Raw genomic sequence first — 115,343 nt, forward strand, 5'->3', positions numbered from 1 at the left:
GCGGTGCGCGAGGCGATGATCTACGCGCATGTCATTGGTTGCGATCTCGGTCCCAAGTTCACGCCAATCGGCAGTCTGGCCACACTGCTGTGGCTGCATGTGCTCGACCGCAAGGGCATGCACATTGGTTGGGGCTATTACATGCGCGTCGGCCTGATCCTGACCACGCCGGTGCTGCTGATCACCTTGCTGGCGCTAGCCGCACGGCTGAATCTGGGCTGAGGCGGCAGCGGGGTTTCATGCTCCGTCTTGCGGTAGGCAGGCGCAACTTGCCCGCGCATGTGTCCAAAGGTATTTCAGATGACCATCGACGGCCAACGCTTTGCTGCTGCGATGCCGCAACTCATGTCGAGCGGGATGAATCGTCTGCGAACTGCTTTGCGCCATGGGCACCAAAATCTCTCTCGCCATCCTCGGCATTCTGCTGTTCGTCTGCGTGGCCATCGGCTTCCGGTCTGGGGACGGGCATGCGTTGCGCGCCGGCGCGGACAGCGTGCCCGGGCAGGACATGGCAACCACTCCGACGCTGCAAGCCAGCAGACCGGCGCACCTCGGGTGATGGGGCTCTGACAGCGCCTGCTTGCTGCCGCGGACGAGCGACGGGAGGGACGACAAACACACAAGCACAACCCGGCGCTACCAGCGTGACTCTGCGCCTTGTGCTCAGGCTGGAAACACGCCGGTGCTCAGGTAGCGATCGCCGCGGTCGCAGACGATGAACACGATGGTGGCGTTTTCTACCTCGCGGGCGATGCGCAGCGCCACCTCGCAGGCCCCGGCCGCACTGATGCCGGCAAACAGTCCTTCCTCGCGGGCAAGCCGGCGCGCCATGTTCTCGGCTGCGGTCTGGCTGACATATTCCAGCCGGTCGACGCGCTGCGGCTCGTAAATCCTGGGCAGGTATTCCTGCGGCCATTTGCGGATGCCCGGGATGCGCGAGCCTTCTTCCGGCTGGGCACCGACGATCTGCACCGACGGGTTCTGCTCCTTCAGATAGCGCGACACCCCGGTGATGGTGCCGGTGGTGCCCATCGCGCTGACGAAATGGGTGACGCGGCCCGCAGTGTCGCGCCAGATCTCGGGGCCGGTGGTCTCGTAGTGCACGCGGGGATTGTCGGGATTGGCGAACTGGTCGAGCACCAAGCCCTTGCCCTCGCGCTGCATCTGCTCAGCCAGGTCGCGGGCATATTCCATGCCGCCACTCTTGGGGGTGAGCAGCAACTCGGCACCGAATGCTTTCATGGTCTGTGCGCGCTCGATGCTGAGGTCTTCGGGCATGATGAGCACCATGCGATAGCCCAGAATGGCCGCAGCCATGGCCAGCGCAATGCCGGTGTTGCCCGAGGTCGCCTCGATCAGCGTGTCGCCCGGCTTGATCGCGCCGCGTTCCTGCGCGCGGCGGATCATCGACAGCGCGGGCCGGTCCTTCACCGAGCCGGCCGGGTTGTTGCCCTCGAGTTTGCCCAGAATGACATTGCCGCGGCGCGCGTTGTCCGCGCCGGGAATGCGCTGCAGACGAACCAGCGGGGTGTTGCCGATGACCTGGTCGATGGTGGGATAGTGCATCCTTTTCTCCGTGCCCTGCGCTGGGCGTGTGCCGACTCAGGCCGGCCGGGACGGCGGCTCGATCGCGGCCAAATCGACCGCCGCAGCGCGCCAGTGCCGCTGGGCCTGATCCTCGCGTTCGATGCTTTCGAGCAATTGGGCCAGTGCAGCATGAATCTGGCCGCGCAGCCGCCGCTCGTCCTCGCCGCAGGCGTGAATGGCCTTTTGCAAGTATTGCTGCGCCTTGCCCCAAAGCTGCAGTTCGGCGCAGGCCATGCCCGCGAGGAACAGCGCCTGCGCCTCCTGTGGCCAGCGCCCGAGCCACTGCTCGGTCTGCGAGACGAAACCGGCATCGATACCCTGCAGCAGACCGCGCAGCGTCGGCATGAACAGGGCCGGCTCGGCCTGCGGCCGGTTGAGCGCTGCCACCAGCAGCGCGCGCGCCTCGCCCGGCACGCCGGCCATGGCAAAGCTGCGGGCTGCAGTCACCACCAGCGCGGGGTCGGAGCGCTCTTGCGCGGTGAGCCTGTTCCAGGTTGCGCGCAGCGCCTGCGGATCGTCCGCCGCCTGGCGCAGCAGACCGGTCGCCGCGGTCTGCAGCATGGCCTGCGCCGCCGCCGGATGCAACGCGCCGTGTTTGAGCAGGGTGCGCGCCAGCCGCAGCACGTCGGCGTGGTCATTGATCTTGCGTGCAGCCTGCAGCTCGATGCGCAGCGCGTGGGTGCGTCGGCGCACACCGGCAGGCAGGGTCTGCAGCAGGGCCAGGGCTTCGCGCGGCTGCTTGGAGTCGAGTTGCCACTGCGCCTGCAGCAGCACAGCAGCGTCGCGCGCCTGTTGCGGCAGTTGCGCCAGGTAGGCATCGCGTCGGTCGTAGGCCTGGAGCTGCTGCGCTGACTGCGCCGCGGTCAGCAGCGCCGCCGGCGCGAAATCGCTGAACTCGGCAGCGCGCTGGGCGGCGCGCTCGGCACGACGAAAGCGCCCGCCGAAATAATCGAACATGCCGTTGTGCAAGGCCTGCGCCGCCAGCCGCATGCGCCTGCGGGCACGGTATTCGGCCGCGGCCCGCGGCATGCCCAGTAGCAGCGTCAGACCGCGCAGCACCAGATACAGCACGACGAAGGCCAGCAGCAGCAGCAGCACCGCGAAGTTCAGCGACACATCCACCCGCCACGGCGGCAGCAGCACGGCGACGTTGCCGGAATTGAGCGTGGTGCCCAGCGCCAGCAGCACCGCGGCCGCGGCCAGGACTAGAGTCCACACGAGCCAGCGCATCAGGGCGCTCCGGTATCGAGCGTGGACAGCACGGCCAGCGACTCCAGATTGGCCGCCGGATTGGCCGACAGGTCGAGCTGCGCGGCCTGCCGCGCCAGCGACAGCGCCTGCACCATGCGCGGCTGACGTCGATCGAAATAGGTTTCGAGCGCCTCGGTGATGCCGCGCATGTCGCTGCGATAGGCCACGGCGTTGCGCGACAACAGATCGAGCCGGGCGTTGAGAATGCGCAGCTTGAGGTTTTCGCGCAGGAACTCGCCCTGCTGCGGCGAGGCGAGCAGCGCGTCGCGCGAGCCAACTCGGGTGATGCCGAACAGTTGCACCACGCTGGCGCGCAGGCGCTCGAACCACACACCCAGCCACGGCGCCCAGCTCGGCCCCGGCGGCGTAGCAGATGCCGTGCCCGGCGGCGAAACCAGTGCGCCATGACTGGCATGCAGCGGTGCGGCAGAGGAAACCAGCCGCAGATCGTCGACCAGCGCCGCCAGATCGTTGAGTTTGTGCGCCGCCGCGGCAATGTCGGGCGTGACCGCGCTACGCAGCCGGGTGAGATCGGCCTGCACCGCGCGGCGCAGGATCTGCGCCTTGGGGTTGGACGAGCGCGCCAGGCGGGCGTCGGCGCTTTGCAGCGTGGCGATTAGCGGCTGCACATTGCCGATGAGCTGGGCCTGCTGCTGCGCCAGTGCGATGAGCTGCCCGGTCTCGGACAGGCGCGCCTGATCGCGGCTCTTGGCGAATTCTTCATACAGTGTTTCCAGCGCCTGCCGCTGCGCAGCGAAATCCTGCTGACGCGATTCGAGCACCGCAACGCGCGCGGTGAGATCGCGCACTGCATCGCTGGCCTGCCTGGTCAGGGTCTTGGCCTCGATTGCATTGGTGGTAGCGGCCTGCAGTCGCTGTGCAATCTCGGCCTGCGTGGCGTACAGGCGGCTGTCGAGCCACCAGGCCATCGCCAACATGGCCAGGACGATGGCCAGCAGCGCAGGCCAGATCCAGCGCGCGCCGGGCATCGCAACGGCTGCAGGGGGCACAGGAGGCAACGGCGGCGCAGCCGAAGACGCCTCGGGGCTGGTGCCAGCTGGCGGTTCGGCTGCGGGCTGAGCGTCGGGGCGGGGGTCGGGCTCGGTCATGTGGGCATTCTAGGGTGCGGGATGGCGCTTGCCAGGCGCTGCAGCGTGGCCAGTACCGCCTCGGGAGAAGCAGCTGTGAGCTCCACCTGGCCAAAGCCCGCGGCTTGCAGGGCCTGCGCAATGCGCGGGTGGATCGCCAGTGCGCGCTGGCATTGCAGCGCCGCGCGCGCGATGCCGGCCTGCGCCAAGAGGTCCTGCAGATTGCGGACCGCTTCGGACGAGGTCAGCAGCCACCAGCCGCCGCTGCTCAGCGCCGTATGCAGCTGCTCGGCGGTGTGCGCGTCATACTGCGGTGCGAGACGGCTATATGCCTCGACGATCTTGACCTTGGCTCCGGCCTTTTCCAACCGGCGCGCGAGCAGATCGCGGCCAGCGCCACCACGAAAAATCTGGACCTTCCGGCCGACCCACGGAAACACCGCAACCGGGCCCGGGGCGAAGGCCAGCTGCAGCGCATGCCATAGCGCGAGCGAGTCGCTCTCGCCGCCGTGCTCCTCCTGCGCGTCGGGGGCGATCAGCCTTGGCCACGGCGGATCGCCTGGCTGCGCGGCAAGCGCGCGGCGCACCGCACGCAGACTACCCTGCCCGACCACGCCAATGGCGCAATGCGCCGGCCACGGCCCGGGCAGCGCCGCAAACACCGCAGCCACTGCGGTCGGGCTGACCGGAATGGCCAGGTCGGTCTGCGGCAGTGCGGCCAGCGCCGCGTGAAACCGCGCTGGATCGGGCGGTGGGCCGATGGACTGCAGCGCAAAGTCGATCACCCGCACGCCGACCTGCTGGCAGGCCTGCGCCAGTGCGGCGGACTGCGCCGGCACACGGGTGACGATCAGCGTGGCGTTGGACATGGCGGTCACCCGTGCCAGGCGCCGCGCCGCTCAGTGCGCGGCCAACTGCGCAAGCAGTGCGTCTGCACCCTGCGCGCGCAATTGCTGCGCCACCTGCTGCCCCAACGCCTCGGCCTGCGCCGCATCGGTAACCGGCGCGCGTGCCTGTGCCCGCAGCATGCGGCTGCCATCGGGCAGGCCGAGCAGTGCGCGCAGCAGCATGTGCTGCCCGTCCAGGGTGGCGTGTGCGCCCATCGGCGTCGTACAGCTGCCGCCCAGCGCGCGCGAGACCGCGCGCTCGGCCTGGGCGCACAGCGCAGTGGGTTGATGGTTCAGCGGCGCAAGCAGCTGCAACAGATCGGTGCGGTCGGCGCGGATTTCGATGCCCAGCGCCGCCTGCCCGACCGCCGGGAGCATGTCCTCGGGGTCGATCACGGCACGCACGCGCTCGCCCAGCCCCAGCCGCTTGAGCCCAGCAGCCGCCAGCAGAATGCCGGCGTACCGCCCCTCGTCGAGCTTGCGCAGCCGGGTGTCGAGGTTGCCGCGCAGCGGCTCCACGCGCAGATGCGGATAGCGTGCGCGCAGCTGCGCTTCGCGTCGCAGGCTGGAGGTGCCGACCACCGCGCCCGCCGGCACCTCGACCAGACTGGCATGGTGCGCGCTGACCCAGGCATCGCGCGGGTCCTCGCGCTGCATCACCGCAGCGAGATGAAAGCCCGGCGGCAGCACCATGGGCACGTCCTTGAGCGAATGCACCGCAAGATCGGCGCGGCCCTGTTCCATCGCCACCTCGAGTTCCTTGACGAACAACCCCTTACCGCCGATCTTCGCCAGCGACTTGTCCAGAATCTGGTCGCCCTGCGTGGTCATACCAAAGATGCGCACCTCGCAGGTCGGGTAGAGCACCTGCAGCAGATCGCGCACATGGTGCGCCTGCCACAGGGCGAGGCGGCTTTCGCGTGTGGCAATGACGAGGGACGAAGGGGGGGTTGGGGTCGAAGTCATGCGCGGATTCTAGGAGCCCGGCACGGCCGGATACCGCGGGATGCAACGCCACGGCACATCGTCCTGCGCCAGCGCAAATCCTCGGACTGCTCAGGCGCGCAAGATGCAACCCGTGCTGCGGTGCGCTGCTAGCATCACAGCGCCCTTCCTACGATCTTCCCAATATCCGTCATGCCGAACCGCCAAGCTACAGCTCGCCCTGCTTCTGATCCCGATGCCGCGCTGTTCGACGACATCCGGCTGCTTGGGCGCCTGCTCGGCGACATGATCCGGGAGCAGGAAGGGCAGGAGATGTTCGACATCGTCGAGACCATCCGTCAGCTGTCGGTGAAATTCCACCGCAGCGGCGACGCCCGGGACCGCCGAGCGCTGGACAAGCTGCTGCGCAGCCTGACCCGCGATCAGGCGGTCAGCGTGATCCGCGCGTTCAGCTACTTCTCGATCCTGGCCAATATCGCGGAGGACCATCATGTGCTGCGCCGCGCCGAGCAGGACGCCGAGCGCGGTGCGCCGCCGCGGCGCGACAGTGTGCGCGCCGCGCTGGAAGTGCTCAAGGCCAGCGGCGTGCGGCGCGCGCAGTTGATGCAGTTTTTCGATCAGGCGCTGATCTGCCCTGTGCTCACCGCCCATCCCACCGAAGTCCAGCGCAAAAGCGTGCTCGACGCCGAGCGCGCGCTGGCGCGGCTGCTGGTCGAGCGCGACGCCGCCCGGCTGCCGCAAAAGCGCACCGAAATTGAGGACGCGATGCGCGCCCGCGTGGTGCAGCTGTGGCAGACCCGGCTGCTGCGCTACGTGAAACTGCGCGTCTCCGACGAGATCAAGAACGTGCTGTCGTTCTACGACACCACCTTTTTCACCCAATTCCCGCGGCTGTATCGCGATCTGCAGCGCGACATCGACGCGCTGTTCCCCCCCGAGCACGGCGATGCACCCAGCGCCGAGCTGCCAGCGTTTTTCCGCATGGGTCACTGGATCGGCGGCGACCGTGACGGCAACCCTTACGTCACTGCCGAGACTCTGAGCTACGCGCTGCGCCTGCAGTCGCGCACTGCGATCGAACATTACATGGCCGAAGTGCACGCCATTGGCGGCGAGCTGTCGATCTCCGCACTGCTGGCCAGCGCCAGCCCCGATCTGATGGCACTGGCCGAGCGTTCGCCCGATCTGTCCGAGCACCGCCGCGACGAGCCGTACCGCCGCGCCCTCATCGGCATGTACGCCCGCCTGGCCGCCAACCTGCGCAAGCTCGCCGGAGTCGAGGCGCTGCTGCCCGAAGTCGGCAGTGCCGAGCCATATGCCAACGCCGACGAATTCATCGCCGATCTGCGCACCATCCGCGCCTCGCTCGCCAGCCACCATGCCGAGGCGCTGGCGCGTGCGCGCGTCGATCCGCTGATCCGTGCCGCCAGTGTGTTCGGCTTCCGTCTGGCCACCATCGACCTGCGGCAAAGCTCGGATCAGCATGAGGCCGTGCTGCGCGAACTGCTCGCCGTGGCGCAGCTCTGTCCGGACTACAGCCATCTGGACGAGGCCGCCAAGCAGGCCCTGCTGATCCGCTGCCTCAACGACCCGCGCCCGCTGCGCCTGCCGCATCACACCTATTCCGACTGGACCCGCAGCGAACTGGCGGTGTTCGACCGCGCCTACAGCGCCCGGCGCGACTTCGGCCCGCGCGCGATCCGTCAGTACATCATCTCGCATTCCGAGACGGTCAGCGATCTGCTCGAACTGCTGGTGCTGCAAAAGGAAGCCGGGCTGCTGCACGGCACGCTGGGCAGCGCCGACAGCTATGCCGAGCTGCTGGTGGTGCCACTGTTCGAGACCATCGACGACCTGCGCAACGCCCCGGCCATCATGCGCGAGTTCTACGCCTTGCCCGGCATCAAGAGCCTGGTACAGCGCTCGGGCGGCGAGCAAGAAATCATGCTGGGCTATTCCGACAGCAACAAGGACGGCGGCTTTTTCACCTCCAACTGGGAGCTGTACTGCGCCGAAATTGCGTTGGTAGAACTGTTCGCCCCGCTCAAGGCCGAGCATGGCATCACCCTGCGGCTGTTTCACGGCCGCGGCGGCACGGTGGGGCGCGGTGGCGGCCCGAGCTTCGACGCCATCCTGGCGCAGCCGCCGGGCACGGTCAACGGCCAGATCCGCCTGACCGAGCAGGGCGAGGTCATCACCAGCAAATACGGCAACCCCGACATCGGCCTGCGCAATCTCGAAACCCTGGTCGCCGCCACCCTGCAGGCCACGCTGCTGCCGCAGACCAGAACCGCGACCAAGCCGCCCGCGCGATTTCTCGACGCCGCCGCGGCGCTGTCCAGAGCGTCGATGGCCGCGTACCGCAAGCTGGTGTACGACACCCCGGAATTCGCCGACTATTTCTACGCCGCCACGCCGATATCCGAAATCGCCGAGCTCAATATCGGCAGCCGCCCGTCCTCGCGCAAGGCCACCCGTGCAATCGCCGACCTGCGCGCCATTCCCTGGGGCTTCTCGTGGGGGCAGTGCCGCGTGGCGCTGCCCGGCTGGTACGGCTTCGGCAGCGGAGTGCAGGCCTTTCTCGACACCGAGCCCGACGGCATGAAACTTCTGCAGCGCATGGCCCGGCAGTGGCCGTTCTTCGCCACCCTGCTGTCGAACATCGACATGGTGCTGGCCAAAACCGACATGCGCGTGGCCGCACGCTATGCCGAGCTGGTTCCCGACGCCAAGACCCGGCAGAAAGTGCTGCGCGCACTGCAGCGCGAATGGCAGCTGACTACTGAGATGCTCACCGCCATCACCGGCAACGCCGAGCGCCTGGCTGACAACCCCACGCTCAAGCGCTCGATCCGCGCCCGCTTCCCCTACATCGACCCGCTCAATCACCTGCAGATCGAACTGCTTCACCGCTTCCGCGAAGGTCAGACCGATGAGCGCACCAAGCGCGGCATTCATCTGAGTATCAACGGCATCGCCGCCGGTCTGCGCAACACCGGCTGAGCGCCGGTTCTCTCTCAAGCCGCTGTCCGCGCAGGCCAGTCCTGCAGCGCTTGTTGCGCCGCCTGATAGCCGATGTCAATCGCCTCTGCGGCGCGACCGAATTCCAGAAAGCGGATATGGCCCAGCGGCGGACGAATCAGCAAATCCGCCGGCTCGATCGCCAGCCGCGAGCGGGTCAGGTGCATTTCCATGACGTTGACCGAGGCGAGGAGCACCTCGAACAAATTGGGCAGCGCCTCGCCGCGCTCGGCCCATCGCGAGAACTGCTCGCGCGTGTTGCTGCCGGCCAGCAGCCGCGCCTTCAGATCGCCCATCACCCGACGATAGTCTGCCACCCAGCCCTGCGCCTGCCGCTGTGCATCGGCCAGGGTTTGTGATGTCCGGCGCCGCAAGCGCGGGCGGCCGTTGACCACGCCGTGGTTCAGATCCACCGCGATCACCAGATCCGCGCCGAGTGCACGCGCCACGCTCACTGGCAGCGGATTGCTCAGCCCGCCGTCGACCAGCACCCGCCTGCCCTGTCGCACCGGGGTGAAAATGCCAGGCACGGCAATGCTGGCGCGCACCGCGTCGATCACGTCGCCGGTGCGCAGGATCACCTCGTCGCCGGTGAGCAGGTCGGTAGCCACCGCGGCAAACGGCAACATCAGATCGGCGATCTGCGCAGCCGGCAGATGCTCGCGCACCAGCGCAGTGACCTTGGCGCCGTCGATCAGCCCAGAGCGCGGAAACACCATGTCGAAAAACGACAGGGTCTTTTTCCAGTCAAAGGTCTTGAAGGTCGCCTCAAGTCCGTCGGTGCTGCCCGATGCGGCAATGGCGCCGACCAACGCGCCGATGCTACAGCCGGCGATGCAGTCGATCCGCACCCCGGCATCGGCCAGCGCGCGCAGCACACCCAGATGCGCCATGCCGCGCGCCGCGCCGCCGCCCAGCGCCAGCCCCACCCGGGGCCGACGCGCCGCAGCGGAGGACGAAACCAATGGCGCAGTCATAACGCAAGGATAGCGCCTCCTATGTCTTGGCTAAGACTCGCTCCCTAGAGTGCAGACACGCCAACACGGCGGTCTTTTCAGGGAGTTTTGTCATGTTGACACGCAAATCCACTCTGGCCCTCGCGGCCCTATTGCTCACATCGGTAGCAGCTGGTGTGAGCGTCTATGCCGCGGGCGATTCGGGCCATGATGCCCGCACCATCCCCAACGCCAAGTTCAGCCTTGCGCAGGCGATCACGGCCGCCGAGCAGCATGTGGGCGGCACCGCATCCAAGGCCGAGGTCGAGCCGCATGGCGGCAAGCTGGTCTACGACGTCGAAGTGGTCAAGAGCACGCAGGTGTTCGACGTGAAGATCAGCCCGGACCAGGGCACGGTCATCGCACAGGCCGAGGACAGGGCAGACCACGACGACCACGAACAGCAGGACTGAGCCCTGCTCGCAGCCCGTGCCCCACGCGTGGAGCACGGGTTTTTCCGATATGAATCTTCCCCCAGCCGCCCACCCATGCTCCACTTCCCTGCTCTCTGGAACGCGCTCAATCTCGGTCTTTACATGCACTGGGCTGCCGCGGGCAGCGCGTCGCGGGTCAGCGTGGATGTGGCCTTGCTGCTTGCCAATGACGCCGTCTACTGCGCACCGCTGCTGCTGGTCTGGGGCTGGCTGCGCCGGCCCGAGGCCCAGCGGCTGGCACTGCTGCAGGCCGCAGTGGCCGCGCTGGTGGCGCTGGGCATCAATCAGCTCATCGGGCTGGTGGTGTTCGAGCCGCGGCCGTTCGCGGTCGGGCTGGGCCCGGCGCTGCTGGCGCATGCCAGCGACAGCAGCTTTCCCAGCGATCATCTGACGGTCATCTGGGCGGTCGCCACCAGCCTGCTGCGCGATGTGCGATGGCGCCGTGCCGGGCTGTTGCTGGCTTTGCTCGGTCTGCCAGTGGCCTGGGCGCGGGTGTATCTGGGCGTGCACTGGCCGCTGGACATGGCCGGCGCCGCGCTGGTCGGGCTGCTGACCGCTGTGCTCATCCACGCGGTGCGCGGCCGTCTGATCGCACCCGCGCTGCCGCTGCTCAACCGCATCTACCGCGCCTTGTTCGCACCCGCGATCCGTCATGGCTGGACCCTACGATGATGCACTCTGCGACACCGAGCCGCCTGACCGTACCGTTTCGCCGTCTTGCACACACCGCCGTGCTCGCTACCCTGCTGCTGGGCGGCTGTGCCACCTATCACCCTGATCCGCTGCCCACCGCGCCGCACCTGGCGGCGTCGGTGCAGGACCTGCGCGTGGCGCGCAGCCGCATCGCCCTGCCCGCCCTGGCGCATTACGATTTCGACCCCACCAGACCGCTCGACGCCACGGGTCTTGCCATCCTCGCGGTGCTCAACAATCCGCAACTCAAGGCCGAGCGCGCCAAGGCCGGCGTGGCCCGTGCGCAGGCGTTCGACGCCGGGCTGCTGCCCGATCCGCAGCTCAGTCTGACGCGCGACTTTCCCGGCAACAGCGTGGGCGCCACGACCTCGGCGTACAACCTCGGCCTGTCCTACGACATCGCCGCGCTGATCACCCACCATGCCGCCACGCGCGCCGCGCAAAGCGCCGCCACCCAGGTCGATCTGCAGGTGCTGTGGGCCGAGTGGCAGACCGTGGCGCAGGCCCGGCTGCTCTACACCCAGATCACCGGCAACACCGCGCGGCTGGCGCTGCTCGAGCAGGAGCGCCAGTTGTTCGAGCAACGGCTACAGCGCAGTCAGGCTGCGCTGGCGCAGGGCAATGTCACCCGGCTGGACGTAGACGCACAGCTCGTGCCGTTGCAGGCGCTGACACAAACCATCCAGAGCATCCAGCGCCAGCAGCTCGCGCTGCAATCGCAGCTCCACGCATTGCTCGGGCTGAAGGCCGACGTACCGCTGTCGCTGGCCCCAGCCACGCCACAACCCGTGCCCGATGCGGCGCAGGTCGACGCGGCGCTGCACGACCTGCCGCGCATCCGCCCCGACCTGATGGCGCTGCAGGCCGGCTATGCCGCGCAGGAGCAGAAGGTCTGGCAAGCCGTGCTCGGCCAGTTCCCCGCGTTCAACCTCGGCTTCACCCGCGCGCGCGACACTGCCGGGGTCAACACCATCGGCTTTGGCGTGAGCATCAGCCTGCCGCTGTTCAACCGCAATCAGGGCGTGATCGCCACACAACGCGCCACCCGGGCGCAGCTGCACGCCGAGTATCAGGCGCGGCTCGATCAGGCCGATGCCGATGTGCGCCAGGCGCAGGCCGACCTCGCACTGCTGCAGCAACAGCGCCGAGCTCTGCTGGCGGCGCTACCCGCGCTGGAGTCTGCGGAGGCGGCGGCGCAGGTCGCGCTGCAGCACGGCAGCATGACTCTGCTCGAATTCATCAACCAGCGCACCGCCCTGCTCGACCAGCGTCTGGCGCTGCAGGCCAATGCCCAGCAGACCGAGGAACAAGCGCTGGCGCTGCAGTTGCTCACCGGCCTCGGCCCGTATCGCCCGGCGAAGCAAGCCACGACGACTTCCAAAGCACCCTAGTCATGAATCTTTCCGCCCGCACCCGTCTGCTGTTTCTCACCGCCTGTCTGCTGCCCGCGCTGCTCGGCACTGCGCGCGCTGCGGGGCCAGAAGTCTCCGCTCTGGTGCAGACCGCGCCGCTTCGGCGCGGCGAACTGCTGCGCACCCTGCGCGCCTATGCCGTGGTGCAAGTGCCCGCTAGCCAGACACAGACCCTGACCTTCCAGCACCCGATGCAGGTGCAGAGCATTGCGGTGCATGTCGGGCAGGCGGTGCGCAAGGGCCAGTGGCTCGCCACCCTGCGCAACGATGCCACCAGCACCCTGGCCTATACGCAGGCGCAGACCGCGGTGCGGTTTGCACAGACCGAGCTCGACCGCGTCACCGCGCTGAAGGTGCAGCAACTCGCCACACAATCGCAGGTGGACGCGGCCCGTAAGGCGCTGCAGGATGCCCAGGCGCAACTGCACAGCCTTCAGCAGCAGGGCGCGGGGCAGGCCGAAACCCGCGTGACCGCGCCCGCGGACGGGGTCGTGCTCGCGGTGAGCGCAGCATCGGGCGATCTGCTTGCCGCCGGCAGTCCATTGCTGCAACTCGGCCGCGGCGGCAGCCTGCAGGCAGCGGCCGGCGTGCCGCCCGAAGACGCCGCGCGCCTGCAGCCGGGGCAGCCGGTGCGGCTGACTGCGGTGTTCGATCCGCAACAGCATTGGCAGGGCACCATCCGCAGCATCGGCGCCGCGATCAACCCCAAGACCCAGCGGCTCGATGTGCTGATTGCGCTGCCCGCGCAGCCGGGCCTGCCCGCGGCCGGAACCAGTGTGCAGGCCGATATGGTGCTCGGCCGCTGGCGCGGCTGGGTAGTGCCGCGCGATGCGGTACTGCAGGATGAGCGCGGCGCGTATGTGTTTCAGGACGACAAGGGGCGCGCCCGCCGCGTGCCCGTGCACATCGCGATCGAAAGCGGTCTGCAGACCGGCATCACCGGCGCGCTCGACCCGGCGCTGCCGCTGATTGTCGCAGGCAACTACGAACTGCGTGACGGCATGACGCTGCGCGTGGCCGGAGCCGCCCGATGAGCGGTGCATCGATCTGGCTGCAGCGCCACCGGCGCTCGGTGCTGTTCCTGCTGGCGCTGCTGGCCGCCGGCGGGGTGTTCGCCGCGTTCAAGCTGCCGGTGGGGCTGTTTCCGAATGTGGACTTTCCGCGCGTGGTGGTCAGCGCCGATGCGGGCGACCGCCCGGCCAGCCAGATGATGCTGCAGGTGACCCAGCCGCTGGAGCAGGCGGTGCGACGCGTGCCGGGTGTGGTAGACGTGCGCTCGACCACCAGCCGCGGCACCGCCGACATATCGGTGAGTTTCGACTGGGGCACGCCGATGGCGCTGGCCGCGGTGCAGGTCAACGAGGCGGTGACGCAAATGCTGCCGCAATTGCCGCCGGGCACCCAGGTATCGAGCAAGCGCATGGACCCAACGGTCGATCCGGTCATCGCGTACAGCCTGACGTCCAACACCCTCACCCCGACCCAGCTCTACGACCTGGCCGAGTTCCAGCTGCGGCCGCTGCTCTCGAGCATCGGCGGCGTGGCGCGGGTACAGATCCAGGGCGGCGCACGCGAGGAATATCACGTCACCCTCGATCCGCTCAAACTGCAGGCGCTCGGGCTGGCGCTGCAGGACGTGAACAACGCCGTTGCCGCCGCCAACGGCGTGCAGGCCGTGGGGCGCCTGCAGGATCGCTACAAGCTGCTGCTGGCATTGGCCGATTCCAGGCTGCATGACGCTGCGCAGATCGGCGACATCGTGCTGCGCGCCGGGCCCGACGGCGTGGTGCGGCTCAGGGACGTGGCGCGCATTTCCCGCAGCACCGTGCCGCAGTGGATCAGAGTCACCGCTGATGGCAAGGACGCGGTCTTGCTCGACATCTACCAGCAGCCCGGCGGCAACACAGTGCAGATCGCCAGGGACGTGCGCGCCCTGCTGGCCCGCACCGCACTTCCGCCCGGGGTGCATCTGGCAAGCTGGTACGACCAGAGCACTCTGGTGGTCGACAGCGCCGCCAGTGTGCGCGATGCCATCCTGATCGGCGTCGCGCTGGCCGGACTGGTGCTGCTGCTGTTCCTGCGCAGCCTGAAAATGACGCTGATCGCGATGATCACCGTGCCCGCCGTGCTCGCGGCCACCGTGGTGCTGCTGTATGCCCTGGGCATGAGCTTCAACATCATGACCCTGGGCGGCATGGCGGCCGCTGTGGGCTTGGTGATCGACGACGCGATCGTGATGAGTGAGCACATCGTGCGGCGGCTCAGCGAAACGCGGCACGATACCGACGCACGGCAGCGGCACAGCGGCATCCTGCATGCGGCGATGGAGTATTTGCGGCCGCTGGCCGGGTCGAGCGCATCGACCGTGGTGATCTTCCTGCCGCTGGCCTTTTTGTCCGGCGTGACCGGGGCGTTTTTCAAGGCGCTGTCGCTGACCATGGCCGCGGCGCTGGTGATCTCGTTTTTCGTCGCCTGGCTGGCCGTGCCGCTGCTGGCCGACAAGCTGCTCACGCCCAGGGACATCACCCGCGAGGCGCAGCGCGAACATGGCCGCTGGCTGTCTATGGTGCAGCGAGGCTATGGCCGCCTATTGCAAGCCAGCCTGCGCCGCCCGTGGCTGGCGACGCTTGGCGTGCTGCCGCTGCTGCTCGCGGGCTGGCTGGCGTATGGGCAGGTGGGCAGTGGTTTCATGCCGCATATGGACGAGGGCGGTTTCATTCTCGACTACCGCACCCCGCCCGGCACGTCACTCGCCGAGACCGACCGCATCCTGCAGCAGGTCGAGCACATTCTGCGCACCACCCCCGAGGTGCAGACCTTCTCGCGCCGCACCGGTGCGCAGCTCGGCGGCGGCGTGACCGAGGCGAACGAGGGCGACTTTTTCGTGCGGCTCAAACCGCCGCCGCGCAAGTCGATCGATGCGGTGATGGAAGACGTGCGTCAGCGCATCGAAACCCAGGTGCCGGGGGTGAAGATCGAACTGGCGCAGCTGATGGAAGATCTGATCGGCGACCTCACCGCGGTGCCGCAACCGGTAGAGATCAAGATTTTCGACGACAACCCACAGCAGCTCGCGCAGCTGGCGCACCGCACCGCCGCGCAGATCGCGCGCATCCCAGGCATCGTCGATGTGCGCAGCGGCATGAAGCCAGCGGGCGACGCGCTCGACATCCGCATCGACCCCACCCGCGCCGCGCTCGAAGGCGTGGATCCAGCGCAGGTGCAGCAACAGCTGGCAACCCTCATCGGAGGCAGTGTGGTCACTCAGCTACAGCAAGGGCCGAAGATGGTCGGCGTGCGGGTGTGGGCGCCGCTTGCGCTGCGCCAAACCACCGACGACATCGCCCGGCTGCCGCTGCGTGCGCCCGACGGCCATGTGTTCACCCTCGGACGGATCGCTACCCTGAAAATTCTCACCGGCCAGCCAGAAATCCACCGTGAAAACCTCAAGGCCATGGCCGCGGTGACGGCGCGCATCAGCGGGCGCGATCTGGGTTCGACCATCGCGGATGTGAAAAAAATCATCGACGCACCGGGCGACTTCCCGCCCGGGGTCTATGCCCAGCTCGGCGGCCTCTACAAGCAGCAGCAGATCGCGTTCCAGGGGCTGATCAGTGTGCTGAGCGCGGCGGTACTGCTGGTGTTCCTACTGCTGCTGTTCTTGTACGAGCGTTTCAAGGTGGCCATCGCGATTCTGGCCATGCCGCTGCTGGCGCTGCCAGCGGTGTTCATCGGGCTGTGGGCGGCAGGCATCGAGCTCAACATCTCAGCCATGATGGGCATGACCATGATCGTCGGCATCGTCACCGAAGTGGCAATTTTCTACTTCAGCGAAGTACAGACGCTGCAGCGCGCGCAACCCGGCCTGTCGCTCGACACCGCGCTGGTGGCCGCAGGGCAGAACCGGCTGCGGCCGATCGCGATGACCACGTTTGCCGCGATGCTCACACTGGCGCCGCTGGCCCTGGCGCTCGGTCAGGGCTCGGCGATGCAGCAGCCGCTGGCGGTGGCCATCATTTCGGGGCTTGCGGTGCAGATGCCGCTGGTGCTACTGCTCATGCCGGTGCTGTTCAAGCTGCTGCGCGGCCGGCTAGATGACGCGCAGGACGGCGACAATCTCATTCAGCCCGCAGCCTCTCCCGTCACCGAATGAATCATGCGCATCCTCCTGGTTGAAGACGATCACATGCTGGGCAGCGCCACCCGTCAGGCGCTGCGCGACGCCGCGCACGCGGTCGACTGGGTACTCGACGGCGCCTCTGCGCTGGCCGCCGCGCAGGGCGGCGAGTATGAGCTGATGCTGATCGACCTGGGCCTGCCCAAGCGCGACGGCCTGTCGGTGCTGCAAGCGCTGCGCCAGAGTGGCAGCAGCATGCCCATTCTCATCCTCACCGCACGTGACAGTGTGGAAGACCGCGTGCGCGGCCTAGACCTCGGTGCTGACGACTATCTAGTCAAACCTTTTGAGAGCGCCGAGTTGCTCGCCCGCATCCGCGCGGTGGCGCGGCGGCAAGGCGGACAGGCGCAGCCGGTGCTGAGCAATGGAGTCATCTCGCTCGACCCGGTCACTCGTGAGGTGCAGTATCAGGGCCAGACGCAACGCCTGACAGCGCGCGAATACGCGCTGCTGCACGCCCTGTTGCTGCGGCCTGGCGCGATTCTTTCACGCAGCGAGCTCGAAGACCGCATCTACGGCTGGAACGAAGAAGTGGAGAGCAACGCGGTCGAGTTCCTCATCCACAGCCTGCGCAAAAAGCTCGCGCCGGAGGTAATCAAAAACGTGCGCGGCGTGGGCTGGCTGGTGCCGCGCGAAGGCGCCGCGGACAAGCCATGAGCCCGCTGGCCGCGTTGCGCCACTGGGGCGCGCAGTCGCTGCTGCGGCGGCTATGGCTGTGGATGACGGTCAGCGTGGTGCTGGTCGGCCTGGGCACCGCGGCGCTGTCGTACTTTTTCGGCTATCAGGAAGCCAACGAACTGCAGGACACCCAGTTGCGACAGATCGCCAGTCTGGCGCACCGCTGGGGCAACGTTCCCGACAGCGCGCTGAACCCAGCAGGCGCCGACGTGGACAAGGACGCGCGCATCGTGGTGCAGCGGCTGGGTGCGCCGGTCGCCGCCAATGGCCTGCAACTGCCCGCCAATCTCGCGGACGGCATGCATGTGGTGCAAAGCGGCGGCCATACCTGGCGGGTGTTCGTGCGGCAGGGCGATCAGGGACGCATTGCCGTGGCGCAGCGCACCGATCTGCGTACCGACGCCGCAATCGACAGCGCGCAGCGCACCCTGTTCCCGCTACTGGCGCTGATTCCGCTGCTGGCGCTGCTGTCGGCCTGGGTGGTGCGGCAGGCGCTGCGCCCGCTGCAACAGATGGCAAGCAGCGTGGATGCGCGCCGCGAGTCCGATCTGCACCCTCTGCCCGAGACCGATGTGCCGCAAGAGATCCTGCCCTTCGTACGATCGATCAACCGCCTGCTGCAACGCCTGCAAACGGCCATGGAACAGCAACGCCGCTTCGTCGCCGACGCTGCGCACGAACTGCGCACTCCCATTGCGGTGCTCAGCATGCAGGTGGACAACCTCGGGCCGCTGCAGCTCGAACCCGAAGCCCGCGCCCGCATCGGCGCGCTGCAGCAGGGTCTGCGTCGCGCCCGCGCCGTGGTCGAGCAACTGCTCAGCCTGGCACGCTCGCAGGACGAGCAGACCGCGACGGTGCAGCGCATCGATCCGGCGCAGGTCGTTCGCGACGTCATCACCGATCTGCTGCCGCTGGCAGAAAGTCGCAGCATCGACCTCGGCCTGGACCGCGCCGACCCGGTCCAGGTCCACACCGACCCCGCCCAGCTCTACACCCTGCTGCGCAACGCGGTGGACAACGCCCTGCGCTACACCCCAACGGGCGGCCGCGTCGACCTGCGGGTGCTGGCAGCGCCAGACAAACTGGTGATCGAAGTGCAGGACACCGGCCCCGGCATCCCGCCAGAGCTGCTCGAGCAGGTGTTCGAGCCCTTCGTGCGCCTGCCGGGCACTGAGGGCGAAGGCAGCGGGCTGGGCCTGGCGATCACCCGTCAGATCGCAAAGCGGCTGGGCGGCAGCGTGACGCTGGAGAACACCCACGGTGGCGGGCTTATCCTGCGCTATGTCCAGCCGACCAAGCCGCTCAGCGCGGCCAGATCAGTCCGAAGTTGAAGTCGATGCGACATTTGCCCAGGTCGAAGGTCACGGCTTCATCGACCACGTCGCCGATCTTGACGTAGCGCCCGTCTTGCAGTCGGTAGACCTTGCAGACGCGGTCATCGACGTTGACCATCACGTAATACCGCACGCCTTCGGACTCGTAGATGGTGAACTTGGCATTTTGGTCTTTTAACGCGGTGGACTTGGAGAGGATTTCGAACACCAGCTCGGGGGCGCGGGTGAGGTAGGCACCCTCCACCGGATGACAGACCACGAGGTTGTCGGGCTGCACCACGGTATCGTCGCGGATGCGCCAGTCCACCGGCAGCAGGGCGCGACATTCGGCGCAGTCTTTCAGCGCGTCCTGCAGCAACCAGGCGATGCGATTGCTCACGGTCTGGTGCGCGATCGACGGCGCGGGCAACATGGCGTAGGGCACACCGCCGATCAGTTCCCAGCGGCCTTCCCACAGCTTGTAGTCGTCGTAGGTGTAGTGCGGCGGGTCGAATGCGTAGGCTCTGGACATACTGCTCTCCTGTCTGTTGCTGATGGTAACGTGCCGCCTCACGCCGGCTGCACGCGGTAGATCTTCGCCGACGTGCCGTCGGAAATCAGGTACAGCGCCCCGTCCGGCCCCTGGCGCACGTCGCGAATGCGCTCGCCCAGGTCGGCAAACAGCGCCTCGCGCGCGACCACGCGGTTGCCATCGAGCTGCAGCCGCCACAGCGCCTGCCCGGCGAGCGCGCCGAGGAACAGGCTGGCGCGCCGTTGCGGGAACAGGCTGGCGGTGTAGAACACCATGCCGCACGGCGCGATCGAGGTCGGCACCCAGGAGGTGATCGGCTGCTCCATGCCCGGCGCGAACGCAAGCCGCGAGCCGAAGTGCGCGGTGCTGTCGATCTTGGGCGTCTGGCGGAAAATCATCTGCACCTCGTTGAGCTGCAAGCCATCGGCCCAGAGCACCCCGCGAGCCACCGCGGTGCCTTTGCGCCCGGCCTGCGCCGCGGTGCCCGCCTCGGCATAGCTCAGGTAGACGCGCCGGTTGCTGGCAAACGCCGGGTCGAGCGCGACATCGAGCAGACCGCCCTGACCGCGCGCATCTGCCGCAGGCACGCCGGAGATCGGCGCACCGATGCGGCCATCCGCAGTGACGATGCGCAGCGCCCCGGTGCGTTCGGTCACCAGCATGCGGCCATCGGGCAGGAACACCAGCGCCCACGGCCGCGATAGCCCTCTGGCGACGATACGCGCGGTCGGCCTTGGGTTCCGCCCCGCCGGGGTGGATGCGACAGATGCCGGAAACTCCCCCCACACCAGCACGACCCCGCCGCCGCAGGACGCGAGTGCGGCGCTGCCCACGCCGGCGCCGATCCAGTGCAGCGCGCGGCGGCATGGCAGCGCGATGGGTTGACCTGAACGGAACATGGTGGGCTCCTCCTGGTATCGAGGCCAGCTGCGCGACCGTCGGATCAGGCGATCTGCTGCGCGTCGATGTCGTGATCGTCGCCGCCGCCGAACACCCGCTGGCGCAGCGCGGCGAGCTGGTCGCGCACGCACGCGGCCTGCTCGAACTCCAGATTGCGCGCATGTTCGATCATGCGCTTTTCCAGCCGCTTGATCTCGCGCGCGACCTCCTGCGGGTTGTCGATCTGCAGTTGCGCAATTTCACGCTCCACGCTGCCGGCGCGCAAGCCCTTGCCCGGCGTTTGCACCACGCCGTCGATCAGGTCGCGCACCGACTTGTTCAGAGCGGTGGGGGTGATGCCGTGCTCGGCGTTGAACGCGATCTGCTTGGCGCGGCGGCGCTCGGTTTCGTCGATCGCGCGGCGCATCGAGACGGTGATGACATCGGCGTACAGAATCGCCATGCCGTTGACATTGCGCGCGGCGCGGCCGATGGTCTGGATCAGCGAGCGGGTGGAGCGCAAAAAGCCCTCCTTGTCCGCATCCAGGATCGCCACCAGCGACACCTCGGGAATGTCTAGCCCTTCGCGCAGCAGGTTGATGCCCACCAGCACGTCGAAGGTGCCTAGCCGCAGGTCGCGCAGGATTTCCACCCGCTCGACCGTGTCGATGTCCGAGTGCAGATAGCGCACCTTCACGCCGTTTTCATCGAGGTAATCGGTAAGCTGCTCGGCCATGCGCTTGGTCAGCGTGGTGATGAGCACCCGCTCCCCCTTATTCACCCGCAGGCGGATTTCGCCGAGCACGTCGTCAACCTGGCTGGAGGCGGGCCGCACTTCGACCAGCGGATCGACCAGCCCGGTGGGGCGCACCACCTGTTCGACCACCTGGTCGGCGTGCTGCTCCTCGTAGTCTGCTGGAGTAGCGGAGACGAAGACCACCTGCCGCATCTTGCGCTCGAACTCCTCGAACTTCAGCGGCCGGTTGTCCAGCGCCGACGGCAGGCGAAAGCCGTAATCCACCAGGGTTTGCTTGCGCGCGCGGTCGCCGTTGTACATGCCGTTGAACTGACCGATGAGCACATGGCTTTCGTCGAGGAACATGATGGCGTCTGGCGGCAGGTAGTCCACCAGCGTGGGCGGCGGCTCGCCCGGGGCGGCACCCGACAGATGGCGCGAGTAATTCTCGATGCCCTTGCAGTGTCCCAGTTCGGTGAGCATTTCCAGGTCGAAGCGGGTGCGTTGTTCCAACCGCTGTGCCTCGACCAGCTTGCCCATGCTGGTGAGCTCCTTCACCCGCTCGCGCAGCTCCAGCTTGATGCTCTCCACCGCGTCGAGCACCTTCTCGCGCGGGGTGACGTAGTGCGAACTGGGATAGATGGTGAAGCGCGGGATCTTCTGCCGCACCACGCCGGTGAGTGGGTCGAACAGGCTGAGGGACTCGATCTCGTCGTCGAACAGCTCGATGCGCACCGCCAGCTCGGCATGCTCGGCCGGGAACACATCGATGCGGTCGCCGCGTACGCGGAACGTGCCGCGCACGAAGTCCGTCTCGTTACGCTGGTATTGCATGCGCACGAGCTGCGCGATCACGTCGCGCTGGCCGATGCGGTCGCCTGTGCGCACGGTGAGGATCATGGCGTGATAGTCGGCCGGGTTGCCGATGCCGTAGATTGCACTCACGCTGGCAACGATGACCACGTCGCGCCGCTCGAGCAGGCTTTTGGTTGCCGACAGCCGCATCTGCTCGATGTGCTCGTTGATCGCGCTGTCTTTTTCGATGAACAAATCGCGCTGCGGCACATACGCCTCGGGCTGGTAGTAGTCGTAGTAGCTGACGAAATATTCGACCGCGTTCTTCGGGAAAAACTCGCGGAATTCGCTGTAGAGCTGCGCCGCCAAGGTCTTGTTCGGCGCGAACACGATGGCCGGGCGCCCCATGCGAGCGATTACATTGGCCATGGTATAGGTCTTGCCCGAACCGGTCACCCCCAGCAGGGTCTGGAAACTCAGGCCATCGACCAACCCTTCGACCAGTTGCGCAATCGCCGCGGGCTGGTCGCCCGCCGGGGGGTAGGGTTGATACAAGCGAAACGGCGAACCGGGAAAAGTGACGAACTTGTCCGGATCGAGCGACGGGACGGGTTGCGGGGCGGACATGGGCGATGGGCGGATCAGTTTGCAGGCGCCGTCTGCACGGCGCAACAACGGCCCGTGGCAAGAGGCACGGGGGGTAAAGGCAATACTGAACAAGTCCCCTGCGCGCTGCGCATCCGTCCTGCGGGGTCTGCGGCTCCGCCCTGGCTCGCCATGGCTTTGGCTATTGTCTCGGTGGGCGCCTTGCATCCCATCCCGCAATCCGCACGCCGCATCACAAGGACTTGTTCAGTATTGCCTAAAATTGCGGCTCTTTGCCGCGCGTTTTCGAGCCCGATTGTCCCGCAAGCGCGGTTTTCCCGTCACCACACCCCACTTGTTCCATGACCCAGTCGCTTTTTTCCCGCGTGGAAATGGCCCCGCGCGACCCCATTCTCGGCCTCAACGAACAATTCGCCGCCGACCCCAACCCAAACAAGGTCAACCTTGGTATCGGCGTCTACACCGATGCCGACGGCAAGCTGCCGCTGTTGGCCTGTGTGAAGGCGGCCGAGGCGCAGATGATGCAAACCCCCAAGCCGCGCGGCTACCTGCCGATCGACGGCATCGCGGCCTATGACAAGGCGGTGCAGGGTTTGGTGTTCGGCGCAGACAGCAAGGCGCTCACTGCGGGCCGGGTCGCCACGGTGCAGGCTCTGGGCGGCACCGGCGGGCTGAAAGTGGGCGCGGATTTTCTCAAACGTGTCAATCCGGGTGCGCAGGTCTTGATTTCCGACCCGAGCTGGGAAAACCACCGCGCGCTGTTCGAGGCCGCAGGCTTTGCCGTCGGCACTTATCCGTATTACGACGCCGAAAAGCGCGGGGTGAATCTGGAGGCGATGCTCGCCGTGTTGAACGCAGCGGATGCCGGCACCATCGTCGTGCTGCATGCCTGCTGCCACAACCCCACTGGGTACGATCTCACCCCGGCGCAGTGGGATCAGGTCATTGCCGTCCTCAAGGCGCGCGGCCTGGTACCCTTTCTCGACATGGCGTACCAGGGCTTCGGCGAAGGTATTGCCGAGGACGGCGCGGTCATCCAACAGTTCCTCGCCTCCGGTATGGACTTTTTCGTCGCCACCTCGTTTTCCAAGAGCTTTTCGCTCTATGGTGAGCGCGTGGGGGCGCTGAGCGTGGTGTGCGCCAGCAAGGACGAAGCTGCGCGTGTGCTGTCGCAGCTCAAGCGCGTGATCCGCAGCAACTACTCCAACCCCCCTACCCACGGCGCGCAGATCGTTGCCACGGTTCTGGGCTCGCCCGAGCTGCGCGCGCAGTGGGAGCAAGAGCTTGCTGGCATGCGCGAGCGCATTCGCGCCATGCGCCACGCATTGGTCGACAAGCTCACCGCTGCCGGCGTGAAGGGCGATCTGTCCTACATCACCCAGCAAAAGGGCATGTTCAGCTACTCGGGCCTAAGCCCTGCACAAATGGAACGCCTGCGTACCGAATTCGGCGTCTATGGCGTATCCACCGGGCGGATTTGCGTTGCCGCGCTCAATCTGCACAACATGGATTACGTCGCAAAGGCGATTTCCACGGTGATGCAATAACGAGGGAGTGGTCGGGGCCGAGAAGTTGCCGCCCCCCACCATCGGGAGAGGTTGGGCGGGGAAGCTGAGGCCGGGTCAGGGTGAACTCATCGCAAGCTGGTCTGCCTCAACCACTTGAATCCGTCCGGGGCGTGCCGTTTTGCACCATGACAGTGGCAACGCACTCTTACTGCGCGACAAAGCGGGTGGGACTACACTTTTGTGCATCGCAACAAAACCCTGACGGAGCCCCTCATGGTGTACGACCTGTATGAAACCCAGCGCGCGCTGATGCGCCCGCTGGCCGACTTTGCCGAGGCCGCGGCGAAGTTCTACGCCAACCCGGTGTGGCCTGCGGTGCCGCATGCGGTGACGCAACGGGTTTCGGCGAGCTACGACCTGATGCACCGTTTACTCAAGGATTACGAAAAACCCGAGTTCGGCATCGATTCTGTGACCATCGACGGCAAGGCGGTTGCGGTGCAGCAGCAGGTGGTGATCGAAAAGCCGTTCTGTCGGCTGCTGCGGTTCAAGCGCTTCTCGGATGATGTGGGCCTGCTGGGCAAGCTCAAAAACGATCCGGTCGTGCTGATCGTCGCACCGCTGTCCGGCCACCATGCCACGCTGCTGCGCGACACTGTACGCACCATGCTGCAGGATCACAAGGTGTTCATCACCGACTGGCTCGATGCCCGCATGGTGCCGCTGGAAAAGGGCCGCTTCGCGCTCGACGATTATGTGGCGTACGTGCGCGAGTTCATCACCGCGATTGGCCCGGACGTGCATGTGATGTCGGTGTGTCAGCCGACGGTGCCGGTGCTAGGCGCGATTTCGCTGATGGCCAGCGCCGGGGAGATTACGCCGCGCACCATGATCATGATGGGCGGGCCGATCGACGCGCGCAAATCACCCACCGCGGTAAACAATCTGGCGATGAACAAAAGCTATGCCTGGTTCGAGAACAATGTGATCTACCGCGTGCCGGCCAACTATCCTGGTGCCGGCCGGCGGGTTTATCCAGGCTTTTTGCAACATGCCGGTTTCGTGGCGATGAACCCCGACCGGCATTTCACCTCGCACTACGACTATTTCCTCAACCTGATCCGCGGCGACAATGACGACGCTGAGGCGCATCGCCGCTTTTATGACGAATACAACGCCGTGCTCGACATGGACGCCGATTACTACCTCGACACCATCAAGCTGGTGTTCCAGGACTTCGGCCTCGTCAAGGGCACCTGGACCGTGCAGGGCCGTCCGGTGCGGCCGCAGGACATCCATCGCACCGCGCTGCTGACCATCGAGGGCGAGCTCGACGACATTTCCGGTGCAGGACAGACCGAAGCCGCACACGATCTGTGCACCGGCATTGCGACGCAAAGTCGCCAGCATTTCGTTGCCGAGGGCGCCGGGCATTACGGCATCTTTTCCGGGCGGCGCTGGCGCGAAAAAGTCTATCCAGTCGTGCGCGACTTCATCGCCGCGCACCCGCAAGGCGCCGCCACCGCGCGGCCGCGTAAAGACCCCGCCGCACGCGAGGCGGCCTGACCCCGGCATGTCGAACCCGTCCGCCGCGCTGGCTGAGCAGATCGACGCCCTGCTGCCGCAAACCCAATGCACCCGCTGCGGCTATCCAGACTGCGCGGCCTATGCCCGCGCCATTGCTGAACAAGGCGTCGAGATCAACCGCTGCCCGCCGGGCGGCGCCGTGGGCATCGCCCGGCTCGCCGCGCTGCTGCACCGCCCTGCTCTGCCGCTGGACCCGCAATGCGGCACGGAAGGCCCGCGCGAGGTCGCGGTGATCGACCCGGCGCAGTGCATCGGCTGCACCCTGTGCATCCAGGCCTGCCCGGTCGACGCAATCGCCGGGGTGTCCCGGCGCATGCACACCGTTATCGACGACTGGTGCACCGGCTGCGCGCTGTGCCTGCCGCCCTGCCCGGTGGACTGCATCCGTATGGCGCCCCTGCCCAATCCTGAACTGGCCAGGCGCACCGGCTGGGACGCATGGAGCCCTGCGCTGGCCGACCAGGCCCGGGCGCGCTACGCTCGGCACCGACAGCGGCACCCCCGCGCACTTGCTGTAGATGCTGCAGAGCAGAACACCGCTAGCCCGCCGCCACCTCCGCCTGACCACCGCAAGGCCGCGCTGCTGCAGGCCGCACGCGAGCGCGCACGGCAGCGACAGGCGGGACTGCGCGACAGCAACAAACCAACCGACCAGACGACGACATGACGACCAAACCGAGCAAGTCCCTGCAAACCTTCCCCAACCCCGCGCCCGAGCGTGACTACCACATCCACATGCAGGTGCCCGAATTCACTTGCCTGTGTCCGCTCACCGGCCAGCCGGACTTTGCCCGTTTCGACATCGACTTCATCCCCGACAAGAAATGCGTCGAGCTCAAGAGCCTCAAGCTCTACATGTGGAGCTACCGCGATGAGGGGGCGTTTCACGAAAAGGTCACCAACACCATCCTCGACGATCTGGTCAAGGCCATGTCGCCGCGTTTTCTGCGCGTGACTGCGCGCTGGTATGTACGCGGCGGCATTTACACCAATGTGGTGGTCGAACACCGCAAGCGCGGCTGGAAGCCGGCGCCGCGGGTCGACCTGACCCAATTCGAGGCGGCAGACCCCACTGCAGCTTGAGCGCAGATGCTCAGGTTTTGAGCGGAGTTGCCGGCAGAATACGCAGGATGGCATTCATCGCGGTGACCAGCACGGTTCCGTCGGCCAGGGCCTGCACGCCGTAGGGCTGGTGCAAGGTGCCGGGCAAGGCGCCCAGGGTGACTTTCTCGCCTTCGCCATTGCCGGCCAGGGTGCTCACCATGCCGTCCGGGGCGATCCGGCGTACCCGGTTGTTGCCGGTATCTGCCACGATCAGGCTGCCATCTGGCGCGAACGTCAGGGTTTGCGGATGGAGAAACAGCGCCTCGGCCGCCTTGCCGTCAGCAAACCCGCCCTTGCCGGGGCGGCCTGCAAACGTGCTGACCTCGCCATCCGGGGTGATTTTGCGAATCACGTTGTTGAAGTATTCGCTGATGAACACATTGCCCAGGGCATCGAGCGCCAGCCCCACCGGGGTATTGAGCCGCGCCTTCGCGCCGCGTCCGTCGCGCCAGCCGGCGGCACCGGCCGATCCGGCCAGGGTGCTGACCGCGCCCTGCGCGCTGATGCGGCGCACCGTGCTGTTGTATGCGTCGGCCACGTAGATCACGCCCTGCGCGTTCACCCCCAGCCCCACCGGGTGGTTGAACCGCGCCTGGCGACCCGGGCCGTCGGCGAAACCTTCGACATCGATCTTGCCAGCCCAGGTGGTCACCATGCCGTCGCGGCCGATGCGCCGCACTGTGTTGCTGCCCGAGTCACTGACGAACAGCGTACCGTCCGCCGCCACTGCCACGCACTCTGGCGAGTAGAACCGCGCCTGCAGCGCCGGGCCGTTGCGCGCATCGCGCTGTTCCACCTGCCCGGCGACGATGCTGACCTGCCCGTCTGTGCCCAGCTTGCGCACCACACTGTTGACATAGTCCGCGACGAACACATTGCCCTGCGCGTCGCGCGCCATGCCGCGCGGGTCGTGAAACCGGGCCTGCGCGAAATTACCCGCGTCGTACTCCCCCGGGCCGATGGCGCCAGCGTATAGCGCGAGCCGACCCTCGGGCTGCGCAGCCTGGGCCGGTGGGGCGAGCGAGACGGACAGCTCGGTGGACAGGGCCAGCGCCCCGACAGATTGGATGAATTGGCGTCGCTGCATGATGTTCAGGTGCGTGCGCCCGCGTCGCTGCGCGGGTCGAATGGAAAACCATGAGCGTATTGCAAGCGCGGCGGCTGTGCTCAGGTGCTGCGCCGGTCCACCAGCGCGCGGGCGATGGTGCCCAGATCGACATATTCCAGCTCGGCGCCGGCAGGCACGCCGCGCGCCAGCCGTGTGACGCGCAGACCGCGTGGACGCAGGGTTTCAGCGATGACATGCGCGGTGGCCTCGCCCTCGTTGGTGAAGTTGGTCGCCAGAATCACCTCGTCCACCACACCATCGAGCGCGCGTGCAATCAGGCGGTCCAGGCCGATTTCCTTCGGCCCCAGGCCGTCGAGCGGGCTGATGCGTCCCATGAGCACGAAATACAGCCCGCGGTACGTCAGCGTCTGTTCCACCGCGGCCAGGTCGGCCGGCCCCTCGACCACGCACAGCTGGCGGGGGTCGCGCCGCGGGTCGGCGCAGAGGCTGCACACCGCGTCCTCGGTCAGGGTATTGCAGCGGGTGCAGCGCCGCACGGCGCCCAGCGCTGCGTCCAGCGCGCGGGCAATGCGCTGCGCCACCTCGCGGTCGTGCTCCAGCAGGTGATAGGCCATGCGCGACGCCGACTTCGGGCCGACGCCGGGCAGCTGCCGCAGTGCATCGATCAGCGCGTCGAGCGCCGGAACATGGCCGGGGGCCGCTTCGTCCATGGGCCGCGCACGCTGCCGCTCAGAACGGCAGCTTCATGCCAGGCGGAAGCGGCATGCCGGCGGTGGCTGCGCTCATTTTTTCCTGTGTGGTGGCCTCGGCCTTGCGCACGGCGTCGTTGAACGCGGCGGCCACCAGGTCTTCGAGCATGTCACGGTCTTCGGCCACCAGACTGGGGTCGATGCTCACGCGCTTGACCCCGTACTTGCAGGTCATCACCACCTTGACCAGTCCGGCACCGGACTGGCCCTCAACCTCGATGGTGGCCAGTTCGTCCTGGATGCGCTTGAGGTTGTCCTGCATCATCTGCGCCTGTTTCATCAGGCCGGAGAGTTGTCCTTTGTTGAACATGAGGTGTCCTTGGGTTGTGAGATGAAATGACCGTCTGCGCGGCACTCCCCGATTGTCGGTCAGGCGGATGACGCCCGCGCCACGGGGGGCATGGGTTTGAGGCTGCCGGGCACGATTTGCGCGCCCAGATCCTGCATGAGCTGCTGCACCAGCGGATCGCCATGGATGGCCGCCTCCGCATCTGCCTGCGCCTGCGCCCTGGCACGGGCCTCGCGCTGGGCGATGCTGTCGGTGACCTCGCCGGTTTCGGTGCGCAGGATGATGTCGCGCCCCAGCGCCTCCCGCACCGCGGCCTGCAATTTACCCAGCGCTCCGGCGCGGGTGAGTTGCTCGTTGGGCACACGCAGCAGCCAGGCATCGCCGTCCATTGCCCGCAGCTCGCTTTGCTGCGCCAGCGCGCGCGGCAGGCCGGCAGGCAGTTCCAGACACTGGACCAGCGCGGGCCAGTCGGTATCGGGGGTGATACGGATCGCAGTCGGCACGCTGTGCGCTGGGCCGGACGCAGCGGGCTGCATGCCGGCTGCAGGCTTGGCCCCCTTGGGGAGCTCGGTCTTGGGCTGCGCAGCGTCAACCGCCGGTTGAGGCGCATCCTGTGCAGCACTCACGCTCGACGCCGGATCGACCGGCGCGCTGACCGTGGCCACGGTGCGCAGCATGGTCTTGGCTGCAGTTTGCGGCGCAGCCGGGGCGGAGGGAGCCTGCGCGAGCGCCCAAGCATCAGCCTGAGTTGGCGCCTGGTCCTGCGTTGGTGCAACCGTTGTTTTCGACGCGGACGACACCACTGGCACACTAGCATCACGTCCCGGCAACGCAAGGCCACCCGGCGGCAGGCTGCCGGCAACCACCGGCGCAAAGGCCAGCAGGCGCAACAGGGTCATCGTAAAGCCGGTGCGGTCGTCCGGGGCGAGCGACAGTTCGTTACGACCATGCAGCACCGTGGTGTAGGCCAGCTGCACCAGCTCGGGGCTGAGTTGTGCGGCCAGCGCGGAAAGCGCCTCGTGCTGCGGATCGTCGGCGTCTGCGGCCTGCGGCACGAGCTGCAGCAGCGCGATGATCTGCAGCAGCGCGGCCAGTTCCTCCAGCGCCGCACCGAAGGACAGGCTGCGCGCTTCCAGCGCGTCGATCTGCGCGATCAACGCCATGCCGTCCTGCGCAGCCAGCGCCTGCAGGATGTGCAGCAGATCGCTGCGATCGACAGTGCCCAGCATCTGCTGCACCGCAGTCGCTTCGACGCGTCCAGCGCAATACGCCAGCGCCTGATCGGTGAGCGACAACGCATCGCGCATCGACCCGTGCGCGGCGCGGGCGATCAGCCGCAGCGCGGCCTCGTCGGCGGGCACGTTTTCGGCCTGCAGCACTTGCTGCAAATAGCTGACGATGGCTGCAGGCGTCATCTGCTTGAGGTTGAACTGCAGGCAGCGCGACAGCACCGTCACCGGCACTTTCTGCGGGTCGGTGGTGGCGAGCACGAACTTCACATAATCGGGCGGCTCCTCCAGCGTCTTGAGCATGGCGTTGAAGGCATGATTCGACAGCATGTGCACTTCGTCGATCATGTAGACCTTGTAGCGGCCTGCGGTGGGCTTGTAGACCGCCTGCTCAAGCAGCGTGGTCATGTCTTCCACCCCGCGGTTGGACGCGGCGTCGAGCTCGATGTAGTCGACAAAGCGCCCGGCGTCGATTTCGGTGCAAGCCGGGCACACGCCGCAGGGCTGGCTGGTCACCCCGCCCTGGCCATTGGGCCCGGTGCAGTTCAGCGCCTTGGCCAGAATGCGCGACACCGTGGTCTTGCCCACCCCGCGCGTGCCGGTGAACAGATAAGCGTGATGCAGGCGGTCGTGGTCGAGTGCATGCGTCAGCGCCCGCACCACATGATCCTGTCCTACGAGGGAGGCAAACGATTTGGGGCGCCACTTGCGCGCCAGCGCGACGGAGGTCATGGAGCGGATTTTAGGCCGCGGGCTGAATCCAAAAGCGCGTCACCGCCGTACTGGGAATGCAAGGCCGGCGTCACGGTTCGCCTCTGCCAGCGCATCGCACCATGCCCCTTATCCAAGCCATCTCCACGTCCAAACGCCTGTTCCTGGCCAGCCTTGCCCCGCTGCTGGCCGCCTGCTCGCCGGTGGCCCTGATTGACCGCCTCACCCCGAGCGATACCTACATCTTTCGCGGCGACATCGCCTACGGCCCGGCAGTGCGGCAGCGGCTCGATGTCTACAGTCCGCTGGCGGCGGCGGGCAGCGCGCCCGTGGTGGTGTTTTTCTACGGCGGCAGTTGGAACGGCGGCAGCCGCAGCATGTACCGCTTCGTTGGCGAGGCGCTGGCCGCGCGCGGCATCGTCACCGTGATCGCGGATTACCGACTCTACCCCGAAGTACGCTATCCCGACTTTCTGCAAGACTGCGCCCGCGCGGTGAAATGGACGGTGCAGCATGCAGCGCAGTTTAACGGCAACCCGCGCCAGCTCTATCTCATGGGCCACAGCGCCGGTGCCTACAACGCCGCGATGCTCGCGCTCGACCCGCGCTGGCTACACGGCGTGGGGCTGCGCCGCACCGACCTGGCCGGCTGGATCGGGCTGGCCGGTCCATACGATTTTCTGCCCATCACCGACCGCGCGGTGCAGCCAGTGTTCCATCACCCCGACTATCCCCCGGGCTGCATGCCGATCGACTATGCGCACGACAAGCACGCGCCGCGCACCTTTCTCGGCGCAGCACGGGTGGACAGCCTGGTGAACCCACAGCGCAACACCGCGCAGCTTGCCGACAGGCTCCGGGCGGATGGCGCCGACGTGACCCTCGACCTTTACAGCGGCGTCAACCACCAGACCCTGATCGGCAGCTTCGCCGCGCCGCTGCGCTGGATGTCCCCGGTGCTGGACGACGTGGTGCGCTTCGTGCGCGCGGGGCAGCCAGCGTGAGGCACCGCTGATTCGGCACGCAGCGGGTTGAACGCGTCCCCCCTCCCAGCCCCCCTACCGCGCGCAGGAGGAGCGGCGATCTGCGCGCACAGCGCTGGGCAATGGCCTTCAACCATCGACAGGCCGGATCGATCGCCGCCTCATTTCAGCCGTACCCACAGCCGTGCGCAGTCGAGCGTCACCTTGCACGGACCGAGGTCGATGGTGTGGGTCTCTGCATGAAAATCGCCGGATTTCACATACCTGCCGTCGACCAGACGATACGCCTTGACCTTGCGCTACTGCGGGTACAGCAGCAGGTAATGCGCCACGCCCTCGGCGGCGTAAAGCGCCAGCTTGGTGTGCTCGTCGCGCCGCGCACTCTCGGGCGAGACCACCTCGGCGATCAGACTGGGCGCACGGGTGAGACGCTCGCCCTCGGGCGCAAAGCAGATCACCAGCACATCCGGGCGCACGACCGTGTCGTCGCTGAATTCCACGTCGGTCTCGAACAACGCCTGGCAGTGCGGGCAGTTGCGCAGTTGCTCCGACAGCAGCAGGTGCAACGCTGCACTGATTTTCTGGTGCGACACCGAGGGTGACGGCGCCTTCGCCAGAGGCTGGCCGTCGATCAGCTCCCAGTCGCCCTGCCACTGGCGCCAGTCGGCCAGGGTATAGGTTTCAGCAGCGGGAATGGAGCGCATGCGACCTCCGCGGAAAGCCAGCCTGCCGCGCGGCCAGGCCCTCGCCCCGCCACCCCTGTGCCTCGCGCCGGGCGCGGCCCAGGGCGACGAGGGTGTCGAGGATGCGGGGCAGGTTTTCCATGGGCCACGGCCTTTGAAGCGCGCAGCAATGGTCTGTTGCGCAAGCGGCTTGGCGCTGGCGGCGAGCAGGTCAGCCACCGCGCGCATCTGCTCGGGCAGACTGGCCGACCAGGGCAAGGGCGCAGATATGCGGCGAGCCGCGGCAATCAGGCCGCCGCCGCCACCGACCCACGCGGTAGCCAGCGCATCAGCGCAGCCAACAGCACGCCGTACAGCGGCAGGATGCCCAGCGCGGCCATGATCAGCTTGACCGCATAGTCCACCAGCGCGATTTCCACCCAGTGCGCGGCCATGAACGGGTCTGTGCTGGCGTAGAACGCGATCGAGAAAAACAGCACGCTGTCCACCAGATTGCCCAGCACGCTGGACGCCGCCGGGGCCAGCCACCAATGGCGGCTGCCAGCCAGGGTGGCGCGCAGGCGCGAGAACACCAAGATGTCGAGCATCTGCCCCACCGCATAGGCGATGAAACTGCCCAGCGCAATGCGGAACACGAACAGGTTGAAGCTAGAAAGCGCTGCCCAGCCAGCGAATGCGCCGTCGTGAAACAGCACCGAGATCAGGTAGGACAGCACCAGCGCGGGCAGCATCACCCAGCGCACCACGCGCCGCGCCGGGCCGGGGCCGAGCAGCCGCGCGGTGAGATCGGTGGCCACATAGACCAGCGGAAAGCTGAACGCGCCCCAGGTGGTGTGCAGACCCAGCAGGCGGACCGGAAACTGCACCAGATAGTTACTAGCGATGATGATGGCGAGATGCAGCGCGGCCAGGGTGGCCACGACATGGCGCTGGTGTGCAGCGCGCAACACGAGGGGATTGAACATGCAAGACCTTTTTCGTTGAACGGCGGGTAAGGGAACCACCGGGCCGCAGACCGGGCAAGGGCAGCTGCCGGGTTGAGCAAAGACGTGAGTTTACGTGGATGTGCCCCGCGCTGCGGGCAGGATCAGTAGCGGCCCAGCACCGACTGTCCCAATCCCTGCAGCGGCCCCAGCGGGTTGCGCGTGACCTCGGTCTCGGAAATCTCCGGCTGCCCGCCCCAGAGCTTGTAGACCACGCGGTCGTTGACGACCAGCAGCAGCATGTTGAAGCGCCAGCCGGTGGTCACAGTCTCGCGGCGGAAGTCGAGGAAGTCGAGCCAGAAGTTGCCCACCCGTTGGCGGGCAATGTGGCGCTGGTCGATCTCATAGCCGCGGCAGGCCGCCTGCGCCTGCAGGCACGCGCGGATGCCGGGGTCGAGCGCGATGTCGCTGCCCGAAGGCGGAACCAGGCGCCGGACGATGTCGGCATAACTCAGGATGGTGATATTGGGCGTGACCAGCGGATCGATGCCCTGCTCGCGCAGCTGCGTCGTGGTCGTGACGAATGGCTGGATGCGCTCGAACGCGGCGTGCGCCTGCTGGAAATCGCTCCAGGGCTTGCCGGTCTGCGCTGCACCGCGCGGCAATAGCGACGCGCAGCCACCGAGGGCCGTCGCCAGACACAGGCTGGCCAGGCCGATGAAACGGCGCCGGGTAGAACGCGAGACTGGGCAAGGGCAAAGCGCTGAATGCATGCTGAAAGTGTATGACGCCGCGCCCCTAAAATCGGCTGTTTTGCATCAATTTGCGCGCGCACTGCGTCGCACGCCACGTCTTCTTTCCCGCCGCAGCACCTCGCTGCGCCCGTGCCAATCCATGACCGAACTCGCCAAATCGTTTGAGCCGCATGCCATCGAAGCCCGCTGGACCCAGCGCTGGGAGGAGCTTGGTGTGTTCTCGCCGACGCTCGACGCCTCCAGGCCGTCGTTCTGCGTGCAGCTGCCGCCGCCTAATGTCACCGGCACACTGCACATGGGTCATGCGTTCAACCAGACCGTGATGGACACGCTGGTGCGCTATCACCGCATGCTGGGCGACAACACACTGTGGGTGCCGGGCATGGACCACGCGGGCATTGCCACGCAGATCGTGGTGGAGCGGCAGTTGCAGGCGCAGGGCATCAGCCGCCACGACCTGGGGCGCGAGGCCTTCGTACAGCGGGTGTGGCAGTGGAAGCAGCAGTCGGGCGACACCATAGCCCAGCAGACCCGCCGCCTGGGTTCGTCGGTGAGCTGGGCGCATGCCTACTTCACCATGGACGACAAGCTGTCCAAGGCCGTGGTGGAGACCTTTGTGCGGCTGTACGAGCAAGGCCTGATCTACCGCGGCAAGCGACTGGTCAACTGGGACCCGGTGCTCAAGAGTGCGGTGAGCGATCTGGAGGTGGAAAGCCAGGAGCACGACGGCTTCATGTGGCACATCCTCTACCCCTTCAGCGACGGCCCGATCGACGGCGTACGCGGCATGCACATTGCCACCACCCGCCCCGAAACCATGATGGCTGACGGCGCGCTGGCCGTGCATCCCGATGACGAGCGCTACGCCAGGTTCATCGGCAAGTTTGTCGATCTGCCGCTGTGCAACCGACGGATTCCCATCATTGCCGACAGCTTCGTCGACCGCGATTTCGGCTCGGGCTGCGTGAAAATCACTGGCGCGCACGATTTCAACGACTACGCGGTCGCGCTGCGCCACGACATTGCGCTGATCACCATCTTCACCGAAGACGCGCGCATCAACGAAAACGGCCCCGCGCCCTATCAGGGCCTCGACCGCTACGCCGCACGCAAGGCGGTCCTGCGCGATCTGGAGGCGGGCGGCTTTCTGGAAAAGGCCGTGCCGCACAAGAACATGGTGCCGGTGTGCACGCGCACTGGGCAGATCGTCGAGCCCATGCTCACCGACCAGTGGTTCGTCGCTACGACCAAACCGGGGCCGGACGGCAAAAGCCTGGCGCAGAAGGCCATCGACGTGGTCGCCCGCGGCGAGGTGAAATTCGTGCCCGAGAACTGGGTGAGCACCTACGAACAGTGGATGCGCAACATCCAGGACTGGTGCATTTCGCGCCAGCTCTGGTGGGGCCACCAGATCCCGGCGTGGTATGGCGAAAACGGCGAAATCTTCGTCGCCCGCAACGAAGCCGAGGCACGCGACAAGGCCGCCGCCGCAGGCTACAACCGCACGCTTATCCGCGACCCGGACGTGCTCGATACTTGGTACTCCTCGGCGCTGGTACCGTTCTCCAGCCTGGGCTGGCCGCAGCAGACCCGCGAGCTCGATCTGTTTTTGCCGTCGAGCGTGCTGGTCACAGGGTTCGACATCATTTTTTTCTGGGTGGCGCGCATGATCATGATGACCACCCACTTCACCGGCAAGGTGCCGTTCCGGCATGTCTACATCCACGGCCTGGTGCTCGATGCGCATGGCAAAAAAATGAGCAAGAGCGAGGGGAATGTGCTCGATCCGGTCGATCTGATCGACGGCATCGACCTGCCCACGCTGCTGGACAAGCGCACCACCGGCCTGCGCCGACCCGAAACCGCGCCTGCAGTGCGCAAGGCCACGGAAAAGGAGTTTCCGCACGGCATTCCGGCGTATGGGGCCGATGCGCTGCGATTCACCTTTGCCTCGATGGCCACGCTGGGGCGCAACATCCACTTCGACACCAAGCGCTGCGAGGGTTACCGCAATTTCTGCAACAAGCTGTGGAACGCCACCCGCTTCGTGCTGATGCAGGTCGATGGACTAGACGCCGCACAGCGTGGCGTGCTGCCGTGCAACCACGACTGCGGCCCCGACGCCGCGCTGGACTTCAGCGCCGCAGACCGCTGGATCGTCTCGCTTTTACAGCGCACCGAGCAGCAGGTGGTGCAAGGCTTTGCCGACTACCGGCTGGACTTTGCCGCGCAGGCGATCTACCAGTTCGTCTGGGACGAGTTCTGCGATTGGTATCTGGAAATCGCAAAGACCCAGATCGCCACCGGCACACCGGCGCTGCAGCGCGGCACGCGCCGCACCCTGCTGCGCGTGCTGGAAACCGTGCTGCGCCTGGCGCATCCCATCATGCCCTTCATCACCGAGGAGCTGTGGCAGAACGTCGCGCCGCTGGCCGGCCGCACCGGCACCAGTCTGGCCGTGGCACCCTATCCGCAGCCACAGCCCGAAAAAATCGATCCCGCAGCCGAAGCCGAGATCGCCGCGTTCAAGCAACTGGTCGAAGCCTGTCGCAATCTGCGCGGTGAACTGGGCGTGTCGCCGGCGCAGCGTCTGCCGCTGCTGGCCTGCGGCGGCGTGGCGCTGATCGAGCGCCACCGCGCGTCGCTGCAGGCGCTGGCCAAGGTGTCGGACATCGTGCTGTTTGCCGATGAGTCCGCCTGGAAGGCTGCCACCCAGTCCGCACCGACCGGTGTGGTGGGCAAAACCCGCTTTGCGCTGAGGGTGCAGGTAGACCGTGCCGCCGAGCGCGAACGCCTGGGCAAGGAGGTGCTGCGCCTGCAAGGCGAGATCGCCAAAGCCCAGAGCAAGCTCGCCAACCCCAGCTTCGTCGACCGCGCCCCCACCGCCGTGGTCGAGCAGGAACGCGCGCGACTGCGCGATTTCGGCGCAGCGCTGCACAAGGTGCAGGAACAGCTCGAGCGCCTCGGCTCTGCCTGAGCTGGCGTCACGCCGCCTCGCCCTGATCCCCCGGTAGAACCGTCGCCCTGCTCGCCGGCGAGCAGCCGGCGGCGTGCGTCCGTCCGGTTTGCGCAGTCAGCGCGACTTAACGCGCTTCGGAAAATTCGTGAATTTTCCTGATGCATCGGGCCGCCTATAGTGATCGTTTTCGGATAAACAGCTTTGCATATATTGCAAAAGTCAGATCTCCGAAGTTCACCCACTCAGGAGCCCAGCATGGATCAATCCGCACGTTACGCAGACCTCTCGCTCAAGGAGGAAGACCTGATCAAGGGCGGCAAGCACATTCTCGTCGCCTACAAAATGAAGCCCAAGGCCGGCCACGGCTATCTTGAGGCGGCCGCACACTTTGCTGCCGAATCGTCCACTGGCACCAATGTCGAGGTCTCGACCACCGACGACTTCACCAAGGGCGTCGACGCGCTGGTCTATTACATCGACGAGGCCACGGAGGACATGCGCATCGCCTACCCGCTGGAACTATTCGATCGCAACATCACCGACGGCCGGATGATGATCGTCTCCTTCCTGACCCTGGCCATTGGCAACAACCAGGGCATGGGCGACATCGCGCATGCCAAGATGATCGATTTCTGGGTGCCGCCGCGCGCCATCCAGCTGTTCGACGGCCCGAGCAAGGACATCTCCGACCTCTGGCGCATCCTGGGCCGCCCGATCAAGGATGGCGGCTACATCGCCGGCACCATCATCAAGCCCAAGCTTGGCCTGCGTCCCGAACCTTTTGCCGAGGCTGCCTATCAGTTCTGGCTCGGCGGCGACTTCATCAAGAACGACGAGCCGCAGGGCAACCAGGTGTTCGCTCCGCTGAAAAAGACCATCCCGCTGGTCGCCGACGCGATGAAACGGGCAATGGACGAAACCGGCCAGGCCAAGCTGTTCTCGGCCAACATCACCGCCGATGACCACTATGAAATGTGCGCCCGCGCCGACTTCATCCTGGAAACCTTCGGCCCCGACGCCGACAAAGTGGCCTTTTTGGTCGATGGCTTCGTCGGTGGCCCCGGCATGATCACCACTGCTCGCCGGCAATATCCCGGCCAATACCTGCACTATCACCGCGCCGGCCACGGCATGATCACCTCCCCGTCATCCAAGCGCGGCTACACCGCCTTCGTGCTGGCGAAGATTGCGCGGCTGCAGGGTGCCTCGGGCATCCATGTGGGCACCATGGGCTATGGCAAGATGGAGGGCGAAGGCGACGACCGCAACATCGCCTACATGATCGAACGCGACGAGTGCCAGGGCCCGGTGTACTACCAGAAGTGGTACGGCATGAAACCCACCACGCCGATCATCTCCGGCGGCATGAACGCGCTGCGCCTGCCCGGCTTTTTCGAAAACCTCGGTCACGGCAATGTGATCAACACCGCAGGTGGCGGCTCATATGGCCATATCGACAGCCCCGCCGCTGGTGCGATTTCGCTGCGCCAGGCGTACGAGTGCTGGAAATCCGGCGCCGATCCGATCGAGTTCGCCAAGAGCCACCGGGAGTTCGCCCGCGCGTTCGAGTCCTTTCCGCACGATGCCGACAAGCTCTACCCTGGCTGGCGCGAAAAGCTCGGGGTGCACAAGTAAGCCCGTCCCTGCGATGGAGGATGCCGGGCTGCGGGATGGGATGCACGGCGCACCTCCAGGCTATCCCCGCAGCACCGACGATGCTGGGCAGCGCCGCCGCCCGCTGCCCATCCAGCGGATGCGCAGCGGGCTAGGGCCTGTGTCACCGTCAGCCCAATCCCGCTCCGACCGGCCACCCCGCTCGCGTGGGGCTTTTGGGACAACACTGCCGTGATCGACGAAAAACAGTATCTGGTTCGTGCTGAACCGTTTTATCAGCCTCAGGGCCGCGAGGTCGCCCTGTATGAGGCGGCCTATCGCCGGCGTCTGCCGGTCATGATCAAGGGGCCGACCGGGTGCGGCAAGTCGCGCTTCATCGAATACATGGCATGGAAACTCGGCAAGCCGCTGATCACCGTGGCCTGTAACGAGGACATGACCGCCGCCGATCTGGTCGGCCGCTACCTGCTGGAGGCCAGCGGCACGCGCTGGGTCGACGGCCCGCTCACCACCGCAGCGCGCCTGGGCGCGATCTGCTATCTGGACGAGGTGGTCGAGGCACGGCAGGACACCACCGTGGTCATCCATCCGCTCACCGACCATCGCCGCATGCTGCCGCTGGACAAAAAGGGCGAGCTGGTGCCCGCGCATCCGGATTTTCAGCTGGTCATCTCTTACAACCCGGGCTACCAGACGCTGATGAAGGATCTCAAGCCCTCGACCAAGCAACGTTTTGCCGCGTTCGACTTCGACTATCCCGCTGCCGCACTCGAGACGCACATCCTGTCCCGGGAAACCGGGCTTGCGCACACCATGGCCGAGCGTCTGGTGTCCATCGGCGCAGTGGCGCGCCGGCTCAAGGGTCACGGCCTGGAAGAAGGCATTTCCACACGCTTGCTGGTCTACGCCGCGGCTTTGATCCAAGACGGGGTCGAGCCGCGTGATGCCTGCCAGATGGCGCTGGTGTCTCCGGTCACCGACGATGCCGACATCCGGGCCACGCTCGAACACGCCATTGCCGCGACCTTTGGCTGAAAAGTTGTGAAGATTTCGTCGCGAGCAGCCTGCTGTCCATGCGCACGGCGCGCAGGGTGCAGACAGATCAACCAGATCGGTTAGACCCGAGCACCGCGCTTTGCGGCCAGCGGGCCGCGCAGCAGCAAAATTCACAACGTCTGAGTCACCCCGTGCCCGAGAGCGCCAACACCCGCCAAACCCTGCTGCAGCGCGCTTGGCAGCGCCTGGACACCCGCTTTACCCAGGTCGAGGCGGTGTTCGACGAGCTGATGAACGGCGCGCTCGCGGTCCTGTCGCAGGATGCGTTCGATGCCTATCTGGACGCCGCGCGTCAAATCGGCAAGCTCGGCCGCGGCGCCGAGCCGATGCTGATCTTCCTGGAGACATGGCCCGAGGCCGCCAAGGCGCTCGACCGGCCGGATGCGGCGCTCACCGCGTTGATGGCCCAGGTGCAGCGCGTGCAGAAATCTCCCAACGGCCGCGCGATTGCCGCGCTGCTGCAAACCCTGCCTCCGGTGGCGCGGCATCTTCAGTCCACGCAGCAATTGCAGCGCTATCTCGACATGGTGCAGGACTTGATGGAGCGCACCACCGGTTCGATCCACGGCCATCACGCCACGTTTGCCAGCCCGGGGCTGCCGCACTTCCTTGCGCAGGCGCCCGCACTGCTCGAGCAGGTGTCGCTCGGCGGTCTGGCCAACTGGGTGGACTACGGCGTGCGCAACTACGCCGACCACCCAGAACGCCAGCAAGACTATTTCAACGTGCAGTCCACAGACAGCCGTGCGGTGCTGCAGCGCGAACGGCACGGCACGCTGCTGTCCAACGTGGAGCGCCGCCTCGACCTGTCCCTGCGCGGGCTGTGGCAGGACAGTGCACGGCTCATTGCCTACTCCACCGCATTCGACCAGTTGCGTCAGCGGGTGCCTTACGACGACCACCTGGGCATCCATCTGCCCGATGTGTACGACGATCTCAACGGCGTCAGCGGCCTGGACCGGTACCGGCTTGCCCTGGCGCACATTGCTGGCCACCGGCAGTGGAGCCGCCCGCTGATCGCCGACAACTGGAGCCCGCTGCAGCGTCTGGCGGTCGAGTGGCTCGAAGATTGCCGGATCGACACGCTGCTGATCCGCAGCTACCCCGGACTGCGTGCCCAGATTCTGGCACTGCATCCGGCGCCAGCCGAGGGAGGATGCAATCCGCAGATCACTTCCTGTCTGCGCCATCGCCTGGCGATGCTGTCGCGGGCTCTGCTCGACCCGGCGCACGGCTACAGCGACGGCGAACTGCTGGCCTGCGCCGCGCGTTTTCATGCGCTGATGGCGCAGGGCCCCGCCTCGACGCAGGACATGGCTGCACTGGCGCTGGAGCATGTCGCCCGCACCCGTCGCCCCAGCGACCAGTACGCCAAAGTGCATTTTGCCGATACCGTGGTCAGCTACCGCGACGACAATCGCCGCCTCTGGACTTTCATCGAGCCCGGCGACGAGGAGGAGGTGTTCGAGGACCGAGCACGCATGCCGGAAGAAGCGCAGAGCGACGCGCTGCCGCCGCGCCATTATCCCGAGTGGGACGATCGCAGTCAGAGCTGGCGACCGGACTGGGTGAGCGTGTACGACTTGCTGCATCCCAGCGGCGACCCCACCGACATCGACCGTCTGCTGCAGCGTCACGACGCACTGGCCAGACGACTCAAGCGCCTATTCGAACTGCTCAAGCCGCAGGACAGGGAGCGCATCCGCTACCAGGAGGACGGCAGCGAGCTCGACCTGGACGTGGCAATCCGCTCGCTCATCGACTTCAAGAGCGGCACCGCCCCCGATCCGCGCATCAACCAGCGCCACCGAACCTACCGGCGCGACATCGCGGTGCTGCTGCTGTTGGATCTGTCGGCCTCGCTCAACGACCCGGTGGTGGGCAGCACCCAGACCATCCTGGAGCTCAGCCGCGAGGCGGTGTCGCTGCTGGCCTGGGCCACGCAGACCCTGGGCGACCCACTGGCCATCGCCGGCTTCCATTCCAACACCCGGCACGAGGTGCGCTACCTGCACATCAAGGGCTTTGCCGAGCCGTGGGGCGCTCCGGTCAAGGCCCGGCTAGCCGGCATGCAGGCCGGTTGGTCAACCCGCATGGGCGCGGCGCTGCGGCATGCCGCGCACCACCTCGCCGCACGCCGGGCAGACAAGAAACTCCTGCTCGTCCTCACGGACGGCATGCCCTCGGATGTCGATGTCAAGGAGGACCGTCTGCTGGTCGCAGACGCGCGGCAGGCGGTCAAGGAACTCGAGCAGCAGGGGCTGTTCGCCTACTGCATCAGCCTTGATCCCCTGGCCGACGCGTATGTGGGCGACATCTTCGGTCGGCGCTACACGGTCATCGACCAGATCGCCCGGCTGCCGCAGCGACTGCCGCAAATGTTCATGGCGCTGACCCGCTGAGACGACCCTGCCGACCCTTGCGCCCCGCATCGGTCACCACCAGCGGATCGAGCCCGTCAAAGTGCGCCTGCAGCAAGGCGCGGCCGCGCGCCAGGACAAAGTCGTGGAAACCTTGCGCTGCAGGCGATAGCTGCCGGGTCGGAGTGCGCACCACGGACCACTGCCGCTGCAGCGGCAACCCCTCCACCTGCGGCGCACAGATCAGCCCGCGGCGCAATTCCAGACCGACGGTATGCAGGCTGATGAAGCCCACACCCAGACCGGCCATCACAGCCTGCTTGATGGCTTCGTTGCTGGGCAGTTCGAGCAACCTGGGCAGGTGGATGCGTTGCTGCTGCACATAGGTGTCGAACGCCGCGCGGGTCACAGAGCCGGGTTCGCGCACGATGAAGTCGAACTGCGACAGCGCTTGCCGTGGCACCGGCGCGAGCGCCCGCATTGGGTGATCCGATGCGGTGACAAACCCCAGGGGATAGTCGGCAAAGGCCTGTGCATGCGCAGCCAGCGGCTGCGGGACGCGCGAGACGATCGCCAGATCGAGTTCGCCGATCTGCAGCCTGTGCTGCAGTTGCGCGCTGCTGCCATCGACCAGATGCACCTTCCAGTGCGGGTGTTCCTGCTGGAAGCGCGCCAGCAGCGGCGGCACGATGTACTTGGTCGTGCGCACCATGCCGACCGAAAGTTGTCCTGCATCGAGATTGCGCAGCGCGCTGAACGCTCCCTTGGCCTCTTTCAGGGTCGAGAAAATCGTCTGCACATAGGCCAGAAAGAACTGCCCGGCCGCGGTCAGACTCAGCGCCTTGCCTTGCCCCCTGCGATCGAACAGCACAAACCCCACCTGCGACTCGAGTTCGCGAATCTGGATGGACACCGCCTGGGGCGTCAGATCGAGCTCGCGCGCGGCCTTGCCAAAATTGAGGTGCTGCGCGGCGACCAGAAAAGCCCGCAACTGCCGCAGGGTGACATTTTTCAACGAAACATCCGAGGAACGCGCGTGGATTTGCATGGCGGGCTCCAATGCCAAGTGCCTAGCGGACACCGGCTCATACCGCCCAACCGTTATACAGCGCCCGAACGCGCCACCACAAGCCCCGCCTGCAACACGCCCCACCGATCGCTTGCATCCTGTCAAACCCGTGCGCTGTGGCTGCAGTCAGACGTTGTGAATTTTTCTGCTGCGCGGCCCGCTGGCCGCAAAGCGCGGTGCTCGGGTCTGGCCGATCTGGTCGATCTGTCTGGACCCTGCGCGCCGTGCGCATGGACAGCAGGCCGCTCGCGACGAAATCTGACGACATCTTCACAACTTCTCAGACAATGCGTCGGAGGGAGGGCTGCGAAGATCGCAGCCAGCCCCTATTTGCCGGAGGTGGGTGCCGCTTGCGGTCTAGCAGCGGACTGTTCGCCGTGAGGCGCAATTTTGTAGTCCACCAGTTCGCGCAGGGTCTTGCCAGGTTTGAAGTGCGGAATGCGCTTTTCCGGAACCGCAACCTGTTCGCCAGAGCGGGGATTGCGCCCGATGCGCGCCGGACGATGACTGACACTGAATGAGCCGAAGCCGCGAATCTCCACGCGGTGCCCGTCGTCGAGCGCCTGCGCCAGCGCGTCCAAGATGGTCTTGACGGACAGCTCGGCGTCTCGGTGCGCCAGTTGCGGAAACTGTGCGGCCAGTAGTTCAACCAGATCGGAACGGGTCATGGGATGTCGCGTTGAAAACGGCGACCGGGGCGTTGAACCCGGGCCGTCGTCGAGCAGGAACATCATCCGGCGTGCGCCACTGTGTGCAGCGTACGCCGTTGCGGATCGGATCAGGAACTCTTGTCCATCTTGGCGCGCAGCAGGGCGCCCAGGTTGGTGGTTCCGGCATCGCGCAGGTCGCCGGCCAGGCGATCCATCGCCTCCTGCTGCTCGGCGGCATCCTTGGCCTTGACCGATAGCTGGATGTTGCGGGTCTTGCGATCGATGTTGATCACCACGGCAGAGACATGGTCGCCTTCCTTGAGCACGTTGCGCGCATCCTCGACGCGCTCGCGGGAAATCTCCGAGGCGCGCAGGTAGCCTTCGACACCGTTGCCCAGATCGATGGTCGCGCCCTTGGCATCGACCGACTTGACCGTGCCTTCGACGATCTTGCCCTTGTCGTTGAGAGCTGCAAACGACATGAACGGATCGTCGAGCAGCTGCTTGATGCCCAGCGAAATGCGCTCGCGCTCGATGTCGATCGCCAGCACCACGGCCTCGACTTCCTGGCCCTTCTTGTAGTTGCGCACTTCGGATTCACCGGTGTCGTTCCACGACAGGTCGGACAGATGGATCAGGCCATCGATGCCACCGGGCAGGCCGATGAACACGCCGAAGTCGGTGATCGACTTGACCGGACCGGAGACCTTGTCGCCACGCTTGTGGTTGGCGGCGAACTCCTCCCAGGGGTTGGGACGGCACTGCTTCATACCCAGGCTGATGCGGCGGCGGTCTTCGTCGATTTCCAGCACCTGCACCTCGACCTCGTCGCCGAGCTGAACCACCTTGCTCGGTGCGACATTCTTGTTGGTCCAGTCCATCTCAGACACGTGCACCAGACCCTCGATTCCCGGCTCGATCTCGACAAACGCCCCGTACTCGGCGATGTTGGTGACCTTGCCGAACAGCCGGGTGCCGGCCGGGTAGCGGCGCGACACACCCAGCCAAGGGTCGTCGCCCATTTGCTTAAGGCCCAGCGAGACACGCCCTTTTTCGGCGTCGAACTTGAGCACTTTGGCGGTAACTTCCTGCCCGGGAGTGACCACTTCGCTGGGGTGACGCACGCGGCGCCAGGCCAGATCGGTGATGTGCAGCAGACCGTCGATGCCGCCGAGATCGACGAAGGCACCGTAATCGGTGATGTTCTTGACCACGCCGGTGACGATGGCACCTTCCTGCAGGGTCTCGAGCAACTTGGCACGCTCCTCACCCTGGCTGGCCTCGACCACGGCACGGCGCGACAGTACCACGTTGTTGCGCTTGCGGTCGAGCTTGATGACCTTGAACTCCATGGTCTTGTTTTCGTACGGCGTGGTGTCCTTCACCGGGCGGGTGTCGAGCAGCGAGCCTGGCAGGAAGGCGCGGATGCCGTTGACCATCACGGTCAGCCCGCCCTTGACCTTGCCGGTGGTGGTGCCCTGGACGAATTCGCCGGTCTCCAGCGCCTTCTCCAGTGCCAGCCAGGAAGCCAGGCGCTTGGCCTTGTCGCGCGACAGCACGGTGTCGCCGCGACCGTTTTCCAGCGCTTCGACTGCAACAGAGACGAAGTCGCCGACATGCACGTCGGCTTCACCCTGGTCGTTGTAGAACTCTTCGATCGGGATGTAGGCGTCGGATTTCAGCCCGGCATTGACCACGACAAAGTTCTGGTCGACGGCGACGACTTCGGCGGTGATGACTTCACCGGCACGCAGATCGCGCGCCTGCAGGGATTCTTCAAACAGTGCGGCAAACGATTCGGAAGCGGCAGCACTTGGGGAGGCAGTGGACATGAGGTGGAAACTTTCAAACCACGAAGACCGTGGGGTTGGAGGTGAAAAAACTGAAGCCGCGCTCGCGGATTCAGGCGACTTGACGCCACAACTGCAAAACAGCCTCCACCGTTTGCGCAAGGCTTAAGTGGGTGCTGTCGAGCAGTTTGGCGTCTGCTGCGGGCTTCAGGGCAGCTACGGCGCGCTGCATATCGCGGGCGTCGCGCTGCTCCAAATCCGCCAAAATGTTTTCTAGTTTAGCATGAATCCCTTGAGAAATCAATTGCTTATGCCGCCGCTGGGCGCGACTTTGGACGCTGGCGGTGAGATAGATCTTGAGCTGGGCGTCCGGGAAGATCACGGTGCCCATGTCGCGCCCCTCGGCCACCAGCCCCGGCGCACGCCGCATCTGCCGCTGCAGACCGACCAGCGCCTGGCGCACCGCAGGCAGCATGGCGATCGTGGAGGCGGCCTGGCCGACTTCCTCGGCGCGCAGCGCGATCGCTGGGATACGACTACTGCCGTCCACCACGACGGTGTCGGGCGTGATGCGCACCGATAGCCCGCTGGCCAGTTGCGCCAGGGCCGACGCATCGTCTAAAGCCACGCCGCGGCGTAGCGCCAGCAGGGCGGTGAGCCGGTAGAGCAGGCCCGAGTCGAGCGTGGCGAAGCCCAGCCTGTCGGCAACCGCCGCAGCGATGCTGCCCTTGCCCGAGGCAGTGGGGCCGTCGATGGTGATCACCGGCACCGGCCGGGCGATGTGCGCGAAGTCGGTGAAATAGTCGGGATAGGTCTTGGCCACGCAGCCGGGGTCGAGGATTCGGATGTCGGCATTGCCGAAGCTGGCCAGCGAAAAGCACATCGCCATGCGGTGATCGTCGTAGGTGGCGATCGCCGCGCTGCGCCACTGCGCGGGCGGCAGGGGATGCACGCGCAGCCAGTCGGGACCGGAGTCGACCTGCGCGCCCAGCTTGGCCAGTTCGGTCGCCATCGCGTGGATGCGGTCGGTCTCTTTCACGCGCCAGCTGCCGATCGACGTCAGCGTAGTCGGTTCGGCGGCGAACAGCGCGGTCATCGCCAGAGTCATCGCAGCGTCGGGGATGGCGATGCAGTCGATCTCTCCTCCGCGCAGTGCGGTCTGGCCGGGCTGCAAGCCGAAGGTCTCGATGTAGTCCTCGCCCCAGCGCACCTGCGCGCCCAGACGCTCCAGCACCCGGGCAAATTCCACATCCCCCTGGATGCTTTCGCGCCCCACGCCTTCCACGCGCACCGGCGCCCCTTTGCCGTGCAACTGCCCCAGCACTCCGGCAGCGAGGAAATACGACGCTGACGAGGCATCTCCCTCGACCGCGATGCGCCCTGGGCTACGTAGACGGCTGCCCGCCGGGATGACAAAGCGCTGCCATCCCTGGCGCTGCACCTGCACGCCAAAGCGCTGCAGCAGATTGAGGGTGATGTCCACATACGGCTTGGAAATCAGCTCACCCTGCACCGCAATTGCGATGTCCTGCTGCGCGGCCTTGAGCGGCAGCGCCAGCAGCAGCGCGGTGAGGAACTGACTGGATACATCGCCGCGCACGGTCACGTCGCCACGCAGGGCAAACGCGCTGGCGCCGATGCGCAGCGGGGGATATCCCTCTTTTCCCGCATATCTGATCAGACAGCCGAACTGACGCAGCGCATCGACCAGGTCGCCGATCGGCCTCTCGTGCATGCGCGGCACACCGTGCAGGTGGTAGTCGCCGCCTAGCAGTGCCAGCGCCGCGGTCAGCGGGCGGATGGCGGTACCTGCGTTGCCAAGGAACAGGTCGGCCTGCGTGACGGTAAACCGTCCGCCGCCGCCCTGCACGGTCGCGGTGGTGCCATTGCGGGTCACCGGGATACCCAATGCCTGCAGCGCGGCGAGCATCACGCGGGTGTCGTCGGAATCAAGCAGTCCGGTGATCTCGGTCTGGCCCTCGGCGAGCGCAGCCAGCAACAGCACCCGGTTGGAAATGCTCTTGGAGCCGGGCAGTTGCACACACCCACCGGCGCCGATCAGCGGAGGAAGATCGCGGGCTTCAGGCATCATCATCGGCGGAACTGGGGGCCTCCCATCCCTGGCGAATCTGGCTGGCGCGGCGGATCAGGGCTTCGACCGCCGTCCAGTTGCCCTGGCGCATCTGGGCCTCGAAGCCAGCGAGCGCCTGCTTGTAGATCTGCAACTGACGCAGCACTTCGTCGCGGTTGGCGTCGAGAATGTCGCGCCACATGTGCGGGTCGCCGCCAGCAATGCGGCTGAAATCGCGGAACCCGGGCCCAGCGAGCTGCAAAAAGGCGCTACCCTGCGGCTGGCTGCTTAGGGCGTAGACATAACTGAACGCCAGCAGGTGCGGCAGATGACTGACCGCGGCAAATGCGGCATCATGTTCTTCGGGCGACATCACGGACACCACACCGCCGATCGCCTCCCAGGCCTGCGTGGCGATGTCCACCAGGCTGTCGGAATTGGCCGCAAGCGGGGTGATGACCACACGCCTGCCCTCGAACAGCCCGGCCTCGGCGTGCAGCACGCCGCTTTTTTCCTTGCCGGCAATCGGATGGCAGGGCACGAACTGGCTCTGGCGCGCACCGAGCTGTGACTGGACCGCGGCGACCACATTGCCCTTGGTGCTGCCCACGTCCATGAGCAGGGCGTGCGGCTCCAGGCCGTGGCGCAACTGCTTGAGCAAATCGGCGGTGGAGATCACCGGAACGGCCAACAGCACCAGATCGGCGCCGTGCACCGCACGCAGCGCGGAGTCGGCCACTTCATCGATGATGCCGCGCTCCAGCGCGGTGCGCGTGGTCGTGGGCGACTTGCTGTAGCCGACGATGCGTCGCGCCAGCCGGGCGCGCCGCGCCGCCAGAGCGAACGAGCCGCCAAGCAGGCCCACGCCAAGCACCGCTAGGCGCTCGAACTGCACCGGCGCGTCATCGCTGCCGGCTCCGGTGACGGTGTCCATCGCCTCAACCCGCGGCATAGTGTGCGCGCAGCGCCGCTATGCAGGCAGCGTTCTCGGCCTCTGTGCCGATGGAAATGCGCAGCCACTGCGGCAGGCCGTAGTTGTCCACCGGCCGGACGATGATCCCGCGCCGCAGCAGTGCCAGATTGACCCGCGCCCCCGCGCTGTCGTCTTCGCCCACCTTGACCAAAATGAAATTGCCCTGCGACGGGAGATAGCGCAGCCCCAGCGCATCGAACGCTGCGGCAAGCTGGGCGTGGCCGGCGCGGTTGACCGCATAGGCCTGCTCGATGAACGCCTGATCATCGAGCGCCGCCAGCGCGGCCGCTTGGGCGATCGAACTGGTGTTGAACGCCGAGCGCACGCGGTTGAGCAGATCGGTCAGCGGCGGCTGCGACACACCGTAACCGATGCGCAGACCTGCAAGGCCGAACGCCTTGGAAAAGGTGCGCGAGACGATGAGATTGGGAAACTCACGCACCCACTGCATGCTGTCGTAGCGCAAAGGCGTCTCGATGTATTCGCCGTAGGCCTCGTCGAGCACCACCGCGATGTGCGGGGGCACTTGCCGCAGGAAGCCCAGCAGCGCATCGGCCTGAAGGAAGGTACCGGTGGGATTGTTCGGATTGGCGACATAAATCAGCCGAGTCTGCGGCGTGATCGCCCCCAGCATGGCCGGCAGGTCATGGCCGAAGTCGCGATCGGGCACGATCTGGTGTGTCGCGCCCACACCCTGCACCGCCTGGGTATAGACGATGAAGCTGTAGCGGGAGTACAGCCCGGCGTCGTGATCGGTCAGCAGCGCGCGGGCCGCCATTTCCAGCAGGTCACTCGAGCCATGACCGAGGGTGATCCACTCGGCAGGCAGGCTGCAGCGCCGCGCCAGCGCCTGCTTGAGGGCATAGCCGTCATTGTCGGGGTAGCGGGTGCTGTCGGCCAGCGCCGCGACGATGGCCTCTCGCGCCCTGGGCGACATGCCCAGCGGGTTCTCGTTCGAGGCCAGCTTGACGATGCGTTCGGGCTGCAGCCCGAACTGGCGCGCGACCTCGGCGATCGGCTTGCCGCCGACATAGGGCGAGATCGATTGCACATAGTCGGTTCCCCAGCGGATGGAGCCGCTGCCTGGGCGTTGTACGGTGTCTGGTTTCAGGAAGGCGTTCATGAGGGGCAGGTCAGGTCGCAACGCGGGCTCAGCGGTCGCGCGGCGTCTTGTCGATGGGGTAGGAGCCCAGGCACTTGTACATTGCGCAGACCGACTGCAGCTCGCGCAGCGCAGCGGCCACCTGAGGATCGTCCTGGTGTCCTTCAAGGTCGATATAGAAAGCGTATTCCCATTCGCCCGATTTTGCCGGCCGTGACTCGAACCGGGTCATACTCACTCCGTGTTCGGCCAGCGGCTTGAGCAGGCGGTACACCGCACCGGCCCGGTTGGGCACAGACAGGATCAGGCTGGTACGATCAGCGCCGGTGGGCTCGGGTTGCGCTGCGCCGAGCACGACAAATCGGGTGGTGTTTTGCACCTCGTCCTGGATCGCGCGCGCCACGATGTGCAGACCATAGAGCGCGGCAGCAGATTCTGCGGCAATGCCGGCCACATGCGGATCCTCGGCAGCCAGCCGTGCGCCCTCGGCATTACTGGCCACCGCACGCTGCTCGACCCCGGGCAGATGCGTGCGCAGCCAGCCGGCGCACTGCGCCAGCGCCTGCGGGTGCGCAGCCACGGTGCGAATGCCTTGCAGATCGGGGATCTGCCGCATCAGGAAGTGCCGCACTGGCAGACTGACCTCGCCGCATAGGTGCACCGGGTGCGCCAGCAGCAGGTCCATGCTGCGGGCCACGGCGCCTTCGGTGCTGTTTTCCACCGGCACGATGGCGAATTCGCTTTCTCCGCTGAGATAGCTGCGGAACACGTCATCGATGCTGGCGCAGGCAAAGCCCTCGGCGCTGCTGCCGAAAAAGCGTCGCGCGGCCTGTTCGCTGAAAGTCCCGGCCGGGCCGAGGTAGGCCACACGCTGCGGCGCCTCGAGCGCGCGGCAGGCCGACATGATCTCGCGCCAGATGGCGCTGATGCCAGCGTTGCGCAGCGGCCCAGTGTTTTGCGCATGCAGCCTATCGATGACCTGACGCTCGCGTTCCGGGCGAAACACCGGCATGCTCAGCCGCTGCTTGATGTGCCCGATCTGCTGCGCGGCCTGGGCGCGCTGGTTGAGCAACGCCAAAATCTGTCGGTCCAGCGCGTCGATCTGGTCACGCCAGGGGCTCAGGTCTTCGGCAGAGGGCTCGTGCATCGCGGTTCAGCCGTAGCGCTTTTCAAAATCCTGCAGGTAGTCGACCAAGGCCTGCACACCGGCCAGCGGCATGGCGTTGTAGATCGACGCCCGCATGCCGCCGACCGATTTGTGACCCTTGATCTGCAGCAGCCCCGCCTGCTCTGCGCCTTGCAGGAATGCAGCGTTCAGCGCAGGCTCGCGCAGGTGAAACGGCACGTTCATGCGTGAGCGGCAGTCTGGCGCCACCCGGGTTTCGTAGAGCTGGGAGGCGTCGAGCGCGTCGTACAGCAGCCGTGCCTTGGCAATGTTGCGCGCCTCTACGGCGTCTAGCCCGTCTAGGCCTTCGAAGCGCTGGCGCTTGATCCACTGCAGCACTAGACCCGCAATATAGATCGCATAGGTCGGCGGGGTGTTGAACATCGAGTGGCTGGCAGCGACCAGCGCGTAATCGAACGCGCTGGGGCAATGCGGCAGAGCGTGGCCGAGCAGGTCGCGGCGTACGATCACCAGGGTCAGGCCCGCGGGGCCGATGTTCTTCTGCGCGCCAGCGTAGATGCAGGCATAGCGCGACACCTCGATGCGGCGCGACAGGATGTGCGAGGACATATCGGCCACCAGCGGCACGCCGCGGCTGTCGGGCACGAAATGGAACTCGACACCATCGATGGTCTCATTGGTGCAGATGTGCAGGTACTGTGCATCGGGCCGGATGTTCCAGGTGGCGTTGTCGGGAATGTAGCCATAGCCCTGCTCACCGTGTGCGCTGGCGCTCAGGTGTACGTCGCAGTACTTGCGTGCCTCGATCTGGCTTTTCTGCGACCAGCTGCCGGTGACCACATAGTCGGCCTTGGCGCCGCGCGACAGATTGAGCGGCACGATCGCGTTTTCGGCAATGGCCCCGCCCTGCATGAACAGCACCGCGTAGTCATCGGGAATGCCCAGCAGTGCACGCAGATCGGCCTCGGCCTGGGTAATGATGGATTCGAACTGCGGGCCGCGATGGCTCATTTCCATCACGCTCATGCCGCTGCCGTGCCAGTCGAGCATCTCGTGAGCCGCCTGCTGCAGCACCTCCTCGGGAATCGCCGCCGGTCCGGCGGAAAAGTTGTAGGGTCGTTGCATCAGCGTCCTCGGCTATTCAGAGACCGCACTGCTGCCGGGTGTGGCCTCATCGTCCGCGTCGGCCTCAACCACGGGCTGGACCTGGGTGAGCCTGGCGCCAGGATCGAGCGCGATCAGGGTCACGCCCTGCGTGGCGCGGCCCATCTCGCGGATTTCGGCCACACGGGTGCGCACCAATACACCGGTGTCGGTGATCAGCATGATTTCGTCGCTTTCCCGCACCAGGCAGGCCGCGACCACCTTGCCGTTGCGCTCGGAGGTCTGGATCGCGATCATGCCCTTGGTGCCGCGGCCGTGGCGGGTGTATTCAGCAATCGGGGTACGCTTGCCGTAGCCGTTTTCAGTGGCGGTGAGCACGCTCTGCGTTTCGTCCTCGGCCACCAGCAGGGCGATGACGCTCTGTCCCTCCTCGAGCTGCATGCCGCGCACGCCGCGCGCCGCGCGGCCCATCGGCCGCACATCGGCTTCGTCAAAACGTACCGCCTTGCCCGCGTCGGAAAACAGCATCACGTCGTGCCGGCCATCGGTGATCGCCGCGCCGATGAGGTAGTCGTCATCGTCAAGTTCCACTGCAATGATGCCGGCGGTGCGGCGGTTGGCAAACGCATCCAGCGGCGTTTTCTTGACCGTGCCGCGCGCGGTGGCCATGAACACATAGTGCTCGGCATCGAAGGTCTTGACCGGCAGAACCGTGGTGATTTTCTCGCCCGGCTGCAGCGGAAACAGATTGACTAGCGGCTTGCCGCGCGAGCCGCGTCCGCCCATCGGCGCCTCGTAGACCTTCATCCAGTACACCCGGCCGCGATTGGAAAAGCACAGCAGCATATCGTGGGTGTTGGCCACGAAAAGCTGCTCGATCCAGTCGTCCTCCTTGGTGCCGGTGGCCAGCTTGCCGCGCCCGCCGCGGCGCTGCGCGCGGTACTCGGCCAGCGGCTGGCTCTTGATATAGCCCGCGTGCGAGATGGTGACCACGAGATCCTGCGGGGTGATGAGATCTTCGACATCGATGTCGTAGGCGTTGACCTCGATCTGCGAGCGCCGGGCATCGCCGAACTCGTCGCGCAGCGCACGCATTTCGGTCTCAATGATGTCGGTCATGCGCTCGGGCTTGGCAAGAATGTCGAGCAGATCGGCGATCTGCGCCATCACGTCCTTGTATTCGCCGACGATCTTGTCCTGCTCCAGCCCGGTCAGGCGCTGCAGACGCATCTGCAGGATTTCCTGCGCCTGGGTGTCGCTCAACCGGTAGCCCTCGGGCTTCAGACCGAAGCGCGGGTCGAGGTCGTCCGGCTGGAACTGGGCGATGTCGCCTTCCACGCGAGAGAGCATGGCCCGCGCCTCGCCGGGCTCCCACACTTCGGCGAGCAGCCGCTCCTTGGCTACGGGCGGCGTGGGCGCTGCCTTGATGAGTTCGATCATGCGATCGACATTGGCCAGCGCCACTGCCAAGCCTTCCAGCACATGCCCACGCTCGCGCGCCTTGCGCAGGTCGAACACGGTACGGCGGGTGATGATCTCACGGCGATGCGACAGGAACGCCGCGATGAGTTGCTGCAGATTGAGCAGGCGCGGCTGCCCGTCGACTAGCGCCACCATGTTGACGCTGAAGGTGTCCTGCAGCTGGGTCTGCTTGTACAGGTTGTTGAGCACCACCTCGGGCACTTCTCCGCGCTTGAGCTCGATCACCACGCGCATGCCGGACTTATCCGACTCGTCCTGGATGTGGCTAATGCCTTCGAGCTTTTTCTCTTGCACCAGCTCGGCGATGCGCTCGAGCAGGGTGCGCTTGTTCACCTGATAGGGCAGTTCATCGACGATGATGGCCTGACGCTGGCCCTTGTCGAGATCCTCGAAATGGCAGCGCGCCCGCATCACCACCCGGCCGCGACCGGTGCGGTAGGCGTCGCGCACGCCGGAAGTGCCATAGATGATGCCCGCCGTGGGGAAATCCGGCGCAGGAACGTGCTCCATCAGTTCCTCGACCGTCGCCTCGGGGTGGCGTAGCAGGTGCAGGCAGGCGTCGAGCACCTCGCCCAGGTTATGCGGCGGAATATTGGTGGCCATGCCCACCGCAATACCCGATGAGCCGTTGATCAGCAGGTTGGGCAGGCGCGTGGGCAGCAGCAGCGGCTCCTGCTCCGAGCCGTCGTAGTTTGGGCCGAAATCGACCGTTTCTTTGTCGATGTCGGCCAGCATTTCATGCGCGATTTTCGACAGCCGGATTTCGGTGTAACGCATGGCCGCAGCGTTGTCGCCATCGACCGAGCCGAAGTTGCCCTGCCCGTCGACCAGCATGTAGCGCAGCGAAAAAGCCTGCGCCATGCGCACGATGGTGTCGTACACCGACTGATCGCCGTGCGGGTGATATTTACCGATCACATCACCAACGATGCGCGCCGATTTTTTGTACGGCCGGTTCCAGGCGTTGCCCAGTTCGTGCATGGCGTACAGCACCCGGCGATGCACGGGCTTGAGCCCGTCGCGTGCATCGGGCAGGGCTCGCCCCACGATCACGCTCATGGCGTAATCCAGATAGGAGCGGCGCATTTCCGACTCGAGGCTGATCGGCAGTGTTTCTTTGGCGAATAGGGACATGGATAATGTGTGCGGCGGTCGTTTTGTGCATCTGCGGCCCAGCGCGGCCTGCCAGGTTTGGCACGCGGCAGGCCTGATGCGCGCCCGGTAGCACCCCAGGGCAGGCCAGCGATCTTAGCAGCCGAGCTTCACGCAGCTGCTGCCGCACGGGTGTTCATTCCTGCAGCGCCGCGTACCCGGGTTTGCGTTGCCTTCTAGCAACAGTTCTTTCGTCACATCGCAACAGACCGTAAAGCCTGCCCACATCCAGATTGATCGTCACGGTCAATGTGGCACAATCAATCCGGGTTTATCTGTAACGCATTCGCCTAGCGACGGCGGGTAGGGTGGGCGGTGTCGAAATGATGCCTTCGCAGCCCAAACGCCCGTCGCTTATCATGAACACACGCAGTTCATGCTGCGATGAACGATCTACGACCGAGAGGAAAAAACATGAGCCACAACCAAAAAATCGCCAAATTGTTCGCGGCAGCCATCATCGCTGCGTCGTCGCTGACCGCCGCACATGCAGCCGAGAGCCGCAGCATCAACAACTGGCAAGACCCCTATGGTCTGACCTGGATGAACGGTGACAACAAGCTGTGCTGGCAAGACAATTTCTGGACACCCGCGACCGCCTCCAACGAGGCCTGCGGCTTGCCCGTGGTCGCCAAGGCTGAGCCCGCACCGGCTCCCGCCCCGGCCCCGGCCCCCGCTCCGGCGCCTGCTCCCGCCCCGGCCCCTGCTCCGGTGCCGGTGAGCGAAAAGGTCACCTACTCTGCCGACACTTTCTTCCAGTTCAACAAGGCTGTGCTGTTGCCCGCTGGCAAGGAAAAGCTGGACGAACTGGCCGAGAAGATCAAGGGCATCAATCTGGAAGTCGTGATTTCCACCGGCTACACCGACAGCTTCGGCAGCGTAGCCTACAACCAGAAGCTCTCGGTGCGCCGTGCGGAAGCGGTCAAGGCTTATCTGGTGAGCAAGGGTATCCCGGCGGACAAGATCTATGTCGAAGGCAAGGGCAAGACCGACTTCCGCGTCGACCCGAAGAGCTGCAAGGGCACGTTCAAGCAACAGGTCGAGTGCCAGGCCCCTAACCGCCGCGCCGTGGTGGAAGTGGTTGGCACGCACATGGTCACCAAGTGAGTCGCGGCCAGACGCGGCCTACGGTAAAAAGCCCCGCCCAGGGGCAGCCGCTCGCCTAACCTGTTGAAAAGCAGGGCCTGACGGCATACTGCCCCGTAAGTTCAGCGACTTACGGGGCAGTTTTTTTGGTATCTCCAATCACTTTTCCAGCATCCCCGAAGGCGCGGATTCCGCAGGCCTCGGAATATGCGTTCTTTGGCGGTGCAAGCGGCCGCTGCAAGTGAACTTCTGCAAGAACCCGCGTGCGCCAATGACGGCGTACCTGCCGCGACTGCGGTGAAGTACGCACGGCGAGCCAAGGCCAGGGCTACTCCTGGCGTCGACTACCGGCTCGACGCACTCGGGGCGGCAGGTCTGCCGAACTTGCACTGCCTCTGCGCAAGGAGTCCACTCCCCTTCAGAGCAACCTTGGCGTAGCCGAGGCGCTGACCCGCCACTTTGCGCCTTTCGTCGTCCGGACGCCCTTGTGCTTGAACTCATGCCGACCGGCGAACAGCAGCGGCAGATGCGCCGCTTCGCGGGCTCGTGCCGGTTTGTGTTCAACAAGGCGCTGGCGTTGCAGCCAAAACCACGCTTTTGTTTGTATCGAGGACTTGCAGGTGCGGAACATGTCCAGGTCAGCGGCGGGCAGCACCGAGCAGCCGGGCAGAAACGTTCGGGCCAAGTCTGGCTTGAACAAGTCCATCCTCGACCAAGGCGAGCCGCACCTGTCCGTGCTGCGGCAAGGTGTCGGCGGACAATCGCCAGACGTAAGCCCGGTTCGTGTGTGGAGCGGTTTCGAGGAAAACGCCGATGTGGCCGGCGCGATCTATGCGCTAAGGGCGGGACAGGCCCGGTTCGCCTGTGAGCGGTGCAGCAATGCCGCCAGCAGCAGGAACCCACCGAAGCGACTCAGGGGCGGATCAATGCGGTGCCTGAGCGCCGTAGGAATCGTCTGCCTTCAGGCCAGGGAGGATATCAATACTGAGTAAGCGAATGGCTTGGCCCTGGAGGGCTTTTTTGTTTTCGGCGGCGCCAGACTGTTCACCGGCTGCAGCGATATAGTCTGGCATATCCCCCACCGTTCACAGGAAAGACAGTATGGATCACGCCGATCTGAAGCATGGCACTGTCGCCATGCCAGAGCTGCCCGCGATGGAACCGCTTTGGATGCCGTTCACGGCCAACCGCCAATTCAAATCCGCTCCGCGCCTGCTGGTCGGCGCCCAGGGCATGTATTACCGCACGCACGACGGGCGACTGGTTCTCGACGGGACCGCCGGCCTGTGGTGTGTCAACGCCGGGCACGGCCGCGCCGAAATCAGCGCGGCAATCGCCCGCCAGGCGCAGGAAATGGACTATGCCCCGCCTTTCCAGATGGGCCATCCGCTGCAGTTCGAGGCGGCCAGCCTGCTGGCCGACATCGCTCCGGGCGATCTGAAAAAGGTGTTCTTCACCAATTCCGGCTCGGAGTCGGTCGACTCGGCGCTGAAAATCGCCCTGGCCTATCACCGCGCCCGCGGCGACGGCACCCGCACCCTGTTCATCGGACGGGAGAGGGGCTATCACGGAGTGGGCTTTGGCGGCATCTCGGTGGGCGGGATGGTGGCAAACCGCAAGGTTTTCCGTGGCTCGTTGCTGCCGAATGTCGATCATCTACCGCACACCTATTCGGCGCAGCATCAGTCGTTTTCGCGCGGCGAGCCGCAATGGGGCGCCCACCTGGCGGACGATCTGGAACGGCTGGTTGCGCTGCACGATGCAAGCAATATCGCCGCGGTGATTGTCGAGCCAGTGGCTGGTTCGACCGGTGTGCTCGTTCCACCCAAGGGGTACCTGCAGCGCCTGCGCAGCCTGTGCGACAAGCACGGCATTTTGCTAATCTTCGACGAGGTCATCACCGCATATGGCCGTCTGGGCACGCCGTTCGCGGCCCAATACTTCGAGGTCACGCCAGACATCATCACCACGGCCAAGGCGGTCAACAATGCGGCTGTACCGATGGGGGCGGTGTTCGTGCGCAACGACATCTACGACACCATCGTCAACGCCGCGCCAGAGGGCACGGTAGAGTTTTTCCACGGCTATACCTATTCGGGGCACCCGCTGGCCATGGCGGCGGTCGTGGCCACGCAACAGATTTATCGACGCGAGCATCTGCTGACCCGTGTCCGGGACGAGGGCATCGCCGCATACTGGGAACAGGCGTTGCATGCGCTGCGCGACGCGCGCCATGTGCAGGATCTGCGCAACATCGGGCTGATCGGCGGCATCGAACTGCAGTCCCGTCCTAGCGCATTCGGCAAACGCGCACACGAGGCATTCATCGGCTGCTATGAACGGGGGGTTCTGGTGCGCTATACCGGTGACACCATTGCGCTGTCTCCACCGCTGATCATCGAGCGCAGCCAGATCGACCAGATCATGTCGACCATCCGCGAGGTGCTGCACACCATCGATTGATCCGGCAGGCGACCCGTCGGCCTGCCGGGTTTTTCATGGCTTGCTGCGCCGATTGCGCTGCTGGCCGCACACACCGGTTAAAGTGCGCACGAACTCACCTGTCCCGAAGTCTGCATGGAATCGTTATTGCGCTGGTTCATCCCCTGGGAGCTGTCCGTCCCCGCACTGGCACTGCTGGCGCTGGCAGCGGTTGTGTATCTGCGCGGTTGCCGGCGCCACCGTCCTTCTGTGTCGCGTCAGTTGCGGTTCTGGCTGGGATGGGTGCTGATGTGGCAGGCATTCCAGACGCGCTGGGACTATTACGCCGAGCATCAGTTTTTCGTGCACATCACCCAGCAACTCACGCTGCACGACATTGCGCCGCTGCTCATCATGTGGAGTTACCCGCTGCCGACCCTGCGTGCGGGCATTCCTCTGAGCTGGCGGCTGCGCTGGCTGCATCCGCTGCAGCGCAATGTGGTCGTGCGCGGAGTCAAACTGGTGCTGTTCAACCCGGCGATCGCCGCGGTACTGTTCGGTGGCATGGCGCTGCTGTGGCTGATCCCGTCGTTTCACCCCTTTGTCATGCTCAACGCGCCGACCTACCGCTTGATGAACTGGAGCATGGCGCTCGATGGTTTGCTGTTCTGGTGGCTGGTGCTGGACACGCGCCCGAGCCCGCCGGCGCATCTCTCACCGGGCAAGCGCGTGTTGCTGCCTCTGGTGGCGATGCTGCCCACCATGGTCTGGGGTGCAATTCTGGCGCTGAGCATGACTGATTACTACCCGATCTACCAGATCTGCGGGCGTGCCATCAACCTTGATCCGCTGACCGATCAGCACCTGGGCGGCCTGATTCTCTGGATTCCCGGATCGTTCTCGATGGTGCTCGGCAGCCTGATCGCGCTGCGCATGTGGATGCGGCTGTCGGACCGCGGTCGCCTTCCGGCGCGCCACGCCGCAGACAAGCAAGTGGCCGCCGCCGCAGTCGCGCCGCCTCCTGCTGCCTGATCTTCGCCTGCGGCAGCGTTCACCGCCCGCGGCTGCGCCCTCCGTTGGGCTTTCCGCCCTTGCCTGCCTTGCGGCTGCCGCTCGTCTTTTTCGAGACCCCGGCTGCCGCAGCGGATGGGCTGGCCTCCGCGTTGGTGACCGAGACCGCAGCCCGCCGTCGTGTCTTTTTGCCACCAGCAGACGCGGCGCCGGCGACGGACACACGCGACTTGCGCAGACCTGCGGAGGTCTGCAGATTGAGGGTGAACAGGTCGTCGTCCAGTCCCTTGATCTCGCCCGAAGTCGGCAGCGTCTTGTTCGACGGGCCGGGCTTGGCCCCTTCGCGAACCAGCCGGAAGTCGATCTTGCGTCCGTCCAGATCGACCCGGCTGACCTGCACCAGCAAGCGCCCGCCCAGCGCGTAGCGGATCCCGGTGCGCTCGCCGCGCAGTTCACCGCGCGCCTCGTCGTAGCGGAAGTAGTCGGCGCCGATCTCCGAAACATGCACCAAGCCCTCGACGAACAGGGCGTCGAGCTGCACGAACAGACCGAAGCTGGTGACCGCGGTGATCGTGCCGACATATTCCTCGCCAAGCTTATCGCGCATGTACCAGCACTTGAGCCAGCTCTCGACATCGCGGCTGGCTTCATCTGCGCGGCGTTCGTTGGCCGAGCAGTGCACGCCGACCGCTTCCCAGATCGGCAAGTCCTGCGCCTGCGGCTTCGACAGCGGCGCAGCGGGCGCAATGCTGGTCGCGCTGCGCTGTGGGGCGCGACGCGCGTTTTGCTCGCCGCGGTTCATTTCCACCCGCGCGCTGAACCGCGGGGTGTAGCGCCGCCCTTCGAGAATCGCCTTGATGCCGCGGTGGGTGAGCAGGTCCGGGTAGCGCCGGATCGGGCTGGTGAAATGCGTATAGGCCGGATACGCCAGTCCGAAGTGCCCGCTGTTGTGCGGTGTGTAGATGGCCTGCTGCATCGAGCGCAACAGCAAGGTCTGGATTTGCAGGGCGTCGGGCCGGTTTTCGATCGACTTGGCCAAGACCTGATAGTCCGCCGGCTCCGGCGTGCCCTCGCCGCCCAGGCTCAGCCCCAGATTGCGCAGCAGCGTGCGCAATGTTTCGAGCTTCTCGGGCGTGGGTCCCTCATGCACCCGGTATAGCGCGAGCTGCTGGTTGCTCTCCAGAAAATGCGCTGCGCAGACATTGGCCGCGAGCATGCATTCTTCGATCAGGCGGTGCGCATCGTTGCGCTGCCGCGGAATGATGGCCTCGATCTTGCCGGCGGCGTTCACCACGATCTGCGTTTCCGGAATGTCCAAATCGAGCGCGCCGCGCACCTGCCGCGACTGAAGCAAGGCGTTGAACACGCCGTGCAGATTGAGCAGATGCGGCACCAGCTCGGCGCGCTCGCGCGCGAGCTTGCCCGCGGTGTTGGACAGAATGTCTGCCACCTCGGTGTAGGTCAGGCGCGCATGCGAACGCATCACGGCGGGATAGAACTGGTAGGCCTTCATCTCGCCCTGCGCCGTGATCAGCATGTCGCACACCATGCACAGCCGGTCCACCTGCGGGTTGAGCGAGCATAGCCCGTTGCTCAGTTTCTCCGGCAGCATAGGAATGACCCGGCGCGGAAAATACACCGAGGTTGCCCGCTCCAGCGCGTCGGCATCGAGCTCGGTGCCTTCGCGCACATAGTGCGACACATCCGCAATCGCCACGAGCAGGCGCCAGCCCTTGGCGCGGCCAACGCGCGCCGGTTCGCAGTACACCGCATCGTCGAAATCCCGGGCATCCTCCCCGTCGATGGTCACCAGCGCGACATCGCGCAGGTCGATCCGTCCGACCATGTCCTCGTCGCGCACCGCATCGGGCAGCGCGGCACTCTCTTGCAGCGCGCCGGCGGAGAACACATGCGGCACGCCGTACTTGCGCACCGCGATTTCGATTTCCATGCCCGGGTCATCCAACTCGCCCAGCACCTCCAGCACCCGCCCAACCGGCTGCACGTTCGGCAGCGGCGGCTGCGTGATCTGCGCACTGACCACCTGCCCGGCCCGCGCTTTGCCCACGCCATCGGGAGAAATCAGAATGTCCTGCACATAACGACGATCCTCTGGAGCCAGCAGCCAAGTGCCGCCCTCCTGGAGAAGACGGCCGATGATGGGCCGCGAGCTGCGCTCCAGGATGGCGACCACCTGACCTTCGATGCGGCCGCGGCGGTCGGGCTTGCCTACCCGCACACTCACACGGTCAAGATGCAGCACGGTGCGCATCTGCTGCGGGGACAAATAGATATTTGGCCCGCCGTCATCTGGCGTAACAAAGCCATGACCATCGCGGTGACCACGCACAATACCTTCAACAATCACGGGAAATCCTTTGTCCTGCAGCGAAATTGCTGCGATGTCTTGGCCGAGTCATCCCACGGGATGAGGCACGGCGTTGCTTTTGCTGCCATTATCGCCTCTGGAATGCAGCGTGGCTCGTGGCGCGCGGCTCTTTACAGGCCTGTCTCCTGTGTTATGATGTCAGACTTGATTGCCCAGATGGCGGAATTGGTAGACGCACTAGTTTCAGGTACTAGCGCCGCGAGGCGTGGAGGTTCGAGTCCTCTTCTGGGCACCAAAAATTGTTGAAACACAAACGGGGGATTTCGATTCCCCGTTTTGTTTTGTGCTGCTATTGCAGCCCCAGGCCGGGATGGCGGAATCGGTAGACGCAGTGGACTCAAAATCCACCGCCCTTAAAGCGTGCGGGTTCGAGTCCCGCTCCCGGCACCAGAAAACGAGCACTTGCGCAAATTTTCTATTTCCTAACGGCGCATTGCTTTCGGGTCGCTTCCGGGTGACCGCCCCACGAGCAGCGACGCACGGCTTGATAGCCGCGCTCGAACAGCTCAGTTTTAGCGGCAAGCGACAGCCACGAATCCAGAAACCTGTAGGGCCACGCATCCACCGGCAGCACCGTCGCGCCTGTCTGCATCGCCTACGCTACCAGGTTGCCCTCGTTCGAGTTGAGCATGGTGCCGATGCCGCCTACGCCTTCGGCTATCTCGACGCCGACGGGCAAACGTTCCGCCAGATCCCGCTGAGCAAGGCCATGCGTCCCGAAGCCCCTGACACGCTCATGCCCATGGCAGTGCAGTCAGTCCTCTACGCTCACATGGCCGAGCGGGCCGCAGACCTGATGCGCACTGGTAAACGTCCGGGCGAACAGGTTTTGGCCGAGCGCGAGACCGTACCGCGGTGGTTTGGCCCCATGCTCGAAGCCATCTTCGGGCCGATGTTCGAGCGCACAATCTGCTCGGCGGTGACGGCCTTTGTCGATGTCGACGCCCGCGGCGGCCTGGCCGTCGATCTGGGCCGCGGCAATGGCTGGTACCTGCCCGCGCTGGCACAGCGCTACGGCAAGCTGCGTGGCCTGGGCATCGACGACTTCGAGGAAAGCATCACCCAGACACGAGCCCTGGCACAGCAAAGCGGGCTGTCGGACCGGCTGCGCTTCCAGCACGGCAACATCCATGCATCATCTTGGACGAGCCCGCCGACCTGATTGCCATGAACCGCACGCTGCATCATGTGTGGGAAAAGACTCGCAGATGCTGTTCGACTGGTTGCGCACCAATCTCAAGCCGAGTGGGTATGTGTGATATGGGGGGAGCCAGCCTGGCCCGCCGATCGAGCGGCCCTGCGCGAACCCAGCCATCGCGGCATGGCGTTTCAGGATCTGAGCGAACAGATCCATGGCAACCGCTTCTTTCAGCCAGAGGAAATCCAAGCAACATTTGCCCAAACCGGCATGACCTCCACCGTGCATCTCTTCGCGCAAGGCAACGGGGCCGTGGTGGTGACCAGGCGCTGAGTGCGCACAGCCATGCTGCAAGACATTTCCCAGCGCCGACCAACTGCAACGAGACCGGATGGACTCGGGGAACTCGTCCACCCATCCGCACAACAAGCCCAGATCTCGCAGACGCAAAGGCGCAATCCGAACGCACTGCCTGCCAAAAACGACTGCGCGAAAGTAAAAACCCAAGTGACATGAATGACTTGGGATTCATTCTGGCGGAGAGAGGGGGATTCGAACCCCCGAAGGGCTATTCACCCTTACACGCTTTCCAGGCGTGCGACTTAAACCGCTCATCCATCTCTCCGGCAACCTATAACTATAGCAGGCAAAAGAGAGCGGCTGCTGGCTCAGTGCGACTTGCCGAGTTGCTCGAGGATGGCGGGATTTTCCAGGGTGGAGGTATCTTGTGTCACCGCCTCGCCTCTGGCCAACGAGCGCAGCAGGCGGCGCATGATCTTGCCGCTGCGGGTCTTGGGCAGGTTGTCGCCAAAGCGAATGTCCTTGGGCTTGGCGATGGGGCCAATTTCCATGCCGACGTGGGTGCGCAGTTCGGCGGCGATCGCCAGCGCCTCGTCGCCCTGCGGCCGGGTGCGCTTGAGCACGACAAAGGCGCAGATGGCCTCGCCGGTGATGTCGTCCGGGCGGCCGACCACGGCGGCTTCGGCCACCAGCGGATGCGACACCAGCGCCGATTCGATTTCCATCGTGCCCATGCGGTGTCCTGATACGTTGAGCACGTCATCGATGCGGCCGGTGATGGTGAAGTAACCGTCGTTCGGATCGCGGATCGCACCGTCGCCAGCCAGGTAGTAGCCGCGCAATTCCTCGGGGTAGTAGCTCTTTTTGAACCGTTGTGGGTCGCCCCAGATGGTGCGGATCATCGATGGCCAGGGCTTTTTGATCACCAGGATACCGCCGGTGCCCCATGGTACGTCGTGGCCGGTTTCGTCGACCACGTCGGCGATGATACCCGGCAGCGGCAGGGTGCAGGAACCGGGAACCATCGGTGTGGCGCCGGGAAGCGGGGTGATCATGTGCCCGCCGGTCTCTGTCTGCCACCAGGTGTCGACGATCGGGCAGCGCCGGCCGCCAACATGCTCGTAGTACCACTCCCAGGCCGCCGGGTTGATCGGCTCGCCGACGCTGCCGAGGATGCGCAGGCTGCTGAGATCGTAGTTGCGTGGGTGCACCTGAGCGTTGGTTTCCGCGGCCTTGATGATCGAGCGGATCGCAGTCGGCGCGGTGTAGAAAATGGAAACCTTGTGGTCCTGGATTATGCGCCAGAACCTGCCGGCGTCGGGATAGGTGGGCACGCCTTCGAACACCACTTCGGTGGCGCCGCAGGCCAGCGGGCCGTAGGTGATGTAGGTGTGACCGGTCACCCAGCCGATGTCTGCAGTGCACCAGAACAGATCGTCGGCGCGGATGTCGAAGGTCCACAGCATGGTCAGCTTGGCCCACAGCAGATAACCGCCGCTGGAGTGCTGCACCCCTTTGGGCTTGCCGGTGGAGCCGGAGGTGTAGAGCAGGAACAGCGGATGCTCGGCCTCGACCCACTCGGGCGCACAGTCGGCAGATTCTGCGTCGCTGAGCGCGTCCATCCACAGATCGCGCGCAGGATCGAAGGCAACCTCTCCGCCTGTGCGACGGTAGACGACGACATGGCGCACGCTGTCGCATCCTCCGAGGCCCAGCGCCTCATCAACGATGGCCTTGAGCGGCAACGACTTGCCGCCGCGGCGCTGCTCGTCAGCGGTGATCACCAGCACTGCGCCAGCGTCCTCGATACGATCGCGCAGCGACTGCGCGGAAAACCCGCCGAACACCACGGAGTGCGTAGCGCCGATGCGCGCACAGGCCTGCATCGCCACCACGCCTTCGATCGACATGGGCATGTAGATCACCACCCGGTCGCCCTTTTTCACGCCGAGCCGCTTGAGCGCATTGGCAAAGCGGCCCACCTTGTCGAGCAGCTGGGCATAGCTGACCCGGGTGACGGTGCCATCGTCGGCCTCGAACACGATCGCGGTCTTGTCGCCCCGCCCGGCCTGCACATGCACGTCCAGGCAGTTGTAGGAGACATTGAGTCTGCCGTCGTCGAACCATTTGTAGAACGGCGCCTGGCTTTCATCGAGCACATGGGTGAAGGGCTGTTGCCAGTGCAGATGCTCGCGCGCCAGTTCGGCCCAGAATCCGGTGTAGTCGGCCTCGGCTTTGGCGCACAGTGCGCGGTAGGTGTCCATTCCAGAGATACGGGCGGACTGCACCGCCTGTTGCGGCGGGTAATAAACCTTGCGCTCGTGCGGGTGTGCGGTGGAATCACTCATGACAGTCTCCTGGGTTCTGTGGAATCGGTGAAGAAAAACGCGCTGACCAACAGCGACATGTGAATTTTGCGCCCTTACGCAGCCCTGACGCAGCGGCGCCGCGCGGGATTTCCCTGCGAGCGCCGACATCGACCCATAAAATCTGCAGACGGCCGCAAACACCTTGTCCAAAACGCCTTGTCCGCAAACCGCATGGCGCACCAGCCCAACCGGCAGCCCACCTCATTCTCACAACGACCACGTTCACACCATGCCCACCACCGTCCGTGCCGCCGATCTGCAAGAGAGCATCGCCGCGGCGCTCCAGTTCATCAGCTACTACCACCCGGCCGATTACATTACCCATCTGGCGCGCGCGTATGAGCGCGAGCAATCGCCTGCAGCACGCGATGCGATCGCGCAGATCCTGACCAACAGCCGCATGTGCGCGCAGGGCCATCGTCCCATCTGCCAGGACACGGGAATCGTCAACGTGTTCCTCGACATCGGCCTGGACGTGCGGCTCGATGGCTTTCACCATGGCTTGGACGCGGTGGTCAATGCCGCCGTGCGCGATGCTTACACCCACCCCGACAACCTGCTGCGCGCCTCCATCGTCGATGACCCGATCTTCAGCCGCAAGAACACCCGCGACAACACCCCGGCAATGATCCAGGTCAACCTCGTTCCAGGCAACACCGTGTCGGTCAAGGTGGCGGCCAAGGGCGGCGGCAGCGAGAACAAGAGCAAGTTCATCATGATGAACCCCAGCGACAGCATCGAGGACTGGGTGCTCAAGACCGTGCCGACCATGGGCGCCGGCTGGTGTCCGCCCGGCATGCTGGGCATCGGCGTGGGCGGCACCGCGGAAAAGACCATGCTGATGGCGAAGGAAGCGCTGATGGAGGATATCGACATGTCGGAGCTGCTGGCGCGCGGGCCACAAAACCGGCTGGAGGAACTGCGCATCTCGCTGTACGAAAAGATCAACGCGCTGGGCATCGGCGCGCAGGGTCTGGGCGGACTGACCACCGTGCTCGACGTGAAGATCAAGACCTACCCCTGCCATGCCGCAAGTAAACCGGTGGCCCTGATCCCGAACTGCGCCGCTACCCGTCACGCGCACTTCGTGCTCGACGGCAGCGGCCCGGTGTACCTGGAGCCGCCGAGCCTTGATCTCTGGCCGGATGTGCAGTGGGTGCCGGATGCCGTGCGCAGCCGGCGGGTCAACCTCGACACCCTGACCCGCGAGGAGGTGGCGAGCTGGCAACCGGGCGAGACGCTGCTGCTGTCGGGCGAGCTGCTCACCGGGCGCGACGCGGCGCACCAGCGCATCGCCGATTTGCTGGCGCGCGGCGAGCCGCTGCCGGTGGACTTCACTAATCGCGTGATCTACTACGTCGGCCCGGTCGATCCGGTGCGCGACGAGGTCGTCGGCCCTGCCGGCCCGACCACGGCCACGCGCATGGACAAATTCGTCGAGATGATGCTCTCACGCACCGGCCTACTGGCGATGATCGGCAAGGGCGAGCGTGGGCCGCAGGCGATCGAGGCGATCAAGCGGCACCGCAGCGCCTCGCTGATCGCAGTCGGCGGCGCGGCCTACCTAGTCGCCAAGGCGATCAAGTCGGCGCGCGTGGTCGCTTTCGAAGACCTCGGCATGGAGGCGATCTATGCCTTCACCGTGCGGGATATGCCAGTGACCGTAGCGGTCGACGCGCGCGGCAACTCGGTGCACGAGACCGGGCCGGCGCAGTGGAAGGCGCGTATCGCGCAGATTCCGCTCACAGCAGCCTGAACCTTCTGTCATGACCGCAGCGCCGCCCCTTGACTCCGTACTCTGCCCGCTTTGTGGCGAGCCAAACGGCTGCGCTATGGCCAGCAGCGGGTCTGTGAATGCGTCGTGCTGGTGCACGAGTGTGTGCATCGCTGCGCAAACGCTCAGCAGCCTTCCCGCCGACCTGCGCGGCGCGGCCTGCCTTTGCCGGCGCTGCGCGACCGCCCAGACCGCTGCGCCCGGCACTCGGCCATGAGCGTCCCCGCCTGCATCGGCGTGTTCGACTCGGGCGTTGGCGGGCTGACCGTGCTGCGCGCACTGCATTCGCATCTCCCCGGTGTGCCGCTGATCTATGTCGCCGATTCCGCGCACGCGCCGTACGGCGACCGCAGCGAGGACTTCATCGTGCAGCGCGCGCGCAGCATCAGCCAGTTCCTGCTCGAGCACGGTGCGCGGCTCATCGTCGTCGCCTGCAACACGGCCACCGCCGCAGCAATCGCTACGCTGCGCGCCGAGTTCGAGTTGCCTTTCGTCGGCATCGAGCCAGGCATCAAGCCGGCGCTGGCACAAAGCCGCAGCGGCCGCGTCGGCGTGCTGGCCACGCCGGCGACGCTGCGCAGCGCCAAGTTCCGCGCGCTGCTGCAGGCGCATGCCGCGCACGCCGTGCCCGTCCTGCAGCCCTGCCCAGGGCTGGCCGACGCGATCGAGCGCGGCGATTTGCAGTCGCCCGCGCTACACGCCATGATCCGCCAGTACTGCGCACCGCTGCGCGAGGCCGGCTGCGACACCGTCGTGCTCGGCTGCACGCACTATCCCCTCGTCGCCGCGGCGATCCAGGCCGAGCTCGGCGCACAGGTGCGTCTGCTCGATACCGCCGAGCCCGTCGCCCGCCAAGCTGCGCGGATGTGGACGCACGGCGCGAGCGCCGAGCGCGTGCCGCCTCGGCTCTACACCAATGGCGATGTCGCCGTGCTGCGCCGCATGGCGGCGCTGTGCGGGCTGGACACAGCCGAGCTTCACCACCGGCCGACTGTTCCTGGACGGCCCGCAGTCTGACTTCAGCACGGCGCGCGCAACCTAGCGTGCTGGCCGCCTGCGGTCTGCCCCGCGTTCACCCCGCACGCCTGCTGGTCGCGCAATCTGCAGTGATTGCATTTCGACAGGCGTGAGATCGCGCGCGATCAAATCCAGTCCTAGCCAGACTTCAGGGCAAATACTGGGCAGATTAGGTCCTGTGGACGCCATTTGCGCAGGTGCACAAATAGCGTTCACAGGCGCCAGTTCAAGAAATTTCTGCAATCCGTGTAAACCCTAGTTTTTCAATCGCACCGCACGGTTTGTGACCCGTGTCACGCACATATAGATCAATCTGCAAGTCTCGATCGGCCAATTGCGAAAGGTCAAATCCATACTGCGAACGTCTGCCGATACTCCATCCAGTAACAAATTGTCGCTATTTGAAACAACAAGGTGCACATCGCACCGAGACAAGGAGTCGATATGGATTGGGTCGGGCTTTATCCCACCTGGTACGAACCGGGCCTGGGCAGCGGGTGGATCGTCGGCATCATCGCCACGATCCACGTCTTAGCGTCGCACACCTCGGTCGGCGCGGCCATCTTGTTTGCCTACCTAGCAGTGGTCGCGTACCGCCGCAACCAGCCGCAGCTGCTGGACTACATCCGCAAATACGGCATGTTCCTGCTGGTGTTCTCGTACGTTATCGGCTCGATCACCGGACCGGGCATCTGGTACAGCACCACGGTCGCCAGCCCGCGTGGTATCTCGGCGCTGATCCACAGCTTTGTGTGGAAATGGGCGACCGAGTGGGTGTTCTTCGTCATCGAGGTGGTCGGCGTCTATCTGGTGATCTATCTGGCCGGTCGGGTGGATCAGCGCACGCACATGCGCATTGCGGTGATCTTCGGCATGGCCTCGTACACCACCATGCTGATCATCCTGGGCATCCTGTCGTTCATGATGGTGCCGGGCAAGGAGGTCTGGTACACACAGGGCGGCTATCTCAACGGCTTCTATGGCAGCAACACCTTCGCCCAGCTCGCCATGCGCACCGCGTTCATGTTCACCATGACAGCAGTCGTTGGCGGCATCGTTGCGGCGCGCATCACCGACCCGGCTTTCAAGCGCGAAATTTCGCGCAAGCTGGCCTGGCTGGGCATCGCGTCGTCGATCACCGGCGCGGCGCTGTTCCAGTGGTATATCCGCACCCTGCCGGAAACCGCGCATCTGGTAATAGACAACCGCCTGCCTTCTTATTTCCAGCCGGCCATCGTCACCGTGCTGCTGGGCATTCTCGCGTATTTTGTGATGACCCTGATTTCCTCGCGCACCCTGGTGGTGTGGGGCGCCTCCGCCGCCACCGTGGTCATCCTGGTGTTCGGCCTGTGGCCGGAGGAGGTCGCGCGCGAGTCGATGCGCAAACCCTGGGTGGCCGGGCAATACGTCTACTCTAATCAGGTCATCGGCCGTGACGTACCTGGCATGAACATCAAGAGCGAAATCCCGCTTCTGGAGGCGCACGGTTTTCTCAAGACGCAAGTCTTCGTGCCCGATAACCTGCGCGTGATCACTCCGGACAACATGCTCAAGGTGGGCGAATCACTGGCGCTGACCGCCTGCTCCAACTGCCACTCGCTCAGCGACACCGGCATGCGGCCTCTGCACAAGTATTTCGGGGCCACGACCAACGTCAGTGAAGTCGAGTCCTACCTACGCGGCGCACTGTCTACCGGAGCCACGCTCTACATGCCGATGATTCCGCTCAAGCCGGAAGAGGCCGAGGCGCTGGCGGTCTACATCGTGCACATGAAGCAGCCGCAGGCCGCGGTCGCACACATCCAGCACAAGGCAGCGCTGGCACTGGCCGATAAGGCGACCGCCCAGCCTACAACCCGCACCACAGAGGCCCGCTGACATGAACTCCGAAATGCTCTATGCCCTGCGCGACGTCGCAGGAGTGCCCACTCATCCCATCGTGTTCCTGGTGTTGGGCGTGCTGACCTTCGCCCTGCACATCGCCGCAGTCCACGTCATGCTGGGCAGTACCGCTGTGGCGCTGACCAACGCCTTCAGCCAGGATCCGATGCGCCGTCGCCTGGCCGCAGCGATGACCACGACCGCCAAGATCGCCGTGTCGGTGGCCGTGGTGCTCGGCGTTGCCCCGCTGCTGTTCGTGCAGGTCACCTACGACCCGTTCTGGTACACCAGCAACGTGCTGTCAGCCTGGTGGGCGATCGGCTTCATCGTGCTGCTGATCGCGGGCTACATGGCGCTTTACTTCTTCTACAGCCGCAATTACCACCTGGACGATCCGCAGCATGCGGTGCGATCGGGCTGGAGCATCGTGGCGGCGCTGGCGCTGTTCCTGGTGGTGGGTTTCATCATGCATGTGCTCACCCACCAGATGCTCAGCCCTGAAAAGTGGATGCAGTGGTACGCCCCCGGCGGTGAGATCAACCCGCACGGGCGTACCTTGCACGACTACAACCTCTGGCGCTACGGCTTTTTCATCTCGCTGGCAGCGCCGGTGACAGGCGCATGGCTTTATGCCTACCGCCGCTATCTCAAGGCAGGCCAGCGCGCGGATGTGACCTACCTGCAATGGGTCGGCCGTCTGGCTGGCAAGATGCTCAACATCGGGGGCGCGGTCGCGCTGGTCTTTCTGGGCGGCTGGATGGCCTCTGTGCCCGCCAACATTGCCGGGTTTGCCACCTCGCCGGTGGTCTTGCTCAGCGGAGCGCTGTTGCTGCTGACCGTCGTCTCTGCCGCCTTGCTCGGCCAGCGCACGCTCGAGACCTCGCTAGGCTATGCGCCATTCGCCTTCGGTGCCGTGGCGTTGATTGCCGTGGCCGCGCTGCGCGAAGTGCTGCGCTACACCGTGCTGCAGGGCGTACATGGCTATGACGTGTTCACCTACCCGGTGCATCTGGACTGGTACAGCAATGTGCTGTTCTTCGCCACCTTCGCCCTCATCGGCGGCAGCACCCTGACGTACTTCCTCACTATCGCGTGGAAGGTCGGGCACACGCCCAAGGGCCAGATCTATACGCCTTCTGCGGCCGTCGACCGCATCGGCACCATCTCGATGTGGCTCGTGGGCCTGTGGATCGTGCAGTTTTTCGTCGTCGGCTTCATTGTCTGGGCGCGTTAAGGATTGCCATGCGACTCCAACATCTCACCCTCATCCTGATTGCCATCGTGTTCGCCATCGGTCTGCTCGGCGCCACGGCCCCCGTGTTTGCCGCGCCCGCGACCGTAGCCCCCGCCGCAGCTTCGGCTAAACCGGCGGTACTGCCACCCGGCCCAACCACGCCGCCCAGCGGAGCCGCCATCGCGCAGACCTGCGCCGGCTGCCACGGCACCGATGGCCGCATCAAGAACGCCGCCTTCATGCCGCTGGCCGGCATGCCCAAGGAGCAGTTCGTGCAGGCCATGCGCGATTTCCGCAGTGGCAAGCGCCCCGCCACACTGATGCGCCATGTGGCCGAAGGCTTCACCGACGCCGAAACCGACGCCATGGCGAGCTACTTCGCCAAAGTCAAACCGGAGTGAACATCATGAACTCACGTCGTCAATGCCTCCTTGCGGGCGCCGCAACATTCGGGTTGGCCGCTTGTCCCGCGATCGTCCGTGCCGGTCAGGCGTCTGCCCGCGTCGTCATCATCGGCGGTGGTGTTGGAGGGGCCACCGCCGCCAAGTACCTGAAAATGACCGATCCTCGCCTGCAGGTCACGGTGATCGAAAAGAACCCGGTCTACATCCGCCCCTACGGCTCGAGCGAAGTGCTCAACCAACATGTCAGCATGCAGGCGCTCGAGGTGCGCTACGACACCCTGCAGCAAAAATATGGCGTGGCGTTCGCGTTCGATACCGCCAAGGGCATCGATCCGGTCAACAAAACCATCACCACCGCCAGTGGCAAGGTGCTGACCTACGACAAGCTCATCGTCTCGCCCGGCATCAAGTTGCGCTACGACAGCTTGCCCGGCTACAGCGAGCAGATCGCCGAGACTCAGGTACCCAGCGGCTGGATCGCCGGGCCGCAGACCGCGCTGCTGGCCCGGCAATTGCAAAGCATGCGCGAAGGCGGCACCTTCGTGCTGGCGGCACCGCCCAACCCCTACCGCTGCCCGCCCGGGCCGTACGAGCGCGCCGCACTGATGACAGAGTGGTTTGCCCGGCACAACCCGCGTGCCAAGGTCATCATCGCCGACCCGAAGGACAGCTTTGTCACCGACGAGACCGCCATGCTCGGCTGGAACCGACTCTACGGTTTCCAGCCCCCGGCCGAATACCGCAGCAAGATCAAGGCCGAACTGCTGCCGGCGAGCAAGCCCTGCGCGCTGGAGTGGATTCAAGCCAAGACCGGCGGCACACCCCAGCGCCTAGATGCCAAGACCATGACCCTTCACACCGCGGGCGGTGCGATCAAGGCCGATGTGATCAACGTCATTCCGGCCATGGTCGCCGGGCAGATCGCCTTCGACTTCGGCCTGACCAACGACAGCGGGTTCTGCCCGGTGCACCGCACCACGTTCGAATCGACCATGCACAAGGACGTGCACGTCATCGGCGATGCCAGCATCGCCGATGACGTGCCCAAGTCCGGCTTTTCCGCCAACACCCAGGCCAAGTGGGTTGCCCGGGTCATCACCGATCAGCTTGCGGGCCGCGATCCCGGCACCCCGGTGTGGGAGAACACCTGCTACGCCCTGGCCGGCAAGGACTACGGCCTGTTCGTCGCTGACGTGTTCAAGATCAAGGAGGACGGCAAGATCGGCCGGGTCAACAAGGCGCGCTATCTGCCGTTCGATGCAACCCCGGCGCAAATCCGTCTGTCCGCCGTCTATCAGCAGGCCTGGATCAAGGCCTTCACTCAGGACATCTTCGCATGAGCACCGCTTCCCTTTCCAGTGCATGGCACGCCCTCGCGCTGGTCGCCACGCTGACCACGGGCATCGCTTTGGCGACCACCGCGCACGCCAGCGAACACGCCGCGCTCTCCGCCCAGCCATGGACTCCCGTCACCCTGCAAAATGCGCTCAAATCGTTGCCCAAGGGCAATCCCGCCGCCGGGCAGAAGCTGCACGAGACCATGATGTGCGCTTCCTGCCACGGTGCAAGCGGCCAGGCCGCAACCATGAACTGGCCCAGCCTGGCCGGACAGCACTTCGACTACACCGCAAAGACCCTGCTTGACTACCGTAGCGGACTGCGCGATGAAGACGAGCGCGCCAGACTGATGACCAGCATCGCCCGCATGATGACCCCGGAGCAGATCGCCGATCTCGCGGCGTATTACGCGAGTCTGCCGCTGCCCGTCGCCCCGCAAGCGCAAGCGACCCTCGCCGCCCCGCTGGGCGCAGCAGACGCCGAGCACGTCGAACAACTCGTGCGCAGAGGCGATCCCAGGCGCCTGATCACCGCCTGCGCTTCATGCCACGGCCTGCACGGCGAAGGCAAAGGCACAACCCCGGCGATCGCTGGCCAGACCACGGACTATTTCATCCGCACCATGCGCCTGTATCACGGAGGCGAGCGTCAGAACGATGTATACAAGGGGATGAGCCAGTTCAGCAAACGTCTGAGCGATGCCGAGATCACGCTGCTCGCACGCTATTACGCACGGCTCGGGCCAGCCCGCACCGCCAAGGCCGACTGAGGCCGGGGATTGAGGACGCACGCCGCAGATTCACTCACTGTGCGTGCGCCCCGCGCAAGGCCGCCTCGCGCGCCTTGGCGATCGCCTCGGCGGTGCGCTGGTAGATCTCGGGGTGCGGCTTGCCCAGCCGCAGCGCGACCTCGATCGCCCCTTGCGCGGCGTGCCAGTCGCCTGCGGAGAGCAGCGCCTGCGCCAGATTGTTCATCGGGTCACCATCTTCCGGGTTGAGCCGCGCAGCCTCGGCAAAGCGAATCGACGCCTGCACATAGTCTTGCCGGGCGTACGCCAGATTGCCGAGCCCCATCCGCGCCAGCCAGGACTGCGGCCAGCGCGACAGCGCCGCCTCATATGCGGCCCGTGCCGCATCCGGAGCGACATTCTCCATCGGCGCCACCGCGTGGATATACCGATCCTCGGAGACATCGGGTGCAAACTGCCCTGGCCGCAGGGTGACGAAGGCCCAGCGTCCTGCAGCGGCCCATGAGCGATCAAACTGCCCGATCGACAGCTGCAAGTCGCTTGCGGTGCTCGAGCGCAGGGTGACGCTGTCGGCCTGCAGGTCATACCCCACCAGCACCGCGTAGTGCCAGTCCCGCGCCCCCAGCCCCACCTTCTGCAACACCACCACCGGAATGCCCGCGGCAACCTGGGCGAACAGCACGCCCAGCCGAGGCGGAAGCACTACCGCGAGCCGTCCTGCTCGGCGGGACGCGCCGAGCAGATCGAACTGCAGACTGCCTTCCAGCGCCGGGGTGAACACCTGCGGAATCAGCTGCTGCGGCGAGGTCTGCGCGCCGCTGAACACCAACACGGAGGCCAGCGACGCCGGCCCGCAGTAATGGCTGTCGTCTGGGAAGAACGGCACGCCGCTCACCTGCGCAGCTGATGGCAGGCCGGCCGGCGCATCGAGCAGCCGGCCATTCTGGAACTGCGGGGAAGATGTTACCAGCAAGCCAGGCGGCAGCGCGGTACATCCCCCCAGCGCCAGGCTGGACACCAGCGCCAGACAGATCGCCCGTCGCCTGCCGGCTCCGGTCATGCGCGCACCCTCCACGCGGGCGCTCGGTAACGCCGCGGAGCACAGGCCAGCGCGGGCGTCTGCGCCGCAAACCACCTCCAGTTGCCGCAGGGTGTCACAACGCCAGCACCACCAGAATCGCCACCAGCAGAATGATCACCATTTCCTGGAAACCCAGCGCGCCGGCTGCAGGCATACTGTCGATCCTGCTGGCCAATTGGGCCACCTCGGCGTCGCTAAGCGCGGCAAGCCGCTGTTGCGTGATCTCCTGGTTCAAGCCCATCTGCTCCAGCTTGGCGCGCACATCGGCGCGGGCCATGAATTGATCGAGCGTCTGCCGGTCCTTGGCCAGCGTGGCGGCGTCCGGCGTGGTTTGCGACTGGGTGAGCTGTTGCGTGCCGATCAGCTCCGCGCGTGCAGCGGGTGCCGCAACCATCAGGCTCAGCCCCAGGGCGCACACCAGGAATTGACGGGAAATTCGGGAAGAATGCATCGCCATGTCCTTTCAGAAAGAGGAAATTGCCCACCTTTACCCCCTGAAAGCGGGCAAAGTAGGCGTGTGCATCGCAGTTTAAGGCAACAGTGAACAAGTCCCATGCGCCCCCATCGCAGCGACGGACTCCGTATTGTCTCGAGACAAAGCATCGCGCTCATCCTCCCAGGGCGATGAGCACACCGACGACCAGCAGAAAGATCGCGAACACCCGCTTGAGCGACTTGCCCGAAATGCGGTGCGCGACCTGCACGCCGTACGGCGCAAACACCATCGAGGCCACTGCAGTGGCCGCCGCCGCGGGCAGGAACACATAACCGAGCGTTCCCGTCGGCAGTGGGTGCGCCGGCGGATGCACCGACAGCATGTAACTGAGCGCGCTGGACACGGCAATGGCCAGGCCGCACACCGTGCTGGTCGCCACAGCCTTGACCGGCTTGACCCCCAGCGCAACGAGCAGCGGCACGGTCATCGATCCGCCCCCGATGCCAACGATCGCCGATACCGCCCCGATGCCCACGCCAGAAGGAAACAGCCAAGGCGATCGCGGCACGTGCTCTTGACCCACGGCGGACTGACGGCCCTTACCCATTGCCATCTGCACTGCCATCAGCGCGCAGAATGCCGCGATCACATAGCGCAGCGCCTGGCCGCTGAGCATCTGCGCCAGATGCGCCCCGGCAAAGCCGCCCAGCACCATACCCGGCGCCAGCCAGCGCCAGCTTGGCCACAGCACCCCACCGCGACGGATGTGCGCAGTGGCCGAGGAGATGAAGGTCAGCACGATGCTGGCCATCGAGGTCGCGACCGAGACATGCATCACCTCGTCCGCAGGAATGCCCAGCGCCGGCAAGGCAAAGCTCAACGCCGCCACCAGCAGCAAACCGCCACCGATTCCAAGTAGACCACCGAGAAACCCGGCCGATGATCCGGCAAGCAGAAAAATCGTCAGCGAAAACAAAATGTCGGCGATGTTGGTCATGAGGAAGGGGCGATTGGGCGCTTCGGGCTGGCCTTCGAAAGATACCGAATGATGGCACTTCCTGCCTGCGCGGGTGCCTGTGCAGACATCCCTCGGGCCTTGTTCTAACGGGCCGAGAGGTGCGTCCGCCCTGCTCGGGTCGGTCCGACTTCAGCCGGACTTGAGACGACACATCGCCGCCGGCGAAAACAAAAAAGCCCGCAGGCTGGACGACCTGCGGGCTGGTATGGAGGCAGCGCCGATCAGTTCTTGCGCTCGGGATGCAGCAGTCGCTCCATGCCGATGAGCTTCATCATGTACTTTTCGTAGATCGGCTCGGAGTTGCCCTTCTTCATCTTGCGGATGAAATATTTTTCGAACGCGATCTTGGCCAGGTGCACCCACTTGCCTTCGCCGAACCAGTTGACGTTGCGCGGCGGAATTTGCGGAATGGCCACGAAGGCCGCACCGGTATTGCCGAAGTCGGCCAGGCAGATCGCCTGCCAAGTGCCGCGGTGAGTCGGCTGCTTGCCTGCGAGCTCCTCCTCGATGTTGTGCACGATCGCGGTGACCATCGACTCGATCATGTAACCGGTCTTGGGCACACCGCAAGGCACCGGCGTAGGCCCGACCGGGGGAATCGCGATGCACACCCCGGCGGAATAGATATTCTTGAACTTCGGGCTGCGCTGATGCTGATCGACGATGACAAAGCCCCGCGGGTTGCATAGGCCTTCGACCGCGGCGACCGCATCGACGCCCTTGAACGCCGGCAGCATCATGGAATGTTTGAAAGGCAGTTCATGCTGCTTGACCAGGTTGCCGTGCATATCGAGTTCGTCGACGAACATCTTGCCGTCCTCGACCTTGGTGGTCTTGGCGTTCGTGATCCACCGGATGTCGTGATCGCGGAAGGCGTGCTCCATCACGCCCTTGGAGTCACCCACGCCATCGAGCCCGAGGTGCCCGATATAGGGCTCGGCGGTGACATAGGTGATGGGCACCCGGTTGCGGATCTTTTTCTTGCGCAGCGCAGTGTCGAGCACCATCGTGTACTCGTATGCCGGGCCAAAGCAGCTTGCCCCGGGCATGGCACCGATGATCACCGGCCCCGGATCGGCCACCAGCTTTTCATAGTCGGCGTAGCACTTTTCGGCATGGTCGATGGTGCAAATGGAGTTGGTGTATCCCCCGTGCGGGCCGGAACCCGGCACCTCTTCGAAAGACAGCTTGGGCCCGGTGGTGATGACCAAAAAGTCGTAATTCACCTTGCTGCCGTCCTGCAGCGTCAGGGCATTGCTTTCGGGTTCGATCTTGGTCACGGCTTTGGCAATGAAGTCGATGCCTTTGCGTTCCAGATAGGGCTTGATCGGGAAGATCACCTCGTCACGACTGCGCCAGCCCACAGCCACCCAGGGATTGGACGGCACGAACTGGAAGTAATCGACAGAGTTGATGACCGTGATCTTGTGCGATTTGCCAAGCGCTTCACGCAACTCGTATGCGGCCGGCATGCCGCCGATACCCGCTCCCAAAACAACAATGTGTGCCATACCCTGGTCTCCAGATGTGCAAGTCAATTCCCGAATGCGCTCGGGCCGCGGTCAACGAGCCTGCGCTTTACCCCGTGGGCAGCAGGCATCCGTTGCAAGCGGCGGCGATGTGTCCTGCGCAAAGGGGTGCAGCGAGGGCGCCCGGATGCGGCTGCAGCCAACTGCCCCATGACACATCCACGACGCGTTGTAATTCAAGCATATCTAGCATCCCTGTAGATCTCGGGGATACCCGTCAACCGCCCCGACAGACCTTGATAAAACGCAAATTCCGAAGAGTTACATCGGTGTTAGTCCTAGTCTGGAAAAACCCTAATACTCCCGGAAGCATTGTGAAAACCTTCCTATACTTTGACGGCAGACAAGTTGTTGGTCACCCGATCAACGCTGCTGGCGCACTCGAACCAGTCGCCGCAACACCACCTGGAGGATGCCAAGACATGCGTAATACACCTCGTCCACTCTGGAACCCCTATGTCGCCGGGGTCGTGCTGGGTTTGGGCCTACTGGCCACATTCCTGGTCACCGGCAACGGCTACGGCGTGACTGGGGCCACCACCCTGGTGACCGCGACAGTTGCCGGCAAGATCGATCCCAACATCGTTGCCCCGCATACCTATCTGCACAACCTGTATGAAGTCGGCCTCAACCGCTGGATCGTCTGGGAAGTCGTTGGGCTGGCCATTGGCGCGCTAATCGGCAGTGTGCTGGCTGGTCGGTTCAAGTGGCAGATCGATGGCCCCACGCAGGCAGGCCGCACCTTGCGCCTCGTGCTTGCCTTGATCGGCGGCATCGTTGCCGGATTCGGCGCGCGCATGGCGCTGGGCTGCACCAGCGGCATGGGTCTGTCGGGCTCTGCCACTCTGGCCGCTGCGGGCTTTCTGTTTCTGATCGGATTTTTTGTCGCCGGCGCGGTATTCGGCCAACTGACCAAAGGACTCTGGAAATGAACTTCCCTCTCGGATACACCGGCCCGGTATCGGGCATCCTCCTAGGCATCCTTTTCGGCTACGTCCTGGAAAACGCCGGTTTCGGTAGTGGCTGCAAGCTCACCGCGCAACTGCGGTTCAAGGACTGGGCCGTGTTCAAGGTTATGTTCACTGCCATCCTGGTGTCGGCAGGAGGCCTGTACCTGCTGCAGGGCCTCGGCCTGGTTTCACTCGACAATATGTTCGTGCCCTCGGTCATGCTGTGGGGCACCACACTGGGTGGCGTGGGTATCGGCATCGGCATGGCAGTTGGTGGCTACTGCCCCGGCACCTCGCTCGTGGCCTTCATGTCAGGCAAGATCGACGGCCTGCTATTCCTGCTGGGCATCGGCATCGGCACGCTGGGCTTCAACTCGGTGTTCAGCTCCATCGAGGGGTGGGTCTGGAAGCAGACCGGGCCGGACGGCCTGACCCTGCCGCAACTGCTACACATGCCCGCATGGGCGGTGTGGGGCCTGCTGTTTGCAGTGCTGGTGATCGTCGGTTACCTCACTCGCAGCAACGCCGCAGCGCGAAAGGCGCCTGGCCAGCACACTGCCGGATCTCTCGCGGCGCAAAACGGGTAAATTGTTTCGCGCTGTCAGCGCGCAGTCCTGTTCGATCGTTATTTGCGAACAGGGCTGCGGCTTGCAGTTCTGCAAATTCAAACCTCATCTGAGTTGTTCAACCACTGATCAGGAGTTCCACATGGCTCAAGCCCGTATCAAACTCTCCCAAGCCCTCCCCGCACTGGCGCTCGCCGCTGCGGTAGTCGCGCCGATGCCGCAGGCTCTGTCCAGCTTGTCGGCCACTGGCGTTGCCCACGCCGCGAGCAACCCCTGCGCGCCGTCCAAGGGTAGCAACCCCTGCGCGCCGTCCAAGAAAATGGACAAAAAGATGGAAAAGAAGGGCAGCAACCCCTGCGCGCCGTCCAAAGGCAGCAATCCTTGCGCCCCGTCCAAGTAAGCTGACCTGAACCCATGGCGCAGTGCGTGCTGCGCCATGCGCACCATGATCCAGTCCTCTTCCCTGTTGTCCGGCCATGCACCCTCAGGTCATCGCTTCACCGTCGATCTGCTGCGCAAACTGGCCCCGCAAGAGCGAAGCGATCTGTACGCCGCCGGGCTCGAAGCGATCGAATCCACCCAGTCTTTTCTCAAGCAGGGCAAGACCGTGGTCTCGGAATTGATTGGACCCGCCGCCTTCGTGGAGTGGGAACATTATCCGCAAGGCGATGCCAAAAGCCGCTCGGGCGCATCGTTTTACTACCACGCGCATGCTGCATCCCAGCGAATGCGCGGAGAACATGGCCATTTCCACGTGTTCGCGCCGAATGCGCGGACGCAGTGCCCCCCTGACCAGCGATACACCCATCTCGCCGGATTGTCGCTCGACGCCCGCGGCATGCCGTTGCGGGTGTTCACGACCAACCAGTGGGTCACGGCCGAGTGCTGGGAAAATGCGGAAAAAGTCTGTGCGCTGGCTCGCCGCACCACACTTGCCGATGCCAAGCCGCACCGGGTGGGAAAGTGGCTGGATGCCGTGTTCGCATTTTTCCGTCCGCAGATCGACCTGATTGCGCAGCTGCGCGACGCGCGGGTCGCGGCTCTGCAGGAACGCGGGCGCCGTGGCTTGTTCGAAGACCGGCGAACGCATATTCTGAGTCAATGTCGTATTGATTTTTCGACGCAAATCCTTGCGTTGGAAGAGTTGGGTGTGCAAGCACCCTGAACCGAGCCGGGCGGGTACACGCCCTGAAAATGCAGTTCCACCATTCCAAACGAGGAGCCCACATGAAACTCAAACATCTGATCGGCATGACCATCATCGCCGTGGCCGCAGCACACACCGCCGGGGCCGCCACCCTGCCCGGCCCGCTGGTCACGCCGCAATGGCTCAACGAGCACAAGAACGAGGTCGTCATCGTCGATATCCGCGATGAGCCCAAGACCCTCACCGAGGAGCCCAAGTTCGAGGTCGACAAAAAGACCAACAAGAAGGATCTGGTCAAGGTCGGTGGCTACATTCCCGGCACCACCGTGTTCGTCGATTTCGGCAAGATCCGCGAGGACAAGGTCGTCAACGGCGTGAAGATCAAGGCCCAGTTGCCCAGCGCCGACTTTTTCACCAAGGCCATGGACAACGCGGGTTTGAACAAGATCGACAAGCCTGTGGTCATCGTGCCCGAGGGCAACAGCGTGGACTCGATGGACATGGCCACCCGGCTGTATTTCCAGCTGCGTTACTTTGGCGAGCCGCGTGACAAGCTGGCGATCCTCAATGGCGGTGTGGCGGCCTGGCTGCAGGCTGGCTTGCCCGTGTCGACCGACAAGCCGGCTCCGGCCAAGGGGAACTGGGTTGCCGGACCCGAAGACAAGGCCATCCTGGCCAGCCTGGAGCAAGTGAAGGAGGGTCTGCAAGGCGGCAAGGAGCAGTTCATCGATGCCCGTCCGACCGCGCAATTCCTCGGCATCGTGAAAAAACCGGTCAACAAGACCGCGGGCCATCTGCCGGGCGCACGATCCTTCCCGACCGATGCCATCGTCAAGCCGGTGGGTCTGGCGCATGAGTTCATGAGCGCAGAGGACTACAAGAAGATCTACGCCGAGTTCAATATCCAGCCCGACGCGCCGACCGTGACCTACTGCAACACCGGCCACCTGGCGTCCGGCGCATGGTTCGTGACCCATGAAATCCTGGGTAACAAGAACTCCAAGCTCTACGCCGGCTCGATGATCGAGTGGACCAACCTTGGCAATCCAACCGTCGGTCTGCCGCAGTAAATTTCCGCTCAGCCGCGCTCGCGGCATCCTACAAAACGCCCGGGCCTCCCGGGCGTTTTGTTTTCCCCCGCATTCGGGTGGGTGATGCAACCGATTTGCCCCTCAACCGGCAATTCACCCATTTCCCCACGGCAAAGCCGTGAGATAGTTCACAGCCAGTTGCACGAGAACCCGATCAAATGAGGGCTTGTGCCGTCGGTAGCAGGCTTCCACAATTCAGTGGCGATTTCATTCCTCCACCTTCACCACCGAGGTCAATCATGTCCGTGCGCAATCCCCGTTTCAGTCTCTGGCGTGTGATCGGGGCATCCGCCGTGGCCCTGTCGTTGGGCGCTTGCGCTGTCAACAACTATCCGCCAGCTCCGGACAAGATCAACCAGGAGGCATATCACTACAAGGTGGGCGCGGGCGACACACTGAACGTCAATGTCTGGCGCAATCCCGATCTGTCGATGACCATCCAGGTCCGTCCGGACGGAAAAATCTCCACCCCGCTCGCCCCGGATGTCCAGGCCGCCGGACGTACGCCTGGCGAGATCGCCAGGGAAATCGAGACCCGACTGTCCAAGTACGTGCGCGACCCGGTGGTGTCGGTGGTGGTGACCGGTTTCCATGGCCCGTACAACCAGCAGATCCGCATCGTCGGTCAGGCGGTCCGCCCGACGGCCATTCCCTACCGCGAGAACATGACCCTGCTTGATGTGATGATTGCCGCGGGCGGGCTCACCGAATTCGCCGACGGCAATGCAGCGATCCTGGAGCGCCACGGCAAGACCTACAGCATCCGGCTGGGCGATCTGCTCAAGCGCGGTCAGATGTCGGCGAATGTGCCGGTCGAGCCGGGTGACGTGATCATCATTCCGCAAAGCATGTTCTGACGCCTCGCCCCCTCACCTGCCCCACCATGCAGACCACACGCCGCTATTGCCTTTCTGCGCTGACCCCGCTGGCCCTGTGTCTTCTGCAGGCGGGGGCGGCCTTTGGTCAGACCATCCCGGGGCTGAATGCGCAGATGCCGGGCGGTCTCGGTGTGCCGCAGCAGCCGGCGGCCGCAGACACCCTGGGTAACGGACTTTTGGCCCCGCTGCCCGCGGCAAGTGGTGCGGCCGTGCCGCGAGGCAATTTTGTCCAGCCCTCGCTGGGGCTGTCGGTGGTACAGACCAGCAACGCGTACTTCGGCACGAGCACTCCGGCGCGTTCCGACACCATCCTCAGCATCTCCCCGGGCATTGCGTTTCAGACCGAGGGACCGGACTTGCGCACCTTCGGCAATTTCGTGCTCAACGCCCAGTATTACGCGCGGGGCTCATACAGCAATACCGTGCTGCCCTCGGGCGTCCTGGGCTTGAGCGCGCGTCTGATCGACCAGTGGCTGTATCTCGATGCAGGAATCACATCGCAGCAGAACGCGCTGCTGACCATCCCCTCGCAGGGCACGGGAACGGCCACCTACACCACGACCCAATATCGCATCAGCCCCTACATCGATCACCGCTTCAGTGACGACCTGCGGCTGCGCGCCCGCAGCGACAACACCTGGACGCACATCAGCGGCAACCAGACTGGTCAGCCGTTGAACAACGGGCGCTACAGCGTGCAGTCGGTGCGTCTGGACCGGCGTCCGACGCCGTTCGGCTGGGCAGTGGACGCCAAGCAGGAAGAAACGGTCTACACCGATGCCGGCTCGCTCACCGTGCGCGACGACATCGTCCGCGCCCGCGCACTGTATGCCTTCACGCCACACCTTGAGGCGGGGCTGATCGGCGGTCGCGAGCATTACGCCACCGCCTATGCCAGCCTCAGTCATAGCATCTACGGCGCTCAGCTCGCCTGGCGGCCCAATGTCTTCACCCGGGTCGACGGCGTGATCGAGCGGCGTTTTTTCGGCACCGGATGGAATCTGAGCGCCTCGCAGCAAATCCAGCGGCTCAGTCTGCGGCTGAACTGGATCCGCGGGCCCTCGACCTTCTTCGCCGGGCTGCAGACCATTCCGTCCGGAGTTAGTCTGTCCACGCTGCTCGACGGCATGCTCGCGTCGCAATACCCCGACCCGACCACCCGCGCCCGTGCTGTGCAGAACCTGCTGGCGGTCAGCGGCCTGCCGTCGACGCTGCCCAACGCCATCAACTACTACACCCAGTCGGCCACGCTGCAAGATGCACTGACCGCCACCGCCGTGCTGCTGGTCGAGCGCAACAGCTACTCCGCGTCGATGTTCCATACCCGCACCAGCGATCTGCTGCTGCCGGGCACGCCGCCGCTGAGCAGTCTGCTGCTGGCCTCGGCCGATTATGTGCAAAACGGGATCGGCCTGAGCTATGGCCGGCGACTGACCCCGGTGATGAGCCTGAATCTGGGCGTGCTGCATGCATTGACCACCGGTTTTGGCCTGAACCAGGGTGTCAGTACGCGCCAGACCACCTTGATCGTGCAGCTCAACCGCCAGCTTTCGCCGCAGACCATTGTGGTGGTCGGTGTGCGTCGGCAGCTGCTCGACACCGCCAACACCGGCATTCTCAGCGCCAACGAATCGGCGATCTACGCAGGGCTGACACACCAGTTCTGAATTCCAGCCCATGTACGCTGTGCATTTCGGCCTGAGCGCCCCGCCATTTCAGCTCAACCCCGATCCGAGCTTTCTTTATGAGAGCAAGGGTCACAACTCGGCGCACCAGTACCTGCGTTTCGGCGCGATGCAGGCAGAGGGGTTCATCATCGTCACCGGCGAAATCGGCGCGGGCAAGACCACGCTGGTGCGGGCGCTGCTGGCCGAACTGGACCCGACCAAGGTGGCCGCGGCGCAGATCGTCAGCACCCAGCTGGAAGCCGACGACCTGCTGCGCGCCGTGGCAAGTGCCTTCGGCGTGCCATCGAAAAACGCCTCCAAGGCCGAGCTGCTGGCTGCACTGGAAGCGCACTTCACTACCCTGATGCTGCAGAACCGGCGGGCGCTGCTGGTCATCGACGAGGCGCAGAACCTCAACGCCGCGGCGATCGAGGAACTGCGGATGCTGTCCAACTTCCAGTACGGCAACCGCGCGCTGCTGCAGAGTTATCTGGTCGGGCAGCCGGAGCTGCGCGAGGTGCTGCGTGCGCCCAACCTCGAACAGCTGCGCCAGCGCATCATCGCCAGCTGCCACATCGGCCCGATGGACGCCGATGAAACCCGCGCCTACATCCTTCACCGTCTCAAGCGCGTGGGCTGGAGCGGTCGGCCGCAGTTCGATGATGCTGCTTTCGATGCAGTTCATGCCTGGACCGGCGGCTTGCCGCGGCGCATCAATATGCTGTGTAACCGGCTGCTGCTGTCCTCCTTTCTTGACGACGCCGAACAGATCGACACCGCGCGGGTCGAGCAGGTCGCGCGCGAAATCCGCGAGGAAATCGGCGGGCTGCTGCATCCGGTCGACCCTGCACCGGCGCCAACGATCACCGCTGCGGTCGCCGCACCGGCACGGCCTTCGCTGCAACCCAACCGGACGGAACGCCCCGCGCCGCTGTCCGCTGAGCGCAAGCTCAGCGCGACGCTCCTGCGCGCCCCTGCCCCGCCCAGACAGGGCGAACCTGGGCCGCTGCTGTGCATCGCACAGGACGACGAAGATCGCATCGCGCTGCAGCCGTTGATGCGCAAGATGAAAGCCCGCGCCGGGCTACCGCTTCCGCTGCTGGTGGGAATCGACCCGGCGCCCTTGTCCGCCACCGACCCGGCTCTGGCCGACATCGACCTGGCGCTGCACCCCGACGCGCCGCAGACGCCGACCGGGCTGGCCGCTTGGGTCGACCGGCTCGATCAGATCGTCGCCAGCTACCACCCAGCTGCGGTGCTGACCTTTTCGCACGGCGACGCCGCGCTAGCCGCCGCGCTGGTGGCCAAGCGGCAGGGTCGCTGGCACGCGCACATCGAGTCGGGTCTGCGCCACGGCCAGCGCACCGATCCGCAGGAGATCGACCGCATCCTCATCGACCAGCTGGCCGACCTGCACCTGGCGATCGATGCCGATTGCGCCGCACCACTCACCCGCGACGGGATCCCCGCCGAGACGATCCGCGTGGTTGGCAATCTGCGCACCGACGCGCTGATCCAGGCGCTGCACGACCTTGCCGATCCGCTGACCTTCGCATCCGACATCGGCGTGCCTAGCAGCCACTTGACAGGCGCTCAGGGCTACGCGCTGCTGTCGCTACAGGATGCCCGGTGGGCGGATCACCGCGAATCGATGATTGACATGTTGGCCAATGCCAAGCGGCTCAGCCACATCCTGCCGGTGATCTGGCCGATGCAGGACATCGTTCATCGCCGCATGCTCCAGTTCGGGTTGAGCGATGCACTGCGTGGCGCGCGCGTGGCCTGTGTGCCCGAGCTCACCTACGGGCAGACTCTGGCCTTACTCAAGTCGGCCACCTGCCTGCTGACCGATCGGCCCAACCTGCAGGATGCCAGCACCTATCTGGGCGTTGCCTGCTTGACGCTGAGCGATCACTGTGGCCGCCCACAGACTCTGCGCGGCAACGGCAATCATCTGGTGGGCCGCGACTTCCGCCGCATCTTCCAGGCCATGGGCGACATTCTCGACGGCGAGTGGCGGCTCCCGCGCAACCCGCTGGGCTGCGACGGCCGGGCTGCCGAACGCATCGCCCAGGCGCTGGAAACCTGGCTGATGACCGAATGGGAAAACCAGGTTCTCGAAACCCTCGAGGTGCAGGCATGACCACGCATCTCCTGCGCCTGGCCGACCGCACGCAAGGTGGGCAGCGCGCGCCCATCTTGTTCACCGACTGCAAGGCTCTGCCATGAACGATCTGCTCCGCCCTTTGTTCAACCTCCTGCCCGGCATGTGGGACAGGCGCTGGGTCGGCCTGCTCACTGCCTGGGTCGTCCTCGTCCTGGGCGGTGTGGGCGTGGCCCTGTTCCACGAACGCTACATGGCCTCGGCACGGGTGTTCGTCGATACGCAAACCCTGCTCAAACCCCTGATGCAGGGCCTGACCGTACAGCCCAATATCGACGAACAGGTACAGATGGTCGCACGCACCCTGCTGTCGCGCCCTAATCTGGAACGACTGGTGCGTGAAAACAAGCTCGCCCCCGACGACGGCCGACCCGATGCGATGAACCGCGCGGTCGACCAGCTCTACAAGAGCCTGAAGCTCGACATCAACGCCCGGGAAAATCTCTACGGCGTCAGCTATGCGAATGCCGACCCCAGGGTCGCGCTGAACGTGGTGCGCGATCTGGTCAACATGTTCCTCACCTCCGGCATCGGCGGCAAGCAGCAGGACACGCGGCAGGCGCTGCAGTTCCTCGATGCACAGGTGGCCGATTACGCACGGCAGCTCAATGCCGCCGAGCAAAAGCTCAAGGACTTCAAGACCGCGCACCCGGGTTACGCCGGTCCAGCCAACATCGACTACTACACCCGGGTCAACCAGGCCTCAGACCAACTCTCGCAACTGCAGGGCCAGCTCAGCGCCGCGATCGCCGCGCGCAACGCCATCGCCGGACAGATGCGCAGCGAACCGCCGACCATCACGGTCACCTCGCCCTATCCCGGTACAGCGGCAGTCACCCCATCGGGCCAGACCATCCCGACCGACGTGCTCGACATCGATCGTCAGATCCAGACCCAGCGCAACCGGCTGGACGAACTGCTGCAGCGCTACACCAATGAATATCCGGACGTCATCGCCACGCGCCAGACCCTGGTCCGGCTGGAAGCCGAGAAAAAGGCCAGACTGAAGGCCGCCGCCGAGCAGCCGGCCGCCGCCACGACTGCAGCCGCGCCGAATATGCTCAGCACGGCCAACCCCGCATATCAGCAACTGCGGGTGCAGGTCGCGCAGGCCGATGCCAATGTGGCATCGCTGCAGGCCCAGGTCGCCGAGGCGCAGACCCGGCTAAACCAGCTGCGCGGCCAGGCCGGCCAGATGCCCGCGCTCGACCAGCAATACGCCAGCTTGATGCGCGGCTATGACATCATCCGCAAGAGCTATGACGACCTGGTCGCCCGCCGCCAGGCCGCCGGGCTCACGCAGAGCGTGGACGCCACCTCGCAGCTGGCGGTGTTTCGCGTGGTCGATCCGCCGCGGGTCGAGCAGCATCCGCTGTTTCCGAGCAAACCTATGCTCATCGCCATGCTGGTGTTTTTCGCCCTGGCCTGCGGCGTGGCCGCCAGCTTCGTGGTGTCCCAGCTCATGCCGACCTTCCACAGCCCGCGCCACCTACGCGAGAGCATCGATCGGCCGGTGCTGGGCAGCGTCTCGCTGCTGAACCTGCCCGACGTGCTGGCGCAGCACCGCAAAGACAGTCTCCACCTGGGACTGGGCATTGCCGGCATCGTCGCCATCGGACTCCTTTGGGCGGTCTGGTCGCATTTCAGCCGGGTGGGCGGCGTCTGAGGACACATCATGAGCACCATCGAACAAGCGGTCAAACGTCTCGAGGAACTCCGCGCCGCCGGGGTCGATCTGCCCTGGGCCGCCAGCCCACAAACCGAGCCCGCAGCCCCGGCGTCTGCGCCGCCGGGCAGTGTGCATCCCCTGCCCACGGCGGCCAAGCCAGCCGAGGAGGCGTTGGCGCGCCCGCAGGACATGGGCACACGCTCGCGGCAGGTCGACATCGACCTGAATGCGCTCGCCGCACAGGGTTACATCGTGCCGCACGCCACCCGCTCGCTGCTGGTCGATGAATTCCGAGTCATCAAGCGCCCGCTGCTGAACAACATCACCGGCGCGGCGGCGGGCAAGATCGACCGACCTAACCTCATCATGGTCACCAGCTCGCTGCCCGGAGAGGGTAAAACCTTTGTGGCGGTCAACCTGGCGATGAGCATCGCCACCGAACTCAACCACACCGTGCTGCTGGTCGATGCAGATCCGTCGCGCAGCGCGCTGCCAGGACGCCTGGGAATCGCTCCGGCGCAGGGTTTGCTTGACAAGCTGCTGCACCCCGAACTCGACCTGGCCGATCTGATCCTCGCCACCAACATTCCCAAGCTGGCCGTGCTGCCCGTAGGCACGCCCAGCGCGCAGGCCACCGAGCTGTTCGCCAGTGCCACCATGGATCTGCTGCTCGAGGAGATGGTGCACCGCTACCGCGACCGGGTCATCATCCTGGATGCCCCGCCGCTGCTGCCCTCGGCCGAGGCGCGTGCCTTGTCACAGCATGCGGGGCAGATTCTGTTCGTCGTGCAGGCAGGACGCACGCATCAGGGCACGGTGCAGCAGTCGCTGGGCATCCTGCAGGATCACCCGTTGGTCTACACCCTGCTCAACCAGAGCCGCGGCCCCAAGGCCGGCTCACCCTACGGCTACTACGCCTACTAGGGCCTGTTAACGCGATTGATGCACCCGCGCCGGGCTGCGGGATGGGATGCAAGACGCACACCGAGACAACAGCTGTCGCTATGGCGAGCGAGGGCTGCGCCGCAGACCGCCCGCAGGACGGGTGCGCAGCGCGCAGGGGACTTGTTCAGTGTTGCCTTCACCCCAAGTGAGGGACTAGGCAAAGCAGCGCGGGCGCGGTGCAATCGTCGCCACAGGCAGACTGCGGGACGGGGTTCGGCATCTGCTCGCACACCGCCAAGGTGGCCAACATGCACACAATGCCAGACAACAGCGGCCGACGCTCCCTTCTTCTGCGCGACCTCGTGCCGCGACTCGCCGTGCGCGAGCCCAAGCCGGTGCAAACGATGCGCCTGTCCTACCCAGAGTCGACCTGCGCGCCAGCACTTGCCTTGTGGCTTGCTGCGGCAGCCACCATGATGCGCCGTTTGTGCGATGCCAGCCAGGCGCTGCTCGTGCTGCGGCGCGGTAGCGAAGCTGGCCTGCTCACTTGCTCGGCACAGGAGACAGCGGGGCAGGTCGTCGCGCGTGCGCAGGCTGGGGCGTTCGCCCCATTGCCGGTGCGCGACTCGCAAGACATCGACTTGATCTGGCTGGACGACGCCGCACTACAGACTGAGGTGCTTGCCCGCCATCCCCGCGCGCTGCTGCTCGTGCCAGGTGCGATGACGGGGCTGGAACTGACTTCCGCCGCTCCATATCCTGCCTCTTTCCTCGACGCCCTGCTGCGCACCCTGCAGCAGACCGCGCAAGCCATTCAGCTCGATCCGACGCAGCGGGTCGACCAGATCGACCTGCTCGGCGCAGACCAGCGCGCCGCGCTGCTGGCGCTCAACCCGCCGCAGCGCCCGGTGCCCTGCGTTCCGAGTGTGCATGCTCGGTTTGCGCAGATTCTGGCTGCGCAGGCGCAGGCCCCGGCGGTGCGCTGGATCGGCGGGCAGTGGAGCAATGCTCAGCTGCACGCCCAGGCGGGCGGGGTGGCCGCGGCGCTGCAGGCGCATGGGGTTGTCCCCGGCGATGTGGTTGCGCTGGCGCTCGACCGCAGTCCGCAGGCCATTGCTTGCCTGCTCGGCGTGTTGATGGCGGGTGCAGCCTATCTGCCGATCGACCCGCGGTTTCCTGCTGAGCGCGTGGCTTTCATGCTGCGTGACGCCGGCGCGCGGCTGGCCCTGGCGCAGCCCGACACCGCGCATCTGTTTGCTACCGAGCTGCGCACGCTGAATCCGACCGCTCTGCCGCTGTGCGGTGCGCCTGCCGTAGCCGAGGTGGGGCCCGAATCCATTGCCTGCGTGATGTACACCTCGGGCTCCACCGGCGTACCCAAGGGCATTGCCATTGCACACCGCGCCATCCTGCGGCTGGTGGTGGATGCCTGCTTCATGCCGCTGGATACGGGTACGGTGATGCTGCATGCCGCGCCGCTGGGGTTCGATGCCTCCACCCTGGAAATCTGGGGCCCGCTGCTCAACGGAGGCTGCTGCGTGCTGCACGACGAAATCGTGCCGACCGGCCCGGGAATCGCCCACAGCATCTCCAAGCTGGGTGTGAATGCCGCATGGCTGACCGCCGCGCTGTTCAACAGCATCGTCGACGACGATCCGCACTGGTTCGACGGCCTACGCTATCTACTTACCGGCGGTGAGGCGCTATCGGTCGCACATGTGCGCCGGGCGCTGGCCGCGCTGCCGCAGACCACGCTGATCAACGGCTATGGCCCCACCGAATGCACCACCTTCACTGCCACCCATCGCATCGGTCACGATCTGGCGGCAGACGCCCAGACCATCCCGATCGGCCGGCCGATCCAGGACACGCATGTGCTGATCTGCGGCCCCCACGGTGAGCTGCTGCCGCGCGGCATGGTGGGTGAGCTGTGCGTGGGCGGGCGTGGGGTGGCGGACGGCTATCTCAACCGCCCCGAGCTGAGCGCCGAGCGCTTCGTCGCCGATCCGCTGCACCCGGCAGGCAAGCTCTACCGCACCGGCGACCTGGCCTATTGGCGTGAGGACGGCCTGCTGGAATTCGTCGGCCGCGCCGACGGGCAGATCAAGCTGCGCGGCTACCGCATCGAGCTTGGCGAGATCGAGGCGGTGCTCGCCTCGCAGCCCGACGTGCAGGCCTGCGCGGTCGCGGTTCACCAGCACGCCGCACTGGGCACGCAGATCGTCGGCTATGTGGTGCCCCAGCCCGGCGCGGCATGGCAGCCCGAAGCGGCGCTACAGGCACTGGCTGCACGTCTGCCCGACTATATGGTGCCGGCGCAGTTGATGCGGCTGAACCGCCTGCCGCTCACCCCCAACGGCAAACTCGATCGCAAGGCGCTGCCCGCACCAGTGCGGACGACCACGGCCAGCCCCCCGGCGGCATCGGCAGGGCGGGTGCAGGCGGTTGCGGCTGTGTTCGCCGAAGTGCTCGGGCTGGACCGGGTCGAGCCGACCGACAACTTTTTTGCGCTCGGCGGCAATTCCCTGCTGGTGCTGCGCGCACTGGCATTGATGCGTCAGCGCGCTCAGGGCGAACTCGGCGTTGCCGCGTTTTTCGGCGACCCCACGCCACGGGGTATCGCAGCGCAGATCGACGGTGCGACCGACATCGCCACCCACCGGCTGGCCGCAGCAGCCCCTCGCACCGCGTCAGACGCGCCGATTGCCATCATCGGCATGGCCGGGCGCTTTCCCGGCGCACCGAACATCGAGGCTTTCTGGCAGATGCTCGAAGCTGGGCAGGAGGGCATCCGCTTTTTCCACCCGGATGAGATTGACCCCGCCATTCCCGCCGCACTGCGCGCCGACCCGGCCTATGTTCCTGCGCGCGGCGTGCTGCAGGACGTGGCCGACTTCGACGCCGCCTTCTTCGGCATCACGCCGTTGGAGGCTGAGTTGATGGACCCGCAGCAGCGCGTGTTCCTCGAACTGTGCTGGGAGTGCATGGAGCGCGCCGGCCATGTGCCGGGCCAGACCACCACACCGGTGGGTGTGTTTGCCGGCATGTACAACGCCACTTACTTTCAACGCCATGTCAGCGCCCATCCCGACAAGGTGCAACGCCTGGGCGAGTTCCAGGTCATGCTGGCCAACGAGAAAGACTACATCGCCACCCGCACCGCGCATCGGCTGGATCTCACCGGCCCTGCGGTGAGCGTGCATACCGCCTGCTCGACCTCGCTGGTGGCCATCGGCATGGCGGTCGATGCGCTGCGCGCGGGGCATTGCGGCATGGCGCTGGCCGGCGGCTGCGCGATCACCTGCCCGCCCGACAGCGGCTATCTCTCCCAGGAAGGGGCGATGCTCTCGCCCGACGGCCATACCCGCACCTTTGACCTGAACGCGCAAGGCACCGTGTTCTCCGACGGCGCAGCCGTGCTGCTACTCAAGCCGCTGACCGATGCGCTGGCCGATGGCGACACCATCCACGCGGTCATCCGCAGCGTGGCGGTGAACAACGACGGTGGCAACAAGGCCAGCTTCACCGCGCCCAGCCTCGACGGCCAGGCCGCAGCCGCCGCCAGCGCGCTGGCGGCTGCCGGTGTGCAGCCGCAGGACATCGACTATGTCGAGGCGCACGGCACCGCCACGCCACTGGGCGATCCGGTCGAAGTGCAGGCACTCGCCCGCGCGCTGCGCCGCGGCACGGCTCGGACCGACAACTGCCGCATCGGCTCGGTCAAGAGCAATATCGGCCACACCGTGATCGCCGCCGGCGCCACCGGGGTGATCAAGACCGCGCTGGCGCTGCAGCACGAGCGCATTCCCGCCACCCTGCACTACACCGCACCCAACCCCAAGCTCGGACTGGAGGCCACGCCCTTCGTGGTCAACGACCGGCTCACCCCCTGGCCGCGTGGCGCCCGGCCCCGACTGGCTCTGGTCAATAGCGCCGGTGTGGGCGGCACCAATGCCTGCGCCGTGCTCGAGGAAGCGCCACTGCTGCCACCGGGCGACCCGGCATCCGGGCCGCAGGTGCTGCGCCTGTCGGCACGCAGCGGCCCGGCACTGTCGGCCTATGCCGAACGGCTGGCCGCGCACCTGCAGGCCGCGCCACAAACCTCGCTGGCCGACTGCGCCTACACCCTGCGGGTCGGGCGCAGGGCGTTTGCGCACCGCCTGGTCGTGGTCGCCGATGACGCCGCGCAGGCCGCCCAGGCGTTGCGCGATCCTCAGGCGACCCTGCGCGCGCAGCGGCAGGCGCCTGCGACGCCGTCGCCGGTCGCCTTGCTGTTTCCGGGCCAGGGAGCGCAGTATGCCGGCATGGGACGCGTGCTGCACGCGGCGCTGCCTGAATGGGCTCAGGCACTCGATGCCGCACTCGCGGCATTTGCCCCTCACCTGGATGTCGACCTGCGCACGTTGCTGTTCGGCGACGGTCAGGCAGCGCTGGCGCCAACTGCGATCACCCAGCCGGCGCTGTTCTGCATCGAATATGCACTGGCGCAGTGGTGGATGGCCCGCGGGCTGCAGCCGGACCTGCTGATCGGCCACTCGATCGGCGAGTATGTCGCCGCGGTGGTCGCCGGGGTGTTCAGCCTGGACGACGCCGCAGCGCTGGTAGCGCTGCGGGGCCGGTTGATGCAGGCGCAGCCCCCCGGGGCAATGCTGTCGGTGCGCCTGGGCGCCGCGGCGCTGCAGCCCCATCTGGACCGCAGTGTGACACTGGCTGCCGAAAACGGCCCGCAGGCGAGCGTGGCTGCCGGGCCACAAGAGGCGATCGCACGGCTGCAGGCGCGGCTGCAGGATGCCGGCATCGCCTGCCGGTTGCTGCGCACCTCGCACGCCTTTCACAGCCCGCTGATGGACGCCGCGGTCGCCCCGTTCGAAGCCGCCGTACGCGCCGTGTCGCGTCAGCCACCGCAACGCAACATCGTTTCCACCCGCACCGGGCTGGTGCTCACCCCCGAGCAGGCCACCAACCCCGCCTATTGGGCGGCGCAGCTGCGCGAACCGGTGCGTTTCAGCAGCGCGGTGACCACGGCACTGTCGCTGCAGCCGGCGCTGGTCGGCGTCGAATGCGGGCCGCGCAACACCCTGTGCGCCCTGCTGCGCCAGCACAGCCCGGCGCAAGCCAGCGCGCCAGCGGCTGTCGCCAGCCTGGGTGACGCGCCCGAACAGGAACTGCACCAACTCGCCCTTGCCAGCGGCCAGCTGTGGACGCTGGGGCACGACTTGCCCTGGCGAGATGCCGCACAAAAACGCCGACGCATCGTGCTGCCCACTTACCCGTACGAGCGCAAGCGCTATTGGCTCAATGCAGCCCCAGTCGCGCCCCCGCCCCCGCCCTCCCTGACCCAGCCCGCTACCGCCATGACCCCGACCGTCTCACGCCTGCCCGCGCTGATCGCACGCCTGAACGCCCTGTTCGAAGAGGGATCTGGCATTGCACTGGACGACACCGACCCGGCGACTCCGTTCATCGCACTCGGGCTGGATTCGCTGACCCTCACGCAAGCTGCGCTACAGATCAAGAAAGAGTTTGCGCTGCCGATTACCTTCCGTGATCTGATGGAGCGCTTTGGCAGCGTCGACGCGCTGGCGCGGCACATCGACAGCCAACTGCCGCCCGAACCCGCCGCACCGCCCCCCACCCACACGCCGGGCCCGCCCGTCGACGCCGTCATGCCGCGCACGCACTCTGCTCAGCCAGTATCGGATGATGGCCCACTCCAGACGCCCACCGCCTTGAACGTTCCCGCCAATGCATCGTTCGTGCAGCAACTCATCGCGCAGCAGATGCAATTGATGGCGCAGCAGCTCGCGCTGCTCGGTGGTGCGTACACCGCCCGGTCCACGCCGAGCGCCGCTTCCGCTGCAACTCCGCCTGCGGTCCCGCCCGCCGAGGGCGACGGCGAGGGCGCTCCCGTCCGGTACGACGTCAAAAAAGCCTTCGGCGCGATCGCCCGCATCCACACCACACCCACCGGCACACTCAGCAGTCGGCAGCAGGCGCGGCTCGACGCCTTCCTCCGCCGCTACACCGCACGCACGCAGGCGTCCAAGGCCTACACCGCGCGCCACCGCCCGCACTTGGCCGACCCGCGCGTGGTCAATGGCTTTCGCCCGCAACTCAAGGAAATCATCTACCAGATCGTCATCGCCCGCTCCGCTGGCTGCCACATGTGGGATCTGGACGGCAACCAGTATGTCGATGCCCTCAGCGGCTTCGGCATGAGCCTGTTCGGCTGGCAGCCGCAGTTCATCGTCGAGGCGGTACGCAAACAGCTCGACGACGGTTACGACATCGGCCCGCAGCACCCTCTGGCCGGTGAGGTGGCCGAGCTCATCTGCGAGCTCACTGGCGCCGATCGCGCCGCGCTGTGCAACACCGGCTCGGAGGCGGTCATGGGCGCGGTGCGCATCGCCCGCACCGTCACCGGCCGCAGCAAAATCGCCATCTTCACCGGGGCCTATCACGGCATCTTCGACGAAGTCATCGTGCGCGGTACCAGGACTGGCCGCTCCATCCCGGCCGCGCCGGGCATCATGCCCAACACCGCAGAGAACGTGGTCGTGTTCGACTACGGTACCCCCGACACCCTGGCCGCGCTCAAAGACCGCATGGACGAGTTCGCCGCCATCGTGGTCGAGCCCGTACAAAGCCGCCGCCCCGACTTCCAACCGCGCGAATTCCTCCACGCCCTGCGCGAGCTCACCGCGCAGGCCGGCACCCTGCTGATCTTCGACGAAGTGGTCACCGGCTTTCGCTCGCACCCCGGCGGCATCCAGGCGCTGTTCGACATCCGCGCCGATCTGGTGAGCTACGGCAAGGTGGTCGGTGGCGGTTTTCCCATCGGTGTCATCGCTGGCAAGCGGCAATACATGGACGCGCTCGACGGTGGCCAGTGGCAATACGGCGACGACTCCATGCCCACCGTGGGCGTGACCTACTTTGCTGGCACCTTTGTGCGTCATCCGCTGGCGCTGGCGGCGGCCAAAGCCGTGCTGCTGCACCTCAAGGCCGCCGGCCCCGAACTGCAGCAGGTGCTGACCACATCGACCGCAGCGATGGTCGACGAACTCAACGCCTACTGCCGCGAGGCCGGCGCGCCCATCGTGCTCAAGTCCTTCGCCTCAGTGTGGAAGGTCTTTTTCACCGAAGACCACCCCATGCAGGACCTGCTGTTCGCCATGATGCGCGACCGCGGCGTCCATATCCTCGACAACTTCCCCTGCTTCCTCACCACCGCGCACACCCCGCAGGACATCGCGCTCATCAAAACCGCGTTCAAGGAGGCGGTGGCCGAACTGCAGGAAGCCGACTTCCTGCCCCGGCGCGCCGATGCCGCCCTCGCCGCATTCGACGCCAACCGCCCGCCCGTGCCCGGCGCACGCATCGGCAAAGACCCCGGCGGCAATCCCGCCTGGTTCGTCCCCAACCCCGAGCAGCCCGGCAAATACCTCCGTCTGAACGCATGAACATGGACACGCATGCCCCCGCAGCCACAACGGCGGTCGACTATGACCCCTTCGCCGAGTCCGCCCCCGTCGCCCGCGTGGTGCCCACCACCGAGGCGCAACGCGAAATCTGGCTGGCCTGCCAGCTCGGCGGGGAAGCCACGCTGTCGTACAACGAGTCAGTCACTCTCCATCTGCGCGGCGCCACCGATTTGCACCTGCTCGGCGCCGCGGTGCGCCGCCTGACCGAGCGCCACGACGCGCTGCGTGCCACCTTTAGCGCCGATGGCCGGCAGTTGCTCATCGCCGAGCACCTCGCGCTCGACATCCCGCTGGACGATCTGCGCGGGCTCCCGCCAGAGCAACGCGACAGCGCCGTGCGCCAGGCCGCCGAGCGGGCGGTCGCCCAGCCCTTCGATCTGCAGCAGGGGCCGCTGTTTCGCGCCCGGCTGCTGCAACTGGCCGATGATCATGTCGCGCTGCTGCTGAGCGCGCACCACATCGTCTGCGACGGCTGGTCGTTCGGTGTGCTGCTGCGCGAGCTCGGCGCGCTGTACCTGGCCAACCGTGCGCAGGCGCCCGAGCCAGACGCACCCGCGAGCTTCGCCGCCTTTGCCCAGGCGCTGGCCGCACGGCAAGACACCGAGGACCATCGTGCCGACGAGGCATATTGGCTCGAGCAATACACCAGCGTGCCTGCCGTTCTGGAACTGGCCTGCGACCATCCCCGACCTGCCGCGCGGGTGTTCACCTCACGGCGGGCGGACCATGTGCTGCCTGCGCAGCTGGTGGCTGCCGTGCGCCAGCTCGGCGCCCAATCGGGTGTCAGCCTGTTCTCCACACTGCTCTGCACCTTCGCCGTTTTGCTGCAGCGGCTGTCCGGCAATGACGAGGTGGTGGTGGGTGTTCCTGCGGCCGGGCAAACCCTGCCGGGTTTCGACACGGTGGTCGGTCACGGCGTCAATCTGCTGCCCCTGCGCCTGCATCCCGACCTTGCCGCGCCGCTGTCGCAATCGCTGCCAGCGGTGCAGTCGGCCGTGCTCAATGCCTTCGAGCACCAACACTACACCTTCGGCACCCTGCTGCAAAAGCTGCTGATCGAGCGCGATGCATCGCGCGTGCCGCTCGCGCCGGTCATGTTCAATCTAGATCAGGCGCTCGACCTGCGCAGCTTCGGCGAGCTGCAGGTCAGTGTCTCGTCCAACCCGCGCCAGGCCGAGAACTTCGAGCTGTTCGTCAACGCAGCACCGCAGGCCGATGGCAGCTTGCAGCTCGAATGCCAGTATGCCGTCGCCTTGTTCGACCACGCCACCGTGCAGCGCTGGCTGGCGAGCTACGCGGCGCTGCTGGACCGGCTCTGCGCCACACCTGAGCAGCCCCTGGGCGCGATCGACATCCTCACCGATGCAGATCGCCAGCGGCTTGCCCGGATCAATGCCACCGCCTCGCCGCTGCCCCCGGGACTGCTGCTGCACCAGCTTCTGCATGCGCAAGCCGTTCGCACCCCTGAAGCCCCTGCGCAGGTTTGCGCAGAGTCCTCGCTGACCTATGCCCAGCTCTGGGCGCAGGCGTACCGCATCGCCCATGCACTGCGCGCACGCGGCGTGCAGCGCGGCTGCCGCGTGGGCCTGTGCCTGCCCCGCGATGCCGACATGCTGCCCGCCGTGCTCGGCGTGCTAGTTGCGGGCGCGGGCTACGTGCCACTGGATCCGGCCTTTCCCTCCACGCGGCTGGCCGACATGGCCGACGACGCCGACCTCACCCTGCTGATCGCCAAATCGACCACTGCCGAGGCGCTACCCTGGCCGCGTGCACGCAGTCTGTGGCTGGATGCGGACGCCGCCGAAATCGCCGCTCAGCCCGACACGGCGCTTGCGGCAGACGCGCAGCGCGACGCCGCGCCCGACACACTGGCGTACATGATCTACACCTCCGGCTCCACCGGCAAGCCCAAGGGTGTCATGCTGCCGCACCGCGCCGTGGTGAACTTTTTGCTCGCGGTGAGCGACCGGCCTGGCCTGCAGGCTGGCGACATGCTGCTGGCGGTGACCACGCTGTCGTTCGACATTGCCGTGCTCGAACTTATGCTGCCGCTAGCCGTGGGCGCTACGGTACTGCTGGCGACCAGGGAGCAGGCCGCAGACGGCTTTGCCCTGCGCGATCTGCTCGACCGTCACCCGGTCACGACCCTGCAGGCCACGCCGAGCACCTGGCGCCTGCTGCTGGGCGCAAGCTGGCAGGGGCGCCGCCAGCTCAAGGCCCTGGTGGGCGGCGAGCCTCTGCCCACCGATCTTGCCGGGCAGTTGCAGCGCCACTGCGGCGAAGTCTGGAACATGTACGGCCCGACCGAGACCACGGTCTGGTCGACCTGCTGGCGGGTGCAGGACAACGGCGCGGGTATTGCCATCGGCACGCCGCTTGCCAACACCCAGGTCTGGGTGCTCGATCCGCGGGGCAAACCATGCCCCATCGGCGTGCCCGGGGAAATTCACATTGGCGGCGCCGGTGTCGCGCTGGGCTACTGGAAACGCGACGCGCTGACCGCCGAGCGCTTCATTCCCGACCCCTTTTCCGCCGAGCCCGGCGCCCGACTGTACCGCACCGGCGACCGCGGCCGCTGGCGCAACGACGGACAGCTCGAACATCTCGGGCGGCTGGACTTCCAGGTCAAGCTGCGCGGCTTTCGCATCGAGCTGGGCGACATCGAGTCGCACCTGACGCAGCATCCCGGCGTGGCGCAAGCCGTTGCCCTGGTGCGCGAAGACACACCGGGCGATGGGCGGCTGGTTGCCTATGTGGTGACGCCCTACGGGCAGCCTGCGCCCACCACTGCCGAGCTGCGCGCCCACCTGGTTGCCAGCCTGCCAGCCTACATGGTGCCGCAGCATGTCATCGCCCTACGGGGCCTGCCGCTGCTGCCCAACGGCAAGATCGACCGCAAGAAGCTGCCTGCGCCCTTCTCCGCGGGCGCGGCGCTCCAGGCCGAGAGCCGACTGCCGCAGACCGTCACGCAAACGCTGGTTGCAAAGGCAGTGGAACATGTGCTGCACCTGCGCGACCTGACCCTCGATGACGACTTTTTTGCGCTGGGCGGCCATTCGCTGCTGGCCGCCCAGCTGGCCGCACGCCTGCGCGAACAAACCGGCCTAGACCTGCAGATGCATACTGTGTTCGATGCGCCGACCATCGACCGCTTGTCGCAGTGGATCGAAGCCCACGCCCGCGGCGATGCTGCAAAGGCCCAGACCATTGCACACCGCGACGAACAGTCGGTGGCGCCGGCCTCGCTGCAGCAAGGGCGCATCTGGTTCCTCGAACAGCTCGACCCCGGACGCCCCACGCATCACACGCCGTCGGCCCACCGCCTGCGCGGCCCGCTCGATGTAGCCGCACTCGAGCGCGCGGTCAACGCCATGATCGCGCGTCAAGCCGTTCTGCGCAGTGTGATCGTCGAAGAGCATGGCAAACCCGTGCAACTCGTCGCGCCTGCGCTGAATGTGCAGCTGGGCAAGATCCACGATCTCTCGGCCCTGCCGGCCGACGTGCGAGAGGCCGAACTGATGCGGCAATTGCATGCCCGCTGCGCCGAGGTGTTCGATCTGGGCGAATTGCCGCTGTTCAAGCTGGGACTGTATCGCCTGGCGGAGGACGACCATGTGCTGTTTTTCATGCCGCATCACATCATCTGGGATGGCTGGTCCTTCGATCTCATGTACGACGAACTGGCCGCGCTCTACCCGGCGTTTGCGCAGGGCCACACCCCAGACCTGCCGCCACTTCGCCTGACCTACAGCGACTACTGCGCATGGCAGCAGCAATGGCTGCAAACGCCCGAACTCCAGCGTCAGCTGGCGTATTGGCGCGAACGGCTCACCCCCCTGCCCGCGCCACTGGATCTGCCCGCCGACCGGCCACGCCCCAAGCGCATGACCGGCCAGGGCCAGACCCTCTGGTTCGATCAGCCGGCCGACTGGTTCACCCGCCTGCACCAATTCGTGCTGCAACTCGATGCCACGCCCTACATGGCGCTGCTTGCCGCTTTCGCCGCGTTGCTGTGGCGCCAATCTGGCCAGACCGACCTGGTCATCGGCACGCCGGTGCGCGGACGGCCCTCTGTCGATCTGGAAAAGGTGATGGGCTTCTTCGTGAACGCCCTGCCGCTGCGTGTCCGGCCGGATCCGGCGCAGTCGTTTGCATCCCTGGTGCGGCAGGTGCGTGGCGTGGTTCTGGATGCTTTTGCCGCATCCGATGCACCGTTCGAGCAATTGCTGCGTTTGCTCACCCCACCGCGTGACGATGGCCGCACACCGATCTACCAATCTTTCTTCTCCTACCAGGATGTGCGGCAGCGCAACACCCACTGGGGAAGGCTCGCGCAGGAAAATCTCAAGATCTATCCACCCGCCGCGGCAGAGGATGTCCGCCTGTGGTTCCTGAACACCCCCGGCGGTGTGACCGGTGGGCTGACCTACAACAGCGATGTGTTCGATGCCGCTCGTGTGGCCGCATGGCTGGCGCAGTACAGCCAGTTGCTCGCCGATGCGATGGCTCAGCCGTACACGCCTTTGGCCGATCTGCCCGCCTTGCGCGGCGCGACCCGCCCCGCCGCCTCGCCGCCGGAGGCCGCATCAACGACCGCTCCACCCGGGCCATCCGCCCCAACCGCAGCGCAAGCTGACGGCCTGCAAACCGAGACCGAGCGTCAGCTCGCCCGCCTGTGGGCCGAACTGCTTGGCACGCCGCTGGTCGCGCCGCATGATAATTTCTTCGACCTGGGCGGCCACTCCCTGCTGGTGATGCAGGCCCTGTCCCGCATGGAAGCCCAGACCGGCAAGCGCCTCGGGCCGCGACACTACGTGTTCGACTCCTTGCGGCAGATCGCGCTGGAATACGACAACACCCAAGCGACCGCGCCCAGCAGCAAAAAGCGCCTGCTGCAACGCCTGCTCGGGAAAGAGACGAGCCGGTCGACGCAGCAAGCGAGCTGACCCCGCGTGCGGCGAGCCTGTCCAACCCGTTCATCCTTCGGAGTCCACATCATGCAACCTGAGCCACGCGCCGGCGCGCAGCCGCTGCAGATCCGTCCATCCCGCGACATCGATCTGGTGCAGCGCGCGAGCTGCCATACGCCACATTCCTGCACGAGTATGTGCGCAAGAATCGTCCAGTCGTGATTGCCGACTCGGTGCGAGACTGGCCGGCACTGTCGCGCTGGACACCCGGTGACTTTCGCAGGCGATTCGGTGATCCATCCGTACAGGTGTCCTAGGGCCCGTTCATCCGCGACCATCTGCCCGTACTGCTGGCCAAGCTGGCACGCCCCTTCCCCCATGCACCAGCTATTCCCGCACTGCCGCTTCCACGCCGAGGTTGGCGAGCTGGTCGGCCAGTTCGTTTCCCGGGTCGCCGGTGTGGCCGCGCACCCAGACCCAGCGCAGGGTGTGCGGGGCGGCGGCCTGTTCCAGGCGCTGCCACAGGTCGACGTTTTTCACCGGCTTTTTGTCCGCGGTAGTCCAGCCGCGGCGTTTCCAGCCGTCGATCCATTCAGTCATGCCCTTGAGCACATACTGCGAATCGGTGTGCAGCAGCACGCGGCTGGGGCGCTTGAGGGCCTCGAGCGCCTGGATCGCGGCCATCAGTTCCATGCGGTTGTTAGTGGTCTGCGCCTGGCCGCCGTGCAGGGTTTTCTGGTGCGCGCCGCTGCGCAGCACCACGCCCCAGCCGCCGGGGCCGGGGTTGCCCTTGCAGGCGCCGTCGGTGTAGATGATCACTTCGGGGGTGAAATCGGTGGTCATAGGGTAGTTCAGCAGATGGTGGCGCGGCGTTGCGCCAACGGCCGCAGCGCGAGCGCGCGTCGCTTGGCGCGCATCTCGACCTTGCCAACCAGCCGCATCGACGGCACGCGCTTGATCGCAGCGAGAAAGTACACCGCGCCGAACACGGGCCACCAGCGGTCGCCCGCCTTGTCCATGAAGCGCCAACGGTGCAACCACAGCGGCGAGCACAGCGCGGGCCGGTAGCAGCCAAAGCGGCCTTGCGTGACCTCGAAGCTGAGCAGACGCAGCCAGTCGCGCACGCGGTGGGGGGCGAAGAATTCGCCGTGTTGCGGCAGATACCACCCCCCCCCCACCCGTCCGAGCAGCTGGCGCATGCCCCACAGGCTCCAGGAGTTGAATCCGCTGATCACCACTTGCCCGCCGGGCATGAGGACGCGATCGACCTCGCGCAGACAGGCATGCGGGTCATCCACCCATTCCAGAGTGTGCGGCAGCACCACCAGATCGAGCGTCTGCGCGGGAAACGGCAACGCGGTGAAGTCGCACTGCAGATGCTCGGCAGGCGCAGCCTGTGGCTCGGGCGGGGATTCTTGCGGAGGATGTTGCGCGTCGCCGGCGGCCATGCCCGCGGCATCGACCATCGCCGGCTCGGCATAGACCGGCTGGCCGCCGTAATGCTCGGGCAGCAGGCAGGCCGGGCGCACGCTCGCCGGTGGCTGATGCGCCGCCGTCTCGTCGATCGCCAGCCAGCGGTGGGGCATGCGGTTGTTCGCCAGCCCGTGCAGCGCCGGGTTGCCCAATTGCAGCGCGTGATAGCCGAAAATATCGCTCACCACACGGTCGATCTGCGCCTGCTCCCATGCCAATGCATAGCGCCCGGGGGGCGTCTGCAGCCACTGCTGCAGGCTGATCGCGGGCCACAAATCGGAGTCACCATGCATATCGAAGCGCTTGCAGCCTTTCGGGATAACTACATCTGGTTGGTTCGGCCCGAAGCGGACGATCCGCGCACCTTGGTGGTCGATCCGGGAGACGCGGCTCCAGTGATCGATGCCCTCGAACGCGGCGGCCTGGAGCTGCGCGGCATTCTAGTCACCCACCACCACAGCGACCATGTGGGCGGCATCGACGCGCTTCTGCGCTGGAACGCCGGCCGCCACCCCGGTGGGCAGGTGCCGGTGTGGGGACCGGCGGCCGAACGCATCCCTGGCCGCACGCATGCGCTGCACGGCGGCGAGACCTTCGCGCCGCCAGGCTGGACGCAGCGTTTTGCGGTCATCGCCGTGCCCGGCCATACGCTGGGCCATCTCGCCTATTTCGTCTTGTCCCCCGGGCAGGACACGCCGCCTGCGCTGTTTTGCGGCGACACGCTGTTTTCCGCAGGCTGCGGGCGGCTGTTCGAAGGAAGCCCGGCACAAATGCACCAGTCTCTGAACAAACTCTCGCAACTGCCTGAAAATACGACAGTAAATTGTGCACACGAGTACACACTCTCTAATCTACAATTTGCCCGTGCCGTAGACCCCTCGAATCTTCAGGTCGTGGCACACCAGGCCCGGTGTCTGGCCCTGCGCGCGCATGGCCTGCCCACGCTGCCCAGCACCATCGGTCTGGAAAAAAGCATCAATCCGTTCTTGCGCACCGCTCAGCCCGACGTGGTGCAGGCGCTGGAACGGCACAGGGGCCACAAGCCCGCGGACGCGGTTCAGGCACTGGCCTGGCTGCGTGAGTGGAAAAATGATTTCAAGGGGTAAGAACCGATGGGGCAACTGAGACGACTGCGATTTTGGGCTTTGGGTGCAATGGTCGCTATGGCCGCCGGATGTGCCACCGTCCCTCCCCCGGAAAAAGCTGCAGCAGCCGCCACCCCGTCGAGCAGCGCCTCTTCCCCCTCACCCTCCACTGCCTCCACTGCCTCCGCAGCCCCAGGCACCCCGCTCACCGCGGACACAGTCGCCAGCAACAGCATCACGCCAACCGAGCAGACCGCGCTGCAGGACGACACCAAGGACATCACCCCGCAGTACGCCAACATCTGGCAGCGTATCCGCGCCGGGTTTTCCATTCCCGACATGGACGGCCCGCTGGTCGAGCAGGCGGCGCAGTGGTACGTCTCCCGTCCGGACTACGTCGCCCGCATGACCGAGCGTGCGCGCAAGTATCTCTACTACACCGTGCAGGAAGTGCAAAAGCGCGGCATGCCCACCGAGCTGGCGCTGCTGCCGTTCATCGAAAGCGCGTACAACCCCGATGCCAAATCCGTGGCGCATGCGGTGGGAATGTGGCAGTTCATTCCATCCACCGGCAAGCACTACAACCTCAAGCAGAACCTGTTCCAAGACGACCGGCGCAGCGTGCTGGCCTCGACCAACGCCGCGCTCGACTATCTGCAGAATCTCTACAACATGTTCGGCGACTGGCAGATCGCTCTGGCGGCCTACAACTGGGGCGAAGGCAGTGTGCAGCGCGCCATTGCCTACAACAAGGCGCACAACCTGCCAGTCGATTACCAGGACCTGCGCATGCCCAGTGAGACCCGCAGCTACTACCCCAAGCTGCAGGCGGTAAAGAACATCATCTCCGACCCGGCCAAATACGGCATCACCCTGCCGGACATCCCTGATCATCCGTACTTCAAGGCCGTGGTCATCACTCGCGACATCGATGTATCGCTCGCAGCCAAACTCGCGGGCATGACCACCGCCGAGTTCCGCTCGCTCAACCCGGCCTACACCAAGCCGGTCATCCTGGGCGCAACCAATCCGCGCATCCTGCTGCCCTACGACAATGCCACGCATTTCGCGCTAGCGCTGCAGGCGTACAACGGGCCGCTGTCCACCTGGACCGCTTACACGGTCAAGGCCACGACCTCGCCCGCACAACTGGCGCGTGAGCTCGATGTGAGCGAATCCATGCTGCGCGATACCAACGACATTCCGGCCCGCCAGCTGATCAAGGCCGGCTCCACCGTGCTCATTCCCAAGACCGACGAAGGCGGCAACAAGAACGTCAGCGTCGCGGTCGCGGAAAACGCGGTGCTCGCCCTCGCACCCGAGCCCCCGCCCGGCCGCCGTCTGGTGCTGCGCGTGGGCAAGTATGGCGACTCGGTCGAGCGCGTGGCGCGCCGCTATCACCTGAGCCCACTGCAGGTCGCGCAGTGGAACCACACATCCGAGCGTGGCGTATTCCGCAAGGGGCAGTTCGTCACCATTTACGTCACGCACACACCGCGCATTTTCGAGGCTGAACGCAAGGTACAGCGGCAGCCGGTGGTGGCCGAGCGCAAGGCGGCGCGGCATCTCGTCGCTGAGCGCAGACCGCAAGTCAAACGCCGGGAGATCGTGCGCCGCACGACCAAGGTGGCGCAGCGTCAGCGTGAAGACCGCAAGAACCTGCACTACCACGTGCAGACCCGCGACCGGCACCCGGTCTATCTGGCGCGGCAGTAGAACCTGACGCGCCGGTCGGGCGCGCCTGCTCGGCGTCAGATCGCGCCGCCCTGCCGCAGCGCAGCGATCTGCGCGGCGTCCAGCCCCAGTTCGGCCAGTACGTCCTCGGTATGCGCGCCCAGCTTCGGGCCAAGCCAGCGGGTTTCGCCCGGCGTGGCCGACAGCCGCGGCGCTGGCGCGGGCAGGTCGATCGGCCTGCCGTCTGCCAGGGCATGCCGCTCGATCATGCCGCGGGCCTGGAACTGCGGATCGGCCACGATGTCGGCAATGCTGTAGATGCGCGCTGCGGGCACCTCGGCAGCACGCATGGCCTGCACGATGGCCTCGGGCGCGTGCTGCGCGGCCCAGTCCTGGATGGCGGCATCGATGTCATCGACCCGCGCCATACGGCCCGGGTTGCGCGCCAGGTCAGGGTCGTCTGCCATGTCGGGCCGACCGATGGCGCGCATCAGCCGCTTGAAAATCGCATCGCCGTTGCCCGAAATCTGTACCCACTCGCCACCCTTGCTGCGGTACACATTCGACGGCGTGATGCCCGGTATGCTGGTGCCGGTGCGCTGGCGTACCGTGCCGTCGTAGCTGTATTCCATCAGGGTGCTCTCCATCATGTTGAACACGCTCTCGGTCAGCGCCACATCGACCAGCTGCCCCTGCCCGCCAGTCTTGCCGTTCCAACGTCCGCCAGTGGCATCGCGGTGACGCAGGGCGATCAATGCGCCCATCACCGCGTGCAGCGCGGCGATCGAGTCGCCAAGCGACAGGTTGGCCCGCATCGGCGGAAGGTCCGGGTCGCCGGTGACATAGCGCATTCCGCCCATTGCCTCGGCAATCGCGCCAAAACCCGGCTGCTGCGCCATCGGCCCGCTCTGGCCAAAACCGGAGATGCGCACCATCACCAGACTGGGGTTGACCGTGCGCAGATCGTCCCAGCCCAGACCGAGTTTTTCCAGTGCGCCTGGGCGCATGTTTTCCACCACCACATCGACGCGCTCTGCCAGTCGAAGCGCTAGCGCGCGGCCTTCGGGGTGCTTGAGATCAAGGGTGATGCAGCGCTTGTTGCGCGCCTGCGCCGCCCACCACAGCGACTCGCCCTGGTGCAATTTTCGCCAGCTGCGCAGAGGATCGCCCCCGGGGTCGTCACCGCGCGCGGGCGGTTCGATCTTGATCACATCGGCGCCGAACTCGGCCAGCAGCCGTGTGGCAAACGGGCCAGCAATCAAGCTGCCGAGTTCGAGCACCCGCAGGCCGTCCAGCGCACCGCGCGGGGCGCAGCAGGTCTTCTCATCCATAAAACGGCGCAAACAGCAAGGCAATATTGACCAACAGGGCAAGCGACCACACCAGCGATCGCAAAGAGGCCTTGTCGTTCAGATAGCACCAGAGGTAAACCGCGCGTAGCACCAGCCAGGCGACGAGCAAGCCATTGACCAGCGGCAACGGTGCCTTGAGAAACAGCGCAAACAGCGCGGCGGCGAACAAGAAGGGCAGCGCCTCGAAGCTGTTGGCCTGCGCCGCGTTGGCCCGGCGGCGGCGCGGATCGGTCTGCCGCTCCAGCCACAGCCGGGGTTCGTGGTTGTCGTAGCGGTTTTCAGCGGCGCGGAAGGTCCCGGATTTGGCAAAGCCTGCGGCCACGATGGGCAGTTGCGAAGCGATCAAGAGCAAGACGGCGGTCAGTAGCATGGCGGTATCCAGGTTGGGGCAACACTGAACAAGTCCGCTGCGCGCTGTGCATCCAGGCCGCATCGCAAGGACTGATTCAGTGTCGCCTTAAACGCAGCGCACAGGATACAAACAAACACACGTGCCCGACGGACTCGCCCTGGCCAAGCAACATGCCGCTAACCCCGCACACTCCCTTCCCGCCGGCCGGAAGGGAACTTGCGGCTTTGGCCGTTCGTTATCCTGCGTAATCCGCAGCGGCCGTGGCATCAGCGTCGTTCGATGCGCCAATCAGGCGAATCACCACGGTGGCCACGATCGCCACGACAAAGTTCAGCAGCAAAGCATATAGCCCGATGTAGGCCGGAATCACCATGCCGGCTAGATGCAGCGCGTAGCCCGAGGTCTTGAATCCGTTGAGTGAGGCCGCCCAGATGCCCCAGACCAGACCCACCGCCCAGCCCAGCAACAGCGCCTTGGCGTCGAACCAGCGGGTGTAGATGCCAGAGACGATGGCCGGCAGGGTCTGCAGAATCAGAATGCCGCCGAGCAGCTGCAGTTGGATCGCATAGGTCAACGGCAGGAATACGATGAACAGCAGCGCACCAAACTTGACGATCAGCGACACCAGCTTGGCCATGTCGGTTTCCTTGGAGTGCGAGCACCCGGGGTTGATGTAAGCCTTGTAGATGTTGCGGGTGAACAGATTGGCTGCCGCGATCGACATGATCGCCGCCGGCACCAGCGCACCGATGGCCACCGCAGCAAAGCCGATGCCGACGAACCAACTCGGGAAGTAATGCAGCAGCAGCCCAGGCATCGCGAACTGCGGGCCGTATTGCTTGAAGTACGGCGCCAGATCGGGCATCTTGGCAATGCCCGAGGCATACGCCATGTAACCCAGCAGGGCGATCAACCCGAGCATGAACGAGTACGCCGGCAATAGCACCCAGTTACGGCGTAGAGTGTTCGGCCCCTTGGCCGAAAGCACCGCGGTGGTGGCATGCGGGTAGAGCATCAGCGCCAGCGCCGAACCGAACGCCAGTGTGGGGTAGAACGACTGCAACCCCAGATTGCCGTCCTTCACCGGCGGCAGCAGCAGGTGCTCCTTCGGAATCGCGGCAAAGATGTTGCCAAAGCCGCCGAGCTTGTACGGCACGACGATGATCAGCGCAATCACCGTGATGTACACCAGCAGGTCTTTGACCACCGCAATCGACGCGGGAGCGCGTAGGCCGCTGGTGTAGGTGAACGCCGCAAGTATGACAAAGGCGATGATCAGCGGCAGATCCCCCATCAATCCCTGCGTGGAAAAGCCCAGCCCGCCGATCACCACCTGGATGCCCACAAGTTGCAGAGCGATGTAGGGCATGGTGGCGACGATTCCGGTCACCGCGATGGCCAGCGCCAACGCGGGGCTGCCGTAGCGTCCGGCGACGAAATCCGACGCAGTCACATAGTTGTGCTTTTTCGCCACGACCCACAGCCGCGGCAGGATGGCAAACACCATCGGATAGACCAGCACGGTATACGGCAACGCAAAAAAGCCCAGCGCCCCGGCGCCGAAAACCAGCGCAGGCACCGCGACAAAGGTGTACGCGGTGTAGAGGTCGCCGCCGATCAGGAACCAGGTGATCCAGGTGCCGAAGCGGCGCCCGCCCAGTCCCCACTCATGCAGATGATTCAGATCGCCCTTTCGCCAATGCGCAGAGGCAAAACCCAGCACCGCGATGCCGATGAACAGCGCGACAAAAACGACGGTTGCAACAATGTTCATGGCCTCAGTCTCCGCTTCCGGCCGGAACGACCATTTTGTAGACGATGGCGATGAACACCCCAGACAGCGGCACCCACACGAGCTGCCACCAGTAAAAAAACGGGATGCCAAACAGACTTGGCTCCAGGGTGTTATAGAAGGGCACGGCGAGCACAGCAATGCAGGGAATCGCCAGCAGAATGATCTGCAACGGGCCGAGTTTCTTGGGTAGGGACATGGGAACGGTCTCCAGATTGGGGCAGCGCGTTCATGGCGGCTGCCTCGATTTTGTGCATCGGTTGACTTGTCCGCTGCACGAACTGTCACAGGTTAGTTCACGGGTTTACAAACGCGTGTTTCTCTCTGCGACAGATGCAACCGAATGAAAATGAACGACCGTTCGTACGGGTTTATCCTGAGTCGGCGCAAAATTCGCGGCGACCGGCCCGCAGTCGCAGGCAGCCAGTTCAGCCAGCGTTGTCGGACTCGATTCCCCAGCGGCGCAGTGCGGAGTCGTCGGATTCGCGGGCGTCGACCCAGCGACCGCCGTCCGGCGTGCTCTCCTTCTTCCAAAACGGGGCCTGCGTCTTGAGGTAATCCATCAGAAATTCGCAGGCGGCAAAGGCCGCGCTGCGGTGCGCGCTGGCCACGGCAACGAGCACGATGTCGTCGCCGGGCAGCAGCCGGCCTACGCGATGGATGACGGTCACGCCAAGCAGTGGCCAGCGCGACTGCGCCTGCTCGACCATGCTGGCGATCGCGCGCTCGGTCATCCCGGGGTAGTGCTCGAGCTCCATCGCCTGCACGAAGCCGGGTGGACATTCGCCCGGATGATGATCGCGGCAGACACCGACGAAGCTGGCAATCGCGCCGACATCGCCTCGCCCGGCACGCAGCCGCTGCACCTCGGCCGCGAGGTCGAACGGATCGGTCTGGATGCGGATATTCACCGCCCCCATGCGCTCACCCTCCGGTCACCGGTGGAAAGAACGCGACTTCGCAGCCAGGCGTCAGCGCAGTCTGCGCATCGCACATCACTTGGTTGCAAGCCACCCGCAGCGGCTTGTCAGCGGCAAGCGCCTGTGCATGCGGCGCGTCGAGTGCGCGCAGCCAGTCGTGCAACGCGCCGACGGTCTGCACCGTCTGCGGCGGTTCGACCACCTCGTGCGCGACGCCGATGCGCTCGCGCACGCTGGCAAAGTAACGCACCTGCACTTGCATGGCTCAGCCCGAGAGAAGCGAACAAAACGGCAGGTAGCGAACGACGTCGCCGCGCGCGATCGGCTGCTGCGCCGGGTTGTCGACCAAACCGTCGGCCCAGACGGTCGAGGTCAGCACCGCCGCATTCTGCGACGGGAACAGCTCGGCTTCGCCCGCGGCATTGAGCCGCACCCGCAAAAACTCACGCCGCTTGTCGGGCCGCGGCCAGTCGAACGCGGCGCGCACCGGCAGCGCCACCGGCGCGGTCTGCGCCGCACCTTGTATCGCCAGCAGGAAGGGTCGCACGAACAACAAAAAGGTGACGAAGCTCGAAACCGGATTGCCCGGCAGGCCGATGAATGCCGCCATACCGTCGCCGCTGCGGCGCACATGGCCGAAGGCCAGCGGCTTGCCCGGCTTGATCGCGATCTGCCACAGATCGAGCGCCCCCTCGGCCTGCACTGCGGGCTTGACATGATCTTCCTCGCCGACCGACATGCCGCCGGTGGAGACGATCAGGTCATGTCCCTCTGCGGCCTGGCGCATGACTGCACGCGTGGCGTCAAGCCGATCAGGAACGATGCCGAAGTCGCTGACCTCACAGCCCGCGGCCTGCAGCAAGGCCTGAATGACAAAGCGGTTAGAGTTGTAGATCGCCCCGGGCCGCAGCGGTTCACCCGGCATCGCCAGTTCATCACCGGTGAACAGCACCGCCACCCGCGGCCTGCGTCGCACCGTCACCTGCGCGACACCGACCGAGGCGGCCAGCCCCAGATCCTGCGGCCGCAGCCGCTGCCCCGCGGCGAGCACGATGCTGCCGGCCTGCACATCAAGCCCGCGCCGGCGCACCCAGTCGCCGCAGCTCGGCACGATGTCGATCCGCACCGCATGCTCTTGCGCGGTGCATTGCTCCTGCGGCACGACCGCATCCGCCCCGGACGGAATCAAGCCGCCGGTAAAAATCCGGGCCGCGGTGCCGGGCTGCAGCGGCTGCGGCACGCTGCCCGCTGGGATACGCTGGCTGACCGGCAGGCGCGTCCCGGCCGACGGCACATCGGCGCAGCGCAGCGCGTAGCCGTCCATCGCGGTGTTGTCCGCCGGCGGCACATCGATCGCCGAGCACACGTCCGCGGCGAGCACACGGCCGAGCGCGGCAGCCAGCGACAGAGTCTGCACATCCGGCAGGACGGACGCGGCGGCATGCAGCCGTTCGAGCGCGACATCGGCATCGAGCAGAGGAGATGCAGGCTTGTTCATCACGGATACCCAAAGAGGGTTGCATTGTCCAACAACCAGCCGGCCACCGCCTGCGGTGCGTTGATGTCGAGGACGACAGCGGGAGCTGGCGGCGGCAGTTGCACTGCAGAGTCGGTCGCGACCGCGCAGATCAGCGGATCGTCCGGGTAGCACACCGGCCGTCCGGTGCTCGCGCGCCAAACCTCGATCTTGCGCAGCGGCGCGTATTTGAAGCCCTCGACGAGCACCCAGTCGGCACTGGCGTCGAGCATCGCCAGCAGTTCATGCACGTCGGGCGTGCGCGGCGGCACCAATCGCCTTTGCAGCGCAATCATCGTATCCGACGCGGCGAGCACCTCATACGCCCCCGCCTGCCGGTGCCGCCAGGTGTCCTTGCCCGGATGGTCGATGTCGAAGCGGTGATGCGCGTGCTTGAGCACCGACACGCGCAATCCTTCGCGCACCAAATGCTGGACCAGCGTTTCGACCAGCGTGGTCTTGCCACTGCCCGAGTACCCGGCAAAGCCAACGACGCGCATTCAGCCCAGCGCGGCAGCGCCGCAATGCGTGGCGATATAGGTTTTGACCGCATCGACGTCGACCGGCATGACGACGAAGCGCTGCGGGCGTTTTTCCAGGTCGTCCAGCCCAGCCGGTCGCGGCGGCGCGATGCCGACCGCCTCGACGATGGTCTGCGCGAATTTGGCGGGCTGCGCGGTCTCGAGCACGAGCATCGGCACTCCGGGCTCGACGTGCTCGCGCGCGACCTTGACGCCGTCGGCGGTGTGCGTGTCGATCAGCACGCCGCTGCCTTCCCAGACGCTGCGGATGGTCTGCAGCCGGTATGCGTGCGCGCTGCACCCGGAGGCAAAGCCGTAAACGCTGCCCACCTGGGCGAACGCCGGGTCAGACGACAGATCGAACATGCCGCGCTGCGGCAAGTCCCCGGCGAACAGCTTGCGCACACGCGACGCATCACGGCCGAGCAGGTCGAAGACGAAACGCTCGAAGTTCGACGCCTTGGAAATGTCCATCGAGGGACTGGAGGTGTGTTGCGTTTCGGTCGATTTTCGCGGACGGTAGACACCGGTGCGGAAAAACTCGTCGAGCACGTCGTTTTCGTTGGTCGCAAGCACCAGCTTGCGGATTGGCAGGCCCATCATCCGCGCCACATGTCCGGCACAGATGTTGCCGAAATTGCCCGATGGCACGGTGAAGCTCACCTGCTCGTCGTTGCTGCGCGTGGCGGCGAAGTAGCCGGCGAAGTAGTAGACGATCTGCGCGGCCAGCCGCGCCCAGTTGATCGAGTTGACCGTGCCGATCTGCCAGCGGCGTTTGAAGTCCAGATCGTTCGACACCGCCTTGACTAGATCCTGGCAGTCGTCAAACACACCCTGCACCGCGATGTTGTGGATGTTCGGGTCGGCAAGCGAATACATCTGCGCCGTTTGGAACACGCTCATCTTGCCGAACGGCGAGAGCATGAACACGCGGATGCCGCGCTTGCCGCGCATCGCATACTCGGCGGCACTGCCCGTGTCTCCCGAGGTGGCGCCGAGAATGTTGAGCTCAGCCCCCTGTCGCGCCAGCGCGTACTCGAACAAGTGGCCGAGCAGCTGCATCGCCATGTCCTTGAAAGCCAACGTCGGCCCCTCGGACAGGCCAAGCAGCGCCATGCCAGGGTCACCGCGCAGCGGCTTGAGCGGCACGATCTCGGCGTGCCCGCCAAAGGTCTCGGCAGTGTAGGTCTTGCGCACGATCGCGCGCAAATCGTCCTCGGGAATATCGGTCGCAAACAGCGACAATACCTCGAACGCCAGCTCCGCATATGTCAGACCGCGCCAGCGGGCGAGTTGCGCCGCGCCGACGCGCGGATACGCCTCGGGCAGGTAGAGCCCGCCGTCGGGTGCCAGCCCTTCGAGCAGGATGTCGGAAAAACCGCGCAAGGCGGGCTCGCCGCGGGTGCTCAGGTAGCGCATGTCAGCGTAGCTCCTCTTTGCGGATGCGCACGATCGGCGCGCCGACGCTCTCTAGCGCCTGCATCCGCGCGATCGCAGCGTTCATCCGCTGCTCTAGCGTGTCGTGGGTGAGGATGATGAGGTCGGTCTGATGCTCGCCCTCGCCGGCCTCGCGCTGGATCAGCGCACCAATCGAGATCCCCTCGTCGGCGAGGATACGTGCCAGGTCGGCGAGCACGCCAGCGCGGTCGGCCACGCGCAGCCGCAGGTAGTAAGCAGTCACCACCTGCTCCATCGGCAGGATCGTCTCGTCGCGCATCGCCTCGGGCTGAAACGCCAGATGCGGCACGTGGTGCTCTGGGTCGGCGGTGTGCAGTCGGGTGACATCGACCAGATCGGCAATCACGGCCGAGGCGGTCGGCTCGGCGCCAGCGCCCTTGCCGTAGTAGAGCGTCGGCCCGACCGCATCGCCGTGGACGACGACCGCGTTCATCGCGCCCTCGACATTGGCAATCAGCCGGGTCGCCGGGATCAGCGTCGGGTGCACGCGCAACTCGATGCCTTGCGGCGTGCGCTTGGTGATGCCAAGCAGCTTGACGCGGTAGCCGAGCTGCCCGGCGTAGGCGATGTCGGCCAGCTGCAGCGCGCTGATGCCTTCGACATAGGCCTTGGCGAACTGCACCGGCACGCCGAACGCCAGCGAGCACAGCAGGGTGATCTTGTGCGCCGCATCGATGCCTTCGATGTCGAGCGTTGGATCGGCCTCTGCATAGCCGAGTGCCTGCGCCTTCGCCAGTGCGCCCGCAAAGTCCAGGCCCTTATCGCGCATTTCCGACAGGATGAAATTGGTCGTGCCGTTGATGATGCCGGCGATCCACTCGATGTGGTTGCCCGCCAGCCCCTCGCGCACCGCCTTGATGATCGGCACACCGCCGGCCACCGCCGCCTCGAACGCGACCATCACGCCACGCTCCTGCGCCGCAGCGAACAGTTCGTTGCCGTGCCAAGCAAGCAGCGCCTTGTTCGCGGTGACGACATGCTTGCCGGCGTCGATGGCGGCGCGCACCAGTCGCTGCGCCGGGTCGAGCCCGCCGATCAGCTCGACGACGATGTCGATGTCGGGGCGCCGCACGACCGCATCGAAATCGGTCGTGATCGGCAGCGCGGTGCCGAGCGCGGCGCGCGCCTTGTCAGGATTGCGCGCGGCGACGACGGCAACCTCGATCCCACGTCCGGCGCGCCGCTTGATTTCGTCCTGGTTGCGCGAGAGCACCTTGACCACACCGCCAGCCACAGTGCCGGCGCCCAGCAGGGCAATACGTAGAGGTTTCATCGGGTTGTGCAGAAGGTCAGACGGCAGACGCGCGGGTGCGCTTTCGAGCCTGATCGAGAAAACGGGCGATGCGACCGATGGCATCGGTCAAATCGTCGACATTTGGCAGGAACACCAGGCGGAAATGGTCGGGCTGTGGCCAATTGAACCCGGTGCCCTGCACGATCAACACCTTTTCCTGCGCCAGCAGGTCATAGGCGAACTGCTGATCGTCGCTGATCGGGTAAACCTTCGGATCGAGCCGCGGGAACATGTACAGCGTGGCCTTGGGCTTGACCACCTCGAGCCCCGGGATTTGCGACAGCAGACCGTACGCCAGATCGCGCTGCTTTGACAGCCTGCCGTCCGGCGCGACCAGATCCTTAATGCTCTGGTAGCCGCCCAGCGCCGTCTGGATTGCCAACTGCCCGGGCGTATTGGCGCACAGCCGCATCGACGCCAGCATGGTCAAGCCTTCGATGTAGTCGCGCGCGCGCCGCTTGTCGCCGGAAACCACCATCCAGCCCGAGCGATAGCCGCAGGAGCGGTAGTTTTTCGACAAACCGTTGAAGGTGACGAACAGCACGTCATCGGCAAGCGAGGCGATGCTCGTGTGCGTGTTGCCGTCGTAGAGCATCTTGTCGTAGATCTCATCGGCAAACACGATCAGATCGTGCTCGCGCGCCACTTCCACGATATCTTCGAGCAGCTCGCGCGGGTAAAGCGCACCGGTCGGGTTGTTCGGGTTGATGACCACGATCGCGCGGGTATTGGTCGTGATCTTGCGGCGGATGTCGGCGATGTCCGGGTACCAGTCCGCCTGCTCGTCGCAGATGTAGTGCACCGGCGTGCCGCCGGACAGCGCCACCGAGGCGGTGTAGAGCGGATAGTCGGGCGCCGGGATCAGCACCTCGTCGCCATCGTTCAGCAGCGCGTTCATCGCCATGTTGATCAGCTCGGACGCGCCGTTGCCGAGGAACACATCGTCGATCGTCACTCCGGAGATGCCTTTTTCCTGCGTGTAGTGCACGATCGCCTTGCGCGGCGCAAAAAGCCCCTTGGAATCGGTGTAACCGGCCGCGCCCGGCAGGTTGTGGATCATGTCCTGCACGATCTCCTCGGGCGGCTCCAGGCCGAACGGCGCGAGGTTGCCGATGTTGAGCTTGATGATGCGATGACCGTCCTCCTCCATCTGCCGGGCCTTCTCGAGCACCGGCCCGCGGATGTCGTAACAGA

The 115,343-nt window shown here is 65.7% G+C and carries 94 protein-coding genes and 3 tRNA genes (2 of these 97 cut by a window edge); 50 read left to right on the forward strand and 47 right to left on the reverse strand.

Annotated features, from left to right (window positions below):
• Window positions 1-222, forward strand: partial view of an arsenic transporter gene (locus ACZ47F_RS12575; protein WP_464925026.1) — the 3' end only. Its footprint begins 1,086 nt before the window's first position; 222 of the gene's 1,308 nt are visible here — the last part of the coding sequence; the start codon falls outside the window, past its left edge; its stop codon occupies window positions 220-222.
• Between the two features lie 163 nt (window positions 223-385).
• The gene (locus ACZ47F_RS12580; RefSeq protein ID WP_464925027.1) at window positions 386-559 is read left to right on the forward strand and encodes a hypothetical protein; all 174 of its coding nucleotides are present in this window, start codon (window positions 386-388) and stop codon (window positions 557-559) included.
• A gap of 104 nt (window positions 560-663) precedes the next feature.
• On the opposite strand, the gene cysM is transcribed toward ACZ47F_RS12580, so the two are convergent.
• From cysM to hemC, 5 genes are read right to left on the reverse strand one after another with little or no spacing between them, the layout of a single operon-like run.
• Complete coding sequence (gene cysM, locus ACZ47F_RS12585) at window positions 664-1,566, reverse strand: cysteine synthase CysM (protein ID WP_464925028.1); 903 nt, start codon at window positions 1,564-1,566, stop codon at window positions 664-666.
• A 36-nt stretch (window positions 1,567-1,602) separates the two neighbouring features.
• The gene (locus ACZ47F_RS12590; RefSeq protein ID WP_464925029.1) at window positions 1,603-2,817 is read right to left on the reverse strand and encodes a heme biosynthesis HemY N-terminal domain-containing protein; all 1,215 of its coding nucleotides are present in this window, start codon (window positions 2,815-2,817) and stop codon (window positions 1,603-1,605) included.
• Window positions 2,817-3,947 carry a uroporphyrinogen-III C-methyltransferase gene (locus ACZ47F_RS12595; RefSeq protein ID WP_464925030.1) on the reverse strand — a complete coding sequence of 377 codons (1,131 nt, stop codon included), beginning with the start codon at window positions 3,945-3,947 and terminating at the stop codon, window positions 2,817-2,819. Before ACZ47F_RS12595 ends, ACZ47F_RS12590 begins: the two co-directional genes overlap by 1 nt.
• Entirely contained in the window at window positions 3,944-4,795 is an 852-nt protein-coding gene (locus tag ACZ47F_RS12600; protein ID WP_464925031.1) for a uroporphyrinogen-III synthase, read from the reverse strand. The genes ACZ47F_RS12595 and ACZ47F_RS12600 overlap by 4 nt, the downstream gene beginning before the upstream one ends.
• A gap of 30 nt (window positions 4,796-4,825) precedes the next feature.
• A complete protein-coding gene (hemC, locus tag ACZ47F_RS12605) occupies window positions 4,826-5,779 on the reverse strand; it encodes a hydroxymethylbilane synthase (protein WP_464925032.1) in 954 nt (317 codons plus the stop codon).
• A 171-nt stretch (window positions 5,780-5,950) separates the two neighbouring features.
• On the opposite strand from hemC, the gene ppc reads away from it, so the two are divergent.
• Window positions 5,951-8,761, forward strand: coding sequence for a phosphoenolpyruvate carboxylase (gene ppc, locus ACZ47F_RS12610; protein WP_464925033.1), 2,811 nt, complete (start codon window positions 5,951-5,953; stop codon window positions 8,759-8,761).
• A gap of 14 nt (window positions 8,762-8,775) precedes the next feature.
• Here ppc and ACZ47F_RS12615 read toward each other — a convergent pair whose 3' ends face one another.
• Window positions 8,776-9,756, reverse strand: coding sequence for a patatin-like phospholipase family protein (locus tag ACZ47F_RS12615; protein ID WP_464925034.1), 981 nt, complete (start codon window positions 9,754-9,756; stop codon window positions 8,776-8,778).
• A gap of 92 nt (window positions 9,757-9,848) precedes the next feature.
• Between ACZ47F_RS12615 and ACZ47F_RS12620 the strand changes: the two genes are divergently transcribed.
• The 7 genes from ACZ47F_RS12620 (at window position 9,849) to ACZ47F_RS12650 (ending at window position 18,499) form a co-directional block, all read left to right on the forward strand.
• On the forward strand, window positions 9,849-10,187 hold the full coding sequence (locus ACZ47F_RS12620; RefSeq protein WP_464925035.1) for a PepSY domain-containing protein: 339 nt from the start codon (window positions 9,849-9,851) through the stop codon (window positions 10,185-10,187).
• A 75-nt stretch (window positions 10,188-10,262) separates the two neighbouring features.
• Window positions 10,263-10,880 carry an undecaprenyl-diphosphatase gene (locus ACZ47F_RS12625; protein ID WP_464925036.1) on the forward strand — a complete coding sequence of 206 codons (618 nt, stop codon included), beginning with the start codon at window positions 10,263-10,265 and terminating at the stop codon, window positions 10,878-10,880.
• Window positions 10,877-12,292 carry a TolC family protein gene (locus ACZ47F_RS12630; protein ID WP_464925037.1) on the forward strand — a complete coding sequence of 472 codons (1,416 nt, stop codon included), beginning with the start codon at window positions 10,877-10,879 and terminating at the stop codon, window positions 12,290-12,292. Before ACZ47F_RS12625 ends, ACZ47F_RS12630 begins: the two co-directional genes overlap by 4 nt.
• Window positions 12,293-12,294: 2 nt before the next feature.
• Complete coding sequence (locus ACZ47F_RS12635; protein ID WP_464925038.1) at window positions 12,295-13,347, forward strand: efflux RND transporter periplasmic adaptor subunit; 1,053 nt, start codon at window positions 12,295-12,297, stop codon at window positions 13,345-13,347.
• Window positions 13,344-16,466 (forward strand): efflux RND transporter permease subunit, encoded by a 3,123-nt coding sequence (locus ACZ47F_RS12640; RefSeq protein ID WP_464925039.1) that lies wholly within the window; start codon window positions 13,344-13,346, stop codon window positions 16,464-16,466. The genes ACZ47F_RS12635 and ACZ47F_RS12640 overlap by 4 nt, the downstream gene beginning before the upstream one ends.
• Window positions 16,467-16,469: 3 nt before the next feature.
• Entirely contained in the window at window positions 16,470-17,147 is a 678-nt protein-coding gene (locus tag ACZ47F_RS12645) for a response regulator transcription factor (protein WP_464925040.1), read from the forward strand.
• Window positions 17,144-18,499: a sensor histidine kinase gene (locus ACZ47F_RS12650; protein WP_464925041.1), complete on the forward strand. Its 1,356-nt coding sequence runs from the start codon at window positions 17,144-17,146 to the stop codon at window positions 18,497-18,499. The genes ACZ47F_RS12645 and ACZ47F_RS12650 overlap by 4 nt, the downstream gene beginning before the upstream one ends.
• On the opposite strand, the gene ACZ47F_RS12655 is transcribed toward ACZ47F_RS12650, so the two are convergent.
• The 3 genes from ACZ47F_RS12655 to uvrB are packed head-to-tail and all read right to left on the reverse strand — an operon-like array spanning window position 18,471 to window position 22,050.
• Window positions 18,471-19,013 carry a Uma2 family endonuclease gene (locus ACZ47F_RS12655; RefSeq protein WP_464925042.1) on the reverse strand — a complete coding sequence of 181 codons (543 nt, stop codon included), beginning with the start codon at window positions 19,011-19,013 and terminating at the stop codon, window positions 18,471-18,473. The two genes, ACZ47F_RS12650 and ACZ47F_RS12655, sit on opposite strands and share 29 nt — an antisense overlap.
• 38 nt (window positions 19,014-19,051) lie before the next feature.
• Complete coding sequence (locus tag ACZ47F_RS12660; protein ID WP_464925043.1) at window positions 19,052-19,912, reverse strand: PQQ-dependent sugar dehydrogenase; 861 nt, start codon at window positions 19,910-19,912, stop codon at window positions 19,052-19,054.
• Window positions 19,913-19,956: 44 nt separating this feature from the next.
• A complete protein-coding gene (gene uvrB / locus ACZ47F_RS12665; protein WP_464925044.1) occupies window positions 19,957-22,050 on the reverse strand; it encodes an excinuclease ABC subunit UvrB in 2,094 nt (697 codons plus the stop codon).
• Window positions 22,051-22,370: 320 nt separating this feature from the next.
• On the opposite strand from uvrB, the gene ACZ47F_RS12670 reads away from it, so the two are divergent.
• The 4 genes from ACZ47F_RS12670 (at window position 22,371) to queF (ending at window position 26,207) form a co-directional block, all read left to right on the forward strand.
• Entirely contained in the window at window positions 22,371-23,576 is a 1,206-nt protein-coding gene (locus ACZ47F_RS12670; protein WP_464925045.1) for an amino acid aminotransferase, read from the forward strand.
• 234 nt (window positions 23,577-23,810) lie between these two features.
• Window positions 23,811-25,103 (forward strand): polyhydroxyalkanoate depolymerase, encoded by a 1,293-nt coding sequence (locus ACZ47F_RS12675; protein ID WP_464925046.1) that lies wholly within the window; start codon window positions 23,811-23,813, stop codon window positions 25,101-25,103.
• A gap of 7 nt (window positions 25,104-25,110) precedes the next feature.
• A complete protein-coding gene (locus ACZ47F_RS12680) occupies window positions 25,111-25,791 on the forward strand; it encodes an RnfABCDGE type electron transport complex subunit B (RefSeq protein WP_464925047.1) in 681 nt (226 codons plus the stop codon).
• The gene (gene queF / locus ACZ47F_RS12685) at window positions 25,788-26,207 is read left to right on the forward strand and encodes a preQ(1) synthase (protein WP_464925048.1); all 420 of its coding nucleotides are present in this window, start codon (window positions 25,788-25,790) and stop codon (window positions 26,205-26,207) included. The genes ACZ47F_RS12680 and queF overlap by 4 nt, the downstream gene beginning before the upstream one ends.
• 10 nt (window positions 26,208-26,217) lie before the next feature.
• Here queF and ACZ47F_RS12690 read toward each other — a convergent pair whose 3' ends face one another.
• From ACZ47F_RS12690 to dnaX, 4 genes are all read right to left on the reverse strand, one after another.
• Window positions 26,218-27,315 carry an NHL repeat-containing protein gene (locus ACZ47F_RS12690; protein WP_464925049.1) on the reverse strand — a complete coding sequence of 366 codons (1,098 nt, stop codon included), beginning with the start codon at window positions 27,313-27,315 and terminating at the stop codon, window positions 26,218-26,220.
• Between the two features lie 80 nt (window positions 27,316-27,395).
• Entirely contained in the window at window positions 27,396-28,007 is a 612-nt protein-coding gene (gene recR, locus ACZ47F_RS12695; protein WP_464925050.1) for a recombination mediator RecR, read from the reverse strand.
• Between the two features lie 19 nt (window positions 28,008-28,026).
• Window positions 28,027-28,356 (reverse strand): YbaB/EbfC family nucleoid-associated protein, encoded by a 330-nt coding sequence (locus tag ACZ47F_RS12700; RefSeq protein ID WP_464925051.1) that lies wholly within the window; start codon window positions 28,354-28,356, stop codon window positions 28,027-28,029.
• Window positions 28,357-28,415: 59 nt separating this feature from the next.
• Complete coding sequence (gene dnaX, locus ACZ47F_RS12705; RefSeq protein WP_464925052.1) at window positions 28,416-30,296, reverse strand: DNA polymerase III subunit gamma/tau; 1,881 nt, start codon at window positions 30,294-30,296, stop codon at window positions 28,416-28,418.
• 101 nt (window positions 30,297-30,397) lie between these two features.
• On the opposite strand from dnaX, the gene ACZ47F_RS12710 reads away from it, so the two are divergent.
• Window positions 30,398-31,279 (forward strand): alpha/beta hydrolase, encoded by an 882-nt coding sequence (locus ACZ47F_RS12710; RefSeq protein WP_464925053.1) that lies wholly within the window; start codon window positions 30,398-30,400, stop codon window positions 31,277-31,279.
• 278 nt (window positions 31,280-31,557) lie between these two features.
• Here the strand turns inward: ACZ47F_RS12710 and ACZ47F_RS12715 are convergent, their stop codons facing one another.
• The 4 genes from ACZ47F_RS12715 to ACZ47F_RS12730 form a co-directional block, all read right to left on the reverse strand.
• Window positions 31,558-31,962: a Uma2 family endonuclease gene (locus tag ACZ47F_RS12715; RefSeq protein WP_464925054.1), complete on the reverse strand. Its 405-nt coding sequence runs from the start codon at window positions 31,960-31,962 to the stop codon at window positions 31,558-31,560.
• Entirely contained in the window at window positions 31,940-32,083 is a 144-nt protein-coding gene (locus tag ACZ47F_RS12720) for a hypothetical protein (protein ID WP_464925055.1), read from the reverse strand. Before ACZ47F_RS12720 ends, ACZ47F_RS12715 begins: the two co-directional genes overlap by 23 nt.
• A gap of 145 nt (window positions 32,084-32,228) precedes the next feature.
• Window positions 32,229-32,906, reverse strand: a complete 678-nt coding sequence (locus ACZ47F_RS12725) for a 7-cyano-7-deazaguanine/7-aminomethyl-7-deazaguanine transporter (protein WP_464925056.1) — start codon at window positions 32,904-32,906, stop codon at window positions 32,229-32,231.
• A 122-nt stretch (window positions 32,907-33,028) separates the two neighbouring features.
• On the reverse strand, window positions 33,029-33,637 hold the full coding sequence (locus tag ACZ47F_RS12730; protein WP_464925057.1) for a hypothetical protein: 609 nt from the start codon (window positions 33,635-33,637) through the stop codon (window positions 33,029-33,031).
• Between the two features lie 121 nt (window positions 33,638-33,758).
• On the opposite strand from ACZ47F_RS12730, the gene ACZ47F_RS12735 reads away from it, so the two are divergent.
• From ACZ47F_RS12735 to ACZ47F_RS12750, 4 genes are all read left to right on the forward strand, one after another.
• On the forward strand, window positions 33,759-36,596 hold the full coding sequence (locus ACZ47F_RS12735) for a valine--tRNA ligase (protein ID WP_464925058.1): 2,838 nt from the start codon (window positions 33,759-33,761) through the stop codon (window positions 36,594-36,596).
• Window positions 36,597-36,833: 237 nt separating this feature from the next.
• Window positions 36,834-38,213: a ribulose-bisphosphate carboxylase gene (locus tag ACZ47F_RS12740; protein ID WP_464925059.1), complete on the forward strand. Its 1,380-nt coding sequence runs from the start codon at window positions 36,834-36,836 to the stop codon at window positions 38,211-38,213.
• Between the two features lie 210 nt (window positions 38,214-38,423).
• Window positions 38,424-39,227, forward strand: coding sequence for an AAA family ATPase (locus ACZ47F_RS12745; RefSeq protein WP_464925060.1), 804 nt, complete (start codon window positions 38,424-38,426; stop codon window positions 39,225-39,227).
• A gap of 152 nt (window positions 39,228-39,379) precedes the next feature.
• Entirely contained in the window at window positions 39,380-41,650 is a 2,271-nt protein-coding gene (locus ACZ47F_RS12750; RefSeq protein ID WP_464925061.1) for a nitric oxide reductase activation protein NorD, read from the forward strand.
• On the opposite strand, the gene ACZ47F_RS12755 is transcribed toward ACZ47F_RS12750, so the two are convergent.
• The 9 genes from ACZ47F_RS12755 to gyrA form a co-directional block, all read right to left on the reverse strand.
• Window positions 41,631-42,623 (reverse strand): LysR substrate-binding domain-containing protein, encoded by a 993-nt coding sequence (locus ACZ47F_RS12755; protein ID WP_464925062.1) that lies wholly within the window; start codon window positions 42,621-42,623, stop codon window positions 41,631-41,633. The genes ACZ47F_RS12750 and ACZ47F_RS12755 overlap by 20 nt on opposite strands.
• Before the next feature lie 380 nt (window positions 42,624-43,003).
• Entirely contained in the window at window positions 43,004-43,345 is a 342-nt protein-coding gene (locus tag ACZ47F_RS12760) for an integration host factor subunit beta (protein WP_464925063.1), read from the reverse strand.
• Between the two features lie 110 nt (window positions 43,346-43,455).
• On the reverse strand, window positions 43,456-45,159 hold the full coding sequence (rpsA, locus tag ACZ47F_RS12765; RefSeq protein WP_464925064.1) for a 30S ribosomal protein S1: 1,704 nt from the start codon (window positions 45,157-45,159) through the stop codon (window positions 43,456-43,458).
• A gap of 70 nt (window positions 45,160-45,229) precedes the next feature.
• Complete coding sequence (locus ACZ47F_RS12770; protein ID WP_464925065.1) at window positions 45,230-47,212, reverse strand: bifunctional 3-phosphoshikimate 1-carboxyvinyltransferase/cytidylate kinase; 1,983 nt, start codon at window positions 47,210-47,212, stop codon at window positions 45,230-45,232.
• On the reverse strand, window positions 47,199-48,122 hold the full coding sequence (locus tag ACZ47F_RS12775) for a prephenate dehydrogenase (RefSeq protein WP_464925066.1): 924 nt from the start codon (window positions 48,120-48,122) through the stop codon (window positions 47,199-47,201). Before ACZ47F_RS12775 ends, ACZ47F_RS12770 begins: the two co-directional genes overlap by 14 nt.
• Window positions 48,123-48,126: 4 nt before the next feature.
• On the reverse strand, window positions 48,127-49,284 hold the full coding sequence (gene hisC, locus ACZ47F_RS12780) for a histidinol-phosphate transaminase (RefSeq protein WP_464925067.1): 1,158 nt from the start codon (window positions 49,282-49,284) through the stop codon (window positions 48,127-48,129).
• Between the two features lie 28 nt (window positions 49,285-49,312).
• Window positions 49,313-50,410: a prephenate dehydratase gene (gene pheA, locus ACZ47F_RS12785; RefSeq protein ID WP_464925068.1), complete on the reverse strand. Its 1,098-nt coding sequence runs from the start codon at window positions 50,408-50,410 to the stop codon at window positions 49,313-49,315.
• A gap of 6 nt (window positions 50,411-50,416) precedes the next feature.
• Entirely contained in the window at window positions 50,417-51,514 is a 1,098-nt protein-coding gene (gene serC / locus ACZ47F_RS12790; protein WP_464925069.1) for a 3-phosphoserine/phosphohydroxythreonine transaminase, read from the reverse strand.
• A 12-nt stretch (window positions 51,515-51,526) separates the two neighbouring features.
• Window positions 51,527-54,109: a DNA gyrase subunit A gene (gyrA, locus tag ACZ47F_RS12795; protein WP_464925070.1), complete on the reverse strand. Its 2,583-nt coding sequence runs from the start codon at window positions 54,107-54,109 to the stop codon at window positions 51,527-51,529.
• Window positions 54,110-54,541: 432 nt separating this feature from the next.
• On the opposite strand from gyrA, the gene ompA reads away from it, so the two are divergent.
• Together ompA and ACZ47F_RS12805 are read left to right on the forward strand one after the other, a co-directional pair.
• The gene (gene ompA / locus ACZ47F_RS12800) at window positions 54,542-55,234 is read left to right on the forward strand and encodes an outer membrane protein OmpA (RefSeq protein WP_464925071.1); all 693 of its coding nucleotides are present in this window, start codon (window positions 54,542-54,544) and stop codon (window positions 55,232-55,234) included.
• 505 nt (window positions 55,235-55,739) lie between these two features.
• Window positions 55,740-56,081, forward strand: a complete 342-nt coding sequence (locus ACZ47F_RS12805; protein ID WP_464926643.1) for a helix-turn-helix domain-containing protein — start codon at window positions 55,740-55,742, stop codon at window positions 56,079-56,081.
• A 55-nt stretch (window positions 56,082-56,136) separates the two neighbouring features.
• Here the strand turns inward: ACZ47F_RS12805 and ACZ47F_RS12810 are convergent, their stop codons facing one another.
• Window positions 56,137-56,286 (reverse strand): hypothetical protein, encoded by a 150-nt coding sequence (locus ACZ47F_RS12810; protein WP_464925072.1) that lies wholly within the window; start codon window positions 56,284-56,286, stop codon window positions 56,137-56,139.
• A gap of 28 nt (window positions 56,287-56,314) precedes the next feature.
• On the opposite strand from ACZ47F_RS12810, the gene aptA reads away from it, so the two are divergent.
• On the forward strand, window positions 56,315-57,676 hold the full coding sequence (aptA, locus tag ACZ47F_RS12815) for an omega-aminotransferase AptA (protein ID WP_464925073.1): 1,362 nt from the start codon (window positions 56,315-56,317) through the stop codon (window positions 57,674-57,676).
• Between the two features lie 114 nt (window positions 57,677-57,790).
• Window positions 57,791-58,666: a cytochrome c oxidase assembly protein gene (locus tag ACZ47F_RS12820; protein WP_464925074.1), complete on the forward strand. Its 876-nt coding sequence runs from the start codon at window positions 57,791-57,793 to the stop codon at window positions 58,664-58,666.
• A gap of 19 nt (window positions 58,667-58,685) precedes the next feature.
• On the opposite strand, the gene rnr is transcribed toward ACZ47F_RS12820, so the two are convergent.
• Window positions 58,686-61,013 carry a ribonuclease R gene (rnr, locus tag ACZ47F_RS12825; RefSeq protein WP_464925075.1) on the reverse strand — a complete coding sequence of 776 codons (2,328 nt, stop codon included), beginning with the start codon at window positions 61,011-61,013 and terminating at the stop codon, window positions 58,686-58,688.
• A 171-nt stretch (window positions 61,014-61,184) separates the two neighbouring features.
• Here rnr and ACZ47F_RS12830 point away from each other — a divergent pair.
• The 4 genes from ACZ47F_RS12830 to ACZ47F_RS12845 all read left to right on the forward strand — a co-directional run bounded on the left by ACZ47F_RS12830 (window position 61,185) and on the right by ACZ47F_RS12845 (window position 62,505).
• Window positions 61,185-61,269 (forward strand) — tRNA-Leu (locus tag ACZ47F_RS12830).
• Window positions 61,270-61,338: 69 nt separating this feature from the next.
• A tRNA-Leu gene (locus ACZ47F_RS12835) sits at window positions 61,339-61,424 on the forward strand.
• 94 nt (window positions 61,425-61,518) lie between these two features.
• Window positions 61,519-62,196 (forward strand): hypothetical protein, encoded by a 678-nt coding sequence (locus tag ACZ47F_RS12840; RefSeq protein ID WP_464925076.1) that lies wholly within the window; start codon window positions 61,519-61,521, stop codon window positions 62,194-62,196.
• Window positions 62,197-62,355: 159 nt separating this feature from the next.
• Window positions 62,356-62,505 (forward strand): hypothetical protein, encoded by a 150-nt coding sequence (locus ACZ47F_RS12845; protein ID WP_464925077.1) that lies wholly within the window; start codon window positions 62,356-62,358, stop codon window positions 62,503-62,505.
• Window positions 62,506-62,706: 201 nt separating this feature from the next.
• Here ACZ47F_RS12845 and ACZ47F_RS12850 read toward each other — a convergent pair.
• Window positions 62,707-62,797 (reverse strand) — tRNA-Ser (locus tag ACZ47F_RS12850).
• A gap of 43 nt (window positions 62,798-62,840) precedes the next feature.
• Window positions 62,841-64,820 (reverse strand): acetate--CoA ligase, encoded by a 1,980-nt coding sequence (acs, locus tag ACZ47F_RS12855; RefSeq protein WP_464925078.1) that lies wholly within the window; start codon window positions 64,818-64,820, stop codon window positions 62,841-62,843.
• A gap of 250 nt (window positions 64,821-65,070) precedes the next feature.
• Here acs and ACZ47F_RS12860 point away from each other — a divergent pair, with 250 nt between their 5' ends.
• From ACZ47F_RS12860 to ACZ47F_RS12895, 8 genes are all read left to right on the forward strand, one after another.
• Complete coding sequence (locus ACZ47F_RS12860) at window positions 65,071-66,597, forward strand: fumarate hydratase (RefSeq protein ID WP_464925079.1); 1,527 nt, start codon at window positions 65,071-65,073, stop codon at window positions 66,595-66,597.
• Window positions 66,598-66,673: 76 nt separating this feature from the next.
• Window positions 66,674-66,832 carry a cysteine-rich CWC family protein gene (locus ACZ47F_RS12865; protein WP_464925080.1) on the forward strand — a complete coding sequence of 53 codons (159 nt, stop codon included), beginning with the start codon at window positions 66,674-66,676 and terminating at the stop codon, window positions 66,830-66,832.
• A complete protein-coding gene (murI, locus tag ACZ47F_RS12870; protein ID WP_464925081.1) occupies window positions 66,829-67,632 on the forward strand; it encodes a glutamate racemase in 804 nt (267 codons plus the stop codon). The genes ACZ47F_RS12865 and murI overlap by 4 nt, the downstream gene beginning before the upstream one ends.
• 444 nt (window positions 67,633-68,076) lie before the next feature.
• Entirely contained in the window at window positions 68,077-69,510 is a 1,434-nt protein-coding gene (locus ACZ47F_RS12875) for a cytochrome c (RefSeq protein ID WP_464925082.1), read from the forward strand.
• A gap of 1 nt (window position 69,511) precedes the next feature.
• Window positions 69,512-70,747 (forward strand): hypothetical protein, encoded by a 1,236-nt coding sequence (locus tag ACZ47F_RS12880; RefSeq protein WP_464925083.1) that lies wholly within the window; start codon window positions 69,512-69,514, stop codon window positions 70,745-70,747.
• Between the two features lie 8 nt (window positions 70,748-70,755).
• The gene (locus ACZ47F_RS12885; RefSeq protein ID WP_464925084.1) at window positions 70,756-71,148 is read left to right on the forward strand and encodes a c-type cytochrome; all 393 of its coding nucleotides are present in this window, start codon (window positions 70,756-70,758) and stop codon (window positions 71,146-71,148) included.
• Window positions 71,149-71,153: 5 nt separating this feature from the next.
• Complete coding sequence (locus ACZ47F_RS12890) at window positions 71,154-72,491, forward strand: FCSD flavin-binding domain-containing protein (RefSeq protein WP_464925085.1); 1,338 nt, start codon at window positions 71,154-71,156, stop codon at window positions 72,489-72,491.
• Complete coding sequence (locus ACZ47F_RS12895) at window positions 72,488-73,258, forward strand: c-type cytochrome (protein ID WP_464925086.1); 771 nt, start codon at window positions 72,488-72,490, stop codon at window positions 73,256-73,258. Before ACZ47F_RS12890 ends, ACZ47F_RS12895 begins: the two co-directional genes overlap by 4 nt.
• 34 nt (window positions 73,259-73,292) lie before the next feature.
• On the opposite strand, the gene ACZ47F_RS12900 is transcribed toward ACZ47F_RS12895, so the two are convergent.
• From ACZ47F_RS12900 to ACZ47F_RS12915, 4 genes are all read right to left on the reverse strand, one after another.
• Window positions 73,293-74,297, reverse strand: a complete 1,005-nt coding sequence (locus ACZ47F_RS12900) for a PA2778 family cysteine peptidase (RefSeq protein WP_464925087.1) — start codon at window positions 74,295-74,297, stop codon at window positions 73,293-73,295.
• 94 nt (window positions 74,298-74,391) lie between these two features.
• The gene (locus ACZ47F_RS12905; RefSeq protein WP_464925088.1) at window positions 74,392-74,769 is read right to left on the reverse strand and encodes a PA2779 family protein; all 378 of its coding nucleotides are present in this window, start codon (window positions 74,767-74,769) and stop codon (window positions 74,392-74,394) included.
• A gap of 157 nt (window positions 74,770-74,926) precedes the next feature.
• Complete coding sequence (locus tag ACZ47F_RS12910; RefSeq protein WP_464925089.1) at window positions 74,927-75,751, reverse strand: sulfite exporter TauE/SafE family protein; 825 nt, start codon at window positions 75,749-75,751, stop codon at window positions 74,927-74,929.
• A 242-nt stretch (window positions 75,752-75,993) separates the two neighbouring features.
• Window positions 75,994-77,283, reverse strand: coding sequence for an NAD(P)/FAD-dependent oxidoreductase (locus ACZ47F_RS12915; RefSeq protein ID WP_464925090.1), 1,290 nt, complete (start codon window positions 77,281-77,283; stop codon window positions 75,994-75,996).
• A gap of 440 nt (window positions 77,284-77,723) precedes the next feature.
• Between ACZ47F_RS12915 and ACZ47F_RS12920 the strand changes: the two genes are divergently transcribed.
• The 13 genes from ACZ47F_RS12920 to ACZ47F_RS12980 all read left to right on the forward strand — a co-directional run bounded on the left by ACZ47F_RS12920 (window position 77,724) and on the right by ACZ47F_RS12980 (window position 101,029).
• Window positions 77,724-78,233 (forward strand): YeeE/YedE thiosulfate transporter family protein, encoded by a 510-nt coding sequence (locus tag ACZ47F_RS12920; protein ID WP_464925091.1) that lies wholly within the window; start codon window positions 77,724-77,726, stop codon window positions 78,231-78,233.
• A complete protein-coding gene (locus ACZ47F_RS12925) occupies window positions 78,230-78,838 on the forward strand; it encodes a YeeE/YedE thiosulfate transporter family protein (protein WP_464925092.1) in 609 nt (202 codons plus the stop codon). Before ACZ47F_RS12920 ends, ACZ47F_RS12925 begins: the two co-directional genes overlap by 4 nt.
• Window positions 78,839-78,959: 121 nt before the next feature.
• Entirely contained in the window at window positions 78,960-79,217 is a 258-nt protein-coding gene (locus tag ACZ47F_RS12930; protein ID WP_464925093.1) for a hypothetical protein, read from the forward strand.
• 36 nt (window positions 79,218-79,253) lie between these two features.
• Entirely contained in the window at window positions 79,254-79,982 is a 729-nt protein-coding gene (locus ACZ47F_RS12935) for a DUF6969 family protein (protein WP_464925094.1), read from the forward strand.
• 62 nt (window positions 79,983-80,044) lie between these two features.
• Window positions 80,045-81,034 carry a sulfurtransferase gene (locus ACZ47F_RS12940; protein WP_464925095.1) on the forward strand — a complete coding sequence of 330 codons (990 nt, stop codon included), beginning with the start codon at window positions 80,045-80,047 and terminating at the stop codon, window positions 81,032-81,034.
• Window positions 81,035-81,294: 260 nt separating this feature from the next.
• Window positions 81,295-81,912: an XrtA/PEP-CTERM system exopolysaccharide export protein gene (locus tag ACZ47F_RS12945; protein WP_464925096.1), complete on the forward strand. Its 618-nt coding sequence runs from the start codon at window positions 81,295-81,297 to the stop codon at window positions 81,910-81,912.
• A gap of 26 nt (window positions 81,913-81,938) precedes the next feature.
• Entirely contained in the window at window positions 81,939-83,600 is a 1,662-nt protein-coding gene (locus ACZ47F_RS12950) for a TIGR03016 family PEP-CTERM system-associated outer membrane protein (protein WP_464925097.1), read from the forward strand.
• A 10-nt stretch (window positions 83,601-83,610) separates the two neighbouring features.
• Window positions 83,611-85,743: an XrtA/PEP-CTERM system-associated ATPase gene (locus tag ACZ47F_RS12955; RefSeq protein WP_464925098.1), complete on the forward strand. Its 2,133-nt coding sequence runs from the start codon at window positions 83,611-83,613 to the stop codon at window positions 85,741-85,743.
• 82 nt (window positions 85,744-85,825) lie between these two features.
• Window positions 85,826-87,430, forward strand: coding sequence for an XrtA system polysaccharide chain length determinant (locus tag ACZ47F_RS12960; RefSeq protein ID WP_464925099.1), 1,605 nt, complete (start codon window positions 85,826-85,828; stop codon window positions 87,428-87,430).
• A 9-nt stretch (window positions 87,431-87,439) separates the two neighbouring features.
• A complete protein-coding gene (locus ACZ47F_RS12965; RefSeq protein ID WP_464925100.1) occupies window positions 87,440-88,357 on the forward strand; it encodes an XrtA-associated tyrosine autokinase in 918 nt (305 codons plus the stop codon).
• A gap of 269 nt (window positions 88,358-88,626) precedes the next feature.
• Window positions 88,627-95,781 carry an amino acid adenylation domain-containing protein gene (locus ACZ47F_RS12970; protein ID WP_464925101.1) on the forward strand — a complete coding sequence of 2,385 codons (7,155 nt, stop codon included), beginning with the start codon at window positions 88,627-88,629 and terminating at the stop codon, window positions 95,779-95,781.
• Between the two features lie 2 nt (window positions 95,782-95,783).
• Window positions 95,784-100,748: an amino acid adenylation domain-containing protein gene (locus tag ACZ47F_RS12975; RefSeq protein WP_464925102.1), complete on the forward strand. Its 4,965-nt coding sequence runs from the start codon at window positions 95,784-95,786 to the stop codon at window positions 100,746-100,748.
• Window positions 100,749-100,945: 197 nt separating this feature from the next.
• Entirely contained in the window at window positions 100,946-101,029 is an 84-nt protein-coding gene (locus tag ACZ47F_RS12980) for a hypothetical protein (protein WP_464926644.1), read from the forward strand.
• Between the two features lie 70 nt (window positions 101,030-101,099).
• Here ACZ47F_RS12980 and rnhA read toward each other — a convergent pair whose 3' ends face one another.
• Together rnhA and ACZ47F_RS12990 are read right to left on the reverse strand one after the other, a co-directional pair.
• Window positions 101,100-101,555, reverse strand: a complete 456-nt coding sequence (rnhA, locus tag ACZ47F_RS12985; RefSeq protein WP_464925103.1) for a ribonuclease HI — start codon at window positions 101,553-101,555, stop codon at window positions 101,100-101,102.
• Between the two features lie 8 nt (window positions 101,556-101,563).
• Entirely contained in the window at window positions 101,564-102,478 is a 915-nt protein-coding gene (locus ACZ47F_RS12990; RefSeq protein WP_464925104.1) for a class I SAM-dependent methyltransferase, read from the reverse strand.
• On the opposite strand from ACZ47F_RS12990, the gene gloB reads away from it, so the two are divergent.
• A complete protein-coding gene (gloB, locus tag ACZ47F_RS12995; RefSeq protein WP_464925105.1) occupies window positions 102,473-103,291 on the forward strand; it encodes a hydroxyacylglutathione hydrolase in 819 nt (272 codons plus the stop codon). The two genes, ACZ47F_RS12990 and gloB, sit on opposite strands and share 6 nt — an antisense overlap.
• 57 nt (window positions 103,292-103,348) lie before the next feature.
• Window positions 103,349-104,986 (forward strand): transglycosylase SLT domain-containing protein, encoded by a 1,638-nt coding sequence (locus ACZ47F_RS13000; RefSeq protein WP_464925106.1) that lies wholly within the window; start codon window positions 103,349-103,351, stop codon window positions 104,984-104,986.
• A 35-nt stretch (window positions 104,987-105,021) separates the two neighbouring features.
• On the opposite strand, the gene ACZ47F_RS13005 is transcribed toward ACZ47F_RS13000, so the two are convergent.
• The 11 genes from ACZ47F_RS13005 to ACZ47F_RS13055 form a co-directional block, all read right to left on the reverse strand.
• Window positions 105,022-106,275, reverse strand: a complete 1,254-nt coding sequence (locus tag ACZ47F_RS13005) for a CaiB/BaiF CoA transferase family protein (RefSeq protein ID WP_464925107.1) — start codon at window positions 106,273-106,275, stop codon at window positions 105,022-105,024.
• A complete protein-coding gene (locus ACZ47F_RS13010) occupies window positions 106,268-106,666 on the reverse strand; it encodes an MAPEG family protein (protein ID WP_464925108.1) in 399 nt (132 codons plus the stop codon). The genes ACZ47F_RS13005 and ACZ47F_RS13010 overlap by 8 nt, the downstream gene beginning before the upstream one ends.
• 217 nt (window positions 106,667-106,883) lie before the next feature.
• Entirely contained in the window at window positions 106,884-108,422 is a 1,539-nt protein-coding gene (mctP, locus tag ACZ47F_RS13015; RefSeq protein ID WP_464925109.1) for a monocarboxylate uptake permease MctP, read from the reverse strand.
• Window positions 108,423-108,426: 4 nt separating this feature from the next.
• Window positions 108,427-108,639: a DUF3311 domain-containing protein gene (locus tag ACZ47F_RS13020; protein WP_464925110.1), complete on the reverse strand. Its 213-nt coding sequence runs from the start codon at window positions 108,637-108,639 to the stop codon at window positions 108,427-108,429.
• Between the two features lie 229 nt (window positions 108,640-108,868).
• Window positions 108,869-109,360 carry a molybdopterin synthase catalytic subunit MoaE gene (moaE, locus tag ACZ47F_RS13025; RefSeq protein ID WP_464925111.1) on the reverse strand — a complete coding sequence of 164 codons (492 nt, stop codon included), beginning with the start codon at window positions 109,358-109,360 and terminating at the stop codon, window positions 108,869-108,871.
• Between the two features lie 4 nt (window positions 109,361-109,364).
• Window positions 109,365-109,622 (reverse strand): molybdopterin converting factor subunit 1, encoded by a 258-nt coding sequence (gene moaD / locus ACZ47F_RS13030; RefSeq protein ID WP_464925112.1) that lies wholly within the window; start codon window positions 109,620-109,622, stop codon window positions 109,365-109,367.
• Between the two features lie 3 nt (window positions 109,623-109,625).
• Window positions 109,626-110,858, reverse strand: coding sequence for a molybdopterin molybdotransferase MoeA (locus ACZ47F_RS13035; RefSeq protein ID WP_464925113.1), 1,233 nt, complete (start codon window positions 110,856-110,858; stop codon window positions 109,626-109,628).
• The gene (gene mobB, locus ACZ47F_RS13040) at window positions 110,858-111,376 is read right to left on the reverse strand and encodes a molybdopterin-guanine dinucleotide biosynthesis protein B (RefSeq protein ID WP_464925114.1); all 519 of its coding nucleotides are present in this window, start codon (window positions 111,374-111,376) and stop codon (window positions 110,858-110,860) included. Before mobB ends, ACZ47F_RS13035 begins: the two co-directional genes overlap by 1 nt.
• Complete coding sequence (gene thrC / locus ACZ47F_RS13045) at window positions 111,377-112,816, reverse strand: threonine synthase (protein ID WP_464925115.1); 1,440 nt, start codon at window positions 112,814-112,816, stop codon at window positions 111,377-111,379. It abuts the gene before it with no gap.
• A gap of 1 nt (window position 112,817) precedes the next feature.
• Complete coding sequence (locus ACZ47F_RS13050) at window positions 112,818-114,128, reverse strand: homoserine dehydrogenase (RefSeq protein ID WP_464925116.1); 1,311 nt, start codon at window positions 114,126-114,128, stop codon at window positions 112,818-112,820.
• Window positions 114,129-114,144: 16 nt separating this feature from the next.
• A protein-coding gene (locus ACZ47F_RS13055; RefSeq protein WP_464925117.1) for a pyridoxal phosphate-dependent aminotransferase crosses the window boundary here: on the reverse strand, window positions 114,145-115,343 show its 3' portion. It continues 37 nt past the right edge of the window; only the last 1,199 of its 1,236 coding nucleotides appear in the window; its start codon lies off the right edge, out of view; its stop codon occupies window positions 114,145-114,147.

The organism is Thiomonas islandica, from assembly GCF_055383445.1.

Coding starts and splice junctions, on each gene's coding strand:
- ACZ47F_RS12580 (WP_464925027.1), top strand. CDS start 386: ATGGGCACCAAAATCTCTCTCGCCATCCTCGGCATTCTGCTGTTCGTC.
- cysM (WP_464925028.1), bottom strand. CDS start 1,566: ATGCACTATCCCACCATCGACCAGGTCATCGGCAACACCCCGCTGGTT.
- ACZ47F_RS12590 (WP_464925029.1), bottom strand. CDS start 2,817: ATGCGCTGGCTCGTGTGGACTCTAGTCCTGGCCGCGGCCGCGGTGCTG.
- ACZ47F_RS12595 (WP_464925030.1), bottom strand. CDS start 3,947: ATGACCGAGCCCGACCCCCGCCCCGACGCTCAGCCCGCAGCCGAACCG.
- ACZ47F_RS12600 (WP_464925031.1), bottom strand. CDS start 4,795: ATGTCCAACGCCACGCTGATCGTCACCCGTGTGCCGGCGCAGTCCGCC.
- hemC (WP_464925032.1), bottom strand. CDS start 5,779: ATGACTTCGACCCCAACCCCCCCTTCGTCCCTCGTCATTGCCACACGC.
- ppc (WP_464925033.1), top strand. CDS start 5,951: ATGCCGAACCGCCAAGCTACAGCTCGCCCTGCTTCTGATCCCGATGCC.
- ACZ47F_RS12615 (WP_464925034.1), bottom strand. CDS start 9,756: ATGACTGCGCCATTGGTTTCGTCCTCCGCTGCGGCGCGTCGGCCCCGG.
- ACZ47F_RS12620 (WP_464925035.1), top strand. CDS start 9,849: ATGTTGACACGCAAATCCACTCTGGCCCTCGCGGCCCTATTGCTCACA.
- ACZ47F_RS12625 (WP_464925036.1), top strand. CDS start 10,263: ATGCTCCACTTCCCTGCTCTCTGGAACGCGCTCAATCTCGGTCTTTAC.
- ACZ47F_RS12630 (WP_464925037.1), top strand. CDS start 10,877: ATGATGCACTCTGCGACACCGAGCCGCCTGACCGTACCGTTTCGCCGT.
- ACZ47F_RS12635 (WP_464925038.1), top strand. CDS start 12,295: ATGAATCTTTCCGCCCGCACCCGTCTGCTGTTTCTCACCGCCTGTCTG.
- ACZ47F_RS12640 (WP_464925039.1), top strand. CDS start 13,344: ATGAGCGGTGCATCGATCTGGCTGCAGCGCCACCGGCGCTCGGTGCTG.
- ACZ47F_RS12645 (WP_464925040.1), top strand. CDS start 16,470: ATGCGCATCCTCCTGGTTGAAGACGATCACATGCTGGGCAGCGCCACC.
- ACZ47F_RS12650 (WP_464925041.1), top strand. CDS start 17,144: ATGAGCCCGCTGGCCGCGTTGCGCCACTGGGGCGCGCAGTCGCTGCTG.
- ACZ47F_RS12655 (WP_464925042.1), bottom strand. CDS start 19,013: ATGTCCAGAGCCTACGCATTCGACCCGCCGCACTACACCTACGACGAC.
- ACZ47F_RS12660 (WP_464925043.1), bottom strand. CDS start 19,912: ATGTTCCGTTCAGGTCAACCCATCGCGCTGCCATGCCGCCGCGCGCTG.
- uvrB (WP_464925044.1), bottom strand. CDS start 22,050: ATGTCCGCCCCGCAACCCGTCCCGTCGCTCGATCCGGACAAGTTCGTC.
- ACZ47F_RS12670 (WP_464925045.1), top strand. CDS start 22,371: ATGACCCAGTCGCTTTTTTCCCGCGTGGAAATGGCCCCGCGCGACCCC.
- ACZ47F_RS12675 (WP_464925046.1), top strand. CDS start 23,811: ATGGTGTACGACCTGTATGAAACCCAGCGCGCGCTGATGCGCCCGCTG.
- ACZ47F_RS12680 (WP_464925047.1), top strand. CDS start 25,111: ATGTCGAACCCGTCCGCCGCGCTGGCTGAGCAGATCGACGCCCTGCTG.
- queF (WP_464925048.1), top strand. CDS start 25,788: ATGACGACCAAACCGAGCAAGTCCCTGCAAACCTTCCCCAACCCCGCG.
- ACZ47F_RS12690 (WP_464925049.1), bottom strand. CDS start 27,315: ATGCAGCGACGCCAATTCATCCAATCTGTCGGGGCGCTGGCCCTGTCC.
- recR (WP_464925050.1), bottom strand. CDS start 28,007: ATGGACGAAGCGGCCCCCGGCCATGTTCCGGCGCTCGACGCGCTGATC.
- ACZ47F_RS12700 (WP_464925051.1), bottom strand. CDS start 28,356: ATGTTCAACAAAGGACAACTCTCCGGCCTGATGAAACAGGCGCAGATG.
- dnaX (WP_464925052.1), bottom strand. CDS start 30,296: ATGACCTCCGTCGCGCTGGCGCGCAAGTGGCGCCCCAAATCGTTTGCC.
- ACZ47F_RS12710 (WP_464925053.1), top strand. CDS start 30,398: ATGCCCCTTATCCAAGCCATCTCCACGTCCAAACGCCTGTTCCTGGCC.
- ACZ47F_RS12715 (WP_464925054.1), bottom strand. CDS start 31,962: ATGCGCTCCATTCCCGCTGCTGAAACCTATACCCTGGCCGACTGGCGC.
- ACZ47F_RS12720 (WP_464925055.1), bottom strand. CDS start 32,083: ATGGAAAACCTGCCCCGCATCCTCGACACCCTCGTCGCCCTGGGCCGC.
- ACZ47F_RS12725 (WP_464925056.1), bottom strand. CDS start 32,906: ATGTTCAATCCCCTCGTGTTGCGCGCTGCACACCAGCGCCATGTCGTG.
- ACZ47F_RS12730 (WP_464925057.1), bottom strand. CDS start 33,637: ATGCATTCAGCGCTTTGCCCTTGCCCAGTCTCGCGTTCTACCCGGCGC.
- ACZ47F_RS12735 (WP_464925058.1), top strand. CDS start 33,759: ATGACCGAACTCGCCAAATCGTTTGAGCCGCATGCCATCGAAGCCCGC.
- ACZ47F_RS12740 (WP_464925059.1), top strand. CDS start 36,834: ATGGATCAATCCGCACGTTACGCAGACCTCTCGCTCAAGGAGGAAGAC.
- ACZ47F_RS12760 (WP_464925063.1), bottom strand. CDS start 43,345: ATGACCCGTTCCGATCTGGTTGAACTACTGGCCGCACAGTTTCCGCAA.
- rpsA (WP_464925064.1), bottom strand. CDS start 45,159: ATGTCCACTGCCTCCCCAAGTGCTGCCGCTTCCGAATCGTTTGCCGCA.
- ACZ47F_RS12770 (WP_464925065.1), bottom strand. CDS start 47,212: ATGATGATGCCTGAAGCCCGCGATCTTCCTCCGCTGATCGGCGCCGGT.
- ACZ47F_RS12775 (WP_464925066.1), bottom strand. CDS start 48,122: ATGGACACCGTCACCGGAGCCGGCAGCGATGACGCGCCGGTGCAGTTC.
- hisC (WP_464925067.1), bottom strand. CDS start 49,284: ATGAACGCCTTCCTGAAACCAGACACCGTACAACGCCCAGGCAGCGGC.
- pheA (WP_464925068.1), bottom strand. CDS start 50,410: ATGCACGAGCCCTCTGCCGAAGACCTGAGCCCCTGGCGTGACCAGATC.
- serC (WP_464925069.1), bottom strand. CDS start 51,514: ATGCAACGACCCTACAACTTTTCCGCCGGACCGGCGGCGATTCCCGAG.
- gyrA (WP_464925070.1), bottom strand. CDS start 54,109: ATGTCCCTATTCGCCAAAGAAACACTGCCGATCAGCCTCGAGTCGGAA.
- ompA (WP_464925071.1), top strand. CDS start 54,542: ATGAGCCACAACCAAAAAATCGCCAAATTGTTCGCGGCAGCCATCATC.
- ACZ47F_RS12805 (WP_464926643.1), top strand. CDS start 55,740: ATGCGCCGCTTCGCGGGCTCGTGCCGGTTTGTGTTCAACAAGGCGCTG.
- ACZ47F_RS12810 (WP_464925072.1), bottom strand. CDS start 56,286: ATGCCAGACTATATCGCTGCAGCCGGTGAACAGTCTGGCGCCGCCGAA.
- aptA (WP_464925073.1), top strand. CDS start 56,315: ATGGATCACGCCGATCTGAAGCATGGCACTGTCGCCATGCCAGAGCTG.
- ACZ47F_RS12820 (WP_464925074.1), top strand. CDS start 57,791: ATGGAATCGTTATTGCGCTGGTTCATCCCCTGGGAGCTGTCCGTCCCC.
- ACZ47F_RS12845 (WP_464925077.1), top strand. CDS start 62,356: ATGGCGTTTCAGGATCTGAGCGAACAGATCCATGGCAACCGCTTCTTT.
- acs (WP_464925078.1), bottom strand. CDS start 64,820: ATGAGTGATTCCACCGCACACCCGCACGAGCGCAAGGTTTATTACCCG.
- ACZ47F_RS12860 (WP_464925079.1), top strand. CDS start 65,071: ATGCCCACCACCGTCCGTGCCGCCGATCTGCAAGAGAGCATCGCCGCG.
- ACZ47F_RS12865 (WP_464925080.1), top strand. CDS start 66,674: ATGGCCAGCAGCGGGTCTGTGAATGCGTCGTGCTGGTGCACGAGTGTG.
- murI (WP_464925081.1), top strand. CDS start 66,829: ATGAGCGTCCCCGCCTGCATCGGCGTGTTCGACTCGGGCGTTGGCGGG.
- ACZ47F_RS12875 (WP_464925082.1), top strand. CDS start 68,077: ATGGATTGGGTCGGGCTTTATCCCACCTGGTACGAACCGGGCCTGGGC.
- ACZ47F_RS12880 (WP_464925083.1), top strand. CDS start 69,512: ATGAACTCCGAAATGCTCTATGCCCTGCGCGACGTCGCAGGAGTGCCC.
- ACZ47F_RS12885 (WP_464925084.1), top strand. CDS start 70,756: ATGCGACTCCAACATCTCACCCTCATCCTGATTGCCATCGTGTTCGCC.
- ACZ47F_RS12890 (WP_464925085.1), top strand. CDS start 71,154: ATGAACTCACGTCGTCAATGCCTCCTTGCGGGCGCCGCAACATTCGGG.
- ACZ47F_RS12895 (WP_464925086.1), top strand. CDS start 72,488: ATGAGCACCGCTTCCCTTTCCAGTGCATGGCACGCCCTCGCGCTGGTC.
- ACZ47F_RS12900 (WP_464925087.1), bottom strand. CDS start 74,297: ATGACCGGAGCCGGCAGGCGACGGGCGATCTGTCTGGCGCTGGTGTCC.
- ACZ47F_RS12905 (WP_464925088.1), bottom strand. CDS start 74,769: ATGCATTCTTCCCGAATTTCCCGTCAATTCCTGGTGTGCGCCCTGGGG.
- ACZ47F_RS12910 (WP_464925089.1), bottom strand. CDS start 75,751: ATGACCAACATCGCCGACATTTTGTTTTCGCTGACGATTTTTCTGCTT.
- ACZ47F_RS12915 (WP_464925090.1), bottom strand. CDS start 77,283: ATGGCACACATTGTTGTTTTGGGAGCGGGTATCGGCGGCATGCCGGCC.
- ACZ47F_RS12920 (WP_464925091.1), top strand. CDS start 77,724: ATGCGTAATACACCTCGTCCACTCTGGAACCCCTATGTCGCCGGGGTC.
- ACZ47F_RS12925 (WP_464925092.1), top strand. CDS start 78,230: ATGAACTTCCCTCTCGGATACACCGGCCCGGTATCGGGCATCCTCCTA.
- ACZ47F_RS12930 (WP_464925093.1), top strand. CDS start 78,960: ATGGCTCAAGCCCGTATCAAACTCTCCCAAGCCCTCCCCGCACTGGCG.
- ACZ47F_RS12935 (WP_464925094.1), top strand. CDS start 79,254: ATGCGCACCATGATCCAGTCCTCTTCCCTGTTGTCCGGCCATGCACCC.
- ACZ47F_RS12940 (WP_464925095.1), top strand. CDS start 80,045: ATGAAACTCAAACATCTGATCGGCATGACCATCATCGCCGTGGCCGCA.
- ACZ47F_RS12945 (WP_464925096.1), top strand. CDS start 81,295: ATGTCCGTGCGCAATCCCCGTTTCAGTCTCTGGCGTGTGATCGGGGCA.
- ACZ47F_RS12950 (WP_464925097.1), top strand. CDS start 81,939: ATGCAGACCACACGCCGCTATTGCCTTTCTGCGCTGACCCCGCTGGCC.
- ACZ47F_RS12955 (WP_464925098.1), top strand. CDS start 83,611: ATGTACGCTGTGCATTTCGGCCTGAGCGCCCCGCCATTTCAGCTCAAC.
- ACZ47F_RS12960 (WP_464925099.1), top strand. CDS start 85,826: ATGAACGATCTGCTCCGCCCTTTGTTCAACCTCCTGCCCGGCATGTGG.
- ACZ47F_RS12965 (WP_464925100.1), top strand. CDS start 87,440: ATGAGCACCATCGAACAAGCGGTCAAACGTCTCGAGGAACTCCGCGCC.
- ACZ47F_RS12970 (WP_464925101.1), top strand. CDS start 88,627: ATGCACACAATGCCAGACAACAGCGGCCGACGCTCCCTTCTTCTGCGC.
- ACZ47F_RS12975 (WP_464925102.1), top strand. CDS start 95,784: ATGGACACGCATGCCCCCGCAGCCACAACGGCGGTCGACTATGACCCC.
- rnhA (WP_464925103.1), bottom strand. CDS start 101,555: ATGACCACCGATTTCACCCCCGAAGTGATCATCTACACCGACGGCGCC.
- gloB (WP_464925105.1), top strand. CDS start 102,473: ATGCATATCGAAGCGCTTGCAGCCTTTCGGGATAACTACATCTGGTTG.
- ACZ47F_RS12990 (WP_464925104.1), bottom strand. CDS start 102,478: ATGCATGGTGACTCCGATTTGTGGCCCGCGATCAGCCTGCAGCAGTGG.
- ACZ47F_RS13000 (WP_464925106.1), top strand. CDS start 103,349: ATGGCCGCCGGATGTGCCACCGTCCCTCCCCCGGAAAAAGCTGCAGCA.
- ACZ47F_RS13005 (WP_464925107.1), bottom strand. CDS start 106,275: ATGGATGAGAAGACCTGCTGCGCCCCGCGCGGTGCGCTGGACGGCCTG.
- ACZ47F_RS13010 (WP_464925108.1), bottom strand. CDS start 106,666: ATGCTACTGACCGCCGTCTTGCTCTTGATCGCTTCGCAACTGCCCATC.
- mctP (WP_464925109.1), bottom strand. CDS start 108,422: ATGAACATTGTTGCAACCGTCGTTTTTGTCGCGCTGTTCATCGGCATC.
- ACZ47F_RS13020 (WP_464925110.1), bottom strand. CDS start 108,639: ATGTCCCTACCCAAGAAACTCGGCCCGTTGCAGATCATTCTGCTGGCG.
- moaE (WP_464925111.1), bottom strand. CDS start 109,360: ATGGGGGCGGTGAATATCCGCATCCAGACCGATCCGTTCGACCTCGCG.
- moaD (WP_464925112.1), bottom strand. CDS start 109,622: ATGCAAGTGCAGGTGCGTTACTTTGCCAGCGTGCGCGAGCGCATCGGC.
- ACZ47F_RS13035 (WP_464925113.1), bottom strand. CDS start 110,858: ATGAACAAGCCTGCATCTCCTCTGCTCGATGCCGATGTCGCGCTCGAA.
- mobB (WP_464925114.1), bottom strand. CDS start 111,376: ATGCGCGTCGTTGGCTTTGCCGGGTACTCGGGCAGTGGCAAGACCACG.
- thrC (WP_464925115.1), bottom strand. CDS start 112,816: ATGCGCTACCTGAGCACCCGCGGCGAGCCCGCCTTGCGCGGTTTTTCC.
- ACZ47F_RS13050 (WP_464925116.1), bottom strand. CDS start 114,128: ATGAAACCTCTACGTATTGCCCTGCTGGGCGCCGGCACTGTGGCTGGC.